Source organism: Wolbachia endosymbiont (group B) of Melanargia galathea (assembly GCF_964030625.1).
Taxonomy (GTDB): domain Bacteria; phylum Pseudomonadota; class Alphaproteobacteria; order Rickettsiales; family Anaplasmataceae; genus Wolbachia.
Genome location: NZ_OZ034910.1, coordinates 1 through 115,343, shown reverse-complemented (window position 1 = coordinate 115,343; position 115,343 = coordinate 1). Strand labels below are relative to the sequence as shown.

Below are 115,343 nucleotides of genomic sequence, written 5' to 3'. Positions count from 1 at the left end.
TGATAATGATCAAAAATTGATATCATCACTATTTATCTGTGCTGAAGGTAAAAACTCTAGGTTGCCAGAGTTGTTTTCTATACCAATGATAAAATTTGATTATAAACAAAATAGCATGGTATTTAATGTAAAACATGAATTACATCACCAAAACTTAGCTGTAGAGCGGTTTTTTCCTGGTGGTCCATTTGCAATTTTGCCAATGAAAGGTGGCTATACTTCTTCAATAGTTTGGACAGAAAAATGCGAAATTTCAAAAATGCTGATGAGCTTATCCGAAGAGGAATTTGTCATAGAACTCAAAAAAAGATTTGGTTCTTATTTGGGAGAAATTGAATTAGAGGGTGAAAGAAGATTCTATCCTTTGAGTTTTTCTTTTGCAAGAAAGCTGCATAAAAGCAGAATTTTGCTGATTGGCGATGCAGCACATTCAATCCACCCGGTTGCAGGTCAAGGACTTAACCTTGGAATGAGAGATGTAGAGAGTGTTATTAGACAAATAACTGCTGCAAAATCCTCTGGCATTGATGTTGGCAGTAATTATCTATTGAAGAAAATTTCATATGACAGATACTTTGATAATTTTACTATGGCACTTGCAACTGATGGACTAAATAGAATATTTTCCAACAGAATACTTTGCGCTCAAGTTCTGAGAAATCTTGGTTTAATGGTAGTTGAAAATTCAGATTTTCTTAAAAAAAGCTTCGTTCGACATGCTATGGGGTTTATATAAATCATTAGATTTCTTTCATCATAATCAGGTATCATTAGAGTAGTTGACACTGGAGCTCAAATTCCATAATGTCATGCCAGTGCCCAGACACTGGCATCCAGAAAAATTTATAAGCAAACTTGAGTTATGCTAAATTTGATGAAACGAAAAACTGGATGCCAGCAGGCTTTGTTGCACCACTCAAGGAAAGAACAGGCAGTTACTGATGGAATTTGTTATAAAATAGATATTTAGCCGACAAAGGAAAAATATGCCAATAAGAATGAAAGTCAGTAACTGCAATGAATATAACAAATTTCTTCAAGAAAGGGGAAATGTTTTTCATTATATCAACGATGCCATTGAAAATTGGTACGAAAATAGTCCAAAAGTAGCAGGTGGCAACAATGTCTACAGCGACAAAGTAGTGATTCTAATTCACATAATAACCTATCTATTCAGGATTGGTCTTAGGCAAACAGTGGGATTTATAGAGAAATATCTTGAGCAAATAGGGAAAATTTTGCAAATTATCAGCTATTCGCAGGCTTCAAGAAGGTTTAAAAAGCTTAATATCAAAATCAACGACTGCAGAGTTGATAAGAACGATATGGAAGATATTGAAATTGCTATAGATAGTACAGGTATCAGCATCTACAATAATATTCCAGGCCATAGTAAGGCAAATGGTACAGATAGAAAGTATCGCCGCTATGAGCAAACAAGAAAGCTACATGTAATGCTAGAGATAGGTAGTAAAAAAGTTATAGCTGCAAAATACAGTAGTGGAGTTTATTCCGACCACTATGGAGCCTGTGATCTTATTGAAAGAGTGGATACCAAGTATAACATAAGCACGATATATGCAGATAGGGCATATAATCGAAAGAAGTTATACAAACTGTGCGATGAGCTTGACATAAAGACAAGGATTCCTCCGCAAAATAATGCAGTAGAGCATCCAAAGTTGGATTATATGAATGAGAGAAATTCTACAATCAAGCTCATAAAGTCATATGATGAAGATGGTATGAAGAGGTGGAAAAAAGAGATAAATTATTGGAAGAGATCTTATATAGAAAGTTTTTTCTCGCGACTGAAGCAAACATTTTGGTTTAGTTTTAGAAACAAATCTGAGGTTAATCGTGAGAGAGCTCAAGTGTTATTTGCTTAACAAAATTACTGATATAGGCATGGCTAAATTTGAGATAGCTTCATTCCACGTTACCTATTATCCGAAGAGTGATGCAATAAAGCCATTCCAGTGTCACAAGCTGGAATAACAAGAAAAAGGGTACTGGCATGACATTAAATGATTTTCCTTATTTTAGCATTAAACGCGATGAAGAAAATCATTTATAATCGCTACAGCAACTAGTGTTGAAACCTGACGTACCTTTTGGCTTGACAAACGAGAGTTTTTATCTGATTTGACAACAAGGGCTTCTAGATGACTTTGAAAGTAAATATTACCATGCTTATCTTCGATAGCTTCTATTACCCCGTCATTGGCAAATGCTGCAATTTTATATCCAAGTAGCTCTAGCCTTCTTCTATTCTCTGTAGTATTACTTACTGTACCTGAATGAGCATTCGGAAAATAAGTTGAAAACCAGCCATTTTGATTAGGTAGTAAAAATCTAGCTACCACTTTTTCCAAACGACTACCTGGAACAATTTTTATCTGCTGAAGAGATATATTCTCTTTTTGTGGATAGGATGATGATTTTAAATGATTCTTCTCATCATTAACAACATTTGTTATTTCAATTTCTTTTGCATGCATAATGTCTTGTAAACCACCGCATATGGCAAGCAAATGAATTGTAGGATTGTCATCTACTGTTTTTACAATTGCTTCATTCACAAGCTGGCGGTAAGGGTTAAGAGCTGAATGAAAGTTATCTGAAATAAATATTCTGTTTATCTTTTGCTCTTTGATAAATTTTGCAACTTCAACTTTTATTCGATCTAGTATCAGCTTTTTTGCCAATATTTCATCTTGTTTTGCGAACTCTTCTTGGATTTCTTTTAGATTAATTATTTTGTCGTAGTCAATGAATATAGTTTTAACCCCAAAATTATTGAATATCTCATAGATATTTTGAGATTCATCTGTTTGCAATAAACCAACAATTATATTATAATTTACTGCATTCTCTGCTGTCAAAGCAGATGGTTCTTTGTTTACTTTTTCACTATAAGCGATATTACTTAATAGTAGAAATGTAATTAATAGTATATTAAATATTCTATTGTAACATTTATACATTATTTCCTAAATAATTATATTAATATTATAATATATTATAGAACATTAAGAAAAAGAATGTGGCCTGAGCAGGAATCGAACCAGCGACACAAGGATTTTCAGTCCTTTGCTCTACCAACTGAGCTATCAGGCCAACTACGTACTTTCATTTTTAGATAAAAAACGTTATCATGTCCATCAAAAGTTTTTGAAGTATAGAAACAAAGAATGAACATTAGTAACAAAATAGGAATTTATCCTGGTACATTTGACCCCATAACTTTTGGGCACCTTGACATAATAAAAAGAGCATGTAAGCTAGTCGATAAGTTGATAATTGGTGTTGCAGAGAATGTTAATAAACATACTAATTTTGACATAAGACTGCGCACAAGCATGGCTAAAAATGAAGTGAAAGGAGCAGGAATTGATGCAGATATTATATCCTTTAATGGGTTGCTAGTGAAGTTTGCCAAAGAGCAAAATGCTTCTGTTATTATTAGAGGACTGAGAGCAGTATCGGATTTTGATTACGAGTTTCAAATGAGTTGGGTAAATTATAAGCTCTTTCCTGAAATCGAAACTATATTTCTTCCTGCATCTGAGGATACTCAATTTATCTCATCAAGTTTTGTAAAGGAAATAGCGAGATTAGGAGGAGATGTTAGCAACTTTGTGTCAAAAAGTGTCCAAAGTGAATTGATTAATCTAAATAGGGTAGAAAATGGAGAATAAGTATTTGTTGTCTTTTTTATTTCCAAACGAGTATGTTAGATGTGTAAAATATTGTAAGCTAAAGGAGAGACATGTTAAAAGTGAGGGATAATAATGTAATAGTTTGCTGCCGTGGTGATGAGAATGATGATGGTTCTGGTCATCCAATAGTATACTTACACAAAGAAGGAGAAATGTATTGTCCTTATTGTAATAAGTCAATGGATGAAATAGTGAGTGCCGAAGAATTTCAATCTGTTGAGGTGAAAGTAATAAGCAAGAAGGAAAGAACCAAAGGTTAATAGTACTTCATTTTTTTAGCTTATGTAAATAGCAATAAAGGGGGCAGTAAAGATGAAACTGTCCATACGGTCAAGTACTCCTCCATGGCCAGGTATTATACCTCCACTATCTTTAACATTGTAAACTCTTTTTATGAGTGATTCAGTAAAGTCTCCAAGTTGGGCTAGAATAGCAATTGTAACGCCAATTATTGGGGAATAGAAAATTGGAAATAAACTCAAAAATATTGAGCCAAAAATTGTACACACTATTCCAGCTAAGACTGCACCAAAAAGTCCTAACCAAGTTTTCCCAGGGCTAATGATTGGACAAATTCTAGTTTTACCAAAATTTTTGCCGAAAAAATAGGCAGCAATATCGATGCTCCAAATAGTTAAGATAAGCCATACTAATGCATATTTTCCCTGTGGTAGATTATATAGGCATATTAGCGAGGCATTTGGTAGTGCGATTAATAGTAATGCGAAAATGTATAAGATTCTATTGCCCTGAGTTAGATTATACCATTCAAAAGAAGATAAAACTGCAATTGAAAAAATTAGTAGATAAAATGATAAATCACTGAAATATGTAGCAAAAGAAAATATGAGTAATATTACTATTGAGGACAATATTCTAACCATAAAGTTATTATCTACCATATTTTTTTTCTCTTTTTGTATAATCTTCTAGTGCTTTGGTCAAATCTTGACAAGAAAAATCGGGCCACAAAGTATCACAAAAATACAATTCAGCATAAGCTGCTTGCCATAATAAAAAATTGCTTAACCTTTTTTCGCCACCAGTGCGAATTAATAAATCCAATTTTGGCAAATCTTTAGTATACAGAAATTTTTCAAATTCCTCTTCCAATACGCAATCAATATTTCCTTTTATGACGTTGTTGATAGCATGTATAATTTCCTGCTTTGCTCCATAACTAACTGCAACAGTGAGTAATAGACCATCGTTCTTATGTGTTACTTCTTCTGCTTTTTTGATTTGATCGAATATTTTACTGGGCAATAGACTTAAATTGCCAATAAAATTTAACTTAATGTTACAATTGTAAATGAATTTCATTTTATCTTCATTAGTTAAAGTGTAGTAAAATAAATTAAATAGGTAGTCTGTTTCGTTTTCAGATCTGAGCCAATTTTCCATGGAAAATGCATACAAAGTTAAGTAAGGTATGGCCAGGACTGTGCAATGCTTAGCAATATCAAATGCAACCTCACTGCCTTTTCTATAGCCATCAATTTTTACCCTTCCTTGATTGTTTGCCCACCTACCATTACCATCCATAATAATTGCTAGATGTTTTGGCAGAGATTCTAGATTCAACATTTGAATTCAACCTGTTCTAATTAGCTTAATGTCTATATCTCTGTATGAAACGTTCACTATATCCACCTAAAACTATATTATTACTGAAAAATCATTGATAGTCTATATTACAAAAATTTTCTCAACCTCGGTGTCAGCTGCCAGTGATTTTACTAAGAAATATGGCAAAAATGGTCTAAATTGAGCGTGTTTTCTTAATTTGATGCGTATGGTTTATTTAACACCCTCTTAAATTTATAAAGCAAAACCTTGGATATAAACACTTTTTAAGCTATGTCATGATATGTAACTGACTTGCATTTTTTCTTTCCGTGTCCCACTTAAGACATTACTAGGCCCATTTTTATCTTCTAGTAGTTTTATAATATCGCTAAGACTAGAATGACTACACATGGATTTTAACTCTTCAAAAGGAGTAAAACCGATTCCATTAACAACTTTCTGATTTCCTAGTAATTCTATTGTATCTACGTAGTTAAGATTATCACGATAAAATATGAGTCGAAATTTTTTAATGTTAAAAGAAATGATATTCTCAACAACCTCCTGATTTTTTAGTAGTCTTACAATATCGCTAAAGAGAAACTTATCATTACAAAGTATGAATTTAAGTTTTTCATAATCAATAAAATTGATGTGCTCAACAACTTGTTGATTTTCTAGCAACCTTATAATCTTGTAACTGCTACTAGTATAATTGCTACTATTAAACTTATCGCTATTATGAATGAGTTCAAATTTTTCATAATCAATAAAACAGAGGTATTCAACAACTTTTTGATTTCCTAATAACTCCATAATATTTTCACCACTAAACTTATTACTCTTGAGTATAAGTTGAAGCTTTTTATCACCAATAGAGTTAATTCGATCAATAGAACTCTGATCTTTTAGTAATTCTGTAACATTTTGCTCACTAAGCTTACCATCACTCTCAACTATCATCCATTGAATAAGACGGATATTCCTAATATCATTTTGATTTTTTGGTGGTATTCCCACATCTGCATCGTTGCAAAACTGAACATCATCAACATGTTTTTCATTAATTCCTTTATTTCCTAGTGCTTCTTTAGCGAAGTTATTCGGATCATTTTTTTCATCTTCCTCGTAATCATAATATCCATAATTTTCTCCATTCTCCTCACTATCACTACTTTCGAATTCATTGTTGATATTGCAAATCTTTCCACCTTTTAGTATTTCTAGAATATTGTGCTCCGCAGGTGCATTATTTAGCATGGACCTAAACATTTCATCATCATAATCGTTGATGTGATTAACAATGCTCTCATCTTAATAGTAATTCTTCAATACCTTTGTGACTAAACTTATTATGATACTTGCATAAGATTTTAAGCTTACTGTAATCCATTGAATTGATGCCATCAACAACTCTTTGATTTGATAGTAATTCTCTGTTATAAGTCTTACATATCAGTTGAAGTTTTTCGTTATATAAGTCTTCTGCATTGCCTGCCTTATCAAAATCCATAATCTTATTTCAATTTACTTAGTATTTTAATTTTGCATGTATTAGGAGGAAAGAATCAAGCATAAGGCCTAATGAATTTATTAGTTTATTTATGTTTCTTTTCATGTATAAATTTATAGAAAGTTTTATATAGAAGTTATTTTATGAGCAAAATTATAGAAATCAGAGCGCCAAAAACTCTTGGTGGTGAATCAGTTACGGAAGGTATAGTAAAAATAAAGAAAAATATCGGCGAAGCAGTAAAAGTAGATGACTTGATCTTTGAAATTGAAACTGATAAAACGGCGCTAGAACTAACTGCAGAAGCTTCAGGACAAATAACTGAATTTTTTGTGAAAGAAGATGATATAATTAGCCCTGATCAATTACTGGCAAAACTTGCTGCAGGAGAAGTAGAAGAAGAAGTGAAAAAAGAAGATAAAGGCGAAGGCCCTGATAAAAAAGATGCCCCTTCAGCTCGTAAAATTATGGAAGAAAATGCAATTAGTGCAGAAAATGTAAAAGGAACTGGCATGGGAGGTAGAATAACTAAAGCGGATGTGATAGACCATATGAGTAAAGCTGAACAACCTTCGGTAAAACAATATGAATCGCCAAAAAGTGTAGTAAGTGGAGAGAGAAGAGAAGAGCGAGTGAAAATGAGCAAAATAAGGCAAGTAATAGCTGCTCGTTTGAAAGCATCGCAAAATACTGCTGCAATACTGACCACGTTCAATGAAATTGACATGAAAAACGTCATGGATCTGAGGGCAAAGTATAAAGAAACTTTTGAAAAGAAATATGGAATAAAACTGGGTTTCATGTCGTTTTTTATAAAGGCAGCAGTGCAAGCACTAAAAGAAATTCGTGAGATTAACGCTGAGATTTCAGGTGATGAAATTGTATATAAAAATTACTATGACATAGGTGTTGCTGTTGGCACTGATAAAGGTCTTGTTGTACCAGTTATTCGTGATGCTGATCAAATGTCATTTGCTGAAATTGAACTAACTTTAGTTGCTCTTGGCAAAAAAGCACGAGAAGGTAAGCTGCAAGTATCGGAAATGGAAGGTGCAACATTTACTATCTCAAACGGTGGTGTATATGGTTCACTTCTTTCTACTCCGATAATAAACCCTCCGCAATCTGGAATACTTGGCATGCACTCAATACAAAATAGGCCAGTTGCTGTGAGTAGCTCAATTGAAATCAGACCTATGATGTACATTTCCCTCTCTTACGACCACAGAATAGTTGATGGCAAAGGAGCAGTTACTTTCCTTGTTAAAATCAAAAATTACATAGAAGATCCAAATAGATTGGTTTTGGAAATTTAAACAGATTAAAAAAAGACAAGTAAGTTTTTCTGAAGTTTTTAAGGTGGGTGTTACAGCTGTACAAACATTTGTTTATAAAGGTAACTTATACGAAAAATGGTCAGTGCTTACTGTACGAGCATTGTGATTTAGGCCTAAAAAATGCGAGTAGCCCATTTGGTGTTATCCAAGTAGCTGACACTGGGATCCAAATTGCAAGTAATGCATTAGGTTGGGTGAGTATAGGTCTTGCGTTATAGAATAACATCATTTACTATGTGCCATATTGCAATGTTTGTAAAGTTGTGTGTGTGGTCCACCAAAAGGGTGTCAGCTACTTGCATGACACTATCTGCTATTTTTCCTTATCTGAATGAATACAAAACGGTTTTTGGTTACTCACGAAATAGATTTGTCCATTTTGCTCTTATTATTTAAAACGCTTTTATGTCAAATATATCAAATTTTTATTGTCCCAAATTTGGGAGAAAAACCCTGGACTTGAAGTCCATCCTTTTAAGAATATAATTTTAAGGTGAAAAATCTGAAAGAATGTGGAATATTATAGAAAAAGCAGTCACTCTGTATATATATCACATAGTGTGGATAACAAAATATCGATATCCAGTACTAGTTGGAGATATTGGAAAGAAAGCTAAAGAAGTTGTACAAGAAGTATGTGCAAATAATCAAGTAGAAATTATCAGAGGTAGAGTTGCGTCAAGTCATGTACACGTATACGTTTCTGTACCCCCATACTTAAGTATTAGTAAGTTAGTGCAGTTAATAAAAGGAAAAAGTTCCAGAAAAATCCAGCAAAACTTTCCAGAGCTAAAAAAGAGATATTGGGTTGTGGGCAGTAGGCTACTTTGTCAGGACTAGCGGAAATGTAACTGACGAAATGATAAAAAATTATATTGAAAATCACTCTAAAAAAGAAGATAAATTTGGTGACTTTCAAGTCGAAAGTTAGCATTCTATGCTCTCTCTCAATCTTTGGATTTTAATCCATAGTGGTTGAATTGACATATGTTAAAAACATTCTAAGATAAGACTATTTATAGAATAAGGGGGTATATAATGTTAACTAATTCTTTTAAAAAAAGTTTTGAAGCTGTTCAAGGTATATCTGAATCAGTATCGAGTGATAAACCGAATAGGACTTTCAATTTTCCTCCGAATAATAGGGTGAGAGCAGATGATCATCCATTTTTAGGTACCAAGCATGACCGCAAAATTGAATATTTAGATTGTGATGATGAAGAGTCAAAAAGGCGAATTCTTGCTGATAGCTCTCCTTATAATTCAGAAAATGAAAATCACGGTAAATATCTAAAAGGCAAGATTATTGATGAAACTAAGCAAGAAATTGCTCAACACATAGAAAACAGTGATGTAGAATCTGTACAGCTTAGAGTGAGAAGTCCAATTAGAACTATGTTGACTGCAAGAACTGTGCTGAATGATAATAAAGGAAAAATAAACATTAGTAATATTTTAACTAATGATTTTTTTGAAAGCAATAGGATAACGGCGGTTACATTGTTGCTACCTGGAGATGAAAAAAGAGGAATGCGTGGACGAGTTGATGAGCATGGAGTAAGAATTTATGAAGTAGCTAATGGCTCATATAACATGACTTTGAATTGGTACGATGAAGAAAAAGAATGTAAAATGAAAATTAATATTAGTGATGACGGTTCTATCAAGCTTATTGAAAGCAATGATATCACTTGGGAGCAAATAGCTGCACATAAAGAAGTAAAAGTAGGAAAACAATACGAAGCGAAGTCCTTGTATGATGCACTATCCTACTTACGTAAAGAAGGTTCTGAAATAGTAAAAGTTTCACAGAATCCTTCAACAAGTATGGAAAGTGTGACTATATCAAAACAACTTTCTTCTGCTCAAGGAGTAAGTAAATAAGAAGACTTTATGAGCTGCTTGCAAATATAGGCAGCTTATATTTCAGTATCCTTATTTCATGTTCTCTAGAGTATTTTTATTTCCTGTAATCTTTTTATAAAAACCATAGGCGCCAGTTGGTTTTAAAGTAAAGGTCAAGTATCTGGAATTCTGGACATAAAATCCTCCTGTGTAAAAAAAGTTAGAAAAAAATGCAGTGCATATACGACAGATATACACTGAAGAATATATTTTTTAATAAATTTGATTAAAAAGTCTGCAGACTAAAGATAGATTTTGAGCTCTTAAAATATCTCTAATTGTAATTATAATGAGGTTGGAAATATGCGGAAGTAATTTTTATACGTTAGCTACAGTTAAAACATAATTGACTTTGCCTAGTTAATATTTCAAATTATAAAAAAGGCAAATAATTTCTATGATATTGCAGGGTAAAAAAGGGTTAATAACCGGAATAATAAATAAGAGGTCAATAGCATATGGTATAGCAAAGACTCTCTCAGAGCACGGAGCTGAGCTTGCAATCACTTATCAAAATGAAGTAATAAAAGAGAAATTATTACCAATAGCGAATGAATTAAATGTGGAGCTAACACTACATTGTGATGTTTCAAATGAGGAAATCATACATAGTGCTTTTAAAGAAATAGAGGAAAAGTGGGGTGCTATTGATTTTTTGGTACATGCAATAGCATATTCTGATAAAAATGAGCTCAATGGTAAATACGTCGATACTTCACTAAACAACTTTCTCAATGCAATGCATATATCGTGCTATTCTTTTACTGCTTTAGCAAAAAGCGCCGAAAAAATGATGTTAAATGGTGGTAGTTTACTTACTTTATCTTACTATGGTGCTGAAAAAGTTATGCCAAATTATAATGTGATGGGTTTATGTAAAGCAGCACTTGAAGCAAGTGTAAAATATATAGCATGTGATCTTGGGCCAAAGAACATCAGAGTAAATGCAATTTCTGCTGGTCCAATCAGAACTTTGGCATCTTCTGGAATAAGTGACTTTCACTCCATATCGGAATGGAATAGAAGTAATTCTCCACTTAGACGCAATGTTACAATAGAAGATGTTGGCAAGGCAGCACTATACTTATTAAGCGACCTGAGTAGTGGTACAACTGGAGAAATTTTACATGTTGATTCAGGGTATAATGTTGTGGGAATGAAGATAGTAGACTAATACAGTACTGCAGATGCATGTGAAGCCTGTGTTTTTTTGTTATCCGAGTAATTGACATTGGAGCCCAGTGTCAGCTACTCGAATGACAACATTTTTTAATTAAATCTCGCACATTAACCATAGAGTTATTATTTTATAAGTATTTGTTGCTGCTGATCTTCTATTTTTACTTCCTCCATTTGGGTTAAGGGATTGTGCGTGAGGGTTGCTCTTGAAGTTGCCTTGCAAGGAAAAAGTCTTTTTCCTCCCGATCTTGGAGTTGCTTTGCAAGCAAGAAATCCTATTGTTCTTGTGTTTGTTTTGCTAAGACTTTATTCTTATTAAGCAGTGGTTAAAAATGAGCATGGCTTTTATTATAGAATGCCCCCCTATAGAAGTATATAGACTATGAAGACTTATCTTACAGGTTGTGGTACTTGTTGTTGATAAAATGTTTTTTCTACACGTGCTTCTTCCACACTGCACCTTCTTGATAAGACTGGCTCCTCAAGGCATTTTATACGTTGCTGTACATCATTAATGCACTGCCCTATAACATCACCAATTTTTCCATCAGCATTTTTTGCCAATAACTCATCAAACTCCCTCTCAATCTCTACTCTCTCAGAGATATCCTTTGAAAGATCACAATATTCCAAAATTTCATCTATCTGAAGTTGTTTTGCTAATAGAAAGTCTTCTTGCTCCTGCTGCTGTTTTATTAACTCTTGAGTTACAATTTTAGCCCTAGAGTAATGATTTCCTTCAAGATATATTGTTTCTCTCTCTTTACTACCCCATAACTCGTCATTTAATTTATAACTCTCACGATTAAACATCTGATTTAGTTGATCATTGTTTATCATTTCAGGATTTGGTTCAAACTTTTGTTGTTTCTCTCTGCCGCTAACTTTACAATGGACATTAATTTCAATGTTGGCTAAAGAAGCTAATAATTGAATTTCTTCAATAAAAGGAAAATAACTTTTACTTTCTATTGCTTCTAGATAGGATTGATAGAGTTCAGGTTTGTCAAGAAATGAGCGTGTAATAAAATCACTGTTATATTCGGCATTATAGTCACTCTCACCAATGCCATCAAGAGCCTCTGCATATTCACTTAGATTAAGCACAGCTTGATTATGCGATATATTAAATTTGCTAACAGCTCTACTTACTAACCTCTTCACATTACCTTCAGCATTTTCAATTTTCCTATTTGTTTGCTTAACCAGACCCTTTATTTTATCAGACTTGCCAGTTAAATCCCCTGGCTTATTAAAAAACATATTAAAAACCTTTTCTAGCTGATCCTTTAAAGGAGCTGGCATACTTGGATCATCTAAAGACGTAAATCGACTTAAAAATTTGTGCCATTCCATTCTCATATCTTGCGCTCTTTCAGCTTTATATGTACCAGAACTGTTATCACCAAACACTGCATGAAAAAAGCAATTGCCATCACCTGCAGTATCATATTTAACTACTTGGTTATTAGAAGGTTCTTTTTCTACATTACTCTCTGAAGTCTTGCGTCCTTTAGCATTTTCAATACTGTCAAAACCATTTGGTAATTTCCGTTTTCTAAGCCCAACCATAATTTCTACCTTAATTCAAGCTATATGTTATTATATTAACTAACTTATTAATAAGTAACTAATTAGGTATAGCAAAAATTTTTTAATTATGCAATAATTAAGGCTTTAAATAGCAAATATGAGCTTTAACTGTGGTATAGTTGGGTTACCAAATATAGGAAAATCAACTTTATTTAATGCACTTACAGAGTCAAGTGCAGCTGAAGCTGCAAATTATCCTTTTTGCACAATCGAGCCAAATGTTGGCAAAGTGCCAATACGAGATCAGCGTTTGAAACAAATTGCCTCGATTGCTCACTCAGGGAAAATAATCTACAATCAACTGGAAGTTGTCGATATTGCCGGCTTGGTTAAGGGTGCGAGCAAGGGTGAAGGACTAGGAAATAAATTTTTGAGTCATATCAGAGAAGTTGATGCCATTGTTCATCTGCTCAGGTGCTTTACGGATGACGATATCAGCCATGTAAACAGTAAAATAGATCCAATATCAGATGCTGAAATAGTGGAAATGGAGTTAATTCTAGCTGATATTGATAGCATAGAAAAAAGGCTTCCTCAATTGGAAAAGAAAGCAAAGCAAGGTGATAAAGAGCTAAAGAGACAACTTGAATTAATGCAAGAGGTATTAGCTACTTTAAAATTAGGTAAACCGGCAAGAAGCTTGGAGAATATCGATGAAGATGAGATGAAGTTGCTTCAATTGCTAACAACAAAGCCTGTTATGTATGTATGCAATGTTGAAGATACGAATATCATAACTGGTAATGAACTATCTAAAAGGGTGGAAAAAATGGCGGAAGAAAATAAAAGCAAATTTTATTGTATTTCAGCGAAACTTGAAGCAGATATTGCAAATCTTGATAGTGAAGAGGAAAAACAGAATTTTTTATCAGAATTTGGCTTACAAGAATCAGGACTTGATGGAGTAGCACGTATTATGTATGAAGTGCTAAGTATGATAACTTTTTTTACTGTGGGCCCCAAAGAAGCACGTGCATGGCCAATAAAGATAGGATCAACAGCTGACAAAGCAGCAGGTGTAATTCACACTGATTTTGAAAAGGGCTTTATAAAAGCAGAAACCATAAGCTTTGAAGACTATATAAAATATGGAAGCGAATTAGCTTGCAAAGATGCAGGGAAAATTCGCTTCGAAGGCAGAGATTATATCGTGCAAGATGGCGATATAATGCACTTTAGATTTAATGTCTAATTAGTCTAGCACCTTCCTGATGCAGCCCGTGAATTTTTATATTCTCTTCTCTCTTCTTCCTCTATCTCCTCTTCAGATAAAGGAGAGAAAGAGAACTGCCCTATCTCCAGATTATCAAGTTTAGTTCCAGGAGTTTCATCACATCTCTTTATTATCTCTTCCTGTGATTGTACATCTTGCTCCAGATATCCTTCTAAAAATTCATGTAAAGCTTTACCTTCTATAAGCACATCTTCGCTTTGCTCAGCTAATTTCAAAATTTCGTCTAGTTCAACATCTTTACCATTAATAGTTGCCTGACCAATCTCAATTTCACTAGGATTTACATTTAAACTAATAAAGCAGTTAACAGAATTACCTTTCTCATCTTCTGCACTCCACCTAATTTTCATATCGCATGTTGCATCTTTTGCAAAGCGGTAATTTCTTTTTCCATTATCATTCTTCTCAACCGTTGCTATTCTTTTATCGTTACTGTATATTTCTACTATCTTTACCTCATTTTTATTTCTTTCCATCCCTTCAATTTTGTCAGTGAAAAGACGGCTGATTTCTAAGCTACACCCAGGCTTAGAAATATTAATACTAAGATGATCATAATGATTAAGAGAACGTTTTGCATATGCGCATGGCACATAACATCCATCAAAAAAGGCAACTGCACTATCAGTTTTGAGAAATTCCTGTCCGTTACTCATCCCTTCTTCAACTCGAAGAAGATATCTACCCAACTTCTTTTTAAAATTCTTTCGCTTGTCTTCAGGAATAGACTTTTCATTCAATATACTTATTATTTCTTTTTGCTTACTTAATACTACATAATTAAAAAGGAAAATGTTCTTATTCCATCGATAATAATTCGCTATTTTGTCAAATGGATCTGCAGGCCAGCCTTTATTATAATTTACGTTATCCTTATCATCTTTACACAAATTATCCTTAAGGCCAAAATTCAATTTTCTAAAATCTGATAATACTTCTTCTACCCTATCTTCAAAAAATTGAAGTTTATTTTGAAATTCTTTCCCATAATTCATTTTCTCATTTATTTTAAGAAGATATTCACTAAATTTCTTCCTAAAATTTTCTTGATCTTTGTGGGCAAGCCTCTGATCTAATATATCTGTTATGTATTTTCGCTTATTCAATACTACATAGTTAAAAAGGTCACTCTTTTTCTTCCTTTTATAATCTTTTACAATTTCGTTAAAACACTCATTACTATTGTTAAAATTCAAGTTTTTAAAATCTGAAAGCACGCTCTTTACATCAGCATCACTAAATTGAGGATTTGTTTGAGGAGACGAGTCAGTTCTACTTTGATAATCAAGTTGAGGATTTTTTTTAGTAGATTGGACTAATAAACTTTCTGTGCTGTTAGAGAAAGAATGATTATTTTCTTCAGATTGAGAACTTTTCTTTTTAGACGTATTAGTAAAAAAATTAGTTAGTGAACTAAACATTAAGCACCTCTTAGTATTACTATTTAACTATAACTTAATGCCAAATGTTGTAAAGCTAAAATTAATATGTAAATTCATTTTTTTAAGACAATTATAAGTATCTTCCTTCTATAAAAATTTTATAATCAGCATATGACAAATGTTTAAGATATTGATTTTGTTTGTATTTTTATTACTTTACCAGGCAATATTATTAATGAATTAGTCAGACAAATATCTTGGCCAAACTTTACTCCATCCACAAACTCTCCATTTGTTACTCCAGTTGCAATGAACACTGATTCACTTCTTGCCATGTCTTTCACGGTGTAGATTTTTTCTGGGTCAGTGATATTCAAATTTTTTGCTCTTTCTTTTAATTGATCCGTGTCAAATATTAATCTTCCTTCTATCTGCCCACCGATTGAGCTTAGCGCTGCTGCTGCAAGCACTCCTTCTGGAGCTCCTCCTGTGCCGATATACATATCGTGATTGCCATTTATTAGCGAAACTATGGCTGCAACATCACCATCATCTATTAATTTCACTTTTGCTCCTAGCTTCCTAATTTTTGCTATTAATTCATCATGTCTTTCACGTTTAAGTACAGTTACTATAAGATCACTTGCTTTACATCCTTTTGCCTTGGCTAAATTGTCCAGATTCTTCTCAATCCTATTTTTTAGTGAGACTACACCCTCTGGGAGATTTTTTCCCACTGCTATCTTTTCCATATAAACATCAGGTGCATGTAAAAAATTACCTTTTTTTGTTGCAGCAAGAACAGACATTGCCCCTTGTTTATAATGAGCGCAAATCGTAGTGCCTTCAAGTGGATCAACAGCAATGTCAATCTCAGGGCCACTTCCTGTGCCAACTTTTTCTCCGATATATAGCATCGGTGCTTCGTCCCTCTCCCCTTCCCCAATCACAATTGTACCATTTATTTCAATTGAGTTTAGCACCGTACGCATTGCATCAACTGCAACCTGATCGGCCTTTTTTTCATTACCAAGGCCTGCCAATTTATATGCAGCAAGTGCTGCAGCTTCGGTTACTTTCACTAACTTATAGGCTAAATCTTCTATCATTTGCTCGAGAATCATAAATCAATATATATCATGCCACTTGATACTGCAAGATTCCTTGACTGATTATGGGAAAGTTAGTATAACATAAGCATTATAGTAATGGGTTTAATTATGGCATATAGTGATGGTGATGTTAAGAAGTTTTATCGCAAAATAGCTGCAATTTTAAAATTTGATAATAAAGGGATTGCTAGTCTTGAAGATCTAACAAAGGAAGGAAGTTGGAAAGAAATTAATTTTCAAGATAAATGTGAAGGAGGCCATTCATTAGGAGATTTACTTCTAAAACTTGCAGATGAAAATGACAACCTACGTATTAAAGAATTTTTCCTTAAAAACGGATTCAAGCTTCCTGAGCAAGAACAAATAGCTGAAGCGGTAAATGAGAAGGAAGAAGAGGAGCAAAACATACCTGATGTGGAGGAGAGTAGAGCAGAACTTAGCAACAAAAATGAAGATGATCAATTTTCTACTTCATACAACAAGATAAAGAAAATTGTAGCTAGCAACCCTAATATAACTGCTGAGGAGTTTTGTAATGAGCTTGAAAAAGAGAAAATAGATATAAAAATAACAAACCAAGATGGTTGGACTTTGCTTTATTATGCTGTCCGTTCAGAAGGACCTGGTATTATCGACGATCGCATTATATTCCTAAAGATTGTTGAGTTACTCACAAATTTAAACATCGGAATCGATTTTAAAGATACTGCTTCCAAAACTGTGTTGGGTACAGCTGCAATAAATAAACAAGCTGATGTTATAAAGATACTCTTGGATAGTGGTAAATTTAATGAAGAAGAAAAATTTAACGCTCTGCGTCTTGCTATTATCCAAGGTAATGTTCAAGAAGTTAAAGCATTTTTAGGTTATGTAAATGCTGAAAGCAGACAAGCAGCTTTAGAGTGTGCTGTGAATAATACACAAAATAATACACAAGAAGAAATTACTCAGGTACTTTTAAACTTTATTACACCAGAAACACCCAATGTAAAAGAAAATAGAGCAAAACCTTGCAGCAGTAATGGAAATATTGGTAATAGATCTGTAGCAACAGCGCCTCCAGTTAGTACTAACGGTAATAATAACAAAAATGAAACGCCTGTATCAACAAGGGCTGACCCAACTGTCACACCAAATAATGATAAGAAAGCTAACGGCTTTGTAGAGGCTCAATTTTCTCCACCACATGAAAAAGAAACTAAATACAAAAAAAGTAAGGAGAGTTTTTACGCCTCATTAAGGAGTGATGTTGTTGGAGTTGTTATTGCAGGATTGTTTGTTGCTTCTGCTGTGATGGTTCCATCTTTAGCTGGTGCATTAGTTTGCAGTGTCCTAGCTATTTTAGTTGTAATAGTAACTGGATTACATGTAAAAAATTTTACACTTCCAAGTTACAGCGAAATGAGAGAAAATAAGGTTGAACCTGTAAATTCAAGTTTGAGAAACCATGCAATCTAGCTCCTAGAATCACTTTTCAAACCAATTATAATTTCTTGATTGTTAAACCACTTTATCAAAATTAAGTGGGACTAGTGCGATTCGAACGCACGGCCTTCGGATTAGGAATCCAACGCTCTATCCTACTGAGCTATAGTCCCATGTCTTCTGCTATTTATGCAAAATTATAGCAAAAAGTCTCGCATTTTTCTAGGCACCCTGTACAATTAATTCACAATAATAAAAAATATTTCTGTATTTCTTGAATGTAATACTGTTATATTTAATAATACGATTCCAATTGAAAGATTAATGCTAGTTAACAATATTAGTTACTTTTATAGTAATCAAGATGGCTTTGCTTTAAGCAACATCAACATTCAAGTGAAGAAAGGAAGTGTTGCCTGTTTACTAGGTCATTCTGGCTGTGGCAAGTCAACAATTCTAAAATTAATCGCAGGAATAGAAAATCCAAAATCTGGAACCATTGTTATAAATGATAAATTAGTTGCAAGTAACAAAGTGTCAATTGCTATAGAGCGTAGAAATATCGGATTGATTTTTCAGCATTCTGCATTATTTCCTCATAAAACAGTAATAGAAAATATAACTTTTGCTATTTGCAGTACTTCTAAGAAAGAAAAATACCTTACTGCATTGGAAATCTTAAAGCTATTTAATATAGAAAAATATGAAAACATGTACCCTCATGCTTTATCAGGAGGACAGCAACAATTAGTTGCAATAGCAAGAGTAATGGCGCAAAATCCTGATGTTGTTTTGCTCGATGAACCATTTTCTAATTTAGATATACTGCTCAAATATCGAATAAGGCACCATATATTGTCACTTTTTAGAAGCAAAAATATTCCTGTACTCATGGTAACTCATGATCCGCAAGAAGCGTTGAAAGTTGCAGATTTTATTTACGTGATGAAAAATGGTAAAATTATTCAATCAGGAGTTCCTAGCTACATATACCACAGACCTAAAGATGATACGTTAGCAAAATTTTTTAGTGAGCTTCCTTTTACTCTACAGCTAAACTAAACTTAATGTTAGGCTAAAACTATTATAAGATAATTAAAAACTCTTGATTTATAATTTAATAAAAGTGATATAATTTATGTATCACTTGGCTTCAGTCAAGTTTTAATACCTAAAAGTTAATATTTTCAACGGAGGTACAAATGAGTTTAGGTCCATGGCAGCTGTTTCTAGTCTTAATAATAATCTTAGTTCTGTTTGGTGCAGGTAGGTTACCACAAGTTATGGGTGATTTAGGCAAAGGCATTAAAAACCTTAAACAAGAACTTAAGGATTCAGAGAAACTATCATCTAATGAACCAGATCGTTAGCTTCCTTATGTTTCGTGACACGCACTAAAGTGCGTGTCATTTGTTTAAACAAGGCTAAAGAATTGAAGAGGTATGATTGAAGTACAGTAATAATTATGTTAGTTAGAATGTTATTAAAGGTTAATCGTGGAAGAAAGTGAGAAATTGACTGAAGATAAAAAATTGGCCTCTGATATTCTAAAAGAGGTTGCAGATACCAATAACAACGATAGTGATAAAGTAACATTGTTCGACATCAAAACAGCTTTACATGAGCGCGGTTTTGGTATTTTAATAATCATCTTCTCTTTACCGCTATCAGTACCTATACCTGTTCCACCTGGCTATACAACCATTCTTTCTATACCTTTAATCTTATTTTCACTGCAGCTTCTATTTGGGTTTGATTCTCCTTGGATGCCTAATTGGCTAGAAAGGAAATCTTTTCAACGTTCAACACTAGCTCTCGTGGTAGAGAAAACTTCACCTATATTAAAAAAAATAGAAAAGTTCATGAAACCAAGAATGTCTTTTATTTTTCTTGGTCCGGGTGAAAAGATTCTAGCTTTTATGATGTTGCTTTGTGCAATAATAATAGCTCTTCCATTACCTTTTACTCACTTCCTTCCTGCAATTGGTATAACTCTTATTTCACTCGGCATTATGGGTAAAGATGGATTTTTATCTACGTTAGGAGTGTTAGTTTCATTCTGTGCGTTATTGGTTACCCTTATTGTAATAGTTAAAGGACCAAAACTTATAGCCGGAACACTTTCTCTTCTTAAAAGCCTTATAACTTAAAAGCTTTACAACACTTTAATAAAAGAATGAAGTACAGCATGAAATGAATAATCGATATTGAAATATAGCAATAACTATGTTAGTTAGAAGTTATATTGTTATTAAAGGGTAACTGTGGAAAAAAGTGTGAAATTGACTGAAGATAAAAAATTGGCCTCTGATATTCTAAAAGAGGTTGCAGATACTAATAATAACGATAATGATAAAGTAACATTATTTGATATTAAAACAGCTTTACATGAGCGTGGTTTTGGTATTTTAATAATCATCTTCTCTTTACCGCTATCAGTACCTATACCTGTTCCACCTGGCTATACAACCATTCTTTCTATACCTTTAATCTTATTTTCACTGCAGCTTCTATTTGGGTTTGATTCTCCTTGGATGCCTAATTGGCTAGAAAGGAAATCTTTTCAACGTTCAACACTAGCTCTCGTGGTAGAGAAAACTTCACCTACATTAAAAAAAATAGAAAAGTTCATGAAACCAAGAATGTCTTTCATTTTTCGTGGTCCTGGTGAAAATATTTTAGCATTTATAATGCTGCTTTGTGCATTATCGATAGCAATCCCACTTCCTTTAACTAACTTCATTCCTGCAATTGGTACAACTCTCATTTCACTGGGTATCATGAGCAAAGATGGATTTCTCTCTATAATGGGAGTATTAGTATCATTGTGTGGGTTATTACTTACTCTTGTCGTAATAGTTAAAGGACCACAGCTTATATTTGGAGCATTTTCTTTTCTAAAAAGCTTTGTATATGGTTAAGCTTTACAACACTTTAACAAAAAAAAAAGAGCCCTTTACACCGATCGATAAAGATCATATAAAAATGTACGTTTGTGGGCCAACAGTATATGATACAGCACATATAGGTAATGCACGTTCTATTGTTGTTTACGATGTATTATTTCGACTGCTTAAATTTTGTTATGGAAAAGTTACTTATGTGCGTAATATAACCGACATCGATGACAAGATAATCAATGCAGCAAATGAGAAAAATAGTAATATAGAAAGCATTAGCAAATATTACACTAAAACTTTTCATGAAGACATGGAAAGCATAAATTGTGCAGAACCAACATATGAACCAAAAGCAACGGAAAACATAGATAACATTATCAAGTTAATTGAGTCTTTGCTGCAAGCTGGTCATGCTTATGAATCCAATAAACATGTATATTTTAGTGTAGAATCTTACCCTGAATACGGCGTTTTATCAGGAAAAAAAATTGATGAATTAAACTACGGTAGTAGAGTTGAAGTTGGTGAAAATAAAAAACACCCAGGAGACTTCGTACTTTGGAAACCTGCAAACGAAACTGACTATAAACTTTCAAGTCACTGGAATAGTCCATGGGGAGAGGGAAGACCAGGGTGGCATATAGAATGTTCAGCAATGTCATATGCTTACCTTGGCAAAGATTTTGACATTCACGGTGGGGGTATAGACTTGCAATTTCCTCATCATGAGAATGAAATTGCACAGAGTAAATCTGCATTTGCTGAGTCAACGTTTGCAAAATATTGGGTACACAACGGGTTTCTTACGGTAAATGAAGAGAAAATGAGCAAATCCTTATTTAATATAGTCAAAGTAAGGGATTTGTTAGATAGTGGAATAAAGGGTGAAGTAATACGTTATGCGCTGCTTAAAACTCACTACAGAAAACCACTTGATTGGACAGAAAATGTTATCTCTGAGTCGCAAGAAACTTTAAACAAGTTTTATCGGTTATTACGTAGTACATGTATTGAGGAAAGTGATACAGAAGTCTCTAAAGATTTTATAGAGGCTTTGAAAAACGATTTAAACATTCCTGAAGCTGTAGCCATATTGCATGAAATGGCTACAGAAATCAATAAGACAAGTAATGAATATGAGAAGCTCAAATTAACTAAGAAGTTTGTTAAAAGCGCAAGGTTCATTGGTATTCTTGAGTCAAGTTATCAAGAGTGGTTTGCAAGTGGTGTGAGTCATCAAGAAATAGAAAGGTTGATAGACTTAAGAAAAGTAGCAAAACAAAATAAAGATTATGATACTGCAGACAAAATAAGAGAGCAATTGAAACAAATGGGGGTTACAATTTCTGACAACGAAGATGGTACAACAACTTGGTATGGAAAATTATCTCCTATTGTTTATAGATAGCCTAGTATCATCGCTTATCTTACCCATACATCAAGGTTTTGTACTTTACACTATGTTATGCTTTAGGTCAAACTACGATCAACTACTTATATTACTTTTTGGAGTATTAGGATCCAGTCTTGGTGGAATAGCTAACTGGTATTTAGGTAGAATAACAATTTTTATCAGAAGATCACATCACAAATTAGAGAATGAAGACAAAACACCAAAAATTGTAAGGCACCTACTGATTTGTGCAGTTGCATTGCTTTCGTGGGTACCAGCACTTGGAAGTGTGACTCAGATTTTATCCGGTTACTTCAAGTTAAACCTTTATATTCTTGTTCCCTTAATTATTTTATCTAACTTCCTCTGTTTGTTGTATCTAACGTTTACCATCTAACTAAACATCAATAAACAACTTTTCTTCTGGTCATATTGAGCTAAATTTCTTCTTCAAACTACCTTTTAAAATGCTTTTATTACTTTTTGTCATAATACGATCAAATACTCCTAATAACCTCTTAAGTAAGCTTGGGGTTAGCGAAGAGATAGGATTAACAGATACGTTGTTGTTTTTATCATCACCATTTGCTTTGTAGTCTATTGAAATAATCCCCCTACTCTTTCCACCAGTCAGAAGTTTTCCGATTATAGGGATTTTCAACAAAGATTTGTTAATTGAGTATGCCGGTATTACTTGTCCTTCAACCTGGAATTTATAACCCTTAATATCGAGCGTACCACTAGTGCTAATGCCTAGTTCCGCTCCTTCAAGCCAAGATTCTTCAATTTCAACAGTGCCATCTTTATATGAAAAAGGTGCATTACACTTATAAAAATGTACACCTTCGTTCTTTATAGCATTTACAATACCAGGCAGTGAAGACATTGATAATAAAGTGGTAAGCAGTGGAGCATCTTTGATATAGAAATTGCTGATAGATAACATACCATAATGTTCTCCATTTTCTCTCTTAGAAGATAGATAAAGAGATAATTTGCCATTTTTAACTGATTTACCAATACCTAAAGAACGCAAAAGCATACCTGAATTATCCGAATATATTTCAAGCCCTATTTCACTATGTTCTACTAGTATATTACTGTTATCTTCTAAAAACTGTCCTGTGAATTGACTTCCACTACAATCACCTTTAGCACAAGTTACATTTAGCTTAGCATCTTTTATGATAATTCCTTCTTTCATAATTATATTATCAACATTCATAGTAACTTCTATTTTGTTATTTAATCGATTACTATCTTTGCCAAGTAAACCTAACACATCACTTAAGTTGATTTTCTCACCGTGAATAGTTATGGCATTTTTCTCCTTACCTGATTCAATTTCTATACTAAAATTATTATCAGGTAATTTAAAGTTGCTAGAATTTAAATATAGATTTCCATTTTCTACTCTTCCGCTAAATTTTATGTCTAGATCATTTCCTACAACATCTAGTTTATCTATTAGTAACTTACCTACTCCTTTTAGCCTTGTAGAAAATAAAACTTCATTGTGATCTTCAAAATGGTTTTTCCACCCTAAGTAGCTTGAACGCAACTCGAGCTCTGATAAATCTATATTACCATTAACATACCCTGTTTTGTCTTGATACATTACTGACTCTATATTTGCATTGATATAGCCATCACCGAAATTAAGTATTTGAGCAGGCAAATCTCCAGTCAAACTCCAGGCAAAATTTTCATTTTTATTGCTACTTTTGAGGTCAAATAGCAGCTGTGTATTATTTACCATACCACTGCCATTTAAATCAATAAAATCTCCGCCGAAATCAAGCTTAATCTCATATTTACCAAGACTGCCATTATACGCGACAAAATTATCAATTTCAGAATGAAATTTGGCTAAAAAATCTACTTTTTTATCATCAGCATTTAAATTAAAAATGTGAAAACTGAATACAGATTTTGCTATTCCACCTATACTGTCCCTTGTAATCTTCATCATATCATCCAGCTTAAATTTTATAGGTTCATATAACCCATAAGCATCACTTACAGCCTGACCATTAATTGTGAGAACAGAATCCTCTTTATTAAGAGATTGCATCTCAATTTCGCCACCATCAATATTGAAATTCTGGAACTTAGCGCTATTTACAATAATTTTGAGATTGTTATCCTTGAGGGTTAACTCACCGTTCAAGTTCTCTACTCGTTCAAAATCCTCATCAAATTGAACGCTGCCATTTTCTATATCAGCAACAATTACAATACCTGACAGATCATCATTTATTAAACTATCGATTTTACCGTTAAAACTTATAATTGTATTTATAATATTCCCATCAATATTATTACAATACCACTTTCTAAATTCATTGTTCACTAGACCATCTGGTACATAAGTACATAAATCTTTTGCAACAAGTTTACTAATATTAACTCTAAGCAAAGCATGATTTGTGCCAAAGTTCATTTTACCAATCAAAGAAAGGTAAGTATCATTTAACTTAAAATGAAAGTTTTTTATGCTAATGATTTCATCACTATATGTCAAATTTACATTTACATTAGTCAAGGCTAAGTTTTTACCTGAGTGACTCTCTGTATTTAACACGTATATGTTTCCGTCCACAACTTCATCCTTTCCATTAATTCTAATTGAAAAGTTTCCTTTGAATCCTATTTCTTTGTCCAAATTGTAACTTTTAACTAGTGTGGAAAATTCGTTAAATAGCCCCAACTTTAGGTTATAGAATGTTCCATAGAAATTTAGTAAATTATTACGGTTTTTTATCGTAATGGATAAATCATCTAGAAACCCTTTACCTTCTTTTGTATGGACACGAATATCCAAAACATTGAAATCTTCCCCCTTCCCTACATATACTTTATCAATAAAAAATTCACCTTCCATGCTTTTATTGATAGCAATGTTAGTAATTTTAATCCTTGAGTCTGCATTGAAGTAGAAAAAAAATTTTCTTATTGTCTTTAGCAGATTTTTTGTACTACTCATCTTCTCTGTCATTACAGATGTTATCTCTTTGCTCTCCTCCCTCTTGATATATATGTGTACATTATCAGCTAAAACCTGAGAGAACTTTTTGGAACTTAACTTAAAGTGTACGAAAAGCTCAGGAACTTCTATTGTAAAATCAGGATTTGTTATTTTTAAATCTGTAATGACTAGCTTGCCATCTTGATGCCAAATAACCGAAGTACTCTCCATGCTGACATCCGAATTGGTAAATATCTTTAATATTTTTTTCTTTATATAAAAATTAATATAACTAATATTGATTTCTAGAGGTCCCTCACCTTTAAAAAAGATAAAGAAGCAGGATATAAATAATAAAATTATAGAAAATGATATAGTAATTTTTTTAAGCATTGATTATTGCTTTTCTTGCTAGAATATCAGCTTCCTCATTGTATTTGTCACCATTATGCGCTTTCACCCAATTCCAATTAATTTCGTGTTGCAAAGCAGCATTATCTAATTCTTTCCATAATTCTATATTTTTTACTGACTTCTTATTACTTGTCTTCCAGCCGTTCATTTTCCACTTATTTATCCATTCTGTTATACCGTATTTAATATAGAGGCTATCCGTATACAAACTGATATTACAAGGAAATTTTAATACCTTCAGTCCATTGATCACTGCTGTTAACTCCATTTTATTATTTGTAGTATTTTCTTCTCTACCACAGATGTTCTTTCTATGATTTTGAAATAATATGATTGCTGCCCACCCTCCTGTCCCTGGGTTACCAGAGCATGCTCCATCTGTGTATATTGTCACTTCCTTTTTCTTCATCTTTAACTGTAGTGAATTAATAAAGTATATCGTTGCTTCTATAAAATCACAATTTTTATAGATATAGAGGCAATTTAAGCCGCACCTTTAAATTTTATTATGGAAATAAAAAAAAGTGCTACAACGAGCATTATTAGAAGAGAAAGTAAAAGATAGTTTTTATGTTCTTTCATGGTTAAAACAAATCAATAGAGCAGTAAATAACGCTGGCAAACAGAGAAAATAGATAAGAAATCGAATAAGAAAACATTTTTTTCTGCGAGCTATGACTCTTAAGCCTTATAACGGATGCAGCAAACCAAATAAAAACACACCCTTCAATAATTGCCATACTGAGGTAAAATAGAGCCTTTTTCAAAAATAGTGCTGGGAGTAAGCTAGTTAATACGAGTAACACGCTATAGATTAATATATATTTCCTCGTTTTTTCTGGACCATAAACGATATTGAACATTGGAATCGATGCTTTTGTATAATCTTCAGATCTATTTAAGGATAGAGCCCAAAAATGTGGTGGAGTCCACATAAAAATTATTAAAAATAGAATACAACTTTCCCAGCTTACAGAGTCAGTTACAACCGCCCAGCCAATCATTGGAGGAAAAGCACCTGCTGCACCACCAATAACAATATTCTGCGGAGTACGCCTTTTGAGCCAAATTGTATACACAAAAACATAAAATAATATGCTAATTGCAAGCAAAGCAGCAGAAACATAGTTCACTGCTATTGCCATGATAAATACTGACAATATTCCAAGAGTTATGCCAAATTCAAGCGCGCTTTCTGCAGAAACTCTACCTGAAGGTATAGGGCGGTTTTTTGTTCTCTCCATAAGCAAGTCTATATCTCTGTCATACCACATATTTATTGCACCTGCAGATCCTGAACCAAGAGCAATGCACATAAGAGATATTAGTGCAAGGAAAGGATGAATGCTACCTGGTGCAGCAACTATTCCAGCAATTGCAGTAAACACTACAAGGTACATTATCCTTGGCTTTAGCAAATGCCAAAAATCCAGTATTGTTGATTCAACATTTAGCAAAACACTTGTGTACATTCTATTTTATCACTGGTGGTTTTTCAAAAGTATGAAAAGGCGGTGGTGAAGATACCGTCCATTCTAAAGTGTCACCTTCCCAAGGATTATCTCCAGTTTTTTTGCCCCACTTAAAGAGATGTATAACTATAAATACAAAAAACATAACTGAAAGAAAGGACATATATGAGCCAATTGAGGATATATAATTCCAAGGGATAAACGCGTCGGGATAATCAGGTATACGCCTTGGCATACCTGCTAATCCCAGGAAATGCTGGGGTAAGAAAGTGACATTGGTGCTAATAAAAGTGAGCCAAAAGTGTATCTTTCCTAAACACTCGTTATATTGCTTACCTGACATTTTGCCTATCCAATAATAAAAACCGGCGAAAGCTCCAAATAATGCAGCAAGCGACATGACATAGTGAAAGTGAGCAACGACATAATAGGTATCGTGCAAAAGCTTATCTATTCCACCGTGAGAAAGAATTATTCCGGTTATACCACCCCCAACAAACATGAAAATAAAACCTAATGCAAACAGCATTGGTGTCTTCAATTCAATCGCTCCACCCCACATAGTTGCAATCCAACTAAAGACTTTTACACCAGTTATAACACCAATGAAAATTGTGCTAGTGCTAAAAAATATAGCAGCATCCTCGCTAAGCCCAACAGTAAACATATGGTGAGCCCAAACCATGAAGCCAAACGTTGCTATTCCTATCATGGCATAAACCATTCCCATATAACCAAATACTGGCCTATGAGAAAAAGTTGACACAATCTGACTGATGATACCAAATGCAGGAAAAATAATTATGTAAACTTCTGGATGACCAAAAAACCAAAACAGATGTTGAAATAACACAGGATCACCACCACCAGCAGGATCAAAAAAGGAGGTACCTATATTACGATCAGTGAGCAGCATAGTTATAGCACCAGCAAGTACCGGTAAGGCAACAATTAACATAAATGACGTGAGTAAAATAGACCAAACAAATAGTGGTATCTTAGTTAGTGACATACCTTTTGCACGCATATTGAATATGGTAACTATAAAGTTGATCGCCCCAACAATTGATGACATACCAGCAACATGAAGTGCAAGTATAGCAAGATCAACTCCTGCACTTGGGTGAGACATGATTTGCGATAGAGGTGGGTATAAAGTCCATCCTGTTCCAGGACCTTCGCCAGCAAATACCGAGAGGATAAGCAAAATAAAAGATGAAACTAACAACCAAAAACTTAAATTATTCATACGAGGAAATGCCATATCTGGTGCACCAATCATGAGAGGTACGAACCAATTACCAAATCCTCCCATTAAGGCTGGCATTATCATAAAAAACACCATTATTACCGCATGCCCTGTAATCATTACGTTATATAGCTGGTAATTATTGTTAAGTATATTAATGTGCATTAGCTGAGTACGAATAATTACCGATAATAATCCACCAATAATTCCAGCTAATATGGAAAAAATAATGTATAGTGTCCCTATATCTTTGTGATTAGTAGAAAACAGCCAACGTCTTATACCTTTTGGTACATCACTCATATCTATACTCCAAACTTAACTTACTAATTTTTTATCTTCAATCCACTTATTAAAATCTTCTTTACTCACTGCTTCAACAACAATTGGCATAAATCCATGACCTTGACCACATAGTTCATAACATTGCCCATAATAAATACCGGGCTTTGTAACGTTAAACCATGCTTCATTCAGCCTACCTGGTATTGCATCAATTTTTATACCAAAAGCAGGTATTCCCCAGCTATGTATTACATCTCCTGCTGTCACTTGTAAACGAATATTAGTATTGATAGGTAAAATAACGTTATTATCAACAGAGAATAGTTTTAAATCTCTTTCGGTAAGGTCTTCTTTTCCTTTTATATAGCTGTCAAATGAAATACCTTGATATTCTGGGTACTTGTAACTCCAATACCATTGATGACCAATAACTTTTAGTGTTATGTCAGCTTTTGGCACTTTCTCCTGTAGTTTAATTAATTCAGCATTTTTAAAAGCCAATACCCCAACAATAATCGTTGGTATAACAAACCAGATAATTTCTACAAAGATATTATGAGTTATTTTACTGACATTTTTCACTTTGCCCTTACGAAAGCGAAATACTACATAAGCAAGCAGGGCCCATACAAAAAGCATAATTGCAATCATTACACTCATCACAAACGAATGTGACTTAACTACAACCTCCATTATCTCAGTTGCAGGCGCAGGAAATCCAAATTGCCAAGAAGTAGGAGCAGAAGCAATTGATATATTTGAGTAAAACATTATCAATAATGCAAGTAACTTCACCATATTTTTTGCTGTAAAACTAACTGTATAATAATATATATACACTTACTATGCAAACAGAGATTATAGAATTTACACAAGTGTTTTGCTAAATATTGAATCAAAAGTAAATGATGATTAATGTTTTTTTAGCATTTAATAAATATAATAATACGATACTAACTTGAGGAAAAAGCATTTACATGAATCTATTTTAAGTTAAAATATTATAATATTTTAAGTTAAGTATTTACTTTAAGGAAGTTCTATAATAAGTTTAATAGTGTCTGTTATTGCTAATAACCCTCTAGCCTCACACCTAAAAGCAGTAACAGACACTATTAAACTTTAAGTAAGTTTGCCTATTTATAATTCATTGAGGTAAAAATCTTACTAATTCCTTTAATTCTATTATACAGCTGAGTTTACTAATTAACCTTTAATGTTTACGTTAGCATTTGCATCTTAAATCAAAGATTTACATATTATAGAAAATAATTATAAAATAATACACTACTTGTGTGTAAATTTTTTTGCATATCAAACTCTGTAAACAAATTTTCTAGAAAAGCCAAATAAATTATCTCTCTATGAAAGATCTATCGAATGTTGCAATTATAGGTGTAAACAAGAACGATAAAAGAGTGCGAGATTGAGTAACTATATATACTTCTACTGGCATACCAGGATATAGGTATACGTTTTTAAATTGAGCAAGTTCTGATTTTGGTATCACCACTCGCACTGAATAATAACGCCCCATCCTTGGATCATCAAGAGCATCAGGGGAAATATGGTTTACTATACCGTTAATTAAACTTAAGCGACGTGCACTATAAGCGCTCAGCCTTACTTTAACTTTCAGCCCTTCTAGTCCGTCGATAGAGACTATATTGCTATCTTTCTTTTTTGCTGACAGTATCTCTTCTATGTTTCTGGTTAGAACTTTAGCATCTATTATTAGATCATCATCTGATGGTACTATACTCAGGATTGGGACTCCAGATTGTATAACACCACCTTCAGTGTGGTATCTTATATCTGTAACTATACCATCTTGAGGTGATTTAATTATTGTACGTGCTAACGAATCTTCAGCAACCATCAGCCTCTCTTTTAAGTCTGCAATAGATGTATTAACTTCCTTAAGCTCAGCATTTGCTCTTTCTTGAGCATCATTCTTCACATTTATAATCTCTAACTCATTTTCTCCAATCTTTTGCTGTACTTGAGATATTGCAGAACGGTAATGTCCAACTCTACCCTCAATTTCAGCAAACTGTTTTTCTAAAGCTAAAATGTGTGGTTTGCTTATATGGCCACTATCAAGTAATTGTCTTTTTGTTTCTAACTCCTCAGTTATCAAGTCATATTGCTTATGGGCTGCATTTAGTTGAAAATTTAGCCCTGCTAATTCATCATTTAACTGCTTTATACGTTGTTGCAGTATGTCAGTTTTTCCTAATATACTCTTTCTCTGAGAGTTGAACAACTTTACCTGATTCTTTATCGCTTTATTTACAAGTTCATCGTTAGATAATCTTTTAACCTCATCAGAAAATTCTAGCGTATCTAAGTCTCCCCTGATTGCAATAAGTCTTGCTTCAGTTGCCAAAAGTGATAAGAGTTTTTCTTTAATTATACTCAAATTTGCCTTTTCGTTAACATCACTTAATAAAACTAAAGGCTCATCTTTTTTAACTGCTTGACCTTCTTTTACTAAAATTTTGCTTATTATTCCCCCACCCAAGTGTTGCACTATTTTTCTATTTGAAGAGACAATAACTTCTCCACTTGCATGCACTGCTCCGTCAATTGGAGCTATAGCTGACCAAATACCACCTATTCCAAAAAAGATGAATATCACCACTAAACCAAAAAATAGTGGTCCCCATGTGACTTTTAGGACTTCATTTACGTTATTACTCTCACGTTTAAAAATAAAATTTATCATCGCATCAATCCATGCGAACGTCTTATCCAAAAATTGATATTTCTTCTTTCTATTTCCTGCCCTTTGCATATCTATATCATCACTACCAATTAGGCCTGTCAAAGAAAGTCCAGCACTAAGCTTTTTTAACTTACTCATTATAATACTACTGCGAATTCTTGTTAACCAGGATAACACACAAAAACAAAGAATCTATACCTTAAGTACTTTACTTAGACTACGGAACATCAGAATAAACTATTTAGTAACAATTCTTATACTCCATTCAATGGTTCATCATTAGGCTAGAAAATCAAAAAGGTTTTACAATAACCATAATAACTATAATTATTATTAACACTGTTACTGCTTCGTTTAAAACACGAAAATAAACGTGAGTTTTCTTATTCAAGCCCACTGCAAAATTTTTCCTATGCTTTGCAAGTAGGACATGAATAGCAAACATTAAGAATAATGCTAGCGCTTTTACATGAAACCACCCTTCGCGATATGCTTCCCTAATAATCATTAGCATAATTCCAAAACTAAGGGAGAAAAGCATTGCAGGGTTTATGATATATCTAAGGAGTCTCTTCTCCATTATTTGAAGTAAGCTGTCATTTTCTGACCCTGGTTTTACAGATGCATGATAAACATAAAGCCTTGGCAAATAGAGCATACCTGCCACCCACATAATTACAGAGATAACGTGAAAAGCTTCAAGCCAGTGATAGTAGCCCATATAGATAGTATTATAAAATGTTAAAAATTTCTGGTATGATCTCAATTTAATAAAAGAAAGTCAATATGAAAGCAGAAAATTTCACTAAAGAACAGGTGATTGGATTCTACAGAAAAATGCTTCTCATACGCAGATTTGAGGAAAAAGCAGGACAATTATACGGAATGGGATTAATAGGCGGATTCTGTCACTTATCAATAGGGCAAGAAGCAGTTGCAGTTGGGACTCAAGCTGCATCAAAACCTGGTGATGCTTTTATCACAAGCTATAGAGACCATGGCTTAATGCTTGCATGTAATTCTGATCCGAATGTTGTGATGGCAGAACTAACCGGCAAAGAAACAGGGTGTTCAAAAGGCAAAGGTGGCTCCATGCACATATTTGATGTTGAAAAAAATTTCTTTGGTGGACATGGAATAGTAGGTGCACAAGTCCCAATTGGCACAGGAATAGCATTTGCTAATAAATACAAGAAAAAAGATAACGTTGTATTCACATATTTTGGTGACGGTGCTGCAAATCAAGGACAAGTATATGAATCATTTAATATGGCATCTTTGTGGAAGTTACCTGTGGTTTATATCATAGAAAATAACGAATACGCAATGGGAACTTCTGTACAAAGATCAACTTTAGTAACTGAACTATATAAAAGAGGAGAGAGTTTTGGTATTCCTGGAAAACAAGTTGATGGAATGGATTTTTTCTCTGTCTATGAGTTAACAAGTGAAATAGCTGAGCACGTACGTGGGGGAAAAGGACCTATCTTGCTTGAAATGAAGACATATCGATATCATGGACATTCAATGTCAGATCCTGCTACTTATCGCTCAAAAGAAGAAGTTGAAGATATGAAGCAAAATCATGATCCTATAAGCACCTTAAAGCAGTATATAACAGACAATAAAATCGCTTCTGATGAAGAATGCAAAGCTATTGATAAGGAAATACGAGACTTAGTAAAAAAGTCAGAAGATTTTGCTAAAAGTAGTAAAGAGCCAGAGATTGATGAGCTGTATACTGATGTTTATAAATTTGTTAGCTAATCAGTTGCCATCAAAATTATGTTTTGGCCTACTATAGATATTTTTTGGCAGCACTTAACTTTATTATATAACAGCCTAGTCAATAGAAACTGTAGTAACTCTTATATTATTGATATACACCGCTCTTGGATCATAGGTTAAATGAGTTTTATTTGACTTTTTGTGCTAGTTTGCAGAATATAAAGTTATTAATTGAATAAAATACATGACAAAAGAAAACTGGGAGACAGTAATTGGACTTGAGGTACACGCTCAGGTTTCTTCTAAGACAAAGCTATTTTCTAGTTCACTAACGGAATTTGGCACTGAGCACAATACTCAAGTTTCTCTAGTTGATGCAGCAATGCCAGGTACACTACCAGTATTAAATTATAGCTGCATAGAGCAAGCAATATGCACCGGACTTGCAATTTCTGCAGAAATTAATAAATGCTCTTACTTTGACCGGAAAAATTATTTTTATCCCGATTTACCACAAGGTTATCAAATAACCCAGTTCTTTGAGCCAATAGTTAAAAATGGCAAAGTTTTTATCAATAATAATGAAAAAGAAATAAGAATCGCAAGAATTCACTTAGAGCAAGATGCAGGAAAGAGTATTCATGAAGAAAGCAAAACTTACATAGATTTAAATCGTGCAGGTGTTGCTTTAATGGAAATTGTTTCAGAGCCAGATCTTCGTTCATCTGCAGAAGCTGCAGAATTCATGAAAAAATTGAGGCAGATTTTGCGTTACATCGGTTCATGTGATGGTGATATGGAAAAGGGGTCACTTCGCTGTGATGCAAATGTTTCTGTTCGCCCAAAGGGTAGTAGCACATTTGGCACTCGTTGTGAAATAAAAAACTTAAATTCAATACGTTATATTGTACAAGCTATAGATTATGAAGCACAAAGGCAGATCAAAATTTTGGAAAGCGGAGGAGAAATAAGTCAAGATACCTTATTGTTTGATGTCACTTTAGGAAAAACAAAAGTGATGAGAAGCAAAGAAGATTCAAGTGACTATAGATATTTCCCTGAACCTGATTTGCTACCTGTTGAAATAAACCAAGACAAAATTGATTCTATTAAATCATCTTTACCCGAGTTGCCAGATCAAAAAAAACTTCGATACATAGAGGAATTAGGTATCAATGAATATGATGCAGACGTTATCACTTCTGATAAAGAAATTGCCGATTATTTTGAAAAATTAGCAAAAAAGCATGATTCAAAGATTGCAGTTACCTGGTTAACCGTCGAGCTTTTCGGTCGTTTAAATAAAACAAATATTGATATTGTTAGCTCTCCAATTAAAGCAGATGCTTTATCCGAGCTCCTTGACTTTATCGTTGATGGAACGATCTCTGCTAAGCTCGGCAAGCAAGTTTTTGATATTATGTTTGAAACTGGCAAACCGGCATCTCTCATCATAGAAGAGCAGGACCTAAAACAAATAACCGATAGAGGTCAAATAGCAGAAGTTATCGACACAATCATCAATAGCAACCAAGATAAAGTTCAAGAATACAAAAGCGGTAAAACAAGATTATACGGATTCTTTGTTGGCGAAATTATGAAACTCACCAAGGGAAAAGCCAGCCCTGATGTCGTGAATTCAATTTTAAATGAAAAATTAAGTAATTAGTCACATTTTTTTATTTACATAACAGCACATCTCGTAGATATTCTCAGATTTACGCTACGATATCTGTATATCATAACATATAACTTTTTTACCATTTGTTGGTACTATTTTTAAAATTATGTGAGGTTGAGGATGCTTGAAGATCATCCTGTTTGGGGGTCAAAATGCTCTCGCCATGGTATTGACTATCAAGAGTTGTGGCTCATATTATTTCTCATGCGTGTGATGGATAAAAAATGTCCTTTCCGCCTAGTTACAGAATTGAAGTCAGCTGCAGGCTTTGATGATGTTGTTCTCCAATGTAAGCAAAATAAAACAACAATACATAGGTTTGTGCAAGTCAAACACAAACAAGATGGAACTGAAAAAATCAGTGTAGGTAGCTTATTAACAAAGAGTGGTGAGTTTAATTTGTTGAAATACTTTATTGCTTATTTAAAGATCAAAAATAATGCAAAGTTTAGTGGTGGAACAAAGCATTTTCTTTTTGCTACGAATATGGATCTTGATTCACCATATTCAATACAACACGAAGTAAGAAATCTAAGAGCAATGTTAAGTGGAGAAAATAAAGGAAAAGAACTTTCATTTGTAAGAATAGACACAAAAGATGAGTTTCTGGATATAGGTGATAGTGCAAAATATAGAATTAGTGATTCAGATGGTAGTGTTGCTCAATACTTGAAACAAAATATGGATTTTATAAAGCGTGAGATAGGCAAGGAAGTCAGCAATAAAGAGATAGAGGACTTTTTAAATGAACTGGTGTTCGTCGTTAACTTACCCCATGAAGCTCAGCTAAGAAAATTATTGCTAGGTAAGTTGAGTAGTAGGTTGAACAAAAAGTTCGACTATATTGGTGACAATCAAATCTTTTGTAATAATCTTCTAAAAAAAATATCAGACTGGGTAAAAGATATAAAAGCGCGTCCTTTTTTGCACAAAGAGGGAGAAGAGCTTTTTCGAGAAGTGGAGCTATGGGCTAGTACTTTAGGTAAGATAGAACAAGGAGTAAAAGAAAATAATGAAAGAATTGATAAAGTAATAGAACAACAACACAAGGATAGTAAAACACTACATAAAATATATGTGGCTGTAACGACACAGGATAACAAGCGGGTAGAGGAGCCTATTTGGTTTAAAATAATAGAGCCAGTTGCATTTTTTACTGGAAGAAATAGTGAATTAAAAGCCTTACATGATGCACTACAAAGGAGTACGGTCAGGCCAGCAATTATATCTCAGGTTGCTACTATTAGTGGTCTTGGGGGGATAGGTAAGAGTGAATTCGCTAGGCAATATGCTTACACATATGGAAAGGATTATTATGCTAACGTTATCTGGATAAATGCTGAAAGCGTTGAAACTATGAAAAATTCTTTCTTGGGGTTAGTTAAGGATGATAGATTAGGCATTTCTACCAAAGGGTACGAAAGGGACAAGACGATAGAAAATATTGTTAGAGAAATATATGCTTTCTTTGCAAGAAGGAAAGGAAAAAGCCTATTCATTTTTGATAATGCTGAGGGATATGAAAACATTAAAAGATTTTTACCTTCATCTTTACACCCTAGACATAAAAAACCTTACATTTTAATTACTTCTCGTGACTGTAAGTGGAATGTGAGAGGAGAAAGTGATATAAAAGTAATACAATTAGATAAGTTTGGTGAAGTAGAAGCTTTAGAATTTGTTAGAAAAGCTTTGAACATAGAGAATAATTTACAGGATAGGGAAATAGAAGAGCTAACAAGAGAATTACAATATTTTCCATTAGCTTTAGGACAAGCAGTTGTATATATCCAAGATCGAAATGAGGAATCGAGATTAAGAGGTGATAAGAGGTTTAAAATAAGTGATTACTTAAAAGAGTATCAACAAAATGCAGGAGAATTGCTTAAGAAAGGAATTTATGAAAATGAAGATCGTTATACTAAAACAGTTTTGACAACTTGGAATGTCACGATGACATATATATGCAAGGAATATGGCTTTGAAGCATTAAGCATTCTTGAAATAATGGCCTATCTTGCTCCTGACAATATCTGCATCAAAGAAATTTTTTCAAAATTAATAACAGATGATAAGGCAAAGCTTTGGAATGCTGTTGAGTTACTTAATCGATATTCAATGATTAAATTAAGGGAAGGAGTAGTAAATATCCACAGTCTAGTACAAAAAGTAACAAGATTAAAATTACAAGAGAACCGACAAGAAGAGGAAGTTCTAAGGAAAGCTTTGGAATTGATAAACAGTGGTGGTTTAGCACAAGGTAGTATGAGCCATATTGCATTTGTATGGGGATACGCAAGTACATACGGTAAGTTGATTGATAACTTTTACTTTAACTCATTTTATGTATATGGAGGAACACTGTTTATAAGGAAAAGCACCCCTTTGCACTTGCTTGCTGAAAGTGGTGATTGTAAAGCAATTAGTGCAATAATAACACATATAGAAAAATATTACCCAGGTGAATTGGTAAAAATTGTTAATGTTAAGGACAATCACGGTCAAACTTTGTTGCATATTGCTGCTAAGAGTGGAAATTTGAATGTAATGAAATGTCTAGTCAATAAAGGTGCTAGCACTAATACTAAAGATAAATATGATAATACTCCATTGCATTCAGCTGCTTACGCTGGGGAATTGGATATAGTAAAATACCTGATTATTAAAAATAATAACATTAATGCTAAAGGCGAATATGGCAGGACTCCATTACACATTGCTGCTATAAATGGAGATCTAGATATGGTGGAATATCTAATCAAAAGGTATGCTAATATTGACGCTAAAGACAATTGTGGTATGACTCCATTACATTTAGCTGCTGACGTTGGGGAATTGGGTATAGTGGAACACCTAATTAATGAGGATGCTTATGTTGATGCTAGGGACGAACACTACAGAACCCCATTATTTTTTGCTGCTGAGAATGGAAAATTAAATGTAGTGAAGTGCCTAATTGAAAAAGGTGCTAATGTTAATGCCAAGAATGAATATGGCGAAACAGCGTTACACCGCGTTGTCTATAAAGCCACTTTCAGTGGAGACTTAAGAATAGTGGAGTTTCTAATCAATAAAGGTGCTAATGTTAATGCTAGAGATAGAAATAGTAGAACTCTATTACACTACTCTGCTTTATCTGGAAGCTGCAATATTGCAGAATGCCTTATTCGAGAAGGTGCTAATATTAATGCTAAGGATAAAGATGGCAACACTGCACTACACTTGGCTGTTATTAGGCAAAAGGTTGATATAACGAGGACGCTACTAAAACACAATGCAAACGTTAACGCTAAAAATAATGAGGGAAAGACAGCATTGGATTATGTAACTGATAATCAAGAGCTTGTGGAGTTGCTTTTAACCCATGATGAAAGTGTTGAAGTAGCTTAAGAGAAAATTATTTATCTGTTTATTTTAACGTCCCAAAAATGTTTAACAAAAGTGTGTCAAACTGAATTTTTAGTTTAACTCAATTTTCAATAGATTTCTTGCATAAACAGGTGTCATCCCAGCTGGAACCCAATATCTGGATGCCAGCAGGCTTTGTTGCACCACTCAAGGAAAGAACAGGCAGTTACTGATGGAATTTGTTATAAAATAGATATTTAGCCGACAAAGGAAAAATATGCCAATAAGAATGAAAGTCAGTAACTGCAATGAATATAACAAATTTCTTCAAGAAAGGGGAAATGTTTTTCATTATATCAACGATGCCATTGAAAATTGGTACGAAAATAGTCCAAAAGTAGCAGGTGGCAACAATGTCTACAGCGACAAAGTAGTGATTCTAATTCACATAATAACCTATCTATTCAGGATTGGTCTTAGGCAAACAGTGGGATTTATAGAGAAATATCTTGAGCAAATAGGGAAAATTTTGCAAATTATCAGCTATTCGCAGGCTTCAAGAAGGTTTAAAAAGCTTAATATCAAAATCAACGACTGCAGAGTTGATAAGAACGATATGGAAGATATTGAAATTGCTATAGATAGTACAGGTATCAGCATCTACAATAATATTCCAGGCCATAGTAAGGCAAATGGTACAGATAGAAAGTATCGCCGCTATGAGCAAACAAGAAAGCTACATGTAATGCTAGAGATAGGTAGTAAAAAAGTTATAGCTGCAAAATACAGTAGTGGAGTTTATTCCGACCACTATGGAGCCTGTGATCTTATTGAAAGAGTGGATACCAAGTATAACATAAGCACGATATATGCAGATAGGGCATATAATCGAAAGAAGTTATACAAACTGTGCGATGAGCTTGACATAAAGACAAGGATTCCTCCGCAAAATAATGCAGTAGAGCATCCAAAGTTGGATTATATGAATGAGAGAAATTCTACAATCAAGCTCATAAAGTCATATGATGAAGATGGTATGAAGAGGTGGAAAAAAGAGATAAATTATTGGAAGAGATCTTATATAGAAAGTTTTTTCTCGCGACTGAAGCAAATATTTGGATTTAGTTTTAGGAATAAATCTGAGATTAATCGTGAGAAGGAACTGCTACTCAAGTGTTATTTGCTTAACAAATTTACTGAAATAGGCATGGCTAAGTTTGATATAGCTTCATGAATTTATTATACATTACCCACTATCCGAAGAGCTGTGCAACAAAGCCATTCCAGTGTCACGCGCTGGAATGACATCAACTTTTGAATTCGAGTTATGCAAGAAATCCAACATATTAGGAACGACAATATCAGGTTGAGATGTAGTTCATATGTAAAGGTAACCTCTACTTTTCCTCAGCTTTCTTTCTAGGCTCTGTAAACAAAATTTTAAAGAAGCCATATAGTGTAGCTAGAGACATTTTTAGTCAACTGAGTAATTTTGTTCCTCTAGCCTGAGGTCAAAATAAATTTGAATGGGTTTCCCAGTACGTCAACAAGTGCATGAACTTTAGTCGCAAATCCCCGTCCTCAATTAATTTGACCTGCTAACATTTTGTACACAGAGCCTAGCTCTTTTGCTATTTGCTTGACTTGTTTCTTTACATAGCTTCTAATTTAAATTCTGCTGTCTATTCTCTTTCATTCATAACCTTTTGCAAAACGTTTTTGCTTTCTTCTCTGCTGGTCACTATTGCTTATATAAAGCAAGTATAGTACTGAATGATGTTGCAAGCACTCAGTTCGGCAATATTATCGATTTAAGACGAAGTTAAGATTTCGATTTTTTATTCAAACTCTTCTGAAAGTTTTTATACATATTGAAGACATCTTGATAATTTAGGTGAGTGTAAACTTGAGTAGTTTCAAGGCTTGAGTGGCCAAGCAGCTGTTGTATTGATCTTATGTCAATATCTTCCTGAAGCAAATGAGTAGCAAAACTATGGCGAAATGCATGTGGAGATAAAATTTCTGGTAAGTTTAAAAATCTTCTTATTTTTTGCAAACGATTAGCAACATAAGTTCTTCCCAATTTTTTTCCTCTTACCCCGACAAAAAGATGTCCCGCTTCGTCAAAGTGGGGACAAGCTTTTATATATTTTTGTATACACTTTTTTACTACTGGAAGAATAAATACCTGCCTTTGTTTATCTCCCTTACCTGTTACTATTAAACTTTCATTGCTAATATCACTAACCTTAAGATTCAGTGCTTCAGTGATTCTTAAGCCCGTACCATATAGCAGAACGACAATTGCAATTTCTCTTTTTACCACCCAAGGCTCGCCTAGATCAGGCAATTTCATTTCTTTCAATAGAGTTTCTATGTTAGATATTGAAAGTGCTTTAGGTAGAGTTCTTCTCTGAATTGGCCTTGATAAAGAAAATACCGCTTCATTATTTATTTCATAATTGTTTTTTATATATTTGAAAAAATTTCTGATTACTGACAATGCGCGAGTGTTAGATCTCGCATTTACACCTCTTGCATAACGAGAGGTAAACCAACTTCTCAGTTCAGGTATGCTTAATTTTTCTAAAGAGCCAACATTTACTTCTTCACCAATGTGAGTATTTAGGAAACTTATAAGATCCTTGAGGTCCCTCATGTATGACTCCAAAGTGTTTGGTGAGTAAGACCTGTTGTACTTTAGCCAATCATACCATTTTTCAATGATTGAACCGAGGTCCACAGTTACTTTTTAAAGAAAGCATCGATGCACGCATCCCTAAAGGCTTCATTTATATCAGGATGAGAGTGACAAATTCTGTATATATCCTCTGCTGCTGCACCATATGCCATTGCAACCGCTGCTTCATTGATTAGCGTATCAGCGTATGCTCCTATGATATGTACACCGAGTATTGTATCTGCTTTGCTACAAGTCAGAACTTTCACGAATCCCTCAGCATCGTCAGTGACTTTTGCTCTACCGTTTGCAGCAAATTGACATTTACCAACTTTATACTTTCGACCAGCACTTTTTAGTTCTTCTTCAGTTTTACCGATTGAAGAAACTGCAGGGTGGGTGTAAATGACTGACGGTATGATTTCATAATCAACGTGAGGCAATTGCCTTGCTAGTATCTCTGCAACTGCCACCCCTTCTTCCTCAGCTTTGTGAGCAAGCATTGCTCCACCAATCACATCACCAATAGCAAATATTCCTTTTACGTTGGTTTCATAACTATTGTTGACTTTAATAAAGCCACGACTGTCTTTTTCTATTTTTTCAAGACCCTCAGAGCATGGTTTGCGCCCTGCTGCCACCAATACCTTATCCGCCTCTATAGTGTTTGTTTGATTATCTTTTACAGAGCAAACTTTCACACTCAAAGAGTTACTACTTTGTTTTATTCCCTCAACTTTAGTTCTAAGTAAAAATTTTATTCCTTGTTTTTGTAGACTAGAAAGTAGAGACTTACTTAATTCTCCATCCATTGCTGCAGCGATTCTGTCAAAAAATTCTACTACAGTGACTTCAGACCCTAGCCTCCTCCATACAGAAGACATTTCAAGCCCTATTGCCCCGGCTCCGATTACGACAAGTTTTTTTGGTACTTCAGTTAAAGACAATGCACCAGTTGATGAAATAATACTTTTCTCATCGATATTAATTCCTGGCAAAGAAATAACGTCAGAACCGGTTGCAATTACTATATTTTTTGTCTTCAGCACCTTACCTTCAACTGAAACTTCAAGGTTGCCTTGATCAAAAGAAGTAATTTTTCCAAGTCCATTGATCTTCGTAATTTTGTAAAGGTTAAACAGATATTCTATGCCTTTTCCAAGTTCCTGAACTCTAGCGTCTTTATAGCCTATCATTTCTCTCAAATCGAGACTTACATCCTTAACTTTTATGCCAAGTTTTGATAGATTATTTTTCGCGCTAGCATACTGATAAGAGGAATGGAGTAATGCTTTTGATGGTATACACCCAACTCGCAAACACGTGCCACCAAAAATGCTATTTTTGTCTATACAAGCAACTTTGAGTCCAAGTTTTGCAGCAGCAATAGCGCATTTGTAACCACCTGGACCACCACCTATAATAATCAAATCATAATCAGTCATAAAAAACAAACCTATTTTCTAAAGAATAAACACCATTTCCTTCAGTCGTTATATACATCTTACCATGGGTAAATACTGGAGCATGAAACACATTACCGGGTATTTTAATTACCCTTCCTGTACTTTCAGATCCAGGAAAAGCAAATATTGAACCTTTATTACTTGTTACCCAAAGCGTATGGGCATACATAATTGGAACAAACAATTGCACATTCTCTATAAAATCAGATGTCCAAACTGTTTTTCCACTTTGTATGTCGATGCCAATTACCTTATTATCTTTAGTCACCATGAAAATTCTTCCGCCTTCTTTTTGTTTCTCTGCAGGAATAAGAGGGCTATAATATGACTCAATGTTTGATATACTTTTTACTTGTAGTGGCCTTGACCATAAAATATTTCCTGAGTTTACGTCAATGCTATAAATATAAGAGTTGCTCGTAGCTATTAAGATATTATCGTGTACTCTAGGTGTAGTAGTTACATCTGTAAGCTGTGTATCCAAAAGGTTTGTAGCCAATTTTTGGCTCCACAATTTTTTACCGTCTTCATTAAAAGCTATCAATTCACCATTTGAAAATGGTGCTATTATTTTATCATTGGAGATTGCTGGTGAGATGGAATACAAACCTCGAACCTCATTTATACCATTTTGATAATTCCAAATGGAACTGCCATCTTTTATACTAAATGCATGCAGATAGTTATCAATAGTCAACACTACCAACTTATTGTTTATTACTACTGTTTTCCCTCTTGCCGGAGCTCTTAATTCTTTTTCCCATTGAATCTCCCCTGTTTTCGCATCTATTGTGTGTAGAATGTTATCCACTACAAAGAAAACATTTTCTTTGTAGCTCGATAAACTCATATTACCAATTTTTTTCCTACTTGAGAGGTATAATTTCCAATTTATAACTCTTGGGTTATCGATATCAAAGGAATATAAGGTACCGTTCTTGTCTGGTAAAATAACGCTATTTTCTGTAAGTATTGGAGCTACATATCCTTGAGATAATTTTTTATCTACTAAACTTATTCGTTCGCTTGCCATTGTATAGTTACTATACAATAACATTATCATGACAATTATTATTTTCATTATTTAGTGAAAACAAGATTCATTAATATACATACTAGAAACGTAAATCACAACGAAAATGTTCTTAATTGTGGATCAAAAGCATTAACGTAATGTCATACCATTATGTAAAGATTCTCTTACTGTAATAACTTTTATCAAGTATGGACTAAAAGAAATATCTATAGCTCAAACTAATGCTGTCAGTAATACTACTCCAATATGAAACAGGCAGCATTTTCAGGATGAAAGATATTGTTGTGATGTCATTCATTTGAACTACTCATATCAATTTGAAAAATGTATACTATCTTATGCTATAGTACCTAAAAATAAATGCTCAACATACAAAATAACGCTTCACTTTGCAGGCAATGGATATTCTTGGCAGTACTTGCTCTTGCTTGTTCTGGACTGCTGTCAATAATTGTTATTTTTCTACGATTGCCTTTTATTTCTTCTCTCATTCCTTCTGCACAATATATCTTTGATAATGCACTGGTGATACACGTAAATTTGTCAATTTTGGTATGGATGTGCTCTATAATATCTCTGCTCTTCATCATAAACTTAAAAAACACCAATCATTGGTTTAACTTCTCATGGATTCTCTCAATCCTTTCCATGCTGCTAATGTTTATATCTGCATTTGTTCCAAATACTGAAGTTATCAAAAGTAACTATATACCTGTATTACAAAACAAATTATTTTTACTTGGACTCAGTCTTTTCATTACCAGCATATTGATAAATACAGCTCTAGCCTACATATCAAATAAACAAGACTCATATCTTTCAATCGGACAAATTGGCCTGGTCATTATACTTGTGTCATCATTTCTTTGTGTTGTTTTAGCACATAAAAATATGCCTCCAGGTCTATATCACTCAGACAAGAATTTATTTTATGAATATCTCTTTTGGGGAGGCGGACATTTACTGCAGTTTGCCTTTGCTCAAGCAATGTTTTTAGTTTATTTGATCATACTGAATGCTCGCTATATTAGTCTAAATAAAATTACCATTTTACCACTATTTATAAACACAGTTTTGACCGTAGGTGCGCCGTTTATATACTTTATTTATTCGGCGGATAGTGCTGAATTGATACAGTTTTTTACCTGGCATATGAGAATTGCTGGAGCAGTTCTGCCGTGCTTTTTAACAATATTAGTGTATTGCAACATAAAAACTCTGCTCAATGATAAGGGCAATTATCTTCTTCACTCGTTTGTATTGTTCATTTATGGAGGTGTGCTTGGAGTGCTAACTATTGAAGGAAATGTCACTATTCCTGCGCATTATCATGGTTCTGTAGTTGGTATTACTATAGCTTTTATGAATTTTGTCTACTGGCTGTTACCAAAATTGGGCTGTAAAGAAATAAAAAGCTCCATAGTAAGATTACAGATTTATGCATATAGCTTGGGACATTTTCTCCACATTACTGGACTTGTTTGGCTTGGTGGATATGGTGCCTTAAGAAAAGTTGCAGATCTGCCAAGTATTTCATCAATGTTGGCACGTGCTTGTTTTATTACGGGTGGAGCTATATCAGTTATTGGTGGAATGTTATTCGTAATAATTGTGATTTTACATCTTCTTAAAGGCAAGGCTCGTACCAACTAACCCACAGAAACAAAACTAAAAATTTTAGTGTAAAATTACTATATTTACTTTGTACTATGGCTCAAACAACCTGCTTCAAATTTGGAAAGGCAGTGAAATGAAAAAAACTATATCAAGCTACACTGAATTCTTATTTGCTACTCCTTGTGGTTCTTGTGTTCCATTTACTTGAGAGCTAGGTTTCATTATTAAATCACCAGCTAAGAATGCAGATACTGTTGCTATAACAACGATTAACCACATGTCCAATTTATTTGTATGTTCAAGTGTAATATACACTACTAACCCAACAGCAAGACCAGTACTAGCAGTAGCGATATATGTTGCTTTTTCTTTTAGTTGTTTATTTGCTTCATTTTTGGTTTCTAATATTTTCTTTTCTTGCTGTAACTGCTGGATTTGAGTATTTATTTTTTGTTTCAGTTCATTCGACATTTCACTTTTGAGTTCATTTCTTATTTTATCTTTCAATGTAGTTATTGCCTCTTCTGGGCTTTTTTTATCTTTTAATTCCAGCACGTCTTCAAGCAATTCTACTAAGTCTACTTTTGCTGGGTGAGGCACATAGTATGGATTACTTAGAATATCTATAAGCTCTTTTAAGTTATGAAAGTTAAGCATAATAAACCTCAATACTAAAAATTTATTATGTAATACATTAAAAATTATAAGATCAAAAAAAATTTGTATCATAACAAGGCTAAATTAAATGGCAGACATTAAAATTGCTGTATTTGCTCAATTGTGCTAACTTAAAGCTTAAAACTGAGAAATATTTATGTTAGAAGAAAAGTATAGCTTTAGGGAAATTGAAGACAAATACAACATATTATGGGAAGGGAGTAAAGTTTATAAATGGAATGGTGAAAAGGATAATACTTTCACTATAGATACGCCTCCACCAACGATATCTGGAAAGTTGCATATTGGTCATATATTTAGCTATTGCCATACGGACTTTATTGCAAGGTTTCAACGTATGCTGGGGAAAGATGTATTTTATCCAATTGGGTTTGATGATAATGGGCTTCCCACTGAAAGGTTAGTTGAGCAGACCTATAAAACCCGTGCAAAAGAAGTTGGCAGAGAAGAATTTATAGAGATGTGCCATGAAGTTATTGAGAAGTCAAAGCAGGAATTCAAGGAATTGTTTAAATCAGTCGGTATTAGTTATGACTGGAATTTAGAGTATCACACAATTAGTAAAGAAGCTGTGGCACTTTCTCAAATGTCATTCATTGATCTATATAATAAAGAGTATGCATACAAAAAAATGCAACCTATTCTTTGGGACCCAGTCGATAAAACTGCAATTGCACAAGCAGAAATAGAGGATAAAGTCTTTGAGTCATTTTTGAACACGATAGTTTTTTCCACTGAAGAAAATGAGCAGATTAAGATTGCAACTACACGGCCTGAGTTGCTTCCAGCATGTGTTGCAGTTTTTTGCCATCCAGAAGATGCACGCTACACTCAGCTGATTGGAAAAATAGCCGTGGTGCCAATAACAGGAGCAAAAGTTCCAATAATAGCTGATGATAAAGTTAAAATAGATAAAGGTACTGGGCTTGTTATGTGCTGTACGTTTGGTGATGAGCTCGACATATATTGGCAGCAAAAGCATGGTCTGCCGATGAAAATTATTATCGATCAGGATGGTAGGATAAGTCTAGATTCAGTGTATGGTAATAATAGATCCCAGTGTCAAGGCACTGGGATGACAAAGGGGAGTGACATTCCAGTGCTTGACACTGGAATCCAGCCATTAGAGGAGACACACGCTCCAGCGCGTGACGCTGGAATCTACGATGAAGTAAATGGCCTAAGAGTTAAAGAAGCAAGAAAGAGAATTATTGAAATCCTAACTGAAAAGGGCCTTTTAATAGAAAGCACTAGCATTTCTCATTCTGTTAAATGTGCTGAAAGATCTGGTGCGCCGCTTGAAATATTACCTACTTATCAATGGTTTGTCAAGACTTTAGAGCAAAAAACTCAAGTATTAGATAAAGTGAGTAAATGTAATTGGCATCCAGAATCTATGCGTAAACGTATAGAGGTGTGGATAGAAGGGCTAAGTTGGGATTGGTGCATCTCAAGACAGCGTTATTTTGGTGTACCATTTCCAGTTTGGTATTCAAAACGTAAGGGAGAAGAAGGCAAAATCATTCTAGCTGAAGTAAAGGATTTACCTGTAGATCCACTCAAAGATTTGCCGAAAGGGTATATTAAAGAAGAAGTTACTTCAGATCAAGATGTGATGGATACTTGGGCAACAAGTGCGATCACTCCTCAATTAAGTGCACTGGCAGTAAACAGTGAGCTCGGTTTACCAAGCCATCGGTATGATAAGATATTTCCTGCAGATCTGCGCAGCCAAAGCCATGAGATAATAAGAACTTGGGCTTTTTATACGATTTTGAAGGCACATTATCATGCAGATTCACTGCCGTGGAAAAATATCATGATTAGTGGTTGGTGTTTGGCTGATGATAAAAAAAAGATGAGTAAATCAAAAGGTAATATCATCACTCCTCATGTAATGCTTGAAACCTATGGAGCTGACGTAGTACGCTATTGGGCAGCAAACTCAAGACTTGGAGTTGACACAGTCTACTCTGAAAATATCTTCAAAATTGGCAAACGACTTGTTACGAAACTTTGGAATGCTAGCAAATTTGTTTCCATGTTTATGGAAAAACATCAAGCATTGAGCATAAATTCCATCAGTGAGACGATGGATAAGTGGATATTGTCCAAATTATATAAAGTGATAGAAAAAACGACGAACAACCTATTACAGTTTGAATACTGCGAAGCTTTGAGCGCAATAGAAGAATTTTTTTGGAAAGATTTTTGTGATAATTACTTAGAGTTAGTTAAAAAACGTGCATATGGAGATGCATTGGACAGCGAGGCAAACATGAGTGCGAAACAGAGTTTGGCATATGTACTCAATATTATTTTGCGGTTATTTGCACCATTTTTGCCATACATTACAGAGGAAATATATCATCAGTTGTATAGTTATAACTCCGTTCACAATAAAAGTAATTGGCCTAACAAGGAAGAACTTACCTATGATAAGTATTCTGAGGAAATGGGAGATAATTTCGTGCAGATATTAAACCTTGTGAGAAAAATAAAAGCAGATAATAACGTATCAGTTAAGCATCTTATACAAAAGTTGATGATAAAAGCGAGTGTAAAAGAGGATGAGTTAAATTATTCTGCTCAGCATGATTTGCAGTCAGTTTGCAATGCTGAAGTGATAGAATGGGTTGAGAGTACAGAAGCAGAGCTTATAACTGAGAATGGAAAATTTACTGTAAGTTTATTGATTGATGTAACTTAGCATTCGTATTACTATACTAATTATTTAGTTGTGAGGTAATAATGATTGGTAATTCATATAATAATAAAATTGAAGAGCAAAAAGATGATTATCATGACTTCATTCAAAGGTTTTTGTTTTTGCTCGGTAAGATAAAAGAAAAGAATAAATCAATTCACACTGCTGTAGCTAGTTTTCACATATTATCTTTTTTAATAAAATACAATGCCAATTTTAATGAAGATGAAGTATATAAAGCCGTTATCCAAGATTTCAATAATATAAAAGAAGCTAGACCAGAGCTTCAAGATGAGGCTAAAAAAGTATTGAATGGGTATATTGCAAATGGTGTTGAAACAGTGTCAATATATGGTAGTTGTGCAGAAGTTAAATTGGGAGCTAATAAAAACAAATTCAAAGTCAGTGAGTTTTTGAATAGTAATTTCTGTCAAGATAATGGAATTTCAGGATTTTCAACTCTGCATAGCAATGGAAAAAATGGAATGCACGGTTTTGTTTCTGAAGAAGGAATAAGGCACTATGTTGTAACTGATGGTGCATACGAAATGACTCTGAATTGGTGTGATGAGGACGGAAAAAAGTGCACTATTATAATTAATATTGATGCTAATGGTATAGAACTTATCGAGCGTAATCGTGTTACTGATGATCAATTGAAAGCAAATAAAGATGTAAAAATAGGTAACTTATTCTTGTATCAAATAAAATTTAGAAATAAGGAGAAAGGCAATCATAAATCATCTGAGATTGTGATAGAAAATAGTAATAGAAATATTAACATTCAAACAACTCAAGAAATTGAGCTTGGCAGCAAAGAAGCTCAAATAGGCAGTACTAAAATGCAAGACAAAATTGCACAAGTTGTAGATGACAGCTTAAACGAAAGAATTAATAAATTGGAAAAAGAAAATACAAGATTGACTGAAGATAAAGAAACTATGTCAGAACAATTGCAGCAGAAAGTGAGAGAGATAGAGGAGTTAAATGGAAAGGTAAGGCAATTAAATGAGGTTTTGGCTGAAATAACACAAAAATTCGGGCAGCTAAGTGATTCGGTAGAGAGTGAATTTGAAAGGAGAAAAGTAGAGAAGGAAAAGTTAGAGGAGAAGTTAAGGAAAGCGCAAAAAGAGATACAAAAGTTAAGTAAAGAAAAAGCTGAATTAGTGCAAGAAAAGCAAGATTTAGAAGAATTTGCTGAAGGTCTAGATGTTAAAGTACAAAGACTAAAGGATCAAATAAGGCAATTAGAGTACAGTGTGGCTGTAGCAGTGAATGAAAATAAAAGATTAAAACAAAAATTGAATGATACTCAAAAAGAGTTGGATGGTAAGTATGGTGAAATCCAGAGATTAGAAAGTCAATCACACGAATTAGAAAGTCAAAAAATAACAGAATTGGAAATATACTTAGAAGAGAAAAAGAAAAAAATAGCAGAGTTAGAGGTGCTGTTGGAAGAAGAAAAGGGGGAAGTTTTTAGTTTAGAATCTAGATTATGTAATTCAGAAGAAGAAAAAAAACGATTACAAGAAAAGTTAAATGAAAAAACTCAAGAAGTGATTAAACTAACTGTAGATTTAGAAGAACTAAGTAAGCAATCGGAAGAGAAAGAAACTAAATATTTCAGTAGGATTAAAGAGTTAGAAAAAATTCTTAATAAAGAAAGAAAAAACAGTGAAGAGTTGGAAAATTATAGCATCAATCTGGAGGAAGAAAGTCAAATTCAACATGAAAAGTACAAAGAGTTACTATTTGAGAAGCATTCTATAAAAGAAGAAATTTCAGATTTGAATGATCAATCTTCATTAGTTCATCAGAATCGTGTGAGCTTAGCACAAGATTTGGCAAAAAACATGATATATTTGTTCAAAGAGAATGTAAGAGAAGGAGATAAAGTGATTATATCGCAGGAAACTGTATTAGAGATTTTGAATAGATTGGAGGAATTAATCAAGAATGTTGGAGTCAGTGATCAAGAAATAAAAGGAGTAATTGAAGAAATATCTGTACAAACTAATGATAGCCTTCCTCCTTCAGATATAAGTAATGGAGATTTATCAGCACTACCAAATAAAGAGCTGGATGAAGCTTCATATTCAGAAGATTTTGGATATTCTAGTAGATGTTCTACTCCTGTCTGATGCCACCTTGCATTTTGAGTTTAGTTAGAATATCAACTAAAGTTTATCACTGGTAAAATTGTGATAAGTGTTCTCCTCTACAGGTAAGACAATTTTAATCAATATATACAAGACTGCTGCAGTTTTGTGTATAGGTGATGAGCAATTTACTTAATAAATATAATACATTTTATTTTATAGCTAGTTCTCTGGCTACTCTCACGTTACTTACATCTTTAGCGCTTATTAATGTACCTAGTTCTTTAATTCTCGCTTTAGCTGTATTATCTGTTTTGGCTTTTATGATTTTGTATAAAATAATTATTGACACTAGTAAAGTGGAGAAGAAATTTGCTCACAAAGAGCGTGAGTTGACTCAAGAAAAGCACAATTTATACGAGGAAGAAAGAAAATTTGGTCAAAAAATAGAAACTGAGAGGAAATCTTTTCTTAAAGAAAAAAAATCTTTGGAGGAGAAATTAGAAGCAAAAATGATCCATATAATTGGAATAACAGACGAATTAGAAAAAGTAACGAAGGAGAAAGATGAGCTTGCTGCACAAGAAAAAGAACTACTCCATAAAATCTCATATTTGTGTAAACAGTTACAGGAAAAAGAAGCTAATCTAACTGAGAGGAAAAAACTTATAATCGAATTGAAAAGAAAAATAGACAATGATAAATATGAGGAATTATATAAGGAAGTAGAGAAATTATCTAAAGAAAAAGAGGAGTTATCTAAGGAAATAGACAAATTACGTAAAGAGAAACATATACTGTATATGAAAAAAGAAGAATTACATAAAAGAAAAGAAGAACTTTGTGTGAAATTAGATGAATTACAATGTAAATTTAAAGAAATTGATCAGAAAAATAAAAACTTATCTCAAGAGTTAAAAAGGAAATTTGAAGAGCTAGATAAAGCAGACGGTTTAATTAAAAATCAATCTTTTGAGTTAGACAGAATAAGACAAGATTGTAATAACGAAGTGAAAAATTTAAGAAATTCACTTTTAGAGCGAGACAGTCAAATAAAACAACTTCAATATGTGATAGATAAGATAGAAGAATCAATAAGAGAAAATGAAACAATTAAAGATTATAGCAAAAAAATAATATTAGGGGAGACTCAGAAAATAAAATTTATATTAGGGCAGCTTGTGCAATTCAAGCCAATGAAAGGTTCCAAAACATCGGAGGAAACGTCTGATTCTTTACAGGAAGATCTTGGATATGCCAGTCGTTCACCCACTCCGACCAGATTATCGTGTTCAGTGTCTGTACAAAGCATTGCAAGTGGACCAATCCCTGAATATGGATTGTAAAATGCAACAATTACTCTTATTATAAAAAAAATTATACAAGATAATGAACCCAATAATATGCGCACTGGATACACAAGATTTGAATGAAGCCATATCTTGGGCTAATGGTCTGCGTGATAAGGTTGGCATGGTAAAACTTGGGTTAGAATTTTTTGCTGCACATGGTCCTTCTGGAGTGAGAGAAGTTGCAAAATGCAATGTACCAATTTTTTTAGATCTAAAATTGTATGATATTCCAAACACTGTAGCTAGAACAGTTGAAGCAATAAAAGCTCTAGATGTTGAAATGCTAACATTGCATATCAGTGGTGGAACAAAAATGCTTAAAGAAGCACTAAGTATAGTGCAAGGAAAGAAAATAAAGCTAATTGGAGTAACAGTACTAACTAGTATGGGCAATGAAGATCTGAGTGAACTCGGAGTAGCAAGGGAGGCAAAATCACAGGTAATTTTGCTAGCAAAGCTTGCAAAAAAGATTGGACTACATGGAGTAGTTTGCTCTGCACTAGAAGCTCAAGAAGTGCGCCAAGAATGTGGTAAAGACTTTAAAATTATTACTCCAGGAATCCGTATGAATCGAGGTCATGATGATCAAAAAAGGACAGCAACACCAAAAGAAGCAATAAATTCAGGAGCTGATTATATCGTAATTGGCAGACCCATTACAGAGAGTAGCAATCCCGCAAGTAGTGCAGAGTTAATATTGAAATCCCTTACTGATTGAAGCAGGGCAGATAAGGTAGCATAGAGTAAAAGCAACAAACGGTATGTATCCGTTCAGCAGGGTGGCAAAACAAGGTAGACGAGAAAAGATAACTAAATGGGTGTCATCCCAGTGCTTGACACTGTTTACTATGCAAATTGCCACAATGTTCGTACAGCTGTGACTGAAATGATAAAAAGAGGATAATCAAAGGATACCATTTATTGTTTTGGCAAATTTGTACAGCTACGTACTTTATTTGCACATTCTTCTGAACAGATACGCAGCGAAAAAAAATGCTTGACACAAAAAAATGGATGCTGTATAGTGCTAACAATTAAGTATAATATTTACCGTGGTGTAATACTACACTACCTTTTTTTACTTCAACAAGTAATCATTATTATTTTTTTCTCACTACCAAGTAGCTTACGTTCATTTGTATCTACCATGAAGCCAATGCTAGAATCGAGAAAAAAGACCGGTGAATGGCAGGCGCGAGCATTATACATATACAGTTGTATGAACGTTGTTTACCATAAGGGCGCCATCCCAGCACTGGGATCCATATTGTAAACAAGCGTTTGAGTTATACTAAGCTGCCATTCACCGGTCTTTTTTCTGAATGCAGTTTGCATGACAACAAAAAGGTACTGAGATTACTGATAAAGATTACCTTCAAACTACAATACTATTCTAATTTTATTTTTAAAGGAGGCTATTATGTCACTTACTGATATCGCTCACCGTGTTAATGAACTCGCTTCATCATGGGAGCAATTTAAATTAATAAATGATCGCAAACTAAAAGAAATCGAAAGCAAAGGACCTGAGCAGCTATGCAAGATAAATAGTAATATTGATAATTGCAAAGAGCGCTTAGATTTTATTGAAACTTCAGCTCAACGCCCAGAGATTAGCACAGATTTTAATACAGGTGATAAATATTTTTCTGATTATATCCGCAAAGGAATGGAAAACAGGTTATCACACAAAACCCTAAGTGGAGATGACAATGATATTGGAGGGTATTTAGTTACTCCTCACATTGTAAAACGGATAAACAAGCGTATAGCTGATTCATCTCCAATGCGGCAAATATGTTCTAGTCAAAGAATCTCTACTGAAACGCTGGATTATATTATAGAAGATTGTGACCGTGCTGGTGCAGGTTGGAGTGGTGAAACAGTAGAAGATGAAGATGGTGGCTATAAATCCAAATATGATTTTGCAAAAGACACAAGTACACCTAAAATTCAAAAGATTTCCATCACAACTTACGAGCTCTATGCTCAGCCGCAAATATCACAAAAATTGCTCGATGATGCATTTGTCAATGTTGAAAGTTGGCTTGTAGAAAAGGTTGCCGAAACTTTCAGTAAGAAAGAGAATGAAGCCTTCATTAAAGGTGATGGCACTTTTCAACCTAAAGGAATTTTAGCTTACGAAAATGGAAATGGTCATAATAAGATAGAGCAAATTAAAGCTGATAAGCTAGACAGCGATGCCATAATGATATTGTACTACTCTCTAAATGAACATTACTCTAAAAATGCATCATTTTTGATGAACAGAAGTACGTTAAAGGACGTGAGGCTACTAAAATCTGAAACAGGTCAGTATCTTTGGCAGCCGAGTTTATCGCTTGAAACTCCAGATACTTTGATGGGAATACCGGTATATCAATCTGCTGATATGCCACCTACAATGATTGCAGTAGCAGATTTCAAACAAGCTTATAAGATCGTGGATAACAGAGGAATGAGAATATTGAGAGACCCTTATACAAACAAACCTTATGTTAGATTTTTTGTTACTAAGCGTGTCGGTGGGGAGGTTGTCAACACCAGTGCTATTAAATTATTGAAAATTGCAAGCAAGTACTAAAATTTTTATGAAATAGTTGACATATTATACTTTTTATGTAATAATTAAATTATTATTAATTTAAGGAGTAAAATATGTTAGAAAAAATAAAAAAGTTTTTTAAGTCGATTGCAAAAAAAATTGCATCAGGCTGGAAGTGTTTGTTTGGTGGTAAACCAAGTAATGCTAAACAAAATTTATCATCAGAGCAAGGAAAGTTTTCAAGCAAGACATTAACAAAAACTTTGGATAATACAGTTAATCATGAGAAGCCAGTAGCTGCAGATTATTCAATCCATAGCAATGGTGATGACAGTCGAGCTGATATTACGCAATCTAAGGAACATGATAAACCACCTATTATTGCCGGTATTTGTGAAAAAATACCTAATAAAAAGCTGGAACTATTTGTAATGATAAACCATACAGGTGAAGTTTTTGGTGGTGATATAGGTCTTAGTGGTAATCCTGATCTTAATTTGACTGAGATTAGTGATCGTTTAAAAGTATATACTCAATACGTCCAGTCCGAAAAAGAAGAAGTATTCCGTATTACTTGTGATGAACCTAAAGTTGAGAAAAATGGTGTATTCTTGAATATAAAGTCAGTAGTATCTGGGGATAATAAAACTTCGTCTAACGAATTGGCCGCAATGAAGAAGATCTTAGGTCTGAATGAAAAGCAAGCAACCGTTGCCATAACTCAGATATCTAAAGATCCGATTATAGTTCCTAAATCAGAAATTGCTAGTTCTACAACAACACCAGCTGCTAGTAATGGTCTATGTGTTAGTGCATAATAATTGCAGTAAACCCTTCAAAAGGAGCACCTCCTTTGGTGCTCTTTTTTCTTTATAAGTTTTCTCCATAGGAGAAAATTGACTAATTAAACTTTATATATAATAATTAAATTATTAATTTAAGGAGTAAAGTATGTTAAAAAAAATAAAAAACTTTTTTCAGTCGATTGCAGGAAAAATTGCATCAGGGTGGAAATGGTTGTTTAGCAGTAAAGCAAATACTACTCAAGAAAATACATCACCAGAAAGACCTTCAGGTGAGAATAAAAATAAAAGTAATACAATTCCAATTGTTAGCACCCCTATGCAAAATGAGACTGAAGAATCTGTATCTAAAACAGATATAAACGTCGAGCCAGCAGAAAATTTTCCAGAAAAATCAAATGATGAGCCTAAAGGAGTAGGTTATATTGAACTTGATGAAGATAATTACTTATTTTTAAATTTGGAAGAGAGTATAAAAGTTCAGGATTATCAAGGTAGTCAAAACGAGGTAGAACCCCTTTTTAATCTTCTTATATATCTAAGATGTGATAAAGAAGAATATCGCATTACTGGTGTTGGTAATTCTATCTATTATTGTTATGGTATATCTGTAAAATCAATAATAAAGAAGAATAGAGATGGTAATTATATCGATGACGATAAAATATTAGTTCAAGACAATATTGAGCATGTGAAAGAAATGTTAGGATTGAAAGATGATGTAACAGAGATTAAAGTAGATAATATATCTACTCAGCCGTTTGAAGGTACAGCGTTGGAGCAGCATAATCTTAATCCTACTACGTCACAACAAACGGTTAACAATAAGGAAGTGACTACTGAATCAGAGGAGTTTTATGATGCAGAAGTTACACAACCAAGTCCAACAATTGGAGTATCATCAACAGAGAGACATTATGTCACTAATCCCAGTGTAAATGGAAACGGTTCTTGTTAAAACAAACCCTTCAAAAGGAGCACCTCCTTTGGTGCTCTTTTTCTTTATAAGTTTTCTCCATAGGGAAAATTGACAAATTAAATTTTATATATAATAATTAAATTATTAATTTAAGGAGTGGATATGTTAAAAAAAATAAAAAACTTTTTTAAATGGATTGCTGATCACACAGGAATTTCATGGATTGCAAAAAAAGTTTTATCAGGTTGGAATTGGTTATTTAGCAGTAAAGCAAATGCTGCTCAAAAAAATATATCACCAAAGAGACCTTTAGATGAGAATGTAAATAAAAATAATACGTTGCCAAAAACTCTAGATGGTAATCAACTAATACTGCCAAAGCAGATAGATAGACCCAAAGTTTGTCTTGAAGTTATCGATGGTGAACTACTATTAACTATGATAAATAAAAATTATACAATCCTTGAAGAGAAATATAAAAATCCATATCAATATGATGAATTTCATGCATTTGTAAGATGTGACAGTGGAGATTTTCATATTACTGGTCCTTATCGCTCACAGAAAAATATAGGTGGTGAGAGGAAGTCTGTGTCAATAACTTCAGTAAAGAAACAAATTGATGAAGGTTCTGTATTAAGTAATCCATTAGAAATGATACGTGTATTAGGCTTAGGTAAAAACAAAGAGTTCGTTAAAGTGAATAAGATAAATTACAAGCCATTAAAAACAAAAAAAACATCAGTAGTAGGTGGGCTTGAATTTGAAGGGAATAACTTTTGGTTAAATTTGGAAGAGTGTATAAACATTAAGGATTATAAAAGTAGTTTAACCAAGAACGCATATCATCCTAAGTTTCTTGTATATCTAAAGTGTAATAAAGGAGAATATTGCATTACTGGTAGGAGTATTAATTCTCCTGAGTTTGCTAAACATTTAATTGTAGAATCGATAATAGAGAAGAACAAAGATACTGTCTTGCTAGTCAACAAAAAAATTACTCAAGCTGTATCATAAAATCAAAAAATACTTCTGATTGTGTAACAGTACACAGATTACAGTTAGTGAATATGTTGAATGGATTGGAAGCATTTTTTGATTTTAAACTACAGTCAACATCCTAGTTCTGTAATTCTTGATATGATTTGGATCAAAAGCACTTTTGGATGTCAGGATACCGAAAATGATATGGAGTAGCTTACGCATTGCAGCTCCCACAATTGCCATATTATGCTTACCCTTCTTCTTTAGTCTTTGGCAAAAACTCACAATGATAGGATTGTGATTCTTGGCTACTATGGCAGGAAAGAAAAGGGCCTTACGTAATGTTTGTGAACCTGATTTACTTAATCTTGGTTTAGAATGTACAGATGAACCTGATGTTATATTTTTCGGTATAACTCCTGTATATGCTGCCAATTGCCTGGCATCTCTAAAAGCTTTTATGTCAGGGATTTCAGCTAAAATAGCTACTGCTGATTCCTCTCCTATGCCTGGAATAGTCAGTAGAAGTTGAAAATTTTCCAACAACTCTTTGTGTTGCTTTAATAGTTCACGTACGGAGTTTTTTATTGTTTCTATTTTTTGAGCTATATTCATTGCAAGGTCTTCCCAAGCATTTGCAACTTCTTTAGGCAGTCTCTCTTTTTTTTCTAGGTGGTTATTTACTAATGCTAATTCATCTTTTAACGCAACTGAGCAACGATAAAGATGTTTTAATTTTTTCATTTCAGAAGAAGGTGGTGTCCAACGAGTTGGTTCCTGTCTTTGGCAATAATCAGCAATAATTTCTGCATCAGTCTGATCATTCTTTTGTCTTACGAGTTTACTCCTTGTATAAGATTTAATACAATAAGGATTTACAACACTAACAAAATGTCCAGCATTGTGCAGAAATTCAGCCAAAGCTTCGCTATAACAACCAGTAGCCTCCATGCATGACTTTACTTCTTCCACATTATGCTTTTGTAGAAAACTCAGCAGACCTTGAAACCCAAGATCATCGTTCTTAAAGCTTCTTTTCCTAGTTTCACGCTTTTCTTTTTTACTTATGAATGAAAGAAAAACATCAAAGCGATCTTTTGATACATCAATTCCAAGAAAGTTGTTGATCATATATAACCCCATACGTTACCATTTAAAACGAAAAGTAAGGCTAACCTTGTGGATACAGAATTAGAGCCATTTAGGTCTTTCTACGATACCGTCCAGCCTATACTTTTGAGGAGGGAACTCTTATCTTTCTTACAGATTTTATATCTAAGAGGGGAAACAGAGTTCTTCCCTCCTCCACCTAATGCTTAAGCTTAAAACATTAGATGCTTTTTACAAGATACAAGATGGGAAGTATATCGATAGCGATAAAATATTAGTTCAAGACAGTATTGAGAATGTGAAAAAAATGTTAGGATTGGAGAATGATGTAACAGAGATTAAAGTGGGTAGTATATCTAATCAGCCATTTGAATCTATAACACCTACTATTACGGCACAACAAGCGGGTGACAATACAACTATTGATCCATTGGCAGTAACAAGAGAATCTTCTACTATCAACATTTTTAACGGAAACTTAGAACTACGTCTTGCAGATGATATTCAACAAAATCTAGAGGATTATAAGCATCCAAGAAACAAAGGTAAATATCGTATGAAAATACACTGCAATAAAAATGATTTTAATATTAATTTTAGTAAAAGAGATAACGATGATGGTTCCGTATCTCTAATTATTAATATACTACAAAAAGATAAACTCCAACTTTTTCATGTATGGAAAATGAAAAAGTCCTTAGGCTTCAAGAAAGGTTCAACATTTGTTGTAATAGATTCTATTGAAAGTTTTAAAGCGCCAACAAATAATGGCGTGCCAAGTTCAGAAACTACTAGTCTGGAAGCAAAGAACGCTAACTATAATAAATCTCTATTAGTTAATGCACATAAAGAAAAAGATGAGCATAATACTGATGCTAGTAACAAGATAATACAACATAATGAGGATAATGAACAAGAGAAGTTTTATGATGCAGAAGAGGAATTAGATGGTGATTTTCATGATGCATTTTTTATTCCAGAAGAAGCAAGATTGAAGTTTTCTCAAGAATTATCTAACTACTTATCAAAAGCAAGAAGCTCAGAAATAAGAAGATTGCTTTGCGATGAAGTAGTACCAAATTCGTTACTTATTCGACTAATAGTTGAAGAAAAGCTTGCGAGTAATAATTGTTCTTGCTAGTTAATTTCATAAAAGAGCATCTTCTTTGTTGCTCTTTTTTTCTTTATAAGTTTTATTCATAGGGAAAATTGACAAATTAAATTTTATATATAATAATTAAATTATTAATTTAAGGAGTAAAGTATGTGGGAAAGTATAAAAAACTTTTTTCAGTCGATTGCTTATCGTACAGGAATCTCATGGATTACAAAAAAAGTTTCATCAGGTTGGAATTGGTTATTTAGCAGTAAAGCAAATGCTGCTCAAAAAAATATATCACCAAAGAGACCTTCAGATGAGAATGTAAATAAAAGTCCAACTGTTAGCACCCCTATGCAAAATGAGACTGAAGAATCTGTATCTAAAACAGATATAAACGTCGAGCCAGCAGAAAATTTTCCAGAAAGATTAAATGATGAACCTAAAGCGGTAGGTGAGATTAAATTTGAGGATAACCAATTCTTTCTTTCATTAAAGAAACCTTTAGCAGAAGGAGAGTATAAAAATCTCAATTGTCTCAGTGCTAAATCTAGTTTATTGAAAAAACTACTTGTATATGTAAAGTGCGGTAAAAATGAATATAAAATCGTTGGTAATGATACGGGCTTTAGTGAGATCAAAAATGTACTTATAGAAGAAGTAACAAAAAAGAATGAAAATGGCGAGTATTTAAATCTTAATAAAATTAAGAGTAAAAAAGATAACGCCTACAATATAAAAGAAATGTTAGGATTGAAAGATGATGTAACAGAGATTAAAGTAGATAGTATTATATCTAATCAGCCGTTTGAAGGTACAGCGTTGGATAAGCATAATCCTATTGCGGCACAACAAGATGAAAAAGGTACAAAACCAAGTCCAACAGTTGAAGTGCCAGAAGCACAAATATCTAATCCGATCAAAGTAAGAAACGGTTATTATTAAAATAAACCCTTCACAAAAGAGCACCTCCTTTGGTGCTCTTTTTTTCTTTATAAGTTTTCTCCATAGGAGAAAATTGACTAATTACAATTTTTCGTATCAATTTTCAATAGATTCATCGATGTATAGCTATAGTTTTATCAGTGTAAGGCTAAATATGCTAAGCTTATAAAGATGACAAAGCTTCAAAAAAAGCCTAACATAGTGGAAAAAGCTTTATGAAAATCAGAGTTGGAGTAATAGGCTGCTTAGGCAGAATGGGTAAGAAAATACTCAATGAATTAATTACGAATACCAAAGTGGAAATAGCAGGTGCTGTTGCTCGCTTGGGCAGTGAGTATATAGGCTTAGATATTGGGCCTATTGTAGGCAATAATTGCAATTTAGGAATCAAAGTTACAAGTTCTATTAGTGAGGTATTTGAATCGTCCGATGTTGTAATAGATTTTACAACTAAAGAATGTATGCTAGAATGCCTTAAGGCGGCCGTGAAATTTAAAAAACCGCTAGTTAGTGGCACAACTGGAATAGAAGGTCTAAATTTAAAAGACTATGCTGCTAAAGTTCCAATATTATGGTCAGCAAATATGAGTATAGGAGTTAATGTGTTGCTGAAATTGGTAAAAGAAGCTGCCAAGCTTTTAGGTAATGAGTATGACGTTGAAATTTGGGAAATGCATCACAATTTAAAAAAGGATTCACCATCTGGAACAGCTATAGAGTTTGGTAAAGCAGTTGCTAACGCTGCAAAAGTGGATTTTGAGCTCAATCAATATTCACATAATAATTCAAATATAAGAGGGAAAGGAGGAATAGGCTTTGCAGTATCTCGTGGAGGTGGAGTAATAGGAGATCACAGTGTCATGTTTGTCAATTCCGATGAACGAGTAGAATTAAATCACAAGGCAATTGATCGTACAACGTTTGCTAGAGGGGCGGTTCAGGCAGCAATATGGTTGTGCGAGAATAAAACTCCAGGACTTTATTCAATGCAGGATTTAGTATGAACGATAAATACGCTTTCGTTAAAAATTTAAATCTTTGGTATGGCTCTAAACAAGTTTTATTCGATATAAATTTGAATATTTGCAAAAAGAAAGTCACAACTTTTATCGGACCTTCTGGGTGCGGTAAATCGACATTTTTGCGTTGTTTTAATCGTATGAATGATTACGTACCTGGATGTAAAGCGACCGGTGAGCTGGTAATCGATGGGCTGGGTAATATATATTCACGTGATATGGATGTTGTATTGCTCAGAGCAAAAGTTGGTATGGTATTTCAAAAACCCAATCCTTTTCCAAAGTCAATATATGATAATGTTGCTTATGGGCCTAAATTGCATGGCATGGTGAAAAATAAGCAAAAATTAGATGAAATAGTAGAAAGTAGTTTAACTAAGGTTGGTTTATGGGAAGAGTTGAAAGATAGATTGCAAGATAGTGCACTAAATTTATCTGGTGGCCAGCAACAAAGATTATGCATTGCTCGTGCAATTGCAGTAAAGCCAACTATTTTATTAATGGATGAACCATGCTCTGCTCTTGATCCAATGGCAACCAATGCAATCGAAAATCTTATACAAGAATTGAAATTGAGGTTCACCATAATTATGGTAACTCATTCGATGAAGCAAGCTAAAAAATTATCTGACAGCATAGTTTTCTTTTGCAATGGCAAGATTGTTGAATTCGGAAGTACTCAAGAAATCTTTGAAAATGCTCAGTCTCCTTTAACGAAGGAGTATATTCTGGATCATTAGCTTAATAATTGATATTTTAATTTTTTCTATGTATAATTTTATCAAGTTTATTGTGATAGGGGGTTAAAATGTTTAGTACAAGTGAAGCAACAAAAAAGTTGTTTAAAGCTATTGAATTTCAAAATGCTAGTGGTGAAAGAATAACACCTGAGGAAGCTTGGAATCATTTTCAACAAGCATTGAAAGAAGGAGCGAATGTTAACGCTTTTGAGGATGGGATGACACCTTTGATGTGCATTATTTCAGCTTTTGTTACTAGTAATAACGAGGAACATCAATATTTAGAGCTTATGGCTAAGTTGCTTGTACAGCATAAAAAAATTGATGTAAATATTAAAAGCAAGCAAGCTGTTATGGAGAGAAGACCAAAGGAACATGATGGTTATCCAGTTTACGAATTTGAGGAGAGAGAAGTAGTAGATAGGAGTCCATATCTTCGCTGCATATACCTTGACAATTCACAACCTGTTAATGAAGGATTTATACCTCAAAATTATGCTCGTGCAGAGGAGGAAATTAAGACCGGCAAGAAGGAAAAAAATACAGCTCTACACATTGCTTGCAAGTTGGGAAATGTAAACATGATAGAAATATTACTTACACATCCAAATATCAAACCTAATATTAAAAACTATGAAAACAAAAGTCCAAGAAATTGTATTGCAGGACATGTCAAGAAAGCAATAGAACCAGAATTCCTAAAGATAGAAGCAGTCGCTCAAAAAAGGAAACAAACTAATTATGCTTGTGCTTTTTTGTTATCTGGAGTATTTGCTGTTGGTCTATGTTTCGTAGTTGACAACCCAGTTCCACTTGCTGCAACTTCGTTGCTTTTTTTTGCAATAGGATGTGGTTTTCTGTATAGAGCAAATACAGTTATTAATGATGTAAGCTTCTCTCAAGTTATTGTGAACGAACGTGCTAGTGATTTATCTGTTCAGGTAAGGTGTCATTCCAGCACTTGATGCTGGTTTTCATTTAATCTCATTGAATTTAGCATAAGCTCAGTTTACTTGTAAATTTTTCTGGATCCCAGTGGGCTTTGTTGCACCACTCAAGGAAAGAACAGGCAGTTACTGATGGAATTTGTTATAAAATAGATATTTAGCCGACAAAGGAAAAATATGCCAATAAGAATGAAAGTCAGTAACTGCAATGAATATAACAAATTTCTTCAAGAAAGGGGAAATGTTTTTCATTATATCAACGATGCCATTGAAAATTGGTACGAAAATAGTCCAAAAGTAGCAGGTGGCAACAATGTCTACAGCGACAAAGTAGTGATTCTAATTCACATAATAACCTATCTATTCAGGATTGGTCTTAGGCAAACAGTGGGATTTATAGAGAAATATCTTGAGCAAATAGGGAAAATTTTGCAAATTATCAGCTATTCGCAGGCTTCAAGAAGGTTTAAAAAGCTTAATATCAAAATCAACGACTGCAGAGTTGATAAGAACGATATGGAAGATATTGAAATTGCTATAGATAGTACAGGTATCAGCATCTACAATAATATTCCAGGCCATAGTAAGGCAAATGGTACAGATAGAAAGTATCGCCGCTATGAGCAAACAAGAAAGCTACATGTAATGCTAGAGATAGGTAGTAAAAAAGTTATAGCTGCAAAATACAGTAGTGGAGTTTATTCCGACCACTATGGAGCCTGTGATCTTATTGAAAGAGTGGATACCAAGTATAACATAAGCACGATATATGCAGATAGGGCATATAATCGAAAGAAGTTATACAAACTGTGCGATGAGCTTGACATAAAGACAAGGATTCCTCCGCAAAATAATGCAGTAGAGCATCCAAAGTTGGATTATATGAATGAGAGAAATTCTACAATCAAGCTCATAAAGTCATATGATGAAGATGGTATGAAGAGGTGGAAAAAAGAGATAAATTATTGGAAGAGATCTTATATAGAAAGTTTTTTCTCGCGACTGAAGCAAATATTTGGATTTAGTTTTAGGAATAAATCTGAGATTAATCGTGAGAAGGAACTGCTACTCAAGTGTTATTTGCTTAACAAATTTACTGAAATAGGCATGGCTAAGTTTGATATAGCTTCATGAATTTATTATACATTACCCACTATCCGAAGAGCTGTGCAACAAAGCCATCCCAGTGTCAGCTACTAGGATGACAGGAGTATGAAATGGGTCTACTTGACCATTTAGTTGTCTTTTCTCGTCTACCTTATTTTATCACTCTGCTGAACGGATACCTTTATTTTCAATAATTTTGTTAGCAATAATACGGCTTTCAAAATCGACACTTATTATGTCGGATAGTGAGTTAATATCAGAGTACTTGTCAAAATTTTCTATTGTTGATTTTACTACCTCTAATATTTCTAAGAAACCGATTCGTGACTTCAAAAATTCGTTAACAGCTATCTCATTTGCAGCGTTCAAAACAATACTATTTGTATGTGGAGAAGAAGAATTTAACACTTCCATGCTTAGCTTTAGTGAAGAAAAACATTTGTGGTCTGGTTCTTGAAAGGTCAATTTTTTTTGTTTTGTTAAGTCTAACTTGTAGTTCAAAGTTGATCTTTCTGGCCAAGACAAAGCATATGCAATGGGAATTTCCATATCAGTTTCTGCAAGCACAGCAAAGCTAAACCCATCCTGGTAAACTACAACTCCATGTACTATCGATTCAGGATGCACTACTGCTTCAATTCTATTTGGGCTAATTTTAAACAAATGATGTGCTTCTATTATTTCTAGTGCTTTATTCATCATTGTTGCACTATCAACTGATATTTTCTTTCCCATTTTCCAAGTAGGGTGACTTAGTGCCTGATTTACTGTGATATTTCTTAATTGTTCAAGGCTATAATTTAAAAATGGTCCACCAGAGGCAGTGAGTATAATCTTTTCTACACATTTATCATCATTTTGCAAAACTTGAAAAATTGCGTTGTGTTCAGAGTCGATGGGAATTATTTGTACGCTCCTTTCTTTAGCTTTTTTAAGTAGTAACTTACCACCGCAAACAATACTCTCTTTGTTTGCTAGAGCAATAACTTTAGTACCGCTTTCTATAACCTTTATAACTGGCTCAAGGCCTGCGATGCCAACTATTGCAATAACTGAGAGATCAACGGGTAGAGAAGCAACATTTGCTAGACCTGGAGCACCAACTTCTACTTTGACGTTTGTACCAAGTAGATCTTCTTTTAAATCTTTGTAGAACCTTTCATCAGAAATGGCAGCATATTTTGCATTAAGTAGATTTGCCTGTTGTGCTAGCAGAGCAAAGTTAGAATTGGCACTTAGTGCTTCCACCTGATATTCTTCCTTTCTCTTTAAGAGCAAATCTACAGTCTTTTTTCCAATGCTTCCTGTTGATCCTAAAACTGAAACTTTTTTCACTAATTACAATAAAATCTTCTTAGTTATTTAGTAACCAAGCTCATGATCATCACCAACAGATGGTGAAGGACCAGGTGAAAAAGATTGGCCATGATGATCACCTGCATCATGCATATCATGCAAACCATCAGCACTATGAGCCATTTCATTGCTAGCGTGGGGATAATCATCCGGATGATGCCCCTCATCACCGTAGTCCATACCCATTCCTTCTGATGGCATATCTTCTCCACCTCCACCTGAAAAATATTCAGCAAGACTTTCAAGAAATTTTATGCCAAACATATTACCTGATTTCCCAAATAACGTTACTAGACTGCTACCACTGACCAAACCTTCAAACACATTATTATAAGCAGCAATTGCTCCTTCATGAAAGTTGAACATCCACTTCATTCCATCCACAATTGTTGCAACAGAGTCACTATGACCAAGACCGAAACCACTTTTCTCACTAGCGGCTTCCTGGTGTTGCTGCTGTGCCTGCCATTCTGCAATATTTGGACCTTGTGCTTCACTCATAAACTTTTATTCTAAGCCTTAAGCTATTATTTTACCAAAAACACTGTAAAATATCAATTGTTTAAGAGAGGTTATTATAAAAATAGCTAACACTAAGCTATTTTTATGATTCTGAATACCAAAACATCGATAATGTGCTGTGATAACAAAGTGATGACTTGAGGTTTAAAACAGCTTCTATTTCTTCTTAGAAGACTGCTCCTCTCTCTTTCCTTTTTATTTTATTATCTTAATATTAATTTACTCAAAAATTATTGACAAGTACTAATAATTTAATTATCATTAATATTATATTAATAATAAGGAAGAAAAATGCTTACTAATAATAATAACACACCATCATCAGCTCCGCCACCACCCCCACCTCTACCACCTGCAGATTGGAGAGAAAATTGGAAGCCAGCGAAAAATAACGATAAAAATGAAAACACTCTTGGTAGTACTCCATCAAAAACCAGCAATAGCACTCAATTAAAAAGAGGTCGATCTGAGGTTACTAATCCAAATTTGTTTGAAGAGTTGAAAAATAAGATAAAACACAGGAAAGAAGAAGAAAATAATGCGAGTGACAAAACTGCAGATAAAGGAAGCAAGAATAGTATTCATGTTAAGAATCCAGAAATAGCGCTCAATCATAAAGAAGAAGATAATGCGAGTGACAAAACTAAAAATGATAGAAGCAATACTAAACAGGTTATGCCGAAAAAACCTATGACTGAACAACATAATGGTGTACACTCTGATAGTGAAAATCAAAAGTCATCTGTAGCAGAACAAAAAAAGGCAACTCGCTTAAAATATTCAATTGCTATTTTGTTATTGTGTACATCCGGTCCTGTAGCTGGAGTATGCACGTATTTTATCATTTCAGCGGTATTAAGTAGTGCTGCAGTGCCAGTTTCTTCTGCAGTTATTGCTTTTGTTTCTGCATCGGTTATGTTGAGCTTAGCTGCATATCTTATCTATTCATACCTTTCTGCAATAAACAGCGAGAAAGGAGTTGATCCTGGTAGAAAACAATCACAAGATTTACAGAAAGCAAAAGGACTTGAACACAGCAATACTCATACATCATCACTTTCAGTAACGCTTGGAACATCCAGTGCACCAACATCACCTACTCTAAAGAATAATGCTAATAATAAATCCATACCCTCAGGAGGTGGCAAGCAACAAGGAAGTGGAGATTTGATGGCTGATTTGCACGAAAGGCTCAAAAAACGAAGAAAAGCAACTGATGGAGAGGACGACGTACAACAGCAAAACAACGAAGTATGTCAAAATCAATCACAAGATTTACAGAAAGCAAAAGAACTTGAACATAGCAATACTCCTACACCATCATTTCCAGTAATGTCTGGAACACCCAGTGCACCGCCACCACCACCTCCTCCATTGCCACAAAATGCTGCACCACTACCATCTCAGCCTCCTCCTCCTACAGCTTCCAAGTGTACGGAGAAACCTAAGAATTGTGCACCAAAAAATGCTAATGAATCTGAGCATGATCGTTCTGCTCTGTTTGCGCAGATAAGAGAAGGACGTTTTAAGTTGAAACATGTTAACAATAAGGACAACGTACAACAGCCAAGTAACCTGGACGGGGCATTCAATAAAATGTCAGCTATGATCCCACCACCACGGAGTCGTAGTAGTAGTGTATCGAGTAGCAGTAGTGAAGAGTATGAACAAGATTGGAGCGATAATGAAAGTACATATTCAACACCTCTAAACCCTCAACTAGACAATAAAAAAAGAAGGGATAGTTCTGACAGTGGTCATGAATCTGATGATAATGTAAAACCTAAATCCACAACTCCACCACGTTCTACACTAAAGGCAGAGAAGCCACCGATATCGCCTAAGCCTGTTAATTCAAAAACGAAATCTGAAGCTTCTTCTCCAACAAAAACAAATACTGTGGAGCTAGCAAGTAGTGAGATGCAAGAATCGTCTACTGTTTCTGTTCAGGAAATCCGAAAGAGATTTGAATAATAAGGAAATGTCAAGAAAAGCACCATACACTTTCCTTCCTTTTTAAAATAAGTTTACCTAAAGGCCTGATTGTACTAAGATTGCTTAGTACAATCAGATTTATCAAATGCGTTTATCTCAATATTACCTGCCAACTTTAAAAGAAACCCCGGCTGGTGCTGAAATTATTTCTCATCAATATTTGTTACGTGCGGGCTTAATCAAGCAGACAGCATCTGGAATTTATTCTTGGCTGCCGCTTGGTCTTTTGGTACTTAAAAATATTGAAAATATTATCAGAGATGAAATTGGTGCAATTGAAGTGTTGATGCCTTGTGTGCAGCCAGCAAGTCTTTGGCGAGAGTCAGGACGTTACGATGATTACGGCAAAGAAATGCTACGTATTAAAGATAGGCATGAAAGCGATATGCTTTTTGGTCCAACACATGAGGAGGTGGTAACTGATTTGATTAGAAATACGGTAAAAAGTTACAAAGATTTACCACTTTGTTTATATCAAATTCAGTGGAAGTTTCGTGACGAAGTAAGACCTCGTTATGGCGTTATGAGAGGCAGGGAATTTCTGATGAAGGATGCATACAGTTTTGATGTAGATTACGAAGGTGCACTGAATTCATATAATTTGATGTATAAAACTTACATAAAAATCTTCAAACGAATGGGGCTTACTCCAATTGGAGTGAGGGCAGATACAGGACCAATTGGAGGAAATTTAAGTCATGAATTTCATATATTGGCAAACACCGGTGAGAGCACTCTATATTATGACAATAAACTTTTTGAATTACTAGAAAGCGAAGATATTGAAAGCCTGAAGAGCATATATGCAGTTGCAGACGATATGCATGATCCTGAAAGTTGTCCTATAACGCAAGAACAGTTAAATGTTAGCAAGGGTATTGAAATAGGGCATATTTTTTATTTTGGTGATAAATATTCGAAACCTATGAAGGCAAGTGTTACTTCTCAAGATGGAAAAAATGTTAACATGCATATGGGTTCGTATGGTATTGGAGTTTCAAGGCTTGTTGGCGCAATAATAGAAGCTTTCCATGATGATAAAGGAATTATCTGGCCAGAGGCAGTAGCTCCTTTTAAAGTTGGTTTGATCAATTTACAAACAAAAGTAACGGAGGCTGCAGATAAAATATACAAAGCTTTGAAAAGCGATGAAGTGCTTTATGATGATACGGACGAAAGTGTAGGAGTGAAATTTGCCAGAATGGATCTGATAGGCTTGCCGTGGCAAATAATTATTGGAAAGAAAGCAGTAACTTCAAATATAGTTGAAGTAAAAAATAGGGCAACTGGAGAGGTACAGGAAATACAAGTTGAAGAAGCAATAAATCGTTTTAGCGCAAAATGATATACGGTATTGGCACTGACATAGTATATATACCCAGAATATTGAGAATATCACAAAAATACGGGGAAAAATTTCTCAATAAAGTCTATACTAAGAAGGAAATAGAGATAAGCAAAAAATATAATAGCCAAGAAGTAAGAGCAAAATATTTTGCTAAACGCTTTGCTGCAAAGGAAGCTTTTGTTAAAGCGCTAGGCACTGGATTCAGCCAAGGAATTATAATGAAAGATATAGAAATATACAGTACTATCAGGGGAAAACCACATCTTGCTATCACAAAGGATTTCATCTCGAAAGACTACAAGATACACCTTTCTCTAAGTGATGATCAAGATTATGCTACTGCGTTTGTTGTAATTTGCGTTGAGTAGATATTGTTTAGTACATATGATTTCAAAAATTTTTTTGAAATTATACTTTGACCTACACAGATCGACCTTTCTGTGAATCCTGGTTTCTGCTTTCTTCAACTTGTTTTGCAAAAGACGTCTCTTGTGTATTCATATGTTGAAGTGGTTTAGCAATTTCGCGCACAACAGCAGCAACTGCAGTTAAAAACGCCTTGAACAATCCACCTAAAACTCCACCAACTGCTTCTCTACCGTACATACGAGCTTGCTTTTCATTGTCATCAGCAGTTTCCCCTGCCCTCCTTCGTGGATCCATTCTATGAGCAATAACTGAAAACAACACCCCCCTAATTGAAGACTTCACTCGTGCTTTTGCCTTCTGAACATCCCCATCACTTGCTACTTCATGTTTTTCCCTACTATTCATTAGCTCCTTTTGTTGTTGAAAACTTAAGATCTCTTCCATCAGTTGTTTCTTTCTCTTTTCCAGAACTCTTTTCTTGGATTCTGATTTATCGCGAGTGTGCTTTGTGGTTTCAAGTTCTACATCAATATCCTCAGATGCTGCTTGGCTATATAAGGTTTCTATGAGCCTATCTATACTTCGCTTTACTTGCATAGTCCTTTCGTAACTATCTAAATTATCAACTCCTTCATCAATTTGACTTAAAATATCCTCGAAAGGTTTTAAATACTCTTTGCACTGCTCTTCAAGCTGATTTTCATTCTTCAAATTCCTTTCTCTTCTGTCATCGCTATTCTCTTCAACATTATCATCGCCTTCTTCGAAAAGATCCTCATCGTTCATAATTTTTTTTAATTTATTCCCACTTATTATTATTGTATATGAAAAAATTAAATTAACACTAATGAAAAGTGTTCACAACTTCAGCACTGGCTAAAACTACAGTGAAGCTGTCAAAAGTGGCAGGATCATAATATCTCTCATACAATTCAACCGAACACCTGAGTTTTATCTTCTCCTTAGCATTAAAACTAATCTCATAATCATTATTAGAGTTTAACATTGCAGAATTACGCAATAATTCATCAGCCAATACTGAATTTAAAATGCCATTAATTTTTATTGTAATCTTTCTACTTCCAGCACAATCAAGCACTTTTCTCCAGCCAAAAGAGGAAATATCTTTCATCTCCTCTTTGTTATTACGCAAAGTAAACCTTAAGTTTCGTATATTATTCAGCACAACAAAATTATTGTCATGACCTTTAATTTTCAGCTGTAATTTGCTCATCGCTACCTCCTTGTATTAAAATATCAAAATTAATTGTTGAATGTAAAACTTCATCATGCTGATTTATAACACAATTACTTTCCAAAATGGTCTCACTACTAATGCTCTTTACCACCAAGCCAACATGCTTTATAGCAGCAAGCATGCTGCTTATATGATAAGTATATATGTCGCATGAAAATCTTACTTTTGTAGCAAAATTAGATAGCATATGCAGGTTAACATAATTTACTATGCGCAATCTCAGATAAGGAATAGTAACCTGCTTAGGCAGGTAATCATAGATGTTAGTAACATATTTCTTTAAATCAGAGTTTGCTTTTAATGCTGCATAAATACTATCATACAACTCATTTATAATTTGAATTTTTTCCATCTCACAGATACGTTTACGAAGATTGCAATTTGCAGGTACAACAGATGGTATCATCCTAGTGCTTACTGCACGAACATTATCTGTCAAGAAGATGTCATCCCATCCCCAGACACTGGTTCACTTTATAATGATGTCGTTCCAGTAGCTCTTTCTTGTCATCCCAGTACTGGGATCCAGGAATTTTATTAAGTTGGTAAGCATAAAAGTAGCCGTTTTATTTTAAAATACAACGTTTTGATGATCATGAAAAAACTGGATCCCAGTAGGCTTTGTTGCACAGCTCTTCGGATAGTGGGTAATGTATAATAAATTCATGAAGCTATATCAAACTTAGCCATGCCTATTTCAGTAAATTTGTTAAGCAAATAACACTTGAGTAGCAGTTCCTTCTCACGATTAATCTCAGATTTATTCCTAAAACTAAATCCAAATATTTGCTTCAGTCGCGAGAAAAAACTTTCTATATAAGATCTCTTCCAATAATTTATCTCTTTTTTCCACCTCTTCATACCATCTTCATCATATGACTTTATGAGCTTGATTGTAGAATTTCTCTCATTCATATAATCCAACTTTGGATGCTCTACTGCATTATTTTGCGGAGGAATCCTTGTCTTTATGTCAAGCTCATCGCACAGTTTGTATAACTTCTTTCGATTATATGCCCTATCTGCATATATCGTGCTTATGTTATACTTGGTATCCACTCTTTCAATAAGATCACAGGCTCCATAGTGGTCGGAATAAACTCCACTACTGTATTTTGCAGCTATAACTTTTTTACTACCTATCTCTAGCATTACATGTAGCTTTCTTGTTTGCTCATAGCGGCGATACTTTCTATCTGTACCATTTGCCTTACTATGGCCTGGAATATTATTGTAGATGCTGATACCTGTACTATCTATAGCAATTTCAATATCTTCCATATCGTTCTTATCAACTCTGCAGTCGTTGATTTTGATATTAAGCTTTTTAAACCTTCTTGAAGCCTGCGAATAGCTGATAATTTGCAAAATTTTCCCTATTTGCTCAAGATATTTCTCTATAAATCCCACTGTTTGCCTAAGACCAATCCTGAATAGATAGGTTATTATGTGAATTAGAATCACTACTTTGTCGCTGTAGACATTGTTGCCACCTGCTACTTTTGGACTATTTTCGTACCAATTTTCAATGGCATCGTTGATATAATGAAAAACATTTCCCCTTTCTTGAAGAAATTTGTTATATTCATTGCAGTTACTGACTTTCATTCTTATTGGCATATTTTTCCTTTGTCGGCTAAATATCTATTTTATAACAAATTCCATCAGTAACTGCCTGTTCTTTCCTTGAGTGGTGCAACAAAGCCATCCCAGTACTGGGATGACATCGAAGGGGCTACTCGGATGACACCATCTGTTGTATCTGCTATTGAATGACAAACAGGAACTACAAAACAACCTTTGGTTCGCGAAATGGAGAATACACCTTCTTTACCTCAGATAAATGGCTACTTACTTCTGATTCACGATTTTTATAGAGAGCAGAAACATGCTGTATAATACCTAGCTTTATTTGCTCAGGAACACTATCATAACCAGCTTCATATACAACATCAGCCCTTATTATGTTCAAATAATTGAAAAATTCAATATAGCTTCCTATATCACTAAAATAATAACTAAGTTTTCTATTCTTATCAGTAGCCAATATTATTTTATTCACAGGACCATAGCTTAAATAGATTCTACGAGGTATATAACCTTCATATGAAACTTGCCACGTTTGCTTTACTAGAGACTTTTCCATATGCCACTGAGCATAATCAGTTGCCATAAAAATAAAACTTGAAATCAACTTATCATCTTGATCATTTTCAATTCGTAAAAAAGATTTAACCTCTCCTAAAGTTACTGGAAAAGATTTAGGCTTAGACTTACGTTGTATATTTATAATTGGATACTTTAGTCTTGTTGACATAACAACCCTCCTTTTCTATATATAGCTAAAATAAGTAAGACTTATCCATAAAAAATCTTACTTATTTTAGTTATCACTTAATATTAAATTGCAGCAGCAACTCTATCGTACAAGTATATTGAGAAGAGAACGTATTAACGCTGTTTCTCCTTTTTTATTGATCAAGTTTACTAAGCCAGATTTTAGTAGATTGACATTCTGAGAATGAATGTTATTGAAAGTGGAGTTTATTTCTTTAGCAAGTAGACTGCGAAATTTCTGCACACTTTCATATGCGATATTTTCAAGTTCATGTGCAAACTTATCTTGAGCTACAGCTGCTATGTCTTCAACTTTCTCATTGAACTCTTCTAGCTTTCTTTCCTTACCTTTAAAATTTTTCGTAAAAGTTTTCATATTAATTGGCCTCAACTATTCTTGTAATTATAATGACAATAAAAAGACTACCGAAGTAAAAAATTAGCACTACAATACTGCAAACAACAGCAGCACACCAAACCGGTTCACTTTATAGCGTAAATTCAAGTATGTCATTCAAGTAGCCCTTTTTTGTCATCCCAGTGCCCAGACACTGGGATCCATGTTGCTCACAAGCAAACTAGCATAGAAAGGTGGTACAACGTTTTCGATGAGATTGCAGAAAGGCTGGATTCCAGCATCAAGTGCTATCTCTATAGGACTCCTCACTAATCCAAAATATTAATAAATTTACTAATTATAAAAAAGGCAAAAGGATCCCCACTTAGTGAGTTTGACCCTATAATAATTTAAACTGGCGCTGTAATAATGTGCTAACGCTTAAAATAAGCGCGTTTTGGCTGAATGTAGAAAAAATAAAAAAGACATGCAGCCGCTATAATTTTATGTAATCCGCCAATAAGTACCTTAAGTTTTTTACTGAATTTTTGTTATTGAGCCTGCAGGTCAAAAACAAGTTTTGAGTCATAAATACCCTTAGTGTCATAATAAGGAAAGTTGGCAATATTTGTCAAGTAGTTTTCTTATCTTTTACAGGCATAATTTACATGCTACAATCAAATTTTCATAACTGGTGAATAAAAATGCAAAGAGATAAAATTAAAGTAGAAATAAAAAAGTTATCACATGGCAAAAGCTTGCCTCTTCCCTGTTATGCAACTATGCAGAGTGCTGGCATGGATCTTTATGCTGCATTGGACGACTCTGTTATTTTAAATCCACTTGAAAGGTTACTTATTCCAACTGGCATTGTAATTGCAATACCAAACGGTTTTGAAGGACAAGTTCGCCCACGTTCTGGGCTTGCTGCAAAACATGGAATCACTGTCTTAAATTCTCCGGGCACTATAGACTCCGATTATCGAGGTGAAGTTAAAGTTTGCCTAATCAATCTAAGTAATCAGCCATATGAAATAAAAAGAGGAGATAGAATCGCACAAATTCTTATCACTCCTGTACCTGAGATAATTTGGAACAACATAGAAGAATTCTATGCAAAAGAAACTGCTCGCAATGAAGGAGGCTTCGGCTCAAGTGGTAGATAATTTATTGTTTATAAGTTGACAATAATAATTCTTTACATACAACTTTAATTAATTTAAATGAGGCAATTATGTTAATTTTTAAAAACCACCGTGGCCAGCTCCACAAAACAAATACTGCACTTTTAGTACTTACTTCTCTGTATGTTATAGGCGCAGCAGTAGCACTTTCATCACCATATTTGATGTCTTCAACTTATATACTTGCTCCACTTGCAGCTTTTGCAGCTACACCACTTGGAATGAGTGTTTTAGCATTTGTTACTGTTGCACTGATTAGTTTAGCAATATATTCCTTCATGAAAAATAATGAAATATCTGAACTTAAAGCTCCGAGAATTGTTGCTGGTAGCTCTCAAAGATACCTGATGTTGCAGGTAACAAATAAAGATCTTGAATTTATTGAAAAGAACTATAAGAACGAAAATGGTGAATATACTATAGATTTTACTAACTCAAAAGGCGAAGTATTCAAAGCTGAGAGTTATGGTCAGATCAGATATATTGGTAATCCTGATCCAATCTTGCTTGGCAACACTAAACTCCTTGATATACATCAGCTATACAAGAAGAAAGGGGATAGTACATTTGAACAGATAAATTGTGGACAGGAGTTAAAAACGTTAGGTTTAAACGTTGAAGAAAATAATGTTCAAGAACTAACCATCGAATTTGTGCCAAGCTCAATTGTTAAGTCACCAAAAGTTGAACACGAAAAGCCAGAAAGATTATTAATCAGCCAAGTATAAAAGGAATAAGTCTTCCCTTCATTTTTTAGTGTTAATGACTTAAACTTATTGTAGAAACTGTCTCAAAAAATAGATATTCACATACTTGTAAGAAATTTGCTAAGGATTTTTATTTAGTCTGACTGCATCCTTTACCTTATCTAACAACCCATTAATAAAGCCAATTTTGTTTGGAGCATCAAGTAAATCAGATGCAATGTTAGTATATTCATTAATAACAATTGGTGCTGGTGTATCAAAATCAATTAACTCACATACTGCAATACGCAAAATAGATAAGCTTATAAGATTTAATCGTGAAAGTGACCAGCTTGGGTGTAAATAAGACTCTATTATTTTATCATATTCTTCACTGCTTTTTATAACCTTACATAACAAGTTTTCTAAGAACTGATGTTCAAATTCTTCACATTCAAATATATCTTTCAACGTACTTATGTAGTCCTTAAGCTCACAATTTTCCAGTTTAAAGGTGCTTTTGTTGTAACCTACGAAAATATTTGAATAAGCAATTTGTACAGCAAGAAATCTTGCCGTACTTCTTTTTATGCGCCACTTTTTATCTACTGGTTTTTCCTCCATTATTTTAATTTATTGTGTAGATCTATCATATGCAAAACAGTTGAGGCTGCATGGCCACCAACGTTCTTTTTATTTTTGTCAGCTCTAATTAGTGCTTTATCTTTGCTGTCAGCGGTAATTACGCCCATACCAAGGGGTATTGCATAATGCATAATAACTTCATTTAAGCCTTCGATTACTCCTTTACAAACGTATTTATAATGATCAGTTTCACCGCGAATCACGCACCCAAGAGCTAAATAACCGTCATAATTAGCATTCTTGCTTTTTACTGCAAAGAGAATTGTAGCTGGTATCTCAAATGCACCAGGAACTTCAATTATGTCATAGCTTGCATGACTTTCTTTTAATCTATCGACTGCACCTTCAAGCAAAAGGTTCGCTATTTCGGTATAATAAATTGAATTAACTATTAGTATTTTCGACATTTATCCCGACTTTTCTTGTTAAGAAGAACTTTATTAAGTATTGTTGAACCAGAGTTATAATATTACTAAATATCCAATATATTACCAGGCCGGCAGGAAAAGAAGAAAAAATAAAGACGGAAATGTAAGGTAAAAACTTCATAACATTTACTTGAATATCATCTTTACTGGTTTGATCTTTCTCACTTAGCTTCTGCTGAATTATCATGGTAGCGCCGAAAATTATAGGTAAAATGCCTATAGAAATAGGAAAGTTATAATTAAACAACCCAAATAATGTAAAAATGTTTGTTGGATCAGAAGCTGAAAGATCCTTAATCCATAAATAAAAAGGGGCGTGTCTCATCTCTATAGTAACAAATAATACTTTATACAGAGCAAAAAATACTGGTATTTGTATGAGCATAGGGAAAATGCTCGACATTGGATTTACATTGTTTCTCTTGAACAACGCAATTGTCTCTTTGTGCTGCTTTAAGCTGTCATTTTTGTACAACTCTTTTATACGAGTTAATTCAGGCTGCAGGCTTTTCACCTTGAACATCGAAATATATGATCTATTAGATAAGGGAAGCATCAAAAGTTTGATTACTAAAGTTAGCAATAATATTGCTAAGCCAAAATTTTTCAAAACAAAGTTAAAATATTCAAGCAGTAAAAACACCGGCTTGGTTATAAAATAAAGAACACCAAAATCTACAGCCTTATCAAACAAAGGTATATTGAGAGTGTCTTTATAAGAATCAAGTAAATTCAATTTCTTTGCCCCAGCAAAAAAGTAGTTCAGAGTAGAAACACTTGCACCAGGGAGTATGTGTTTGTAAGGTTTAACAAAATCTACTTGAAACTTATCAATGTTATTAACATTCGTATGCTTAATACTTACATTTATTTGATCAGATTTTTCAGGTATGATAGCTGTAAACCAATATTTATCAGCAAAACCAAACCAACTTTTTTCACTTGTGCTGGCCTTTATTAAACGTTTCTTGGAAATATCCTTATATGTCCACTCCTCTAGTTTATTGTTAAATGCACCTAGTACTCCTTCATGTGATATCCAATAGGATTCGTTAATATTATCACGTTTACGATTGATTTTACCATAGGGAACCAAAACTACATTATCTTTTGTATTGTTTTCAATAATTTGCTCAACTTTAAACATGTAGTTATCGTCAAGGCTAATTTTCATTCTAAATAAAATGCCATTTTCATTATCCCAAAATAAATTGACCTCTTTTTGATTGAGTTTATCTGCTTGCCATACTGTTTTAGAATCTGGAACTTTAATCTTTTCATTCGGATCGAGCCACCCAAATTCTGCGAAATATACATCTTTTGATTCTGCAGGTGACAGTAACACCACTTGTGGAGAAGAAGAACTCGGTTCTAAGTGGTAGTTAGTTAAGATTAAGTCATCAAACCTTGCACCTTTCAGAGAAATTGATCCTTCAAGCATGTTATTGGTTAAATTAACTCTCTGTTCTCTAGTAGAATTAATAATTTCAGAACGATTTTGGTATATCATAGGAGCAAGGTCGTTAGAAGATTCGATATGTTCAATATTTTCAATCGATGGTTGGCTTTGGCTCGTGTTAAGAAAATTATCATAAATAATATGCCATAATACTATAATCAATATAGAAAGAATTGTTGCTAAAATTAAATTTTTTGCTTCTGACATGAAATTAAATCGAACATACCTCCTTAAAGTATATATTAAATATTGTACTAAAACAATAAAATTTACTTATTTTTAATAATAGCTTTTAACGCTAATCTTAAAAATTTACTCTTATGGCTTCAAATTTTAATAATATGAATGCAGCAAAAAATCTAGTTATTTGGCTACTGATAATAGTCATTACTGCAATGTTTATTGATTCACAAGGGGATAAACTAAGCAATAGGTTTCTGAGCACTTTTCTACCGTACAAAGGAAGGGTTCAAAATGGCGGAAGTATTGAATTTACAAAGTCATACGATGGACACTTTTATATTCAAGCTCAAGTCAATGATCGTAATATAACGTTTTTGCTTGATACCGGAGCAACTGATATTGTTCTATCGCAAAAAGATGCGTTACATGCTGGTATTAACTTACAAAACATTCAAGACTTTAAAATATATGAAACTGCAAAAGGTCAAATAAAAGCTGGTGTTGTTCACATCCCTCAAGTTAAAATAGGAAATTTTTTAATTAATGATGTACACGCTAGTGTTAATACTCACTCTATGTCCCATTCATTACTTGGTATGAGCTTTTTGAGATATTTTCATTTCACTATTAGGGATAATAAGCTAATATTATATCGTAGTTAAACGTTCTATACTCTACTTATCAACGCTCTGCAGGTCAATATAGGAGCAGAGATAAATATTGCGGAACAGGTGCCGATTGCAATGCCAAAAGAAATGATTAAGCAGAAGTCTCTGACCACACCTGTACAAATCAGCACTAAAGGAAGAGCAGCAAGAAGAGTAGTACCTGAAGTTAACATAGTACGAAATAGTGTAGAATTAATGCTAGCATCAACTATTTCATCCATTTCTACATCTTTTCTATTTTTTTTATACTCTCGAATCCGATCGTATATAACCACTGAATTATTGATTGAATAGCCAATCACGGTAAGTAGAGCTGCAACTGATGAAATATTAAACTCAATACTCGTTAAGCTGATAAAGCCAAGAGTTAAAATCACATCATGGATTAGTGCCATTATTCCACCAAGTCCACACTGCCAGCTAAATCTAAGCCAAACATAAAAAAATATTCCAATAATTGCAATTAACATGGCTGATATCCCTTCAAATATCTGCGTTGAGCCTATTTGTGGACCAACATAATCTATTTTACGATAAGTTACTAAATTACCTAATTTGCTTTCTAATATACTTTTAACCTTTTTAATTTTATCTTCATCTCCCTCATCTTTAAACCGCACAACTAAGTTATCACCAGCTTTTGAACTCTGTATCGTAAATCCACTCTCTTTTAATATACCGAGAATAGCATCATCCTTGCTTGAAGATTTTATCTCTATCAAAATTCCACCTGTAAAGTCTATACCCAAATTCATTCCACGCAGCATAAAAGTAAGCATTGAAAAAATGATAAGAATAACGCTAACAAGTGCTGTCAAATTTCTATATTTACTAAATCTTATATCAAGATTATCTGGAATAAGTCTAATTGCCATATTTCCTACTTAAATTGTGATTTTATATACTTTTTAAGCAATCGACTAGCTATTTTCTCTTAGCTTATACTAATAATGATCTTTGATTTACTTAATCTACTTGAAAAAGATATTTGATCAAAAAAATGAAAACAGCCTGGTTGTCATTAATAAAGTGCTACTTAAACATCTTTTTTAATCGATTGATTTCATCAGCAAATTTTGGGTCAGTTCTTATGAAATTTTCCACTTGTTTGACTGCGTGTATAACAGTAGCATGATCTCTACCACCAAAATTTCTTCCAATATCTGGTAAACTTTTTTGCGTAAACTTCTTTGCGAAATACATAGCTATTTGTCTCGGCCTCGCAAGACTGCGGAGCCTTCTATTAGATTGCATATCTGCAATCTTTATATTGAAAAATTCAGCTATTTTTTTCTGTATTTCTTCTATTGTGATTGACCTATGATTTGACCTAAGAAGATCAATTAGGGTCTCACTAGCTGATTCTACTGTCATGCTTCTTCCAATTAAAGAGGTATGAGCAACCTTATTTAATGCTCCTTCTAGTTCTCTTATATTGGATTTTATATTCCTTGCCAAAAATTCTAGGACATCCTTTGGAACATACATATTCATTCGTTCCACTTTCGCCTGCAATATACCAAGTCTTAATTCAAAAGTTGTTTCATTAATATCTGCAACTAATCCCCAACCAAGTCGTGATTTTATTCTTTCTTCTACTCCATCAAGATCACTAGGAGACCTATCAGCTGATATAACCAATTGTTTATTTTGGTCTATCAATGCATTGAAAGTGTGAAAAAATTCTTCTTGTGTACTATCTTTACCACTGATAAATTGCACATCATCTACCATCAATACATCTACTGATCTAAATTGCTCTTTAAATAACATAATATCTTTGCTCCGCAGCGCCGTAATATATTGATACATAAATTTCTCTGCTGATAAATATACCACTTTTCTTTTTGCTGACGGAGAATTAACTATGTCCCAAGCTATAGCATGCATTAAATGTGTTTTACCAAGTCCCACTCCACCATATAGAAATAAAGGGTTGCTTCCTGATATTGGATCTATAGATTCCGCTACACGCTTTGCCGCTGTAAATGCTAACTCATTTGACTTTCCTACCACAAAATTATCAAAAGTGAATCTGGTATCTAGTGGTGAACCAAGATTATGATTATTTTCCTCTCTATTTTTTAGTATCGTATTAGAATTTGAATTTCTTTCTTCAATTAATTGAATATCAATAGAACATACACTTTGATCTTCGCTTTGCCATAATGACAATATTTTTTCCATGTAGTGAACTGTAATCCACTCCTTTATAAATCTTGTTGGTACAGACAACAAAACTTCTCCATTTCTGTTGCTGATAAATCTTAGTGAACTCAGCCAGCTGTTATATGTTGCTTCTCCATAGAGATTATGGAGATAATTTTGGATTTTTTCCCAAGTAACATTGTGGTCCGTTACTGTAATAATCTGATCAAAAAACATAGTAAAAACCTTAGGGTTAGTTAAGTTCATATACCACACCAAGAAAGAACAATAATCAGAAAGATGCAAGATAATCAATAGCTTACTGTAAGATAAAAAGCTAAACTACTTAATACATATCTAAAATTATGAGGATTTTTTGACGAGTTGTAAAGAGTATAAAAGCACTAAAATTGATCATTTTTTTGAAATAAAAACAATCAATTTGTAAATGTCGCTTGTACCGAGGATTAGAAGTATGTTATTAAAAAATAGTAATATATTATGTATAAATAAGATATTAAATTTACTGATAAATAAGTAAAGTACTTGTATAAATATAGCTGATTTAGTATAAATTTATTGAAGTAAATTTGTGATTATATTAAGTAATTTGAGTCATAATACTGTATTCGGTATTGAACTGGAGTTTTACACTGAGGGAATAAAAAAAGAATATTTATTTCTGAATAGCATCAAAAATAAAATAGCTTCTCTTGGATTTTTTTGTGAGAAAGAGAGTTCTTTAAACCAATACGAGATAAAAAGTGATTGTTATACGAGTCCTGATAATTTAATTATGCATTTTGAGTTAGTAAAAAAATTACTGATTGGAACAGCACAAGAGTTCGATGGTAATGTTTCTTTTAAAGCAAAACCTTATTTGGATAGAGCAGGCAGCGCACTAAATGTACATGTTAGCCTCATGGATTCAAATAATAATAACTTATTTTATGGCAATAAGCAAAAATATAGTGACCACCTGATTCACAGCATAGGTGGATTATGTGCAATGATGAAAAAACATATGTTGTTTTTTGCTCCAAATGATGATTCATATTTAAGATTTCAGTACCCAGATATTCATACTCCAACTACGATTAGTTGGGGAGTGAATAACAGAACTGCTGCGATAAGAATTCCCTATTTTGGCAACGATTCCAAAAGATGCCGCCTAGAGCACCGTGTTCCTGGAGCAGATTGTAACCTTGAAAAAGTACTCACAGCAATAATTGAAGGTATAGTTTTTGGTATAGAGAACAAAATTGCTCCGCCAAATAGAGTGTATGGCATTGCATCTGATCCTCAATATAAGATGGAGAGTTTGATATAGCAACTACCTGTTAAACCCTAACCCATTAAACTCCTTTGAGGTAATTGGCCATTCTAGCACTTTCCTCACATCATTATTTACATTCCCATACTGTAATAGCAAGTCTGCAGCAGATAGTTTCTGCGTACTTTTAGATGATCCAAGCCCTATATTGGTAAGGTTGCTCGGTGGCTGCTCAGGAAGTGGATTACCAAGTGCATCCATGTGTTTAGGTAAAGGTTCCATAACAATATTTGTAGCACTAGAAACGAAATGACTATCTGTAGTATCAGCACTTTTAGAAAGTGAATTACCTTTGAAATCCATATGTTTAGGTAGTCCATTTTTCATTTCTTCTTCTGCTCTTTTATTTTTTAATTCTTCTTCTAGCTCAGTTTCAGTTCTTTTTGGTTCTTTTACGGTATCTTTTTCTTCACCTTCATCAACACTGCTATACCCTTCATCTTCTGACATATCATCAGTTTTAACAGACTTAGGTCTTGCTTTATTAAGCAATGAAAGTAATGCGTAAGTAACTGCAGCAGCAGTAACTATAATGGCTATCTTTGCAGCAATGTGAATCATTGTTAAAAATACTAAAGTTGATGAAACACCAACCAACCCAGATACGATCGCTTTATTCTTGCCTTCTATCACACTTAAAACTGCTACCACAATAATCCCTCAAATACCATACTAAAGTCATATTATATAGAAATTTTCTTACGCTTGCAAAACTGTAAAAATTTTAATCATTTACATAAAGCTATATGAGGATTAATTAATATATAATTTATCTTAGCTATAATATGATATAAATACGTATAATGTTTGGCATGAAAAGCTTACTTGTAGAGAGGAATAGAACAGTAATATTATTGCTTATCGTGATTTTTACCTTCGGCTCATACACTTATATAAAGATGCCAAGAGAAAGCAATCCTGATATACAGATTCCTATAATTAGTGTATTTGTCGGGTTTCCTGGTATTTCTGTCGAGGATAGTGAAAAGCTATTAGTGCTTCCTATAGAAAATGAACTAAGATCCATCGAAGGTGTAAAAGAATTGAGAGCTTTTGCAACTAATGATGGTGCTCACATGATAATCGAATTTAGAACAGAGTATAATAATAAAGAAGTGCTCGATAATGTCCGTTCAAAGCTTTTAAACATAAAATCAAAATTACCTATTGAAGCAGAATCTCCGATAATCAATGAAATAGACTTGAGCTTATTTCCGATACTAAACGTTGGCTTGACTGCTAGTACAACATTGCATAATTCTATTATGGCTATTTTGATCAAAATTTGCAAGACTTTTTATGCGAAATACTATATACAAGTGATTGTGGTTGATTTCAATTTGATGAATTAACATTCTAATAATATTTTGTTTAGTCTGCCAATCCACTTGATCAAGCTTTGATTCAACACTTGAGGAAAAGTTTTTCAAGCTATCTGTAACAAGGCTCAATTCTTGTTGTAGTTTTTTTTGATCAAGCGTTCTTTCTTTCTCTTCTTCAATTTCTTTCAAATGCTGTTTCATTGTTGTGATTCTTGGTTCAAATTCTTCTTGGCTTATAAACCCTTTAGCATAGCTATCAATAAATTTTTTGATACTTAATCTTAACTTACTTTCTTGCTTTTCACGTGTTTGATTATGTAAAGGTTTTTTGTTCTCTGATAATCTACGTTGATATTCATTTGCAATCCTATCTGGCTCTTTCAAGATACTCTTGACTTCTTCCCATATAACTCCATCTAATATATCAGTGCGTATTGATTTATTATCGCAGATTTTATTGCCATTGAATTTGCTAGAGTTTGTACCAGAGCAACGATAGTAATAATATGTCGACTTTTTATGAACGTGGTTTGTACCACAATAAGTATATTGACAACGTTGACATACCATTAAACCTTGCAATAAATATGTTTCTCTTCTTTGTCGTACTCTTGCTCTTTGCCTATTTTCAGTTAGTTGTGCCTGCACTGAATCAAATAAATGCTCATTGATTATTTTTGGTACTGGAATATAAGTCCAATTCTCTTTATCACTATTAAAGCGACCACTTTTAAGTTTACCACAAGTTCCTTTTTTTGATTTTTTTACTTGTGGTTTTGAGCATGTCCTAGTTTTACCATAAGCTGCTTGTCCTATATAAGCAGGATTTTTTAACATGTTCCAAATAGTGCTCCTTTTCCAATACCTTTTTCCTGTTCGTGTTATTACCGGTATCTTATTCAGTTCATGTACAACTTCTCCTATACTTACTCTTTCTTGGCCAACCCGACTAAATATTTTACGCACTATATTTGCCTCTTCTTCATCAACCTCGAATTGAGCATTTCCTTCACCTACATGTTTTGCTATGTAGCGATAACCGTAAGGCGCCCTACCCATCACACTTACACACCCAGCTTTGGCCGCATGAAGTTTACCTCTACGGTTTCGTTCCATAATCTTTGCACGTTCATACTCTGCTATTGCTCCCTGAATCTGTAGAAATAAATGGGAATCAGGATTATCATCAAACTTATGATTCAAAAATACTATTTCAGATCCAGCCTTTTTAAACTCTTCGAGTAAGATCATTTGATATGAAAATTTACGTGATAGCCGATCAGGTGAATGAATGTATATCTTATCAATCTTACCTTCTGCTACTCTATCACGTAAACTCTCTAAGCCAGGACGTTCTAAGTTTGATCCACTGTAACCATTATCAACAAACCTATGCTCATCTAATAATTCATGTCCATCGCTACTAATGCGACGCTCCAATTCTACAATCTGACTCTCTATCGTATTCTCCTGTGCCTGTTGTCTTGATGAAACTCTTGCATACAAGCTTACTGTTGTCATTTTCTTTCACCTCCTTTATTTTATATTTCAATAATTGTTCATAAGCATCTGCCAAATATGTACCAGCCAATCTGTGAGGCTCATAACGACAATTAATAGTTAATTCCCCTTTTTGCATGTTTTTCTTCCTGTGAGTTTTTTTATAAGGTTAGGAGACTTCTATTAAACTAAACCAATGCACACCTTATTTAAGAAAGCTATCTAGTTCACACAAATTCTCCTTAATTAAATATACAAGATTTGAAAAAATTATGTCCAAAAAATCTTTACTTGAATTATCATATTATGTATGATATGGCTTATTTAAAGTATCATGAATGTTCATCCAAGTTATGAATTCTGGGAGAGTGATTTAGAGGTTCCCGTTAATCTCTTGCTAGATCGCTTTCAAGATTTAGAATTACGTAAACTATGGCTTGATTCTCTTTCTGGTAGACAATTGAGTATCATTTTTCAGCATTGCTTTAAAAATCATTTAAATGGGCAACTTTTTCAGGACGGAGATTATGACGATAGATCGACTCAACAAAAACGTAAGATACTTACCAGTTACTCTGACTCTCTTTTTGACTATTATCTCATTAGCCACTTTGATCGTACAAAACTTGAAGCTACAGTCAGTGAGGTAGCAAGATTTGCCCTCACTCAAGAGTTAATGAGATCGTATCTGATAAAAAATAATACCAAGTATGATAAAAGATCCTTATTGTTTTTACTATTTCACATAAATTGTGAACTTCTAAAATCTGTCTATCACTTTGATAAAGTGCAAAAGAAAGGCTTCGTATCATTTGCTCTACAGAAATCACCAAGACAAATAAATACTTCATTCAAGACATTTATGTCACAAAAAGCTGTAGAGCAGATACTTAAGGATGATGACCAGTTGCAGGGTTTTTTCCATCATCAAGATCGAATATATATGTTTGTACGTCGAGGAAGTGACATGGATTTACTGCTTAATTCAAACAAAGTTGTTCATGGTCATAAACCTGAGTGGATGATTTTAGATTTCTCTCTTGATGGCACTCAGGTTAATCTCTGTGCTAAAAATGCTAACAAGGCTGTGGAAATAGCAAATAGCATTGTAAGTGGGTATTTTGACTGCGAATGTACTTTTGTAAATATACAAGATAAGAACTTTCCACTACAAGTGCACAAATTTCTTCAAGCATGTATAGATGGTTCTGACTCTGACATTTGTATATTTGAGTTAAATTTTAAGTCAGATTATTTTAAAAATAGTAATACATATCTTACTTTAAGTGTAAAACCGTATGATCCTATTGCACCAGAGTTACATATTTTAAAGCCAGCTATTGGCAACATACTACAATCTATTCAATCAGCTAAAGTAATGTTCCAAAATAAAAAGGTAACATTTTCTTTCAAATCAAGTGGGGAAGTTTATTATTCAGAGCATCCACTCAATAAAAAAGAAAGAGAGGACCTGAAGAAACATATGGAACAATCTTATGGTCTTAAAATCCTTTCACGAGCAAATTGCTGATCTTTTAAGTTCAAATAGTTCTTGGGTTAATCCAAGTCAAAATCACATTAAAGCAGCAAGATACTTATTTGATCTTGGATTGATAAAAATGCAAGAAAGGTACTATATTGTTTGCTCTCGTGAAGAAGATCATCTTGATTGGCCAAATGTAATTGATCCAAGTTGTAGCAATGAGATTTTTATCGATCCAGACTTTGATGAAGCATGTGATGACGCTATTTGTGAAAACTGTTCTCGTCATATTTTGCCTAATACTTATAAAAAACAGAGATTTCATCTCTTATCCATATACTTAAATATAGAGAAAATCATAGACTGGTTTGAAACAAAGTTGAATGATTCAAGACTTATGTGGGAAAAAGTGGAAAAAGGAGTTTATTATATTTGTAATCAAGGTCGTATTGTAAATCTAATAATCCTTGATTTTTGTACTGATGCGATATTTTTAACTATAGATAAACTTAGAGTCCACCCTACAGTTCTCATCACTCTAAAAAAAGATATACCGAATCTATTATTGAGCCTATATGTAGTGCCAATGGTGAAACTGTTTTGTCAGCTTAAGACTGTAACTGAGATATTCCAAGAGGCAGCTAAAAAAGGAGTACCAGAGGTAGTAGAAAATACTTCTTTGCAAGTTTTACCAGCTTCATATATTTCGCTTAAACGTGTTGAACCAATTGTGCCAACAAAGCTTCTGGAGTTACAGGTAGTTAAAGGTATGGTATATGTTAATAGTGTTGAAGTTATAAATAAAAAAGCTGTATCATGTCTTAATATTTTTCGAATATTGTTCAAGCAATTTTTACATGACTGTGAGAAAGAATTACCACCTGAAAAACATAAACTTCTCAATATTAACCAGTTAGAAAAACTCTTGGGACTTAGTTTAGAAGCAGATTTAGAACAACAAATCAGAAAGCCATTAAATAAAATGCAAAGAACAATCAAATCTACACTTGCTGAGAAATTAGGATTAAGTATTGAACGTGATGATGTAATACAAACCCTTGGTTGGCAAAGATCATCATATGGTTATCGTATTAACCCTTTTACTTTGACTATAAAAAAATAGAATTTCCTGATTTTAAAAATTTTCAGCTCCATGAGTAAATTTTCCAACTCCACGTGCAAATGGTCCTGTTTTTACATCAAGCCATTTATCTTCTTTTGAACCATTAGCCATTCCTTTAACTATTTGCTTTGCTTGTAAAAGCTCTTGAACTATACGCTCTAGTCTATCCCTTCCCATACTATGAAAAACTTCAAGCAATCTATGTCGTTGTTTATGTATGCCTGCACTTCCTGTATGAGTAAATGGATGTCCTGAACTAGCAGCTCGCGCAATTGAGTCAATAAGATATATTTTTAGATCTTTATCGCTAATATTTTGAGCTTTTAATTGTTCAGTGATGTCTTCTAATAGCCCTGTTTCTTCATTTCTCAGATAAGTTCTCTAATTGCATAAAAGTCAACAATAATTTTTTGTATCATGAAAAATATTTTTTGATGTAAAATTCAGCTCTAATACAACCTTTTATTTATTATTGTATTATCTTATTCAATCAAAAGAGGTTTTATTGGCAATAAAAACATCAACACTAATTTCCAATTAATCTCTTTTAAACTATGTAGCCAATGAATATGTGGATAAATACGTCCACACAAACTTAAAGTATTTATCCACATATTCATTAAGCTTATAAAAACTAAGGTATCATTCTTTTCCTCTATAGTCTTAATGATTTTACATAAGTTAAAAGTAGCATGCTTCCATTGTTCTCTCCGCGGTCTAATATGGCTAATTCATATTGTAGCCAAGCCGCACTATACTTGTTAGGCGGAAGTGGACGGCAACATGTACGCCACGAAGTCTATGCTTCAACTTATCCTCTTGCTTATCCCTTCCATCGGCATTGCTATCTTTACTTTCAGTAAAATTATTGTTTTATACTTCTTTAGTGTTTATTGATAGCAAAACTCTTTTCTATCGATTAGCATCTTATGCATAATCACGGCTAATTTTCTTGCTACTGCAACAATTGCTTTTTTCATGCCCTTTTTCTTTTTAAGCTTCAATCCCCAGCTTCTTAATTTAAATATCCTTTTACATTTTACCAGTAAGACCTGCGCGGCTTCATATAACATATTCCTACAGTCCACTGGTCCCATTTTTGATATACTTCCGTGTCGATCAATCTCACCAGAAGCGTACTGTCTTGGACTTAATCCCATATAGGCTCCAACTGTATAAGATGTTTCAAACCTATGCAGATCATCTATTGCAGCTTTATATGTCATTGCTACTATAATACCAACTCCTGGAACAGTAGTTAATAATTTACAATCCTCATCTTTTTTGCTTTGTTCTGAGAGCATTTTATCAAGTTTTCTTATTGATTCTTCTATTATTTCTAAACTATGTACTAATGATTCAATTGAGGTTTGGCTAATTTCATCTAGATTATTAACCATTTCTTGCACTTTTAAAGCAAAGTTTGCAGAACTAAGACGTTGATTAACTTTTATCCCGTATATTTTCAGTAATCCCCTTATTGTTCCCGCAATTTGCTCTCTGCAACGTATTAATTGTCTTCTGCTTCCAAGTATTATTTTAACCTGACAAGCTTCGTCTGATTTTACTAATACCTCCTTAAATAGCCCAACTCTCATCATTTGTGCTATGCCTCTTGCATCATTTTTATCATTCTTATTGATTCTCGCAGATAATGCTGCTGCCATATGCCTTGCATCTACACAAGTTACTGGTAATCCAAGATTCCTCAACTCTTTGCACATCGATATTGATAATTGCCCGCTTTCTATTCCTATGGACTCGTATTTTTTGTTTTGACCAAGCAGAAACTCAGCTATTGCACTGCTTTCACTTGCAACAACCCCTTCTTTAACAATTTTTCCTTTCTCATCAATGATACTAATAAAAGTTTCTTTGAGTGAGACATCTAACCCGCTATAATGTTTCATGAGACTACTCCTACTGTAAAAGTTTAAATTATTCTTGAAGAACTAATTCATTGAATTTGTTACTTCGTGCTAAAATAATGGAGTATGTCTCTCCATCATTCAATAGCAATTACAGTATGTACGTACAGTACGATCAGCCAGGCCATTTGCCTTAACAACAGCTCCATAAAATAGTGCATTTTGTCTTGGGATTTTTCCAATTGACCTAAAAATCATTGGTTTAGTCATATCTTCAACAGGCCAAAAAGCAAAAGAACACCTGACTCCATTTACGAGAGCAGAAGTACCTCGAATAGCATCTCGTGCTTGCTCTACTGTTGATATAGGCTTTTCTCCCTTCAGCTTTCTCATATGATGTGCAGTAATTATTGAAGCTCCAGTGCTACATGCTAAATCAGATAATAAACACATGAGATAATCCCCTACTGCTGGGTCAGCATTTAAATCTGCATGAATGAAAGAAGCAAGGGGATCAAATATAATGAGCTTTAAATCCTTTATTCTGCTCAGCTGCTTCATTACCAACTCAAATTCTGGAGATATCTCTACAACTTTACCGCGAACATTCTTAAGTATGGTAAATGATCCTCCTATATTTGGCAATGGTACAATAAATAGCCTATCTTTATATTTTAATCTCTCACATTTTGGATCAAGTCGTTCTAAGCGACGATGTATTTCATTTGTATCATCTTCTGCAGAAAATACCACCACAGACCCATGTTCAGTAACAGGTGGGCCAAATCCACACACCTGGTCTATGCTACTTGCAACCTTGAGGGCTAGGTCAAGAAGAAGCATACCTTTGCCTGTATCTCCCATTGCAGCCAAAATGGAGGTTACACCCAAAGGAAATAATCCTTCAACCAAGAATCTTTGCTTTGGTACTGGACCTACAAAACGCTCTACACTCCAGCTGAAAATATCAAGTGGTGGTTTAATAATTATTTTTCTTGAGTTTTTTTCAATAAATTCCGAAACATTTATTCCCTCTAACAGACAATCAGCAGCATCCCAACTCCTTGGTTTATTCGGTGGAATCTTAAGCGTAGCAAGTGATGCAACACCAAGTTCTAAAAGCTTCTTTTCAGCGTTTTTGGCATATTTATTACCTGCTTCATCATTGTCCGGCCAAATGATAATATGTTTACCTTTTAGCGGAGTCCAATCTGTTTTATCAAGGGTAGCATTTGCTCCAAACATTGCTGTTGTTGCAGTTATTCCTTTCTCTATAAGTGCTTCTGCGCATTTTTCTCCTTCAACCAGAATAACCTTATCGGACTTTAAAATACCTAGAATATTATAGAGAGGTCTTATCTCTGGCTCTTTGAATCTTTGTTTTTTAACATCAAATGGTTTAAACTGTTTTTTCTCTAAAGGAGGATCATAACGATAGACTATTACAATCAATTGGTTATTTTCATCGTAGTAGTTCCAACTACAAGTTAAGTACTGTTCTAAATTTCTCTGTTCTTTGAAGTTGGTTTTTCCAAGCCATTCACTTATTGAGAGCATTACTTCAGGAAACTCTATTCTCGCATTCTTCCCGTGTACCGTTGCCCAAAGATCAATAATGTCACCACCTTCTCCCGTTGCAAAATCTTTCCATAATCCGGCTCTTTCGCCTGTTAACTCTATTACAGTACTTTTGCCCTTGTTACCCTGTACATCACCTACATAAAACTTATCACCACGAAATGTCCCTCTTGGTAAAAGATGAAAAAGACAAGATCTGATGTTTTGCAAAAGCTGAGTTTTTAGCTCTAGCATAGTGTCGGTTTTTGTGGATAAATTAAGCCGTAGCTATAATTTTAGAGTTCTGCCAACGCCCATTCACTCTGCTAATGAATTTTGCTGGTATTGATTTACCGTTTCTTAGCTCATATACTACTTGCAAGATATTTGCACGTTTATTTGGTTGAAACATTACCATACCAGATGTATAAAAACTTCTTAAAGCATTAGCACCAATTAAAGCTTGAAAAGGACTTTTTGCGAGTGTAGCTGTGGATACTTTTCTGGTATGACGTGTAATAATTATTCCAGCCATAGGATTAATTATAGAACGTAATTTTTCTATTCTGCTTTGCAGGCCAGAAAATATATTTTCATAGTCAAGAGAATCCAAAACGATAAGGTCTATCATTTTGATATCAAACTTTTCTTTTATAATATCTTTTATTTTCTCTATACCTTCATCATTTAAAATTAATCTCATCTTTGTAGTAATAATCAAGTTTTCTTCTGCTAGATTTGGCAGTCTTTGATTAGTTATGATTTGTTGTATGCGTTCCCTGATATAATTGTACTCCATCTCATTTTGCAGATAGACTATTTTTAGTGGCCTTGCTGACTTCATCTTAAGAAACGACACTCCTGCTGCAAGATGTGCAAGCAAAGAGAGAAGAAAATAACTTTTGCCAACCTTTGGAGTACCACCAATGACTAAAAGACCACCTGGAGTGAGAATTCGTGGAGCTATTATGTCTTCTGGTATTGGTGATTGATCACTTAAGTACTGCTTTACAGAAAATATTTTTTCTTCTCTTTTCCCCCCTTTTTTTTCTCCACTCTTTGATTTTTTATTGAGCCACTTTCTAGCAGAATATATATCACCCTTAATTAAAATCCAAAGATCAATAATATCACCACCAGTTCCTTCAGTAAAATTACGCCAATCACCAGCTTCCTTACCTACTATTTTAACTGTAATTGTATTTCCATTTAAGTTTCCGATATAAGTTTTTTCTCGGTAAAACTCACCATTTGGAAGTAGGTAAGAAACACACTCCTTGATATTATCAATCAATAACATCTTTAACTCTTTTTGCTTTTTAGACATAAAATTCCCATACATACTTTTCATACGTGTAAAGTTGAGATTAGCTAGCTCACAAACAGTTTCAAAAGATTTTGAATTCAGCCAATTAATTGCTTCTTCTCTTAGCTTTGGGTTTTTTCCTACTGCGTCCTGAATACCTCTAGTAACGACAGCAGACCAAAGCTTTTCCTCGTCGTACTTCAAAATGGTACTCTGTCAATTTCATAATTTTTGCGGTATTCTACCGAAGCAATTTTGTTCTTTTCTCCATATTCATCAGTTATAACACCTACCTTTACTGTGAACTCTAACCCATTTAATTCTGCAACTGAATTTAGCTTACGAGCAAGGATTGCACCTTCTGAGTTATCATGTGGATGAATGTCACGTGCTGATTCCAAGATACTGCGAAGCATAGAGCGACCCATTTCTCCCCAAGTATCTTCTGCTTTATTACTTTTAATACCAATTATTTGGTAAATCTTGTGCTTTTCATATAGACCTTCAATAACGGTAAATTCTGTATTTAAATAAATGCTACCGGTAGTGGGGCTTTTAGTAAACCAATGCTCATAACCTCCAGGCTTGATTGTCATTTTTACCTTTACTATTGTACCTTTTGGTATCAGTCTACTTTGCGGTTTTACAGTGTTAAAATCAGTTAATAGGTTTTGTAACATATATCACTCTCCATGTTTAAATTTTAAAACTTGCTTTTAATCTTTGTAAGCAGCTTGCCTAAATGCGGTTCTTCAACCATACTCAGGCGTCCACTGCGGTCTTTAGCTGGGTATCCCCAAGGGTTTAAAGTGTGGCAAACAAAAGAGCGCTTCTCCGTTCCATCATCTTTCTTGATTCCAACCATACTGATTACTTCGTCAACTATCCCAGGAATTTCACTGGCAGTTTTAGTTCCTTCGCATTGAGGTAGCCAAGTTGGACGATTGCAGTCATCGAGATATTGACCTAAAGTGCCAACTATGATGATGTCTTTGTCTCTGATGTGTTGAAATTGATTGAGCCAAGCCATCATTTCTTGAGCAAGTAATCCATACGCAGCTCTCATATCCTGCTTTCCCGATCTCTCAGAAAAAGCTTCAGGTTGCATTTTTGCCCATAATAGACATAAACGTGAAGCAACGGTTATACTATCTACAAAGATGCATCGGTATTTAGAAAACTCAGAGAAAAGATCTTTGTACTTACCAGATACATGTTCATGGTGTCTTTGGCTATATGCTTGATCAGACTTCAGCGCAGGATTAGACCCCCCTATAAGACAAGCAATATCTCTAGCTTCATTCCAAGTGCGAAGACTAATTGAATCTCCTTGCCAGTCTTGAACGGCAAGAAGCCCTGCTTCAAAATCAAGGCAAAGTGTTGGTTCATCTATAGTCTTTAGTAGACTTGTTTTACCAATACCATAAGGACCAAAGATGACCATCTTTACACTTGATATTGTTTGCAATCTTTCATTATTATTCAAAATTTTAAGAATCATTATTTATCCATGCTGCAATGTATATATACAAGAAAGGCAAAAATTTTGTTCAATTTTTCTTTTTGCCTTCGTAGTAAATAGGAGAAAGTTTGGCACGTATCTTCTTGATAATATTGTTTAAAGTGGTTCTTGAAACGTTGTTCATTTTGGCAACTTCATGTAAGTTGAAAAACTTAAGTTGCTCACATATATTTTGCCATTCCTTTGGTAAAACCGAGATCATATAGTCTACATCAATGCGTTTTGTTATTTCACTCTCAAGTAGCTCTGTTACATCGATACTAATATAGTTATTGATATCGCGTTTTGCACATCGCTGTTTCTTTAGCAAGTTAATAGCTTTGTTTTCAGTTAGTCTTGCTACAAAAGTGTTAAAGCTACTTTTATCTTCATTATACTGATCAAGACATGGCCAAATTTCACAGAAGAGTTCTTGCTCAAGATCTTCGTGAGCTTCATTAATAAAGCACTTAGCAAGTTTCAGTCTATAAGCTTGATATTTTACATTTTTAATAACTATATGGTAGTTTTGTAATTTCATAACTTTCCTTAAAAACAAATTGATGCTTTTAAGGATGAGAGTTATTAATGCTGTTATGTAGGACAGGAGCAAAAATAAATAATACTGATGCGATTTTTAATCTATTGATATTCTGTTATTTTTTTTTGAGAATAATACCGGTGCAATTTAAAATAATACAATTCAGGTTTTTGGAACCTATTTTGAATGGATTTCAAAGAATGGGTAGCTCAGGCTTCCTAAAGTTATATTAAAAATATATAAGAATTTCATATTTTGAAATTCAATATCACCAATTTTTAAGAGGGAAAAATGTGCTCTCTATGATCTTAAGTTCCGTTCCTAATTACTGGCTTCCTAAATCAGGAATTAGGAATCAGGAATCTAGAATTATCCTGTATGGAGGATTTTCACCATGCGTTCCTAAAACCGTTCCTAGGAACGGCATATCTGAAGTCCGCCAATATGGAGGATTCTAGCTTCCTAAAGCCCTTATATATAATATATATATATAATACATATATAAAAATATACACATATATAAAAACATATAAAATATAAGATTAGAATAATAAGAAAACCTCTAAAAGTAGAAAAATCATGTTTGGGATAAGTAAGGTTTTCAAATTCGAGAAAAATTTTTCAAAAATTGAAGATTTTTTGGACGAAAATTTTTCCAATCTTGTATATATATGTAACCAACAATTGAAAGGCTTAGCAAACAAACTGGCTGTAAAAGAGTTTTCATGTTAGTTGTTAAATTTCAAAGATTTTTTGGACATAATTTTTTCGAATCTTGTATATATATGTACACAACAACTGAAAGTAAATGCTCACCCTAGATCTTGGTAAACAAACTGGCTGGACTATTTTACATGATGGAATAGTACAAAGTGGAAGTAAGAGTTTTCATGTTAGCAGGTTTAGTGGTGGTGGAATGCAGTTTTTAAATTTTCGTAATTGGCTTAATGCACTTAAGTATAAATTTCCAGGTATTGAAGTTGTGTACTTTGAAGAAGTGAGAAGACACTTGGGAACTGATGCTGCACATATCTATGGAGGGTTTTTAGCACACCTTTCTGCTTGGTGTGAAGAACATCATGTGCCATACAAAGGTGTATCTGTGAAAACTATCAAACGCTTTATAACAGGCAAAGGCAATGCAAGTAAAGCTGATGTCATTGAGGCAGTACAGGAAAAGGGTTTTTGTCCAACAGATGATAATGAAGCAGATTCTTTAGCTTTAATGTTCTATGTTATGAATTTTAGTAAAGATTTTAGTGTATTAAAAATATCATAAAAAGTGGGTCCTTTCAGCCATAATGGCGGGTTTAGTGGTCCCAACCTCGGGCCTTCTTTAGCGTTAGACATATTTCAAATGTTAACTACTTACGAAATTATAGCTGAGCAGTGCTAAAAAGGAGAAAAAAAGTGAGAATTACGCAAGCAGAATGGGCAAGGGAAAAAGGGTTTTCGAGGCAATATGTCTGTTCTTTAGTAAAAAAAGGAATAGTTGAGCTGGAAGATGGACTTATTGACCGAGAACAAGCAAATGAAGCGGTAGCAGCAATAAGAGATCCAAGTCAACCACTGAGGAGAAAAGAGCGCGGAGAAACACTTTCAACGATATTGCTAAAAACGCGAATAAAAAATGAAACCGAGCGTGGTAAACTTTTGGAAGCTAAAGTGAAAGCTGAAGTAGGCAAATTTGTGTCAATTGAAGAGGTAAAAACTGAAGCATTTAACGTCGCTAGAGTTGTTCGTAATAATTTGCTTAATATTCCAAATAGAGTTTCAGCGCTGCTTGCATCACTGAGTGACACTGAAAAGATTCATATGGCGCTAACTGAAGAGATTACAAACTCACTCGAAGAATTATCTAACACTAAATTTCAAATATAAAAAGATTTTGAATATAAAATGACTGATAACTTAAGTTTAGAGTTAATAAAGTGTCTCATCAATCAACCTGGATTAGATGTTAATGTTAGAGGATTAAATGGAAAGACACCACTACATTGCGCTATAGAGTTTGACGAATTAAGCATGGTAGATCTGCTACTCACAAAAAAGAATATCAATCCTTTTGTAGAAGATAATGATGGTAAAACATCTCTTGATTACGCCAAAGAAGGGAAAAAAGCAGAGATATTACAAGCGCTAATTAATAACAAATACGGGTCAGAACAAGATAGTTTACTTCATTTAGCTGCAATGATAGGTGAAATTAATGCAGTGAGATATTTGATCAGAAAAGGTATTGACGTTAATGTACGAAATGCTTTGCATCATACTCCATTACATCTAGCGGCAGGAATAGGACATGCAGAAGTTGTAAAGATTTTGATAAGAGAAGGAAAAGCTGAAATCGAGGTTTTTGATGCACGAAATCAGACACCGATGCACTATGCAGTTAACAACAAAAAATTGGAGATAGTAAAGTTATTACTGGAGCTAGGAGCAGATGTAAATAGCGCACGTGTAGGACAAAACTCGATGAAATTATCACCTGTTCATATAGCTGTAAGTAATACTAATTACGATGAAAGAGACTTATGTCTTGATATCCTCAAATGCTTAATAAAGGAGCCTAATGCTCAAGTCAATTTGCAGGACTACGAAAATAAAACACCACTACATTATGCTGAAAGACTGAAAACAATAGAAGTTTTACTAACGCGAGAAGATATAGACCCTCTGGTAAAAGACGATAGCGGCAAGACACCATTTGATTACGCTAAACCTGAGATAAAGAAGGCTTTGATGAGTAATAAATACGGTTCTGAAAAGAATAGTCTACTCCATTTAGCTGCACAAAGAGGAGAAATTGAGATTGTAGAATCTATTTTAAAGGAAGAAATCGATATTGATATTGTAAATAATAAAGGTCTATCACCGATTTACCTTGCTGCAGAAAAAGGACATTTACATGTAGTAAAATTACTACTGAAAAAAGGAGCAAATTATACACCTGTTTTGCACTTAGCAATCAAATCAAATAATTTGGAGTTACTTAAAGTTTTATTTACTGAAAAAAATGGGTCATTGCTCTGCAGAGATACCGTTGTTAATTTTCCAACCCTTCATAATAAATATATAGCACAGAGAGAAATAGCAGATAAAAGGATGAAAAAACATAATAATATTATCTGCATCTGTATTACAGTTAGCGCAGTAGTAATGGCAGCATATATAGGTTTAACAGCAGCAACAATAAGCAGTGCAATCATTTTTGCAACAATAACAGGGATATTTGCTCTTGTTATAGCAATAATGATAAGTGAGATGAGCAAAAGATATATAGAAAAGGAATTTCAGAAAAAGATGTTTATGGAATTAGAAGGGCAAAGAGGCACAGAAAGTGTCAGATCAGAAATTGATAGTGTTGAAGTAGAAAGTTTACACAACAGTTGTTTGAGTGGAGCATAATGATCTACAGTGCCAGTTTTTGTTCAGGATTAAAGCCAGATCCCCAGCTTAAAGTATCAGAGTGGGCGAATGAGTATCGAGTTCTAGCACCAACTGCAGCATCAGAGCCAGGAAAGTGGAGAACGGAAAGAACTCCTTATTTAAAAGAAATCATGGATTCACTTTCTCCGTCCTCACCAGCAGAAAAAGTAGTATTTATGAAGGGAGCGCAGATTGGAGGAACAGAAGCTGGCAACAATTGGATTGGCTATATCATCGATCAAACACCAGGACCAATGCTAGTAGTACAGCCAACAGTTGAAATGGGAAAGCGTTGGTCAAAAGGAAGATTTGCGCCACTGATTGAAAGTACACCATGTTTAAAAAGTAAAGTAAAAGACCCAAGATCAAGAGATTCAGGCAATACTGTACAAAGTAAGGAATTTCCAGGTGGAATAGTAGTAATAACCGGAGCAAACAGCAGTGTAGGACTTAGATCCATGCCAGTAAAATATCTCTTTCTTGATGAAATAGATGCCTATCCAGGAGATTCAGGAGGAGAAGGTGATCCAGTACTGCTCAGTATTGCTCGAACTAATACATTTGCACGTCGAAAGATTTTTTTAGTATCAACACCAACGATTCATGGAATAAGCAGAATTGAGAAGGAGTTTGAAGCAACAGATAAGAGATATTTTTTTGTACCATGTCCGCATTGTAATTACTATCAAGTTCTAAAATGGTCACAAATAAAATGGGAAAATAACGACTCAAGAACAGCACATTATGTCTGCACTGAATGTAGCGGCAAAATAGAAAATCATCAAAAGACAGAGATGCTAGAACGTGGAGAATGGAGAGCTACAGAGGCAAAAGAAGGTGAGAAAAAAGGATTTCATCTTTCAAGTCTTTATAGTCCAGTTGGCTGGTATAGTTGGCAACAAGCAGTAGAGGACTTTCTCCATGCAAAGGAAAGTGAACAATTACTGAAAGTTTGGATAAATACCACGCTTGGAGAAACCTGGGTAGATAAAGGAGAAGTACCGGACTGGAAGCAATTATTTAACAGGAGAGAATTTTTTCAGATTGGCACAGTACCAAAAGGCGAAGTAGTTCTCACAGCAGGAGTAGATGTTCAAAAAGATCGCTTGGAAGTAGAAGTTGTAGCCTGGGGAAAAGGCAGAGAAAATTGGTCAATAGACTACCGAGTATTTGAAGGAGATACAGGAAGTGGAGAAGTATGGAAAAAGCTTTCAGAGCTGTTAAATCATCATTTTATCGGTGAAAATGGGCTTGAATATATGATAAGTATGATGGCAGTAGATGCTGGATATGCAACGCAAGAAGTATACAATTGGATAAGAGGTCATCAAGGCTGTGGAAGAGTAATGGCAGTCAAAGGTGTAAATAAAGCTCTAGTACCACTTAGCAGTCCAAGCAGAGTAGATATAACAGTTGGTGGTCAAAAGCTGAAAAGAGGAATAAAGCTCTGGCCAGTGGGAGTATCGATATTAAAATCAGAGCTTTTTCAGCTACTTAATGTTTTAAAAAACGGGGAAAAAGAAGAAGTGCCAGCAGGGTATTGTCATTTTCCCGAGTATGCACCTGAGTATTTTAAGCAGCTAACAGCAGAGCAATTAGTCAGCAAAGTAGTAAAAGGATACACCAAACAAGAGTGGCAAAAGGTAAGAGAAAGAAATGAAGTACTAGATTGCCGAATTTATGCGAGAGCAGCATCTATTGCGCTTGGAATCGATCGTTGGCCAGAGAGTAAATGGAATAGTTTGAGTGGAAAAATGGAAAGCAAAAAGCCTAAAAAAGTAAGGCAAAGCCAATGGTTGAATGAGAAGTGAAATGTATAACGAAGAATATTTAATTCAAGTCGAAGAAGCGATAAAGAAACTACAAAATGGAGAGAGAGTAGTATCAATTGCATATGGTGACCATATTGTACGGTACGGGGAAGTTCAAATAAAGGATTTATTGGAGCTCAGGCAACGAATAAAAGCGGGGTTAAAAGTTGCGGGCATGAACTACCGAGCATTACGTGTCTGCAATATTGACCATGATACAGCAGCTCAGTGTAAAAAAATTATACAAAATTTGTAAGGAGAACAATATGACAAAAATAGTTGAAAATACATTTGGAACAGAAAATGTTTATTCTGAATGCGATGACTGCCAGTCAGTTTTAAGCCCAGCAGCTTATTTCGTTAAGCTTATGGAAACTGTTGAAAAATACATTAAACCCAACACACTGAATTCACGACGTCCTGATTTGGAGAATATTAAATTAGACTGTGATAATACTAATAAGGAAAAACTATATCTGGAAGTTGCTAATCAGATAATGGAGGAGAAGCTCAAAAAAGAATCAAAAGGAAACATACTACAAAAATTAGCAACAGCTAAGTATCCATTTAATTTACCAGCTAACTTTCCCTTAATTGGTATACGTGCTTATCTTAAGGAGCATGACATAAGTTTAGCAGAGATGTACAAAATACTAATAAAAGATGCTGACACAACTGCAGAATCCTTACATCTTTCACCAGAAACTTATCAAATAATCATTTCTACAGAGAAAACAGAATCTCATTTAAAAGAAGTATATGGAGTTGATAATTTAGAAGGACTAGCAAAAGTTGATTTATTTATTGCTAAAGCTAATATAAGTTATGATGAATTAGAGTTATTGCTTGATAGTTATAACAAAATTAAAAAACTTGCTGATTCGGCAAAACTAACAATTAAAGATAAAACTATCAATAATATTGATAATAATGCGTTGGGATTTTTACACCGTTTTATTCGTCTGGCAGTACAACTTGATTGGTCATTTACTGAGTTAGGCCAAATTTTATTAATTATCGATAAAAATGAAATTAATGCTGATACTATAAAGTTAATAGCGGCAGTTAAGAATCTGCAAAATAAATTAAAACAACCTTTGAACAAAATATCCGAACTTTGTTATTCCTCAGTTGATTTTTTTGTTACTAATAAAGTTCCCGAAGAATTTCGAGAGCTGTTAAAAAAAGACTATCAACAGTTTCAGGACATAATAGATGCTAATGTCAAAATCAGCAGCACATTACAAGATATTTTAAAAGTTGATGGTAATGAGTTATCCTATTTAGTTAATTATAATGATACTAAAGATAAGTCTAAATCTTCCGGAAACTTGAGGTTTTTAAGAATATATAAGCAAGTTTCATTAGCAAAAGTAGTAGGCATACCAATATTGGAGCTTATTAAATTTTTATCACAATTACAAATTACTGAACTAAATTTTACAAATATAGAACACGTAATTGAATTAAACGACTGGTTGAAAAAGTACTCAATCACTATTGCACAACTAAATGATCTGCTCAATCCTCCTATTTCTTTTCAAGAACAAGTAAGTAAAATAGAGGAAGAAATAGAAAGGCAATCTCAATCATCAGAGCTTTCAAGAGAAGAACTTCTTTATAACATAATATCTCAATATGTAGAAGTACAAACAGATCTATTCAATGCTATTTATGAATTTACTAAAAAGTATAAAGGATCTAAGGTACCAGTAAAACCACTCCTACAAAATATTGCTATATTTAAAGCCTTAAAATTATCAGCAGAAGACGTCAATAATATTACAAAACATGGTGACTTTTATGGGATAGTTTCAAATTGGTCATTAGAACAGATTAAAACTATCGTAAGCTATAAGGTTCTAACAGATCAATTTTCTAATAACGATATTACCTTTTCAAAGTATACAGATTGGTTACGTGGAACAGACTATAAAGAAAGTGAAGTTATAGAGAAGATAGAATCACTCACTAACTGGAACAGGAATACGCTGAAAAAGATAAAGGAGATAGAAATATTTAAAGAAAATTTCACTAAAGAAAAAAACTCTATAGAATCTTTAACAAAAATTAAGCTTGTTATGGATGTAGTAACCGAATCTGGAATTAATGACGTAGCTTTATTAGAATTAAGAGATTTATATAATTTAAAAGTAAAGGATGAAAGTGATTGGAGAAAATATAATGATACTCTAGGTAACTTAGAATTATCAGGAAATGACGAAGTTAAAGAAAGAGTGAAAAAATATTTAGCCGAGCAAAAACGTGATATTCTAGCAAGATATTTAGTACACATACTCAAGATTAAAGATATGCGAGAATTATATTCGCATTTATTGATAGATGTTGAAATGAGTGATTGCTCAAAGATATCACCTTTAAAAGCAGCACTAAACAGTGTGCAACTATATATTCACCGCTCTATAATGGGCTTAGAAAAAGATGTCACTATTGATAAAGAGCTAAATGAGGAGAAATGGAAATGGCTATCGAGTTATCGAGAATGGGAAGCAATCAGTAAGATAAACTTATATCCTGAAAATTATTTAAATCCTACTTTACAGAAGATAATAAGCCCAGAATATAAAACACTACAAAACACCTTAATGCAAGGAAATATTACAGATGAAGCAGTAAGCAATGGATACCTCAAGTATTTTGAAGATTTCGAAGGAGTTTCAACTTTAAAAATAGTAGATAGTTATTTTGAAGAAGTAGAGGATAAAATTTTTGGAGCAAAAAAAGATACTCTGTATATTATAGGACGGACAATTGCCCAGCCATACAACTATTACTACCGCACAGCAGTCTTCGATAAAGATAACGAAAAATTTGTCTATTGGACTGCCTGGGAAAAAATTGAGTCAGCAATTCCAGCAGAAACTGTAACGCCAATTTATGCATTCAATAGACTATTTATTTTTTGGTTACAACAAGTTACGAAGAAAGAAAGTGAAAAGGGCAAGCAAGATGATTTATCTGATAAAATTTATGCAACAATCAATTATATCTTTCAGAAACCAAGTGGCAGTTGGTCAGCACCACATGAGTTAGCAAGTAGTATTAAGATAGATATAGATAAAGCTGAGGAAAAAAATAAATTACACTGGAAAAAAGTGGCAGCTTTTTATCTAAGAGAGAAAGAACGAGAAGAGGGACGTATTATAATTTTAATGGGTGAAATGAGAGAGGGTAAAACTTTCAATTTATTTACCCTAGATGAGGATCTAACTGTCGAAAATAGGAATGGGAAATTTGCTGATTTTTCTTTAGAAGGAGAGCGCTACTCCTGTGCTATAGATAAGGATAAAAAAGATCAACTTTTTCTGAGATTGACCAAAAATATTTTTAAAAGTAATGCTACCAATCAAATTGATAGTGATAATGAAAATAATTTTATTCCAGGTGAAACAAAACTGCTTGGGGATTTTAAAATCTCTCTAGCTCAGCAAGTAATGAACAAACCAGGATGGTTCATTATTGAAGGAAATCTTAAAGGTGAAAACGTCCATGAGTCATTTCTATTGTTTACCAATAAGGCATATGACTTGAGTAGAATTAGTGAAAAATCAACCTATGAAATTATTGATCAAAAGAAATTAGAATGTAAATATAACAGTCCGGCTCCAAAGATGCCAATAGAAGATGTCTCATTTACATTTGTGAGATTAAATATTACTGGTAATGTCCGTGAATTACGTAAAAAAGCTTATTTAGGTAATCCTAAGAGGGTTTTAACTTTAGATTCACAAAAGTTTGAACAACTTAAATTTAACAGATTTGAGCCAACCGCAAAAGTGAGTCATCCACCAGGCAATACTCTAGATTTTAATGGTGCTTATGGTATTTACCTGTGGGAAATATTCTATCACATACCAACACTGATTGCTTGGCATTTAAATCAAGAACAAGATTTTTCTATAGCACAGAAGTGGTATCAATATATTCTAGATCCTAATAACACCGAACAGCCGTGGCAGTTTTTACCTTTTATTCAAGGGAAAAACATTATAGATTATTTAAAAGACTCTCAGACAAAAACGGAGTTAGAAATAGATCCATATGATCCATATATTATTGCAAAGCAAAATATAGAATCATTTAAAAAGTACATCATAATTTCTTATGTAGACAATCTAATTGACTGGGGGAATATGCTCTTTGCTAAAGGATCATGGGAAGGATTAAATCAAGCTACTATGATATATATTAGAGCTTGGGATTTACTTGGACCTAAACCCATTAAAAATGGTAAACATGAAACTATTGCTAAAAGCTTTAAAGAATTAAAAGGCTTAAGTATAGCTCAAATGGAAGCAAAATTACCAGCTAGTGCTCAAAATATACAAATACCTTATAAAAGACGATCCATTAATGAAATTATTAATATTACAAAATATGATGATTATTTCTGCACGCCTCCAAATAAAGAGTTTATCGACTTATGGAATAGAATTGAAGACGAGCTTTATAAAATAAGACATTGTTTAGATAGGACTGGAAAAAGTTCAGTATTACCTTTGTTTGACTCACCAATAGATCCCAATCAAAGAGTTGCTGAAACTAGTAGTGGTAATAATATCAAAATACCTGATCAGTCTATACCACATTACCGATTTAGTTACATGATTTCTTATGCTAAATCAATAGTGGAAACTGTAATTCAATTTGGTAACGAGTTATTAAGTGCACTTGAGAAAAAAGATACTGAGACACTAGCTGTCCTTTACAACAAACAAGAAGGAATAATGGCTAATCTCATTACATCAATTAAAGAAAAAATTATAGAAGCTTTAAAAAAGGAGAAAGATGGACTGAATGAAAGTCTACTAAATGCTAAGAATCGTCAATCACACTATGAAAGACTAATTATCAATGATTTGTCAGCTGGCGAAAAAGAAGCAATAGCACTCTCTAGCACAGCGATTGATGTAAGAACAGGGGTTGCGGTTACCAGAGGAGTTGCTGCTGTTGCACACTTGATACCTACAGTCTACGGTCTTGCCGTAGGAGCTTTTCAACCAGGTAATGCTATCGAAGTAGGAGCAAATATAGCTGAATCAGCAGCAATGATTTTAAATGAAAAAGCACAAATAGCTTATACTACGGAGAACTACAGAAGACGTGCTGAAGATTGGGAGTTGCAAAAGGCTATGGCTTCTTACGATACAGAGCAGATTAACTATCAAATAGAAGCAAATAAAATTTATCAAGATAATGCTATACAAGATCTTAAAGCCCATAAAAAATCAATAGAACAAATTAAGGAAAAAGAAGAGTTCTTTAGAAGTAAGTTTACTAATCGGGAGTTGTATAATTGGATGAGGGGACAGATAGCACGTGTGTACTTTCAAGCTTATAAAATGGCATTGGAAGTTGCTGTGCAAGCAGAAAAAGCTTATCAATATGAACTTAACAATAATAAGTCATATATCACAGCTAACTCTTGGAATAGTATGAAAGAAGGACTGCTTGCTGGAAACAACTTAAAGTTTCAACTTGAAGAAATGATAAAGAACTATAACAATGATAATAAAAGAGCTCTTGAAATCACTAAAGTAATTTCTTTAAAACAAATGGATCCTTTGGCACTTCATGAACTCAAAAATAAAGGCAGTTGTAAGTTTAGTTTTACAGAAAAATTGTTTGATCTAGACTTTCCTGGTCATTATTGTCGTAAGATAAAGAACATAAGAATTACTGTTCCTGCAGTAGTTGGTCCTTATGAAAATATTCATGCCAGCTTGCAGCAAACAAGTAATAAGGTAGTACTTAAAGATGATATTGATGCAATAAAGTTCTTGTTAGGGGAAAAAGGTATTAATCAACCAGACAGTAATGTCCTAAGAACAGATTTTAAACCGAACCAGCAAATAGCGATATCAAAAGGAGATCAAGATAGTGGATTATTTGAACTTAACTTTAACGATGAACGTTATTTGCCTTTTGAAGGTACAGGAGCGGTTTCTGATTGGGAATTAAATCTTCCTCAAGGAACTAATAGGTTTAATGTTAGTACTATCTCTGATGTGATAATACATGTTGATTATACAGCATTTGATGGAGGAAAAGGATTCAGACAAGATGTACAGAACCTTTCTACACTCAAATGCATATCTGAAATGTTGCTTTTAAATCTCAGTGTAGCTTATCCTGATGCCTGGGAGAAATTTAAGCAAAAATACGATGAATTAACATTTAAACCATCTGCTGAGATCTTTCCTACTTATGTTAAGAACCCAGAAATTGGAGATAGCATTTATGTTTTTCCTACACCACAGGCTCCTAATATGAAAATAACAGTAAATAGCTGTAATTGGGATCCAAAGTCGTACAAGATCAATATAGACAAATCTTCTATTAAGCTTGATAGCGATTGGAAGCTCAAAGCAGCTGGTACTAGCTCAATTGACGAAATAACAATTATTATTCCTTACACAGGAGAAATCAATTGGAGTTAGAAAAAATAGCCTACTGATTATTCCGCATAAGAAGTCAGTAGGCTTCAAAATAAAGCTAGCTTAAATTTTTTATATTGCTGCCTGCCTTACATAAGTTTCCTAACTTGAGTTGAATTAACAGAAACATCTTCCAGATAGTTGTTAGGCTTATTACTCTGCAAGTTAAAACTTCTTTGCTGTTCTGTATGACTAGAACTTGGCAATGTATCATCTGCATCCTTATAATAATCTATGTTTAACCTGTTATTAAAGACAACCATAAATTGATTACATTTTTTTGAATTTAATTTAGCTACTTGCTCACCAGTGCAAGCTTTCTCTATATACAAACTTAAAAACTCAGGTACCTCATTAAGTTTATTGCTAGCAACCTTAGTATAAATTCCTTTGTACACCTCTAAAAAATCAATATCCAACAAGCGTATTGGTATACGACTCTCTCTTGCCGCGTATTTCACCGCTTTCTCAAATGCATGATTAATACTTAATGTATAACCTAATATTTGCTGTTCAGAAGGACCTTCAACTTTAGTAGAAATATATTTTTGCCCAGTAAATTTTCTTACAATCACATCCAGTAGTGATATTGTACTATTAAGGTCAACCTGTGATGGATGAAGAGCTAATGCATTATTTTGACTATTATAGCCATAAGCCAATTGCGGGGTTTTTTCAATCTTAACGTTATAAGAGTTGCCAACAAGTAGGGCATCTCTTGAACTTAGAGAATTAGATAAATGGCTTGTTGGGCTTTTAACTTTAGTAGGGTAACTAAGTGAATGCTGAACATCACGACGTCTACGACTAGCGCTCTTTGCTTGTAGAAAGTCTATAACACTTTTACAATCCTCACTTTCTTGTCTCTTAGCAAGATCCAAGGGCGTTCTACCTTTGTCATTTTTAGCATTAACATTAGCTCCTTTCTCATCTACGAGGTACTTTACTACGTTCAAGTGACAGTTATTAGCAGCTACATGTAAGACTGTATTGCCATAATTATTTTTAGCATTAGCAATATCAGGCTTTTTATCCACAAAGATTTTCACTATCTCTAACTTGCCATTTTCAGCAGCAACATGTATTGGCATGTTGCCGTCATTATTAGATTTAGCATAGATATCGATATCTGGAGTATCTACAAGAACTTTAGCCACAGCTGAACTACCCTCTCGAGCAGCTATATGCAAAGGTGTAAAACCCTGGTTGTTTTTAGAATTAACATTAGCGCTCTTCTCTATGAGTAATCTAGATACGCTCAATCTATCATTCTTAGCGGAATAGTGTAGAGGTGTCCACTCACTATTATCCTTAACGTCAACCGAGACGCCCTTGCTCAGAAGGAATTCAACTACTTTTGAATCAAGATTATTTTCAGCAGCGTAATGTAATGGTACTTTGCGATAATTATCTTGAGCATTAACATCAAATTGTTTTTTTTCTATAAGGTACTGTACTAAATCTAGTACATCACTATGAGCAGCACCGTGTAAGAGAGTATGTCCATCATTATCTTTAATACTAACATCAGCTCCTTTTTCTATGAGATACTTTACTACATCTAGGGTGCCGCGATAGGCAGCACTATACAAGGGAGTACATCCATTATTATCTTTAGCATTAACATTAGCGTTTTTTTGTATAAGAAACTTTATTATATCCAAGCTAGCCCGGTTAACAGCATCGTGCAGAGGGGTAGATTCATTATTATCTTTAGCATTAACATTGGCCCCTTTTTCTATGAGATACTCTACCATACCCAAAGTAATTGACATATTCCAAGGAAACGAATAAACAGCTACATGTAAGGGAGTAGATCCATTATTATCTTTAGCATTAACGTTAGCACCTTTCTCTATTAAACGTTTTACTTCATCTAAGTCACCAAGTATAATAGCTGTGTGCAAATTATCATGTTCATCATCATACGTAGGACTAATATCAGCTTTTTTTTCTATAAGGTATTCCACCATATATAAATCGCCCCGAAAAGCAGCGTAATTCAAGGCAGTGTACCCACCATCATTGCTAGCATTAACATCAGCCCCTTTTTCTACAAGATACTTTACTATATCCAAATTACTACGAAAAGCAGCATAGTGTAAAGGAGCGCTACTACCATCACGCTTAGCATTAACGTCAGCGCCTTTAGCTATAAGAGACTTTACTCTATCTAAGCTATCTTCAAGAGCAGCATTACATAGAGGGGTATATTCATCATTATTCCCGACACTAATATTAGCGCCTTTTTCTACAAGATACTTTACTATGTCTAATTTGCCCTTACTAGCAGCTCTATGCAAGGGGGTATACCTATCATTATCTTCGGCATTGATATCAGCCCTTCTCTCTATAAGATACTTTACTATATCCAATTTCCCCTTATCAGCAGCCCTATGCAAGGGGCTATATCCATTTTTGTCTTTGGCACTAACATCAGCCCCTTTTTCTGTGAGATGCTTTACTATATCTAGGCTGCCCCCTAGAATAGCACTATGTAAAGAAGGTCCAAGATAACATTCACTATTAACAATAGCCCCTTTCTCGATGAGATACTTTACTACATCTATATTGCTTGCCTGAGAAGCATAGTCCAAAGAACTGCATTTACCATAAGCACATTGACCATTAACATCAGCCCCTTTTTCTATGAGATATTTTACTACATCTAGGCTCCCTTTAAAAGCAGCATAATGGAGAGGCGTGTTACCCAGGTCATTAATATTAGCATTAACATTGGCTCCTTTTTCTACTAGATGTTTTACTGCATTTAAATCTCCTTTAAGAGCAGAATCGTGTAAAGGAGTATATTCAGGACAATCAGTTTTTAGATTAGCACCCCCTTCTTCCACTAAACATTTCACTACACCTAATTCACTCAAAAAAAGAAAATATTTAAAAGTAGAGTTACCAAGCTCATCTTTAGCATTGATATCAACTCCTTTTCTTATGAGATATCTCATTACAGACAATTTTCCCATTAGAGCAGCCACAAACAAAGTAGTAACTCCATCATCAGCTTTAGCGTCAATGTTAGCCCCTTTCTCTACGAGATACGTTACTATATTTAATCTACCTGAGCAAACAGCAGTATGCAGAGGAGTCAATCCCTTAAGACCTTTAGCGTTAATGTTAGCTCCTTCTTCTATGAGACGTTTTACTATACGTATCTTACCTGAGTAAGCAGCAGCGTGTAAAGGAGTTCCACCATTACATATATCATCAATATCAGAACTTCTTTCTTCTATAAAACTTTTTACTATACTTGTCATGTTTAAAGAAACAAAAGGGGAAGAACTCTTTCCCTCATTGTCCTTCGCGTTAACATCAACACCTTTTTTAATGAAATGCTTTATTAAACCTCGTGTGATGCTGTTTTCAACTTTATTGATATTGTTTGCTAACACAGCATTCAACAACCCCTTATTTAAATCTAATTGTACTTGCTTTAGATGTTCCACAACATCATTACGTTTGCCATCAATAGCAATATCTAGCGGTTTCTTGCCATTCTTCGCTTTAGCATTAACATCAGCCCCATTCTCTATAAGATTTTTTACTATATCTAAGTAACCTTCTTTAGCAGCTTCGTACAGAGGAGTATTCCCAATACTACTTTGAGCATTAACATCAGCCCCATTCTCTATAAGAGTTTTTACTATATCTAAGCAACCTTTTCTAGCAGCTTCGTGCAGAGGAGTACGTCTAATATTACTTTTAGCATTAACATCAGCTCCCTTCTTTATTAGCTTTTCTATTAAATTTAATTTGTCCTTGTAATAGTTAATAGCATAAAAGAGAGGAGTCAAATTCAAAGCATCCTTAACATTAACATCAGCTCCCTCCTCTATCAGCTTTTCTACTGCATTTAATTGGCCATATGTAGCAGCAAAATGCAGAGGGGCAAGACCTCTATCTTTAGCATTAACATCAGCTCCCTGATTTATAAGCTCTATAATTTTACTAAGATTGCCTTCAGCTGCAGCAACCATTAAATCATTATTCTTACTCATAAGAACTTCCCTTTTGAAATTTTACAAAAACTAAACTTAATTTTAGTATAAATATTACTTAAGGTATAATAATATTTTTAATTTGTCATGACTTTTTTTTCAAAATTAAAAATATTTTTCCCATATAGCAATTTAGATCAGACCATAGACATATTTTACAGCACTAGTTGCTTCTGCTGTTGTCACATAAATTGCATGTCTTCTGTATCTACTGCAATATAAATCTGAGATTTTTTACCAGCATAATAGAGCTTTTCTTCAGCATTATCTGCATTTTTAACACTTTGAACATTTGAAACTTGTTTCTGACTATTGCTCTCGCCAACTAATTTTTTTGAAGACTTGTTTCAGCAAACTTGGTTTTTCTTCATTCTTTTTATCCCATATTTAAAAATAGTAATGTATACCCTGAAAAATCCTTGGGTTCAATAATATCGACTTTGGAGATACCCCACAAAATACTTCATAAATTTTCCTGGTCTTATTTTTTCTATTACTCTCAAGAATTGTTTTCTACTTATATTTCTTGAGTACACATTTCTCATATTTATATACATCATCTACTAGTTTCTAATGCATATGTCAGTCCATATTATTTATTCACAAGAGCTTTAATCACTAAATGAACAATGTCACGCAAAGTTTCATCTTGAATTTTTCTATATTCTCTTACTAATCGTGATATTTCTTCGCTACCTACATTGCTACGAAAGGCCTTATCATGTAAGTCTTCAGAGGCTTTGGTAAAAAAATATGACATATCAACAGACAAAACTTCTGCCAAATTATACAATCTATCAACTACAAGCCTAATCTCTCCGCTTTCATATCCTTGTACATGCTGAAATGAAATTTCAAGCTTTTTTCCTAAGTCTCTTTGACTAAAACCACACATTAGCCTTCTTTTCCTTATTCTTTCACCTATTTGTTTATCGATAGGATGTTGTTCAGCTTGCACAATCATTTGTTAATATCTTAACTTATATATCAAAGCAATACTAACTCTCATTGTAACCTTGAGAAAAAGATTTGACTAACGTATAAACTACACTACGCAACCTTTTGCTCTTAATTTCGTTATATCCTTTGACTAGCTTTAACACCTCTTCATCGTAAGCTTCATGTGAGCTGGCATGCACATCAGTAAAAAAGTCAGCAATATCAATCGATAGAGCTTTTGCTAAGTCGTATAATCTACTAGCTAAAATGCAATTTGAACTATTTTCGTACCTTTGTATCTGTCTATATGAAACACCTATTCTTTTTCCTAACTCAGTTTGTGTTAAACCACAGTATAACCTAAGTTCCTTTATTTTTTTGCCTAATTCCATTACTAATTTTAACTACTCAATTTACAACAAATTTTATGAAGTGGAAAAAAATTAGCAAAGTAATTGCTTTAACAATTTCTGTCTCTCGTTAATTAAATTGCTTGGCCTTATATGTTTTTTCTCAATTTCCCTCATCTCTTTTTCTCGTTCTGCAATGCTATTTCGTATTACTTCAGCCGAATATCTGCTTTTACCACTTGCAAACTCTGATCTTAACCTTCTAACCTTATATTCAAGCTCAGCAAATCTTTCATGCTGCTCAAGAAGTTCTATCATGTGACTGATTTTAGAACTTAGCTTTTCTTCCTCTACATCTCTCACAATAAAAGAAAGTAGAAGCTTATCTATTTGGTAATCAACATTTGGTTGAGCAGCAAATAGATCAATCATGGCTTTTACATCAGTGGGATTTGCAACTAATAAGCTAAAATTACTACATAAAAAACTATAGAACTTTATCGTCTTCTCAAGATAATTTTTCATATCTTGTGATAATTGTAATTCTTTGTGAATTCCTGACAGCAATATTTTTAATTCTTCCAAGTATTCTACATCAAAATTACCTACTTCTTGAGGTAGAAGGATCATTAGCAGCTTTTTTACAAGCTCAACATCATTTGATTTTACAGCATTATAAAGAGCTTTTCCTTTATCTTCTTTTAAATCATAAAGCTCTGATGAGTTATCTATACTGAATAGATATTCAGTATTTCCTTGAGGAGAGTAGATTAAAATATCCACTTCTCTTAGCGGGTGATCATCATTAAACTTTTCTAACAACTCTTTATCGGTAGTTTCCTCTATTGCCACAGCAGCTTTACTGATCTTTTTCAGTTCAGAAACATTATCTCTTGAATTTTCAAGTATATCTTTAGCCTTATCTAGAAGCTGCTCATATAGAATTATTTTTTCTTCATTATCAAGTAGCTGACAATGCTTCTTCAACTTTTCAGTGGAGTAAGACAGGAGATCCATTTCTTTCAACTTTACAATCACAATAGCCCATTTTTGTTGAAACTGAAATAATTTTTACAAGATGTGTTTTTCTAGTGTAAGTACCCGTAAAACTTGTTATTATAATATAGAATAAATCAATAAGTCGTATAATATTAACAATTAAATAATACTTATCACGATATAGTTAATAAGATTAAGTGAGGGTTACAATGAAAAAAATAAATGGTAAAAAATTGTCTAGTAAAATGTTAAAAGCAGTAGAGCGAATAGCAAAAGAAGGGTTATTACCTAATTTTATAAAAGCTGCTCCAACAGCAAATAAAAAGATCAGTAAATTGCCTATCTTAACATATCCTGAGGAGCTCAATCCATTTCGATCAGCTTTATGCAAGATAAGGCTAAGTGAATATGAAAATATGAAACTAAATGAATTATTGGAAAAAGCTATTGCAGCTGAAAATATAGACAAATTAAGTAAAATTGTCGATGAAGTTTTGGATTTAGGAATAAGAATAAATGCTGCCAATGAGGATGGCTTTAGCTTTGCTAACGTTACAATGTTTAAGATGTATCGTGATGAATTCAAAGGAAATAAACAAGAGGATATAATCAGAAAGTTAGCCTTAAATGGAGCAGATTTTAATGTACAAGTTGATAAGAACATAACTGAAAAAGTGCAAAAAGAAATTGAGCCACAAATATATAGTAGGCTCAAAAAACTCAGGGAAGTTGGAGAGAACGCTACTATAGAAGGAACTGTTGAAAATGTAGAAATCGATAATAAGACCTTCTATATGGAATTTTCGCATAGCTGCATAGTTGATGTTGCAAAAGTTGTAGAAGGTGCAAAAAATTTGGGTCTAAGCAAAGGAGATTTAAATCTCGGTGGCAATATTATAAAAATAGGTGACGGTGAAGTTGAAGTAAAAACTGGGAAGGACGGCAAAAGAAATTACATGGATATATCCGATAACAGCGCTTTTACAGTAACACTTTGCACTAGCCTAGGAGAACTAAATTTAATGGTATATCATGACACAGAAGACTATCATCAAGTACAAATTGAGGTAGAAGATGAAGAAATGTGGAATGAGTTGCAAAAAATAGGAGAAATCATAGGACAGGGGTGTTTATTTGGTGGAATGTCTATTAAAGAAGCAGTAGAAAGAGGCAGTTTTACTAGGTGTGGAAGGTGGGGTGACCAAAATTCTAAAAGTAGTGAGACCTTTTCTTGGGTGAATAAATTAAAAGACAACAAAACGACATCCGTAGGACGTTCTTGATTGGAGACAAGTGGCTATGTTTCACATAGCTACTTGTATATCAGAAATAAATGGTTAACTATTACAAAGTAAAGTGGTTTTTAAAACTTAATCCAATTTACCATAAATAATTTACTTTAATTAGTATTGCTTGTAGAAGTGTTTTATATTATAAAAAATACCTGAACTTTAAAATTTGTACTATTTGTTAGCAATAGCCTTTATCACTAAATGCACAATATCACGCAATGTTTCATCTTTAATTTTTCTATATTCTCTTACTAATCTTGATATTTCTTCGCTGCCCACATCGCTACGGAAGGCCTTATCATGCAAGTCTTCAGAGGCTTTGGTAAAAAAATATGACATATCAACGTACAAAGCTTCTGCCAAATTGTACAATCTATCAACTACAAGCCTTATCTCTCCAGTTTCATATCCTTGTATATGCTGAAATGAAATTCCAAGCTTTTTTCCTAAGTCCCTTTGGCTAAAACCACATATTAGCCTTCTTTTTCTTATTCTTTCAGCTATTTGCTTATCGATAGGATGTTGTATGGTCATTTTACATATCAGGTAATATTAGCTATGTATTATCACTTTGAGAAAAAGATTTTACCAATATATAAACTACACTACGTAACCTTTTGCTCTTAATTTCGTTATATCCTTTGACTAGTTTTAGTATTTCTTCATCGTAACTTTCATGTGAGTCGGCGTGCATATCAGTAAAAAAATCAGCAACATTAATCGATAGGGCTTTTGCTAAGTCATACAGTCTACTGGCTAAAATACAATTTGAACCATTTTCGTACCTTTGTATCTGTCTATATGAAACACCTATTCTTTTTCCTAATTCAGTTTGTGTCAAGCCACAGTATAACCTAAGTTCCTTTATTTTTTTGCCTAATTCCACCTTTCATTACTAATTTTAGCTGTTCAAGCTTATATTGAATTTTTTAATTTATGAAGTGAAAAAAAGAAGGAAAGTTGGAGAACTTTCCTTCCGGTCTACAGATTACAATAAACCACTATCATAAAAACTAAAGTGGCTCTTCTGTGTTACGATTATATGGTCTATCAATTTCATTCCTACATTTTCGCAGGTTGCAGCTAATGTAAGTGTGTTATCCTCATCCTCTTTTGATGGTTCTATATCTCCACTTGGATGATTATGTGAAATTGCAACAGATGCTGCATCAATCAGTAATCCCTGTTTTATTATTTCCCTCACATATAGAGGTACTCTGTCTATAGTTCCACAATCTTGAATATACTCATATATTAAATGACCACTTCGATCTAAGTATACCACTCGTAAGCTTTCCTTTCGTGACTGCCCTATTGCTGCTTTAAAGTATTTTAATAGCTCTTCTCTATTATCAAGAATCGACAGCTTTTTTAACTTACCTTTCAATATCCTATCAAAAATCTCTTTCAGACAAAAGATATTTGCTATTGCTCCATCATTCATTCCTGTAACGTTTTTTAGCTCATGAAAATCAGCATTAATTACCCTTCCTAAACTACTAAAGAGCTCAATTAGCCTTTTTGCCACTTCTCTTCCTTCTGCATATCCAGACAGAGTACGTTCCAGTAGCTCGTGGTCCAAGTAAAGACCTGCCTCTGCTTGAT

Annotated in this window: 99 protein-coding genes, 2 tRNA genes and 4 pseudogenes (1 of these 105 running past the window's edge); 53 read left to right on the top strand and 52 right to left on the bottom strand. The window is 33.7% G+C overall.

What is annotated here, in order from left to right; genetic code table 11:
* On the top strand, positions 1–736 hold the 3' portion of the coding sequence (ubiH, locus tag AAHF52_RS00520) for a 2-octaprenyl-6-methoxyphenyl hydroxylase (RefSeq protein WP_007302833.1). The gene continues 422 nt to the left of window position 1, outside the view; only the last 736 of its 1,158 coding nucleotides appear in the window; the start codon falls outside the window, past its left edge; the stop codon is at positions 734–736.
* A gap of 250 nt (positions 737–986) precedes the next feature.
* On the top strand, positions 987–1,889 hold the full coding sequence (locus AAHF52_RS00515) for an IS5 family transposase (RefSeq protein ID WP_264376814.1): 903 nt from the start codon (positions 987–989) through the stop codon (positions 1,887–1,889).
* 159 nt (positions 1,890–2,048) lie between these two features.
* Here the strand turns inward: AAHF52_RS00515 and AAHF52_RS00510 are convergent, their stop codons facing one another.
* Positions 2,049–2,987, bottom strand: a complete 939-nt coding sequence (locus AAHF52_RS00510) for a gamma-glutamyl-gamma-aminobutyrate hydrolase family protein (RefSeq protein ID WP_264376815.1) — start codon at positions 2,985–2,987, stop codon at positions 2,049–2,051.
* Between the two features lie 60 nt (positions 2,988–3,047).
* Positions 3,048–3,120: transfer RNA gene (locus tag AAHF52_RS00505), tRNA-Phe, on the bottom strand.
* A gap of 74 nt (positions 3,121–3,194) precedes the next feature.
* Between AAHF52_RS00505 and coaD the strand changes: the two genes are divergently transcribed.
* Positions 3,195–3,701: a pantetheine-phosphate adenylyltransferase gene (coaD, locus tag AAHF52_RS00500; protein WP_007302835.1), complete on the top strand. Its 507-nt coding sequence runs from the start codon at positions 3,195–3,197 to the stop codon at positions 3,699–3,701.
* A 71-nt stretch (positions 3,702–3,772) separates the two neighbouring features.
* Entirely contained in the window at positions 3,773–3,982 is a 210-nt protein-coding gene (locus AAHF52_RS00495) for a zinc-finger domain-containing protein (RefSeq protein ID WP_007302836.1), read from the top strand.
* Positions 3,983–3,997: 15 nt separating this feature from the next.
* Here AAHF52_RS00495 and AAHF52_RS00490 read toward each other — a convergent pair whose 3' ends face one another.
* From AAHF52_RS00490 to AAHF52_RS00475, 4 genes are all read right to left on the bottom strand, one after another.
* Positions 3,998–4,624 (bottom strand): phosphatidate cytidylyltransferase, encoded by a 627-nt coding sequence (locus AAHF52_RS00490; protein WP_143689098.1) that lies wholly within the window; start codon positions 4,622–4,624, stop codon positions 3,998–4,000.
* Complete coding sequence (gene uppS / locus AAHF52_RS00485; protein ID WP_007302838.1) at positions 4,614–5,309, bottom strand: polyprenyl diphosphate synthase; 696 nt, start codon at positions 5,307–5,309, stop codon at positions 4,614–4,616. The genes AAHF52_RS00490 and uppS overlap by 11 nt, the downstream gene beginning before the upstream one ends.
* Before the next feature lie 276 nt (positions 5,310–5,585).
* Positions 5,586–6,551, bottom strand: coding sequence for a hypothetical protein (locus AAHF52_RS00480; RefSeq protein ID WP_342068421.1), 966 nt, complete (start codon positions 6,549–6,551; stop codon positions 5,586–5,588).
* Positions 6,552–6,600: 49 nt separating this feature from the next.
* Positions 6,601–6,804, bottom strand: coding sequence for a hypothetical protein (locus AAHF52_RS00475; protein WP_342068420.1), 204 nt, complete (start codon positions 6,802–6,804; stop codon positions 6,601–6,603).
* Between the two features lie 143 nt (positions 6,805–6,947).
* Between AAHF52_RS00475 and odhB the strand changes: the two genes are divergently transcribed.
* The 5 genes and pseudogenes from odhB (at position 6,948) to AAHF52_RS00450 (ending at position 11,220) form a co-directional block, all read left to right on the top strand.
* On the top strand, positions 6,948–8,120 hold the full coding sequence (gene odhB, locus AAHF52_RS00470; protein WP_007302840.1) for a 2-oxoglutarate dehydrogenase complex dihydrolipoyllysine-residue succinyltransferase: 1,173 nt from the start codon (positions 6,948–6,950) through the stop codon (positions 8,118–8,120).
* Between the two features lie 47 nt (positions 8,121–8,167).
* A complete protein-coding gene (locus tag AAHF52_RS00465; protein ID WP_214303385.1) occupies positions 8,168–8,359 on the top strand; it encodes a hypothetical protein in 192 nt (63 codons plus the stop codon).
* 294 nt (positions 8,360–8,653) lie between these two features.
* Positions 8,654–9,072 (top strand): annotated as a pseudogene (tnpA, locus tag AAHF52_RS00460) (IS200/IS605 family transposase).
* A 107-nt stretch (positions 9,073–9,179) separates the two neighbouring features.
* Positions 9,180–10,025, top strand: a complete 846-nt coding sequence (locus AAHF52_RS00455; protein WP_007302842.1) for a hypothetical protein — start codon at positions 9,180–9,182, stop codon at positions 10,023–10,025.
* A gap of 418 nt (positions 10,026–10,443) precedes the next feature.
* Positions 10,444–11,220, top strand: a complete 777-nt coding sequence (locus AAHF52_RS00450) for an enoyl-ACP reductase (protein WP_214303384.1) — start codon at positions 10,444–10,446, stop codon at positions 11,218–11,220.
* A gap of 395 nt (positions 11,221–11,615) precedes the next feature.
* Here the strand turns inward: AAHF52_RS00450 and AAHF52_RS00445 are convergent, their stop codons facing one another.
* Positions 11,616–12,797, bottom strand: a complete 1,182-nt coding sequence (locus AAHF52_RS00445; RefSeq protein ID WP_010406367.1) for a hypothetical protein — start codon at positions 12,795–12,797, stop codon at positions 11,616–11,618.
* A gap of 118 nt (positions 12,798–12,915) precedes the next feature.
* Here AAHF52_RS00445 and ychF point away from each other — a divergent pair, with 118 nt between their 5' ends.
* Positions 12,916–14,010 (top strand): redox-regulated ATPase YchF, encoded by a 1,095-nt coding sequence (ychF, locus tag AAHF52_RS00440; RefSeq protein ID WP_010406370.1) that lies wholly within the window; start codon positions 12,916–12,918, stop codon positions 14,008–14,010.
* Positions 14,011–14,015: 5 nt separating this feature from the next.
* Here the strand turns inward: ychF and AAHF52_RS00435 are convergent, their stop codons facing one another.
* Entirely contained in the window at positions 14,016–15,473 is a 1,458-nt protein-coding gene (locus AAHF52_RS00435; protein WP_342068419.1) for a hypothetical protein, read from the bottom strand.
* Between the two features lie 143 nt (positions 15,474–15,616).
* Positions 15,617–16,540, bottom strand: a complete 924-nt coding sequence (gene glpX, locus AAHF52_RS00430) for a class II fructose-bisphosphatase (protein WP_264376888.1) — start codon at positions 16,538–16,540, stop codon at positions 15,617–15,619.
* Positions 16,541–16,642: 102 nt separating this feature from the next.
* On the opposite strand from glpX, the gene AAHF52_RS00425 reads away from it, so the two are divergent.
* Positions 16,643–18,004, top strand: coding sequence for an ankyrin repeat domain-containing protein (locus AAHF52_RS00425; RefSeq protein ID WP_264376818.1), 1,362 nt, complete (start codon positions 16,643–16,645; stop codon positions 18,002–18,004).
* A gap of 66 nt (positions 18,005–18,070) precedes the next feature.
* Here AAHF52_RS00425 and AAHF52_RS00420 read toward each other — a convergent pair.
* A tRNA-Arg gene (locus tag AAHF52_RS00420) sits at positions 18,071–18,144 on the bottom strand.
* A 151-nt stretch (positions 18,145–18,295) separates the two neighbouring features.
* Between AAHF52_RS00420 and AAHF52_RS00415 the strand changes: the two genes are divergently transcribed.
* The 6 genes from AAHF52_RS00415 (at position 18,296) to AAHF52_RS07190 (ending at position 22,661) form a co-directional block, all read left to right on the top strand.
* Positions 18,296–19,033: an ABC transporter ATP-binding protein gene (locus tag AAHF52_RS00415; protein ID WP_007302769.1), complete on the top strand. Its 738-nt coding sequence runs from the start codon at positions 18,296–18,298 to the stop codon at positions 19,031–19,033.
* 140 nt (positions 19,034–19,173) lie between these two features.
* Positions 19,174–19,341, top strand: a complete 168-nt coding sequence (locus AAHF52_RS00410; protein WP_006013840.1) for a twin-arginine translocase TatA/TatE family subunit — start codon at positions 19,174–19,176, stop codon at positions 19,339–19,341.
* A 126-nt stretch (positions 19,342–19,467) separates the two neighbouring features.
* Positions 19,468–20,121 (top strand): exopolysaccharide biosynthesis protein, encoded by a 654-nt coding sequence (locus AAHF52_RS00405; protein WP_007302768.1) that lies wholly within the window; start codon positions 19,468–19,470, stop codon positions 20,119–20,121.
* A gap of 114 nt (positions 20,122–20,235) precedes the next feature.
* Complete coding sequence (locus AAHF52_RS00400) at positions 20,236–20,892, top strand: exopolysaccharide biosynthesis protein (RefSeq protein ID WP_007302767.1); 657 nt, start codon at positions 20,236–20,238, stop codon at positions 20,890–20,892.
* Positions 20,885–22,279: a cysteine--tRNA ligase gene (cysS, locus tag AAHF52_RS00395; RefSeq protein WP_012481729.1), complete on the top strand. Its 1,395-nt coding sequence runs from the start codon at positions 20,885–20,887 to the stop codon at positions 22,277–22,279. The genes AAHF52_RS00400 and cysS overlap by 8 nt, the downstream gene beginning before the upstream one ends.
* Positions 22,248–22,661, top strand: a complete 414-nt coding sequence (locus AAHF52_RS07190; RefSeq protein ID WP_012481730.1) for a YqaA family protein — start codon at positions 22,248–22,250, stop codon at positions 22,659–22,661. The genes cysS and AAHF52_RS07190 overlap by 32 nt, the downstream gene beginning before the upstream one ends.
* Before the next feature lie 30 nt (positions 22,662–22,691).
* Here AAHF52_RS07190 and AAHF52_RS00390 read toward each other — a convergent pair whose 3' ends face one another.
* From AAHF52_RS00390 to hemJ, 7 genes are all read right to left on the bottom strand, one after another.
* Positions 22,692–25,625: an AsmA-like C-terminal domain-containing protein gene (locus tag AAHF52_RS00390; RefSeq protein WP_007302765.1), complete on the bottom strand. Its 2,934-nt coding sequence runs from the start codon at positions 25,623–25,625 to the stop codon at positions 22,692–22,694.
* The gene (gene rnhA, locus AAHF52_RS00385) at positions 25,618–26,055 is read right to left on the bottom strand and encodes a ribonuclease HI (RefSeq protein ID WP_007302764.1); all 438 of its coding nucleotides are present in this window, start codon (positions 26,053–26,055) and stop codon (positions 25,618–25,620) included. Before rnhA ends, AAHF52_RS00390 begins: the two co-directional genes overlap by 8 nt.
* A 175-nt stretch (positions 26,056–26,230) precedes the next feature.
* The gene (locus tag AAHF52_RS00380; RefSeq protein WP_052264838.1) at positions 26,231–27,118 is read right to left on the bottom strand and encodes a heme o synthase; all 888 of its coding nucleotides are present in this window, start codon (positions 27,116–27,118) and stop codon (positions 26,231–26,233) included.
* A gap of 1 nt (position 27,119) precedes the next feature.
* Positions 27,120–28,670 carry a cytochrome c oxidase subunit I gene (gene ctaD / locus AAHF52_RS00375; RefSeq protein WP_096097191.1) on the bottom strand — a complete coding sequence of 517 codons (1,551 nt, stop codon included), beginning with the start codon at positions 28,668–28,670 and terminating at the stop codon, positions 27,120–27,122.
* Between the two features lie 15 nt (positions 28,671–28,685).
* Positions 28,686–29,450: a cytochrome c oxidase subunit II gene (coxB, locus tag AAHF52_RS00370; protein ID WP_007302761.1), complete on the bottom strand. Its 765-nt coding sequence runs from the start codon at positions 29,448–29,450 to the stop codon at positions 28,686–28,688.
* Positions 29,451–30,006: 556 nt separating this feature from the next.
* Entirely contained in the window at positions 30,007–31,518 is a 1,512-nt protein-coding gene (locus tag AAHF52_RS00365; protein ID WP_007302760.1) for an HlyD family type I secretion periplasmic adaptor subunit, read from the bottom strand.
* A gap of 154 nt (positions 31,519–31,672) precedes the next feature.
* Complete coding sequence (hemJ, locus tag AAHF52_RS00360; protein WP_254229658.1) at positions 31,673–32,101, bottom strand: protoporphyrinogen oxidase HemJ; 429 nt, start codon at positions 32,099–32,101, stop codon at positions 31,673–31,675.
* A 65-nt stretch (positions 32,102–32,166) separates the two neighbouring features.
* Here hemJ and pdhA point away from each other — a divergent pair, with 65 nt between their 5' ends.
* From pdhA to AAHF52_RS00340, 4 genes are all read left to right on the top strand, one after another.
* Positions 32,167–33,147, top strand: a complete 981-nt coding sequence (gene pdhA, locus AAHF52_RS00355) for a pyruvate dehydrogenase (acetyl-transferring) E1 component subunit alpha (protein WP_342068418.1) — start codon at positions 32,167–32,169, stop codon at positions 33,145–33,147.
* 205 nt (positions 33,148–33,352) lie between these two features.
* Entirely contained in the window at positions 33,353–34,777 is a 1,425-nt protein-coding gene (gene gatB / locus AAHF52_RS00350; RefSeq protein ID WP_264376821.1) for an Asp-tRNA(Asn)/Glu-tRNA(Gln) amidotransferase subunit GatB, read from the top strand.
* 132 nt (positions 34,778–34,909) lie between these two features.
* A complete protein-coding gene (locus AAHF52_RS00345) occupies positions 34,910–38,179 on the top strand; it encodes an ankyrin repeat domain-containing protein (RefSeq protein ID WP_342068417.1) in 3,270 nt (1,089 codons plus the stop codon).
* Positions 38,180–38,414: 235 nt separating this feature from the next.
* Positions 38,415–39,371 carry an IS5 family transposase gene (locus tag AAHF52_RS00340; protein ID WP_213863789.1) on the top strand — a complete coding sequence of 319 codons (957 nt, stop codon included), beginning with the start codon at positions 38,415–38,417 and terminating at the stop codon, positions 39,369–39,371.
* A gap of 588 nt (positions 39,372–39,959) precedes the next feature.
* Here AAHF52_RS00340 and AAHF52_RS00335 read toward each other — a convergent pair.
* The 4 genes from AAHF52_RS00335 to AAHF52_RS00320 all read right to left on the bottom strand — a co-directional run bounded on the left by AAHF52_RS00335 (position 39,960) and on the right by AAHF52_RS00320 (position 43,849).
* On the bottom strand, positions 39,960–40,880 hold the full coding sequence (locus AAHF52_RS00335) for a tyrosine-type recombinase/integrase (RefSeq protein WP_010401376.1): 921 nt from the start codon (positions 40,878–40,880) through the stop codon (positions 39,960–39,962).
* A 2-nt stretch (positions 40,881–40,882) separates the two neighbouring features.
* On the bottom strand, positions 40,883–42,262 hold the full coding sequence (gene lpdA / locus AAHF52_RS00330) for a dihydrolipoyl dehydrogenase (RefSeq protein WP_264376823.1): 1,380 nt from the start codon (positions 42,260–42,262) through the stop codon (positions 40,883–40,885).
* Positions 42,255–43,364 (bottom strand): PQQ-binding-like beta-propeller repeat protein, encoded by a 1,110-nt coding sequence (locus AAHF52_RS00325; RefSeq protein ID WP_264376824.1) that lies wholly within the window; start codon positions 43,362–43,364, stop codon positions 42,255–42,257. The genes lpdA and AAHF52_RS00325 overlap by 8 nt, the downstream gene beginning before the upstream one ends.
* Before the next feature lie 305 nt (positions 43,365–43,669).
* Complete coding sequence (locus tag AAHF52_RS00320) at positions 43,670–43,849, bottom strand: hypothetical protein (RefSeq protein ID WP_230440362.1); 180 nt, start codon at positions 43,847–43,849, stop codon at positions 43,670–43,672.
* On the opposite strand from AAHF52_RS00320, the gene AAHF52_RS00315 reads away from it, so the two are divergent.
* A complete protein-coding gene (locus AAHF52_RS00315) occupies positions 43,767–44,972 on the top strand; it encodes a cbb3-type cytochrome c oxidase subunit I (protein ID WP_230440361.1) in 1,206 nt (401 codons plus the stop codon). The two genes, AAHF52_RS00320 and AAHF52_RS00315, sit on opposite strands and share 83 nt — an antisense overlap.
* Before the next feature lie 117 nt (positions 44,973–45,089).
* On the opposite strand, the gene AAHF52_RS00310 is transcribed toward AAHF52_RS00315, so the two are convergent.
* Positions 45,090–45,593 carry a hypothetical protein gene (locus tag AAHF52_RS00310; protein WP_007302751.1) on the bottom strand — a complete coding sequence of 168 codons (504 nt, stop codon included), beginning with the start codon at positions 45,591–45,593 and terminating at the stop codon, positions 45,090–45,092.
* 157 nt (positions 45,594–45,750) lie between these two features.
* On the opposite strand from AAHF52_RS00310, the gene AAHF52_RS00305 reads away from it, so the two are divergent.
* The 8 genes from AAHF52_RS00305 (at position 45,751) to AAHF52_RS00270 (ending at position 57,056) form a co-directional block, all read left to right on the top strand.
* A complete protein-coding gene (locus AAHF52_RS00305; RefSeq protein WP_264376825.1) occupies positions 45,751–48,324 on the top strand; it encodes a valine--tRNA ligase in 2,574 nt (857 codons plus the stop codon).
* Positions 48,325–48,365: 41 nt separating this feature from the next.
* Entirely contained in the window at positions 48,366–50,462 is a 2,097-nt protein-coding gene (locus tag AAHF52_RS00300) for a hypothetical protein (protein WP_264686120.1), read from the top strand.
* A 137-nt stretch (positions 50,463–50,599) separates the two neighbouring features.
* A complete protein-coding gene (locus tag AAHF52_RS00295; RefSeq protein WP_214303371.1) occupies positions 50,600–51,766 on the top strand; it encodes a hypothetical protein in 1,167 nt (388 codons plus the stop codon).
* A 43-nt stretch (positions 51,767–51,809) separates the two neighbouring features.
* Positions 51,810–52,490, top strand: a complete 681-nt coding sequence (gene pyrF / locus AAHF52_RS00290; RefSeq protein WP_012481735.1) for an orotidine-5'-phosphate decarboxylase — start codon at positions 51,810–51,812, stop codon at positions 52,488–52,490.
* Positions 52,491–53,192: 702 nt separating this feature from the next.
* The gene (locus tag AAHF52_RS00285; protein ID WP_052264865.1) at positions 53,193–54,356 is read left to right on the top strand and encodes a phage major capsid protein; all 1,164 of its coding nucleotides are present in this window, start codon (positions 53,193–53,195) and stop codon (positions 54,354–54,356) included.
* A gap of 74 nt (positions 54,357–54,430) precedes the next feature.
* Positions 54,431–55,135 carry a hypothetical protein gene (locus tag AAHF52_RS00280; RefSeq protein ID WP_264376827.1) on the top strand — a complete coding sequence of 235 codons (705 nt, stop codon included), beginning with the start codon at positions 54,431–54,433 and terminating at the stop codon, positions 55,133–55,135.
* Between the two features lie 133 nt (positions 55,136–55,268).
* The gene (locus AAHF52_RS00275) at positions 55,269–56,078 is read left to right on the top strand and encodes a hypothetical protein (RefSeq protein ID WP_264376828.1); all 810 of its coding nucleotides are present in this window, start codon (positions 55,269–55,271) and stop codon (positions 56,076–56,078) included.
* Positions 56,079–56,201: 123 nt separating this feature from the next.
* A complete protein-coding gene (locus AAHF52_RS00270) occupies positions 56,202–57,056 on the top strand; it encodes a hypothetical protein (RefSeq protein ID WP_264376829.1) in 855 nt (284 codons plus the stop codon).
* Between the two features lie 84 nt (positions 57,057–57,140).
* Here the strand turns inward: AAHF52_RS00270 and AAHF52_RS00265 are convergent, their stop codons facing one another.
* Positions 57,141–58,154 carry an IS110 family transposase gene (locus tag AAHF52_RS00265; RefSeq protein WP_264376686.1) on the bottom strand — a complete coding sequence of 338 codons (1,014 nt, stop codon included), beginning with the start codon at positions 58,152–58,154 and terminating at the stop codon, positions 57,141–57,143.
* Between the two features lie 214 nt (positions 58,155–58,368).
* On the opposite strand from AAHF52_RS00265, the pseudogene AAHF52_RS00260 reads away from it, so the two are divergent.
* From AAHF52_RS00260 to AAHF52_RS00235, 6 genes and pseudogenes are all read left to right on the top strand, one after another.
* Positions 58,369–59,274: pseudogene (locus AAHF52_RS00260) on the top strand (hypothetical protein); the annotation flags it as partial.
* Between the two features lie 123 nt (positions 59,275–59,397).
* Positions 59,398–60,177, top strand: coding sequence for a hypothetical protein (locus tag AAHF52_RS00255; RefSeq protein WP_019236315.1), 780 nt, complete (start codon positions 59,398–59,400; stop codon positions 60,175–60,177).
* Positions 60,178–60,392: 215 nt separating this feature from the next.
* Positions 60,393–61,181 (top strand): 4-hydroxy-tetrahydrodipicolinate reductase, encoded by a 789-nt coding sequence (gene dapB / locus AAHF52_RS00250; RefSeq protein ID WP_264376830.1) that lies wholly within the window; start codon positions 60,393–60,395, stop codon positions 61,179–61,181.
* Positions 61,178–61,936 carry a phosphate ABC transporter ATP-binding protein PstB gene (gene pstB / locus AAHF52_RS00245; protein WP_012481738.1) on the top strand — a complete coding sequence of 253 codons (759 nt, stop codon included), beginning with the start codon at positions 61,178–61,180 and terminating at the stop codon, positions 61,934–61,936. The genes dapB and pstB overlap by 4 nt, the downstream gene beginning before the upstream one ends.
* A 68-nt stretch (positions 61,937–62,004) precedes the next feature.
* Positions 62,005–62,901, top strand: a complete 897-nt coding sequence (locus AAHF52_RS00240) for an ankyrin repeat domain-containing protein (RefSeq protein ID WP_019236312.1) — start codon at positions 62,005–62,007, stop codon at positions 62,899–62,901.
* Between the two features lie 159 nt (positions 62,902–63,060).
* Positions 63,061–64,017 carry an IS5 family transposase gene (locus AAHF52_RS00235; RefSeq protein ID WP_213863789.1) on the top strand — a complete coding sequence of 319 codons (957 nt, stop codon included), beginning with the start codon at positions 63,061–63,063 and terminating at the stop codon, positions 64,015–64,017.
* A 132-nt stretch (positions 64,018–64,149) separates the two neighbouring features.
* On the opposite strand, the gene dxr is transcribed toward AAHF52_RS00235, so the two are convergent.
* Together dxr and AAHF52_RS00225 are read right to left on the bottom strand one after the other, a co-directional pair.
* Positions 64,150–65,325 carry a 1-deoxy-D-xylulose-5-phosphate reductoisomerase gene (dxr, locus tag AAHF52_RS00230; RefSeq protein WP_264376831.1) on the bottom strand — a complete coding sequence of 392 codons (1,176 nt, stop codon included), beginning with the start codon at positions 65,323–65,325 and terminating at the stop codon, positions 64,150–64,152.
* Between the two features lie 27 nt (positions 65,326–65,352).
* Positions 65,353–65,847: a hypothetical protein gene (locus AAHF52_RS00225; RefSeq protein WP_007302735.1), complete on the bottom strand. Its 495-nt coding sequence runs from the start codon at positions 65,845–65,847 to the stop codon at positions 65,353–65,355.
* Positions 65,848–66,159: 312 nt separating this feature from the next.
* Between AAHF52_RS00225 and AAHF52_RS00220 the strand changes: the two genes are divergently transcribed.
* The 3 genes from AAHF52_RS00220 (at position 66,160) to AAHF52_RS00210 (ending at position 69,579) form a co-directional block, all read left to right on the top strand.
* Positions 66,160–67,842, top strand: a complete 1,683-nt coding sequence (locus tag AAHF52_RS00220) for a WH2 domain-containing protein (RefSeq protein ID WP_264376832.1) — start codon at positions 66,160–66,162, stop codon at positions 67,840–67,842.
* A gap of 106 nt (positions 67,843–67,948) precedes the next feature.
* Positions 67,949–69,208: a proline--tRNA ligase gene (gene proS / locus AAHF52_RS00215; protein ID WP_052264936.1), complete on the top strand. Its 1,260-nt coding sequence runs from the start codon at positions 67,949–67,951 to the stop codon at positions 69,206–69,208.
* The gene (locus AAHF52_RS00210) at positions 69,205–69,579 is read left to right on the top strand and encodes a holo-[acyl-carrier-protein] synthase (protein ID WP_010401163.1); all 375 of its coding nucleotides are present in this window, start codon (positions 69,205–69,207) and stop codon (positions 69,577–69,579) included. Before proS ends, AAHF52_RS00210 begins: the two co-directional genes overlap by 4 nt.
* A gap of 52 nt (positions 69,580–69,631) precedes the next feature.
* On the opposite strand, the gene AAHF52_RS00205 is transcribed toward AAHF52_RS00210, so the two are convergent.
* The 6 genes from AAHF52_RS00205 to AAHF52_RS00180 form a co-directional block, all read right to left on the bottom strand.
* Positions 69,632–70,366: a hypothetical protein gene (locus AAHF52_RS00205; RefSeq protein WP_214303365.1), complete on the bottom strand. Its 735-nt coding sequence runs from the start codon at positions 70,364–70,366 to the stop codon at positions 69,632–69,634.
* A gap of 58 nt (positions 70,367–70,424) precedes the next feature.
* On the bottom strand, positions 70,425–70,814 hold the full coding sequence (locus tag AAHF52_RS00200; protein WP_007302803.1) for a phage tail tube protein: 390 nt from the start codon (positions 70,812–70,814) through the stop codon (positions 70,425–70,427).
* Positions 70,789–71,190 carry a DUF3168 domain-containing protein gene (locus AAHF52_RS00195; protein WP_033445336.1) on the bottom strand — a complete coding sequence of 134 codons (402 nt, stop codon included), beginning with the start codon at positions 71,188–71,190 and terminating at the stop codon, positions 70,789–70,791. Before AAHF52_RS00195 ends, AAHF52_RS00200 begins: the two co-directional genes overlap by 26 nt.
* A 311-nt stretch (positions 71,191–71,501) precedes the next feature.
* Positions 71,502–72,458 carry an IS5 family transposase gene (locus tag AAHF52_RS00190; RefSeq protein ID WP_213863789.1) on the bottom strand — a complete coding sequence of 319 codons (957 nt, stop codon included), beginning with the start codon at positions 72,456–72,458 and terminating at the stop codon, positions 71,502–71,504.
* Between the two features lie 166 nt (positions 72,459–72,624).
* On the bottom strand, positions 72,625–73,155 hold the full coding sequence (locus AAHF52_RS00185) for a head-tail connector protein (RefSeq protein WP_007302801.1): 531 nt from the start codon (positions 73,153–73,155) through the stop codon (positions 72,625–72,627).
* A 102-nt stretch (positions 73,156–73,257) separates the two neighbouring features.
* Positions 73,258–73,551, bottom strand: coding sequence for a hypothetical protein (locus AAHF52_RS00180; RefSeq protein ID WP_214303364.1), 294 nt, complete (start codon positions 73,549–73,551; stop codon positions 73,258–73,260).
* Positions 73,552–74,216: 665 nt separating this feature from the next.
* Here AAHF52_RS00180 and dut point away from each other — a divergent pair.
* On the top strand, positions 74,217–74,678 hold the full coding sequence (gene dut, locus AAHF52_RS00175; protein WP_007302799.1) for a dUTP diphosphatase: 462 nt from the start codon (positions 74,217–74,219) through the stop codon (positions 74,676–74,678).
* A gap of 68 nt (positions 74,679–74,746) precedes the next feature.
* Positions 74,747–75,424, top strand: a complete 678-nt coding sequence (locus tag AAHF52_RS00170; RefSeq protein WP_214303363.1) for a hypothetical protein — start codon at positions 74,747–74,749, stop codon at positions 75,422–75,424.
* A 99-nt stretch (positions 75,425–75,523) separates the two neighbouring features.
* Here the strand turns inward: AAHF52_RS00170 and nusB are convergent, their stop codons facing one another.
* From nusB to yidC, 3 genes are read right to left on the bottom strand one after another with little or no spacing between them, the layout of a single operon-like run.
* Positions 75,524–76,006: a transcription antitermination factor NusB gene (nusB, locus tag AAHF52_RS00165; protein ID WP_264376837.1), complete on the bottom strand. Its 483-nt coding sequence runs from the start codon at positions 76,004–76,006 to the stop codon at positions 75,524–75,526.
* Complete coding sequence (locus AAHF52_RS00160) at positions 76,006–76,434, bottom strand: 6,7-dimethyl-8-ribityllumazine synthase (protein ID WP_052264871.1); 429 nt, start codon at positions 76,432–76,434, stop codon at positions 76,006–76,008. Before AAHF52_RS00160 ends, nusB begins: the two co-directional genes overlap by 1 nt.
* Positions 76,412–78,121, bottom strand: a complete 1,710-nt coding sequence (gene yidC / locus AAHF52_RS00155) for a membrane protein insertase YidC (protein ID WP_019236304.1) — start codon at positions 78,119–78,121, stop codon at positions 76,412–76,414. The genes AAHF52_RS00160 and yidC overlap by 23 nt, the downstream gene beginning before the upstream one ends.
* Before the next feature lie 113 nt (positions 78,122–78,234).
* On the opposite strand from yidC, the gene AAHF52_RS00150 reads away from it, so the two are divergent.
* A complete protein-coding gene (locus AAHF52_RS00150) occupies positions 78,235–78,759 on the top strand; it encodes a TIGR02281 family clan AA aspartic protease (RefSeq protein WP_007302795.1) in 525 nt (174 codons plus the stop codon).
* A 5-nt stretch (positions 78,760–78,764) separates the two neighbouring features.
* Here the strand turns inward: AAHF52_RS00150 and secF are convergent, their stop codons facing one another.
* Complete coding sequence (secF, locus tag AAHF52_RS00145; RefSeq protein ID WP_007302794.1) at positions 78,765–79,640, bottom strand: protein translocase subunit SecF; 876 nt, start codon at positions 79,638–79,640, stop codon at positions 78,765–78,767.
* 157 nt (positions 79,641–79,797) lie between these two features.
* Positions 79,798–81,180 carry a chromosomal replication initiator protein DnaA gene (gene dnaA / locus AAHF52_RS00140; protein ID WP_213863681.1) on the bottom strand — a complete coding sequence of 461 codons (1,383 nt, stop codon included), beginning with the start codon at positions 81,178–81,180 and terminating at the stop codon, positions 79,798–79,800.
* A gap of 325 nt (positions 81,181–81,505) precedes the next feature.
* Here dnaA and AAHF52_RS00135 point away from each other — a divergent pair, with 325 nt between their 5' ends.
* Entirely contained in the window at positions 81,506–82,243 is a 738-nt protein-coding gene (locus AAHF52_RS00135) for a glutamine synthetase (protein WP_007302792.1), read from the top strand.
* A gap of 3 nt (positions 82,244–82,246) precedes the next feature.
* Here the strand turns inward: AAHF52_RS00135 and AAHF52_RS00130 are convergent, their stop codons facing one another.
* Entirely contained in the window at positions 82,247–82,897 is a 651-nt protein-coding gene (locus AAHF52_RS00130) for a hypothetical protein (RefSeq protein WP_007302791.1), read from the bottom strand.
* Positions 82,898–83,049: 152 nt separating this feature from the next.
* Here AAHF52_RS00130 and AAHF52_RS00125 point away from each other — a divergent pair.
* Positions 83,050–83,433, top strand: a pseudogene (locus AAHF52_RS00125) (efflux RND transporter permease subunit); the annotation flags it as partial.
* A gap of 33 nt (positions 83,434–83,466) precedes the next feature.
* Here AAHF52_RS00125 and AAHF52_RS00120 read toward each other — a convergent pair.
* Complete coding sequence (locus tag AAHF52_RS00120) at positions 83,467–85,089, bottom strand: recombinase family protein (protein ID WP_342068416.1); 1,623 nt, start codon at positions 85,087–85,089, stop codon at positions 83,467–83,469.
* Between the two features lie 313 nt (positions 85,090–85,402).
* On the opposite strand from AAHF52_RS00120, the gene AAHF52_RS00115 reads away from it, so the two are divergent.
* Together AAHF52_RS00115 and AAHF52_RS00110 are read left to right on the top strand one after the other, a co-directional pair.
* Positions 85,403–86,599 (top strand): hypothetical protein, encoded by a 1,197-nt coding sequence (locus AAHF52_RS00115; RefSeq protein WP_214303259.1) that lies wholly within the window; start codon positions 85,403–85,405, stop codon positions 86,597–86,599.
* Positions 86,565–87,674, top strand: a complete 1,110-nt coding sequence (locus AAHF52_RS00110) for a hypothetical protein (RefSeq protein ID WP_214303258.1) — start codon at positions 86,565–86,567, stop codon at positions 87,672–87,674. The genes AAHF52_RS00115 and AAHF52_RS00110 overlap by 35 nt, the downstream gene beginning before the upstream one ends.
* A gap of 12 nt (positions 87,675–87,686) precedes the next feature.
* Here the strand turns inward: AAHF52_RS00110 and AAHF52_RS00105 are convergent.
* From AAHF52_RS00105 to AAHF52_RS00075, 7 genes and pseudogenes are all read right to left on the bottom strand, one after another.
* A pseudogene (locus AAHF52_RS00105) lies at positions 87,687–88,055 on the bottom strand (hypothetical protein); the annotation flags it as partial.
* Between the two features lie 509 nt (positions 88,056–88,564).
* Entirely contained in the window at positions 88,565–89,584 is a 1,020-nt protein-coding gene (locus AAHF52_RS00100; protein WP_342068410.1) for an IS110 family transposase, read from the bottom strand.
* A 99-nt stretch (positions 89,585–89,683) separates the two neighbouring features.
* Positions 89,684–91,354: an AAA family ATPase gene (locus AAHF52_RS00095; RefSeq protein ID WP_405054860.1), complete on the bottom strand. Its 1,671-nt coding sequence runs from the start codon at positions 91,352–91,354 to the stop codon at positions 89,684–89,686.
* A 22-nt stretch (positions 91,355–91,376) separates the two neighbouring features.
* The gene (locus tag AAHF52_RS00090; protein WP_264376796.1) at positions 91,377–92,609 is read right to left on the bottom strand and encodes an AAA family ATPase; all 1,233 of its coding nucleotides are present in this window, start codon (positions 92,607–92,609) and stop codon (positions 91,377–91,379) included.
* Positions 92,606–93,085: a hypothetical protein gene (locus AAHF52_RS00085; RefSeq protein WP_214303244.1), complete on the bottom strand. Its 480-nt coding sequence runs from the start codon at positions 93,083–93,085 to the stop codon at positions 92,606–92,608. The genes AAHF52_RS00090 and AAHF52_RS00085 overlap by 4 nt, the downstream gene beginning before the upstream one ends.
* Before the next feature lie 23 nt (positions 93,086–93,108).
* Positions 93,109–93,906 carry an ATP-binding protein gene (locus AAHF52_RS00080; RefSeq protein ID WP_264376795.1) on the bottom strand — a complete coding sequence of 266 codons (798 nt, stop codon included), beginning with the start codon at positions 93,904–93,906 and terminating at the stop codon, positions 93,109–93,111.
* Positions 93,907–93,955: 49 nt separating this feature from the next.
* Positions 93,956–94,447 (bottom strand): sigma-70 family RNA polymerase sigma factor, encoded by a 492-nt coding sequence (locus AAHF52_RS00075; RefSeq protein ID WP_264376794.1) that lies wholly within the window; start codon positions 94,445–94,447, stop codon positions 93,956–93,958.
* An 808-nt stretch (positions 94,448–95,255) separates the two neighbouring features.
* Here AAHF52_RS00075 and AAHF52_RS00070 point away from each other — a divergent pair.
* From AAHF52_RS00070 to AAHF52_RS00045, 6 genes are all read left to right on the top strand, one after another.
* The gene (locus AAHF52_RS00070; protein ID WP_264376793.1) at positions 95,256–95,726 is read left to right on the top strand and encodes a Holliday junction resolvase; all 471 of its coding nucleotides are present in this window, start codon (positions 95,256–95,258) and stop codon (positions 95,724–95,726) included.
* A 131-nt stretch (positions 95,727–95,857) separates the two neighbouring features.
* On the top strand, positions 95,858–96,328 hold the full coding sequence (locus AAHF52_RS00065) for a hypothetical protein (protein ID WP_264376886.1): 471 nt from the start codon (positions 95,858–95,860) through the stop codon (positions 96,326–96,328).
* Positions 96,329–96,346: 18 nt separating this feature from the next.
* Positions 96,347–97,855 (top strand): ankyrin repeat domain-containing protein, encoded by a 1,509-nt coding sequence (locus AAHF52_RS00060; protein WP_264376792.1) that lies wholly within the window; start codon positions 96,347–96,349, stop codon positions 97,853–97,855.
* The gene (locus AAHF52_RS00055) at positions 97,855–99,687 is read left to right on the top strand and encodes a phage terminase large subunit family protein (RefSeq protein ID WP_264376791.1); all 1,833 of its coding nucleotides are present in this window, start codon (positions 97,855–97,857) and stop codon (positions 99,685–99,687) included. Before AAHF52_RS00060 ends, AAHF52_RS00055 begins: the two co-directional genes overlap by 1 nt.
* 1 nt (position 99,688) lies before the next feature.
* A complete protein-coding gene (locus AAHF52_RS00050; RefSeq protein ID WP_264376790.1) occupies positions 99,689–99,943 on the top strand; it encodes a hypothetical protein in 255 nt (84 codons plus the stop codon).
* Positions 99,944–99,953: 10 nt separating this feature from the next.
* Positions 99,954–106,148, top strand: coding sequence for a neuraminidase-like domain-containing protein (locus tag AAHF52_RS00045; RefSeq protein ID WP_342068415.1), 6,195 nt, complete (start codon positions 99,954–99,956; stop codon positions 106,146–106,148).
* Between the two features lie 86 nt (positions 106,149–106,234).
* Here AAHF52_RS00045 and AAHF52_RS00040 read toward each other — a convergent pair whose 3' ends face one another.
* From AAHF52_RS00040 to AAHF52_RS00025, 4 genes are all read right to left on the bottom strand, one after another.
* On the bottom strand, positions 106,235–110,158 hold the full coding sequence (locus AAHF52_RS00040) for an ankyrin repeat domain-containing protein (RefSeq protein ID WP_342068414.1): 3,924 nt from the start codon (positions 110,156–110,158) through the stop codon (positions 106,235–106,237).
* A 592-nt stretch (positions 110,159–110,750) separates the two neighbouring features.
* The gene (locus tag AAHF52_RS00035) at positions 110,751–111,122 is read right to left on the bottom strand and encodes a helix-turn-helix domain-containing protein (protein ID WP_214303407.1); all 372 of its coding nucleotides are present in this window, start codon (positions 111,120–111,122) and stop codon (positions 110,751–110,753) included.
* A 34-nt stretch (positions 111,123–111,156) separates the two neighbouring features.
* A complete protein-coding gene (locus AAHF52_RS00030; RefSeq protein ID WP_214303408.1) occupies positions 111,157–111,489 on the bottom strand; it encodes a helix-turn-helix domain-containing protein in 333 nt (110 codons plus the stop codon).
* Between the two features lie 51 nt (positions 111,490–111,540).
* Entirely contained in the window at positions 111,541–112,464 is a 924-nt protein-coding gene (locus tag AAHF52_RS00025) for a hypothetical protein (protein WP_214303463.1), read from the bottom strand.
* A gap of 191 nt (positions 112,465–112,655) precedes the next feature.
* Between AAHF52_RS00025 and AAHF52_RS00020 the strand changes: the two genes are divergently transcribed.
* Positions 112,656–113,729 carry a hypothetical protein gene (locus tag AAHF52_RS00020; RefSeq protein WP_342068413.1) on the top strand — a complete coding sequence of 358 codons (1,074 nt, stop codon included), beginning with the start codon at positions 112,656–112,658 and terminating at the stop codon, positions 113,727–113,729.
* Between the two features lie 180 nt (positions 113,730–113,909).
* Here AAHF52_RS00020 and AAHF52_RS00015 read toward each other — a convergent pair whose 3' ends face one another.
* From AAHF52_RS00015 to AAHF52_RS00005, 3 genes are all read right to left on the bottom strand, one after another.
* On the bottom strand, positions 113,910–114,272 hold the full coding sequence (locus AAHF52_RS00015; protein ID WP_264685161.1) for a helix-turn-helix domain-containing protein: 363 nt from the start codon (positions 114,270–114,272) through the stop codon (positions 113,910–113,912).
* Between the two features lie 22 nt (positions 114,273–114,294).
* Positions 114,295–114,624 carry a helix-turn-helix domain-containing protein gene (locus AAHF52_RS00010; RefSeq protein ID WP_006012370.1) on the bottom strand — a complete coding sequence of 110 codons (330 nt, stop codon included), beginning with the start codon at positions 114,622–114,624 and terminating at the stop codon, positions 114,295–114,297.
* Between the two features lie 102 nt (positions 114,625–114,726).
* A complete protein-coding gene (locus AAHF52_RS00005; protein ID WP_410541894.1) occupies positions 114,727–115,182 on the bottom strand; it encodes a JAB domain-containing protein in 456 nt (151 codons plus the stop codon).
* Positions 115,183–115,343: the final 161 nt, after the last annotated feature.

Bases quoted from the DNA above. Each gene is read 5' to 3' on its own strand.
- AAHF52_RS00515 (WP_264376814.1), top strand. From the start codon at position 987: ATGCCAATAAGAATGAAAGTCAGTAACTGCAATGAATATAACAAATTT.
- AAHF52_RS00510 (WP_264376815.1), bottom strand. From the start codon at position 2,987: ATGTATAAATGTTACAATAGAATATTTAATATACTATTAATTACATTT.
- coaD (WP_007302835.1), top strand. From the start codon at position 3,195: ATGAACATTAGTAACAAAATAGGAATTTATCCTGGTACATTTGACCCC.
- AAHF52_RS00495 (WP_007302836.1), top strand. From the start codon at position 3,773: ATGTTAAAAGTGAGGGATAATAATGTAATAGTTTGCTGCCGTGGTGAT.
- AAHF52_RS00490 (WP_143689098.1), bottom strand. From the start codon at position 4,624: ATGGTAGATAATAACTTTATGGTTAGAATATTGTCCTCAATAGTAATA.
- uppS (WP_007302838.1), bottom strand. From the start codon at position 5,309: ATGTTGAATCTAGAATCTCTGCCAAAACATCTAGCAATTATTATGGAT.
- AAHF52_RS00480 (WP_342068421.1), bottom strand. From the start codon at position 6,551: ATGCTAAATAATGCACCTGCGGAGCACAATATTCTAGAAATACTAAAA.
- AAHF52_RS00475 (WP_342068420.1), bottom strand. From the start codon at position 6,804: ATGGATTTTGATAAGGCAGGCAATGCAGAAGACTTATATAACGAAAAA.
- odhB (WP_007302840.1), top strand. From the start codon at position 6,948: ATGAGCAAAATTATAGAAATCAGAGCGCCAAAAACTCTTGGTGGTGAA.
- AAHF52_RS00455 (WP_007302842.1), top strand. From the start codon at position 9,180: ATGTTAACTAATTCTTTTAAAAAAAGTTTTGAAGCTGTTCAAGGTATA.
- AAHF52_RS00450 (WP_214303384.1), top strand. From the start codon at position 10,444: ATGATATTGCAGGGTAAAAAAGGGTTAATAACCGGAATAATAAATAAG.
- AAHF52_RS00445 (WP_010406367.1), bottom strand. From the start codon at position 12,797: ATGGTTGGGCTTAGAAAACGGAAATTACCAAATGGTTTTGACAGTATT.
- ychF (WP_010406370.1), top strand. From the start codon at position 12,916: ATGAGCTTTAACTGTGGTATAGTTGGGTTACCAAATATAGGAAAATCA.
- AAHF52_RS00435 (WP_342068419.1), bottom strand. From the start codon at position 15,473: ATGTTTAGTTCACTAACTAATTTTTTTACTAATACGTCTAAAAAGAAA.
- AAHF52_RS00425 (WP_264376818.1), top strand. From the start codon at position 16,643: ATGGGTTTAATTATGGCATATAGTGATGGTGATGTTAAGAAGTTTTAT.
- AAHF52_RS00415 (WP_007302769.1), top strand. From the start codon at position 18,296: ATGCTAGTTAACAATATTAGTTACTTTTATAGTAATCAAGATGGCTTT.
- AAHF52_RS00410 (WP_006013840.1), top strand. From the start codon at position 19,174: ATGAGTTTAGGTCCATGGCAGCTGTTTCTAGTCTTAATAATAATCTTA.
- cysS (WP_012481729.1), top strand. From the start codon at position 20,885: ATGGTTAAGCTTTACAACACTTTAACAAAAAAAAAAGAGCCCTTTACA.
- AAHF52_RS07190 (WP_012481730.1), top strand. From the start codon at position 22,248: ATGGAAAATTATCTCCTATTGTTTATAGATAGCCTAGTATCATCGCTT.
- AAHF52_RS00390 (WP_007302765.1), bottom strand. From the start codon at position 25,625: ATGCTTAAAAAAATTACTATATCATTTTCTATAATTTTATTATTTATA.
- rnhA (WP_007302764.1), bottom strand. From the start codon at position 26,055: ATGAAGAAAAAGGAAGTGACAATATACACAGATGGAGCATGCTCTGGT.
- AAHF52_RS00380 (WP_052264838.1), bottom strand. From the start codon at position 27,118: ATGTACACAAGTGTTTTGCTAAATGTTGAATCAACAATACTGGATTTT.
- ctaD (WP_096097191.1), bottom strand. From the start codon at position 28,670: ATGAGTGATGTACCAAAAGGTATAAGACGTTGGCTGTTTTCTACTAAT.
- coxB (WP_007302761.1), bottom strand. From the start codon at position 29,450: ATGGTGAAGTTACTTGCATTATTGATAATGTTTTACTCAAATATATCA.
- AAHF52_RS00365 (WP_007302760.1), bottom strand. From the start codon at position 31,518: ATGAGTAAGTTAAAAAAGCTTAGTGCTGGACTTTCTTTGACAGGCCTA.
- hemJ (WP_254229658.1), bottom strand. From the start codon at position 32,101: ATGGGCTACTATCACTGGCTTGAAGCTTTTCACGTTATCTCTGTAATT.
- pdhA (WP_342068418.1), top strand. From the start codon at position 32,167: ATGAAAGCAGAAAATTTCACTAAAGAACAGGTGATTGGATTCTACAGA.
- gatB (WP_264376821.1), top strand. From the start codon at position 33,353: ATGACAAAAGAAAACTGGGAGACAGTAATTGGACTTGAGGTACACGCT.
- AAHF52_RS00345 (WP_342068417.1), top strand. From the start codon at position 34,910: ATGCTTGAAGATCATCCTGTTTGGGGGTCAAAATGCTCTCGCCATGGT.
- AAHF52_RS00340 (WP_213863789.1), top strand. From the start codon at position 38,415: ATGCCAATAAGAATGAAAGTCAGTAACTGCAATGAATATAACAAATTT.
- lpdA (WP_264376823.1), bottom strand. From the start codon at position 42,262: ATGACTGATTATGATTTGATTATTATAGGTGGTGGTCCAGGTGGTTAC.
- AAHF52_RS00325 (WP_264376824.1), bottom strand. From the start codon at position 43,364: ATGAAAATAATAATTGTCATGATAATGTTATTGTATAGTAACTATACA.
- AAHF52_RS00310 (WP_007302751.1), bottom strand. From the start codon at position 45,593: ATGCTTAACTTTCATAACTTAAAAGAGCTTATAGATATTCTAAGTAAT.
- AAHF52_RS00305 (WP_264376825.1), top strand. From the start codon at position 45,751: ATGTTAGAAGAAAAGTATAGCTTTAGGGAAATTGAAGACAAATACAAC.
- AAHF52_RS00300 (WP_264686120.1), top strand. From the start codon at position 48,366: ATGATTGGTAATTCATATAATAATAAAATTGAAGAGCAAAAAGATGAT.
- AAHF52_RS00295 (WP_214303371.1), top strand. From the start codon at position 50,600: ATGAGCAATTTACTTAATAAATATAATACATTTTATTTTATAGCTAGT.
- pyrF (WP_012481735.1), top strand. From the start codon at position 51,810: ATGAACCCAATAATATGCGCACTGGATACACAAGATTTGAATGAAGCC.
- AAHF52_RS00285 (WP_052264865.1), top strand. From the start codon at position 53,193: ATGTCACTTACTGATATCGCTCACCGTGTTAATGAACTCGCTTCATCA.
- AAHF52_RS00280 (WP_264376827.1), top strand. From the start codon at position 54,431: ATGTTAGAAAAAATAAAAAAGTTTTTTAAGTCGATTGCAAAAAAAATT.
- AAHF52_RS00275 (WP_264376828.1), top strand. From the start codon at position 55,269: ATGTTAAAAAAAATAAAAAACTTTTTTCAGTCGATTGCAGGAAAAATT.
- AAHF52_RS00270 (WP_264376829.1), top strand. From the start codon at position 56,202: ATGTTAAAAAAAATAAAAAACTTTTTTAAATGGATTGCTGATCACACA.
- AAHF52_RS00265 (WP_264376686.1), bottom strand. From the start codon at position 58,154: ATGATCAACAACTTTCTTGGAATTGATGTATCAAAAGATCGCTTTGAT.
- AAHF52_RS00255 (WP_019236315.1), top strand. From the start codon at position 59,398: ATGTGGGAAAGTATAAAAAACTTTTTTCAGTCGATTGCTTATCGTACA.
- dapB (WP_264376830.1), top strand. From the start codon at position 60,393: ATGAAAATCAGAGTTGGAGTAATAGGCTGCTTAGGCAGAATGGGTAAG.
- pstB (WP_012481738.1), top strand. From the start codon at position 61,178: ATGAACGATAAATACGCTTTCGTTAAAAATTTAAATCTTTGGTATGGC.
- AAHF52_RS00240 (WP_019236312.1), top strand. From the start codon at position 62,005: ATGTTTAGTACAAGTGAAGCAACAAAAAAGTTGTTTAAAGCTATTGAA.
- AAHF52_RS00235 (WP_213863789.1), top strand. From the start codon at position 63,061: ATGCCAATAAGAATGAAAGTCAGTAACTGCAATGAATATAACAAATTT.
- AAHF52_RS00225 (WP_007302735.1), bottom strand. From the start codon at position 65,847: ATGAGTGAAGCACAAGGTCCAAATATTGCAGAATGGCAGGCACAGCAG.
- AAHF52_RS00220 (WP_264376832.1), top strand. From the start codon at position 66,160: ATGCTTACTAATAATAATAACACACCATCATCAGCTCCGCCACCACCC.
- proS (WP_052264936.1), top strand. From the start codon at position 67,949: ATGCGTTTATCTCAATATTACCTGCCAACTTTAAAAGAAACCCCGGCT.
- AAHF52_RS00210 (WP_010401163.1), top strand. From the start codon at position 69,205: ATGATATACGGTATTGGCACTGACATAGTATATATACCCAGAATATTG.
- AAHF52_RS00205 (WP_214303365.1), bottom strand. From the start codon at position 70,366: ATGAACGATGAGGATCTTTTCGAAGAAGGCGATGATAATGTTGAAGAG.
- AAHF52_RS00200 (WP_007302803.1), bottom strand. From the start codon at position 70,814: ATGAGCAAATTACAGCTGAAAATTAAAGGTCATGACAATAATTTTGTT.
- AAHF52_RS00195 (WP_033445336.1), bottom strand. From the start codon at position 71,190: ATGGAAAAAATTCAAATTATAAATGAGTTGTATGATAGTATTTATGCA.
- AAHF52_RS00190 (WP_213863789.1), bottom strand. From the start codon at position 72,458: ATGCCAATAAGAATGAAAGTCAGTAACTGCAATGAATATAACAAATTT.
- AAHF52_RS00185 (WP_007302801.1), bottom strand. From the start codon at position 73,155: ATGTCAACAAGACTAAAGTATCCAATTATAAATATACAACGTAAGTCT.
- AAHF52_RS00180 (WP_214303364.1), bottom strand. From the start codon at position 73,551: ATGAAAACTTTTACGAAAAATTTTAAAGGTAAGGAAAGAAAGCTAGAA.
- dut (WP_007302799.1), top strand. From the start codon at position 74,217: ATGCAAAGAGATAAAATTAAAGTAGAAATAAAAAAGTTATCACATGGC.
- AAHF52_RS00170 (WP_214303363.1), top strand. From the start codon at position 74,747: ATGTTAATTTTTAAAAACCACCGTGGCCAGCTCCACAAAACAAATACT.
- nusB (WP_264376837.1), bottom strand. From the start codon at position 76,006: ATGGAGGAAAAACCAGTAGATAAAAAGTGGCGCATAAAAAGAAGTACG.
- AAHF52_RS00160 (WP_052264871.1), bottom strand. From the start codon at position 76,434: ATGTCGAAAATACTAATAGTTAATTCAATTTATTATACCGAAATAGCG.
- yidC (WP_019236304.1), bottom strand. From the start codon at position 78,121: ATGTCAGAAGCAAAAAATTTAATTTTAGCAACAATTCTTTCTATATTG.
- AAHF52_RS00150 (WP_007302795.1), top strand. From the start codon at position 78,235: ATGGCTTCAAATTTTAATAATATGAATGCAGCAAAAAATCTAGTTATT.
- secF (WP_007302794.1), bottom strand. From the start codon at position 79,640: ATGGCAATTAGACTTATTCCAGATAATCTTGATATAAGATTTAGTAAA.
- dnaA (WP_213863681.1), bottom strand. From the start codon at position 81,180: ATGAACTTAACTAACCCTAAGGTTTTTACTATGTTTTTTGATCAGATT.
- AAHF52_RS00120 (WP_342068416.1), bottom strand. From the start codon at position 85,089: ATGACAACAGTAAGCTTGTATGCAAGAGTTTCATCAAGACAACAGGCA.
- AAHF52_RS00115 (WP_214303259.1), top strand. From the start codon at position 85,403: ATGAATGTTCATCCAAGTTATGAATTCTGGGAGAGTGATTTAGAGGTT.
- AAHF52_RS00110 (WP_214303258.1), top strand. From the start codon at position 86,565: ATGGTCTTAAAATCCTTTCACGAGCAAATTGCTGATCTTTTAAGTTCA.
- AAHF52_RS00100 (WP_342068410.1), bottom strand. From the start codon at position 89,584: ATGAAACATTATAGCGGGTTAGATGTCTCACTCAAAGAAACTTTTATT.
- AAHF52_RS00095 (WP_405054860.1), bottom strand. From the start codon at position 91,354: ATGCTAGAGCTAAAAACTCAGCTTTTGCAAAACATCAGATCTTGTCTT.
- AAHF52_RS00085 (WP_214303244.1), bottom strand. From the start codon at position 93,085: ATGTTACAAAACCTATTAACTGATTTTAACACTGTAAAACCGCAAAGT.
- AAHF52_RS00080 (WP_264376795.1), bottom strand. From the start codon at position 93,906: ATGATTCTTAAAATTTTGAATAATAATGAAAGATTGCAAACAATATCA.
- AAHF52_RS00075 (WP_264376794.1), bottom strand. From the start codon at position 94,447: ATGAAATTACAAAACTACCATATAGTTATTAAAAATGTAAAATATCAA.
- AAHF52_RS00070 (WP_264376793.1), top strand. From the start codon at position 95,256: ATGCTCACCCTAGATCTTGGTAAACAAACTGGCTGGACTATTTTACAT.
- AAHF52_RS00060 (WP_264376792.1), top strand. From the start codon at position 96,347: ATGACTGATAACTTAAGTTTAGAGTTAATAAAGTGTCTCATCAATCAA.
- AAHF52_RS00055 (WP_264376791.1), top strand. From the start codon at position 97,855: ATGATCTACAGTGCCAGTTTTTGTTCAGGATTAAAGCCAGATCCCCAG.
- AAHF52_RS00050 (WP_264376790.1), top strand. From the start codon at position 99,689: ATGTATAACGAAGAATATTTAATTCAAGTCGAAGAAGCGATAAAGAAA.
- AAHF52_RS00045 (WP_342068415.1), top strand. From the start codon at position 99,954: ATGACAAAAATAGTTGAAAATACATTTGGAACAGAAAATGTTTATTCT.
- AAHF52_RS00040 (WP_342068414.1), bottom strand. From the start codon at position 110,158: ATGAGTAAGAATAATGATTTAATGGTTGCTGCAGCTGAAGGCAATCTT.
- AAHF52_RS00035 (WP_214303407.1), bottom strand. From the start codon at position 111,122: ATGATTGTGCAAGCTGAACAACATCCTATCGATAAACAAATAGGTGAA.
- AAHF52_RS00030 (WP_214303408.1), bottom strand. From the start codon at position 111,489: ATGGAATTAGGCAAAAAAATAAAGGAACTTAGGTTATACTGTGGTTTA.
- AAHF52_RS00025 (WP_214303463.1), bottom strand. From the start codon at position 112,464: ATGGATCTCCTGTCTTACTCCACTGAAAAGTTGAAGAAGCATTGTCAG.
- AAHF52_RS00020 (WP_342068413.1), top strand. From the start codon at position 112,656: ATGAAAAAAATAAATGGTAAAAAATTGTCTAGTAAAATGTTAAAAGCA.
- AAHF52_RS00015 (WP_264685161.1), bottom strand. From the start codon at position 114,272: ATGACCATACAACATCCTATCGATAAGCAAATAGCTGAAAGAATAAGA.
- AAHF52_RS00005 (WP_410541894.1), bottom strand. From the start codon at position 115,182: ATGAATGATGGAGCAATAGCAAATATCTTTTGTCTGAAAGAGATTTTT.